Origin of the sequence: Geminicoccus roseus DSM 18922 (assembly GCF_000427665.1) — a bacterium.
GTDB lineage: Bacteria > Pseudomonadota > Alphaproteobacteria > Geminicoccales > Geminicoccaceae > Geminicoccus > Geminicoccus roseus.
The window spans coordinates 2,429,488-2,542,085 of sequence record NZ_KE386572.1; the positions used below are offsets into that span (position 1 = coordinate 2,429,488).

The following is a 112,598-nucleotide window of genomic DNA, read 5'->3' on the forward strand; positions in this document are numbered from 1 at the left end:
CTCGATCTCGCCGGCATCGACGATGGCCGCCAGCGCGCCGAAACGATGCTGTCCAACGGCCAGGCCGCCGAGCGCTTCGCCCGGATGGTGACGCTGCTGGGGGGACCGCCCGATCTCCTGGAGCGACCCGACCTGCGCCTGCCTTCGGCCCCGGTCCAGCGGCCCGCCTTTTCCGCCTGCGAGGGCTTTGTCGCCGGGATCGATGCCCGGGGGCTGGGCATCGCCATCATCGAGCTTGGTGGCGGCCGCCGCCGCCCGCAGGACCGGGTCGACCATGCGGTGGGCCTGACCGGCGTGCTGGAGGTCGGCAGCCCCGTCGGCCGAAACACGCCCCTGGCGATGATCCATGCCCGCGACGACGAAGGTGCCACCGCCGCCGAAGCGGCCCTGCGCCAGGCCTTCCGGATCGAGCGTGGGCGTCCGTCGCCGCGTCCGCTCATCGCCGAGCGCCTGGGGGCGAGGACAAAATTCTCTTAATGTTCGTCTCGAATGCCTGGCGCATCTCGGGCTGATGACCGGAAACCAGCCTCCCAGATTACACAAACGAACCCGAGCGTTCCCCTGTCCCACCTTGAGGCGAGCCCGCATTTACCGGCTCCTCGTATGTTCAGGGCGCCGTTTACACAAACGAACCCGAGGGGGCGGGTTGCACCTCGCGGGGTTCGTCATGTTCCGGGGGTAGGAAGCGCCTCCAGCCGGTCAGGCTGGCGGGTCGAGCTCGATCAGGCCCAGGGCCTCGGCGCGGCGGCGCATGCCGGGGATGACCGCATAGGCGGAGACGTCCAGCACCGCGATGCCGTGGATCAGCAGCCGGCGCCGCGCGGCTGCCAGCCTCGGGTCGCTCGCCGCGGTGCGCAGGCCACGCAGCAGAGCCCGATGCTCCGCGTCCGGGAGGTCCTTGCGGGTGACATAGGGCAGGCCCGGCGCCTTGGGCGACCAGGCCAGTACCCGAAGTCCTCTGGTCGCCCCGGGCCGCACCGAACGCAGCAATCCCAGCGTTACGCAGTCGACGGCGGCCAGATCGGCGCTGCCGTCCTGAACGGCAGCCACGCTTGAGACATGCGACCCGGTCCGGCGGATCTCGCCGAAGAACGGACGGACGTCGCTCGCCTCGGCGGCCATCACCCGGAGCACGTTGCAGCCGGACTGGCTGTCATGGCCATTGATGGCAAGGCAGGCGCCCTGTGCTTCGGCGAAGTCCTGGATCCCGCTCTCCGCGCGGACCAGGACGGCGGAGCGGTAGAAGGGGCCGGCGCAGCCTTCCGCGGCATAACAGGGGGTGGCCAGATAGCGGACCTGGCCTTCCAGGGCATGGGTGAGCGGATAGCCGCAGGTCTGCGTGAACAGCAGGTCCGGCGAGCGCCAGTGCTCCAGGAGGTCGTCCGGCTGCACCAACGGTGCCGCCATGCCGGCATGGCGCGCGATCCCGTCCCACCAGGCAGCCGTGGCGTCGGCCAGCTCCGGCAGGTCGTACATCGGGAGGGAGGCCTGCATCACAGGCTGGGCAGCAGCCGGCGCAGGATCCTGGCCGAACTGGCGGCGACCTCGTCGACGAAGCGGGCGAAGTCGAACCGCGAATCGGTGCCGGCGAGATCGGACAAGGCGCGGATGTCGAGATAGGGCACGCCGAAGGCCTGGCAGACCTGCCCCAGCGCGCCGCCTTCCATCTCGATCGCCCGCCCGCCCAGTGCCTGGAACAGCCGCTCCCGGGTCGCCTCGCAATGGAGGTACTGGTCTCCGGACAGGATGGTGCCGTAGGTGATCCTGGCGGGCCGGCTGCTGCCCGACGCCGTGACCACCCCGAGCTCGACGTCCGCAAGCGCCGCCTTCACCCGGGCCAGCAGGTCGGGATCGACCGGATAGCCCAGCTGGTCGGTGGGGTTGAAGAACGGCACGTGGCCGGCCTGGTAGGTCTGCACCTTGCCGTCCTCGATCACCCCGGCGTCATGCTGGACGGTATGGTCGGCAATCACCACATCCCCGATATGCAATTCGGGATCGAGGCCGCCTGCCACGCCGGTGAACACGATCAGGCGGCAGGCGAACCGGTCGCAGAGGAGGGTAGCCGTGAGCGCGGCATTGACCTTGCCGATCCCTGCACCCACCAGGATGACGTCGTGGCCGTCCAGCTGGCCGTGGTCGAAGCGCAGGCCGGCTACCTCGACGACGTCGCGGGCTTCCAGCACATCACGCAGATGGGCCAGTTCCTGGGGGATCGCGCAGATCAGTCCGATCGTCACGGGGGGCAACTCCTGCTAGTCCAGCGTCGCGAAGCTCTAGAGCAGTGTCCACAGGAGGCAAGAGTGCGTGCAGGGCATCTGGACGGGATCGACCACCTGATCGTGGGTGCGCGCGACCTGGAGGCAGCCCGCGCAGCCTACGCGCGGCTCGGCTTCAACCTGACGCCGCGCGGCCGCCATGTCGGCTGGGGCACCGCCAACTACTGCATCATGTTCGAGAACGACTATCTCGAACTGCTGGGAATCGTGGATCCGGCCGCGTTCACGAACGGGCTGGACCGGATGCTCGAGGAGCGCGAGGGCCTGCTCGGCATCGTGTTCCGTTCCACGGATCCCGCGGGCACCGCCCGGGCCTGGAAGGATGCCGGACTGCGCCCCGAAGGGCCGAAGGAACTGGGGCGCCTCCTGGAACACGGTGGCCCGGGTGGGCAAATGCTGCGCTTCTCCAATGTCTATCCGGCCCGGGACGAAGCCGCGGGCCTGTCCTTCTTCGCCTGCCACCACCTCACGCCGGAACTCCTGCGGAAGGAGGCCTGGCTGGCGCACCCGAATGGCGCCCGCGCCATCCGATCGGTGACCTTCCTGGTCCCCGAGGCCGGCTCGGTGGTCCAGGTCCTGGCGAAGCTGTTCGGGACGGCGTCGGTCACCTGGACCGACGAGGTCGCGGCGGTCCATGTCGGCGGAGCGACGCTTTTGGTCGCACGCGCTCAGGATGTCGGCATGCTCCACCCGGAACTGGCGCTGCTGGACGAGCCCGAGGCTCCGGTCGCCGTGGCGATGACCCTGACGGTGGCTGATCCGGCCCGCACCAGGGCCTTCCTGGATCTGCACAAGGTGCCCTACAAGACGGATCCGGTCGGCGGCATCGCAGTCTCGGCAGGGCATGCCTGTGGGGTCCACCTGGAGTTCGTTCCAGGGTGAACCTCGTCTTTTGCCGCCCTACATGCTATTGCGCCCCCGTCCTTCGCCATAGAGCTTGCCATGACCTCGTCGAAACAGAAGCTCACGATCGTCCTCGCCAGCCCGCGCGGCTTTTGCGCAGGCGTTGATCGCGCGATCCAGATCGTGAAGCAGGCGATCGCCGAGAACGGGCCGCCCGTCTATGTCCGCCACGAAATCGTCCACAACCGCTACGTGGTCGAGGAACTGGAATCGATGGGGGCGGTGTTTGTGGAGGAACTGGACCAGGTGCCCGATGACGGCATCGTGGTGTTCTCCGCGCACGGGGTGCCGAAGTCGGTTCCTGGCGAGGCAAAGCGCCGCCGCCTCCTGTTCGCGGATGCCACCTGTCCCCTGGTGAGCAAGGTCCATCGCGAGGTCGAGCGCCATCACAAGGCCGGCCTGACCGTGATCCTGATCGGGCATGCCGGGCATCCGGAAGTGATCGGCACCATGGGGCAGGTCCCCGAAGGGTCCGTCCTGCTGGTCGAGACGGTGGAGGACGTGGCGAACCTGGTGGTTCCGGATCAGGCGCGGCTGGCCTTCTCGACCCAGACGACGCTCTCGGTCCTCGATACGGCCGGAGTCGTCGCCGCGCTGAAGGAGCGCTTCCCGGCGATCGAGGGGCCGCGCAACGAGGACATCTGCTATGCCACGACCAACCGCCAGCAGGCGGTGGCGGCGATCGCTCCTGGCTCCGACGTGACCCTGATCGTCGGCGCGACCAACAGCTCGAACTCGATGCGCCTGGTGGAGGTCGCCAAGCGGGAGGGCTGCCCGCGGGCGGAACTGATCCGGACGGTGGCCGATGTCGACTGGCCGGGGCTGGGCGAGGTTCGGCGCCTGGCGCTGAGCGCCGGGGCATCGGCGCCGGAAATCCTGGTCGAGCAGGTGATCAGCGCGGCACGCGAGCGGTTCGACGTGACCGTCGAAGAGGTGAAGCTGGTCGACGAGAACGTCACTTTCCGTGTACCGCCATTGCCGAAGCGACGTCCTCCCCAGGCCGCCTGATCCACCTTCGGAGCCCTCATGGCGGTCTATACGCCGGTCGATCGAGCTACCCTCGAGACCTTTCTTGCGGACTATCCGCTCGGCCGCCTGATCGACCATCGCGGCATCCAGGCCGGGGTCGAGAACAGCAATTTCTTCGTCGACACCGAGCAGGGCCGCTTCGTCCTCACCATCTACGAGCGCCGGGTCGATCCGGCGGACCTGCCCTTCTTTCTGGGCCTGATGGAGCATCTGGCCGAGCGGGGGATCCATTGCCCGCTCCCGATCCACGGGGTGGACGGCAAGGTCCGCCGCGATCTCCTGGGCAAGCCCGCGGCGATCGTCACCTTCCTGGACGGCACCTGCACCGAGGAGATCACGCCGGCCCATTGTCATGCCCTGGGTGCGGCCCTGGGCCAGCTTCATCGCGAAGGCCGGGATTTCCCGATCCACCGGGCAAACGCGCTGTCGGTCGAGGGCTGGCGTCGTCTGCTCGACCTTTGCGAGCCGGATGCCGACCGGGTGCATTCCGGCCTGGCCCTGGAACTCGAGCGGGACTTCCAGGACATCGTGGGAGCCTGGCCTGCCGACCTGCCGAGCGGCGTGATCCACGCCGACCTGTTCCCGGACAACATCTTCTTCCGGGACACCGAGGTGACCGGGATCATCGACTTCTATTTCGGCTGCAACGACCTGCTGGCCTACGATCTGGCGGTCTGCCTGGTCGCCTGGTGCTTTGACAGGGACCATGTCTTCGTGGCGGAGCGGGCCGAAGCCCTGGTCGCCGGCTATGTCGGCGAGCGCCGTCTGGAGCCGGGCGAGATCCAGGCCCTGCCACGCCTTTGCCGCGGCGCCTCCCTGCGCTTCCTGCTCACCCGCCTCTACGACTGGCTGAACCAGGTGGATGGCGCGCTGGTCCAGCCCAAGGATCCGATGGAATACCTGACCAAGCTCCGCTTCTTCCGTGACATTACCGACCCGGCGGCCTGCGGTGTCCGCTGAATCGCCCGCCACGGGAGTGGTCGTCATCCACACCGATGGTGGCTGCAGCGGCAATCCCGGGCCAGGCGGCTGGGGTGCGGTGCTGAACTGGAACGGCACCGAGCGTGAGCTTTCCGGTGGGGAGGACCTCACCACCAACAACCGCATGGAACTGATGGCGGCGATCGAAGCGCTCGAGGCGCTCAAGCGCCCCATGAAGGTCGCCCTCTACACCGACAGCGTCTATGTGCGCGACGGCATTACCCGCTGGATCCATGGCTGGAAGCGCAACGGCTGGAAGACCGCCGCTAAGGGAGCCGTGAAAAACGAGGACCTCTGGCGCCGCCTGGACGCCGCCTGTCAGCGGCACGACGTTTCCTGGCACTGGCTGAAGGGCCATGCGGGGCATCCGGAGAACGAGCGCTGCGATCAGTTGGCTGGCGCGGAGATCAAGAAGCGCAAGCAGGCGCTGGCGGGGGCCGGAAAGGGCTGATGATGGACGGGGTCTGCCGCGACTGGCTGGACGATGCGATCCGCAGGATCGAGGCCGACGCCACCCGCTCCGCCGATACCCACCTGATCCGCATGCCGCTGCCGGCGACGCCAGGCATCGCCCTTTATTTCAAGGACGAGTCGACCCATCCCACCGGCAGCCTGAAGCACCGTCTGGCCCGCTCCCTGTTCCTCTATGCGCTGTGCAATGGCTGGATCGGTCCTGGCACCACGGTCGTCGAGGCGTCTTCGGGCTCCACCGCGGTGTCCGAGGCCTACTTTGCGCGCCTGTTGGGCCTGCCGTTCGTCGCGGTGATGCCGGCCAGCACCTCGCCGGCCAAGGTCGCTCTCATTGAGCGGGAGGGCGGTCGCTGCGAGATGGTCGACGATCCGGGCCAGGTCTATGCGCGCAGCCGCGAACTGGCGGCTGCCTGCAAGGGCCACTTCATGGATTAGTTCACCTTCGCCGAGCGCGCCACCGACTGGCGCGGCAACAACAACATCGCTGAATCAATTTTTACCCAGCTGGCCCTGGAAGACCATCCGCAGCCCCGCTGGATCGTGTGCGGCGCCGGCACCGGCGGGACCTCCGCCACGCTTGGACGTTATGTGCGCTATCGGCGCCACCCGACCCGGATCTGCCTGGCCGATCCGGAGCGTTCGGTGTTCCATCGCCGGCTCGCGGGAGAGGCGGCACCGGTTGCGGCCGGACCGGGCTCCCTGATCGAGGGGATCGGTCGCCCGCGGGTCGAGCCGTCGTTCGTGCCGGAACTGATCGACCGCTGGCAGGCTGTGCCGGACCCCGCCAGCATTGCCGCGGCCAGGATTGCCAGCCGCGTGCTGGGGCGGCCCTGCGGCGGGTCCACCGGCACCAATCTCTGGGTCGCGGCGGAGCTGGCCGCCGAAATGGCCTCGGCTGGGAAAAGCGGATCCATCGTCACGCTGCTGTGCGACAGCGGCCAGCGCTATGCCGGCACCTATTTCGACGATGGCTGGGTTGCCGGCCAGGGTTGCGACCTTCGACCCTATGTAGAGCGGCTGGAATCCTTCCTGGCGACCGGACGATTCTAGCTTGTTGGCCATGAGCAAAAGACCGGCAAGTCGTGCCGCTAGACCAAGCGTGCTGCATGAATTCTGCACTCGCAGAAATGTCCCGTAGAGATTCTCTTTTGCTTTCATCAGTTTAGCGGCCATCGCGAAACGTCCTGTTACGCGAAATTGGGACTTGCCGCCTCCTGCGTCCTGGCGGATCCTCTTGTGAAGGGCCGATTGCGCATGTCGGTCCCATTCGTGTGCGCATACGGCTTCCGGCCGCTGCCAGCGGACGGGCTGGACGAGACCCCTTGGAGAGAATGATGGCGTTGCGCGTCGAAGAGGCGATTCTGGCCAATCCCGTGGTTCGCCCGGAGCATCCGCTGGATCCATTGAGCGCCGACGAGATCCGCAGGGCCGCGTCGGTCATCCGTGACCATTTCGGGTTCGGCGAGAACCTGCGGGTGGAGACGATCGATATCCAGGAGCCGCCCAAGCAGGTCGTGCGCGACTATGTCCAGGGCGAGCCGTTCGAGCGGATCGCCCGCTTCAACGCCTATGAGCGGGGTGTCATGGGCGTTTGGGTCGGCCGGGTCGACCTGAACAAGGGCGAGGTGATCTCCAAGGAGTTCCGCGAGAACGCCCGCGCCATGGTCGCTGTCGAGGAAATCCTCGACATCGAGCGCAAGGTGAAGGATTACCCGGACTTCCGCGCGGCGCTGAAAAAGCGCGGCCTGCTCGACGAGGTCGAGTACATGGCGGTCGATCCTTGGACGGTCGGCAGCTTCGGCATCGACAAGGAAGCCGGCCGCCGGGTGATGAACTGCTTCATCTGGATGCGCACCTTCCCGCTCGACAACTACTACGCGCATCCGGTGGAAGGCCTGCATGTGCTGGTCGATCTCGCCACCGCCGAGATCATCGAGGTCACCGACCATTTCGCCGAGAGTGGTGACTACATCCCGGTGCCGCGCACGCCGCTGAACTACGACTCCGACATCATCAAGGAGTACCGCAAGCCGTCTTCCCGCCTGGACGTGGTCCAGCCGGACGGGCCGGGCTTCCTGGTCGAGGGCAACAAGGTCACCTGGGAGAACTGGGACTTCCGCGTCGGCTTCAACGGTCGCGAGGGCCTGACCCTGCACACGGTCGCCTACAGCCATGCCGGCAAGCGGCGCCCGATCATGTACCGTGGGTCGATCGCCGAGATGGTGGTGCCCTACGGCACGCCCGAGCGTTCGCACTACCGCAAGAACGTGTTCGACAACGGCGAACTCGGCTTTGGCCGCATGGCCAACTCGCTGGAACTCGGCTGCGACTGCCTGGGCTACATCCACTACTTCGACGCCGTGGTGCCCACCCTGTTCGGCGAGCCGCGCACGATCAAGAACGCGATCTGCCTGCATGAGGAAGACGCCGGGCTGTCCTGGAAGCACTACGACCTGCGCACCGAGCGCACCGAAGTGCGGCGGGCCCGCAAGCTGGTGATCTCGTCGATCTCCACGATCGGCAACTACGAGTACGCGTCCTACTGGTATCTGCACCAGGACGGCCGCATCGAGTACGAGATGAAGGCCACCGGCATCATCAACACCGCGGCCTGCCACCCGGGTCAGCCCGGCAAGTGGGGTACCGAGGTGGCGCCGGGCGTGGTCGGGCACATCCACCAGCATGTGTTCTGCGCGCGTCTGGACATGGAGGTCGATGGCCCGAACAACACCGTGGTCGAATGCGACACGCTGGTCGACCCGGTCGGCAGCGCAGACAACCCGTACGGCAACGCCTTCTACGTCCAGCAGACCCCGTTGACGTCGGAACTGGAGGGGCGCCGCCAGGTCGATTTTTCCCGGATGCGCTACTGGAAGGTGGTGAACCCGGAGGCGAAGAACTGGCTCGGCCAGTCGACCGCCTTCAAGCTGGAGCCGATGTCGGCGGTGCAGCCATTCACCCATCCCGACAGCCCCTCCGGCAGGCGGGGCCGCTTCATCCAGAATCACCTCTGGGTGACGGCGTTCCATCCCGAGGAACGCTATCCGGCCGGCGAGTTCGTCAATCAGTCCACCGGCGACGACAGCGTCGAGGTCTGGACCGAGCAGAACCGGCCCATCGAGAACGCCGACATCGTCCTGTGGCACAGCTTCGGCCTGCACCACCTGCCGCGCCCTGAGGACCATCCCGTCCAGCCCTGCGTGGTCTGCGGCTTCAAGCTGATGCCGTCCGGGTTCTTCGATCAGAACCCGGTGATCGACCTGCCGCCGGAGAAGAACGCAGCCAGCAAGCTGCACGGCAGCAGATGCTGCCACTCGTGAACTCCTCTAGACCGGTCTGACCGAGGCCGGTCCTTCAGAAAGACCCACAGCATGGAGACATGCTGTGGGTCTTTTGCTTCTTCAGTGGTCGTTCTTTGCCTAATCCATAGGCGTCATTGCTCAATATTCAGACTTGAAATTATTCGGTTATCGCTGATCCTCCTTGGACTGCCTTTGGCGATCACCAGGAGGTCTGACGGATGGCTTTGCGACTCGAGGAAACCTTGGCGACCGCCGCGATGGCGTTGCCGGACCATCCGCTGGATCCGCTTTCGGCGGCGGAAATTTCGGCGGCAAGCGCATTGGTCCGCGCCCATTTCGAGCAGGACCCCAGCCTGCTGTTCGAGACGATTGATCTGGAGGAGCCGGCGAAGGAGGTCGTGCGCAGCCATGTCGCCGGGGCGCCGCTGCCGCGGGTCGCCCGCTTCAACGCTTATCGCAAGGGCGAGACCGGCGTCTTCAAGGGACTGGTCGACTTGGTCGCGGGTGTCGTCAGCAAGGTCGAGTTCCTGCCCGGCGTCCGGCCGATGATCTCGCCGGAAGAGTTCATGATGATCGAGGAGGCCGCCAAGGCGGATCCACGCTTCATCGCCGCCCTGGAGCGGCGGGGCCTCGGCGACAAGCTCGACCTGATCTGCGTCGATCCGTGGAGTGCCGGGAACTTCGGGGTGCCGGGCGAAGAAGGAAAGCGGCTCGCGCATACCTTCGTGTGGATGCGCATGTTCCCCCTCGACAACTACTACGCCCATCCCGTCGAGGGCATCAACGTCGTGGTCGACGTCGACAAGATGGTCGTCCTGCGCGTCGACGACTACTTCGCGGATGCCGAGCCCATCCCGGTGCCGGAGACGCCGGTCAACTACGACAGCGCCATCGTCACGAGCTACCAGCCGGCTGGCAAGCCGCTGGATGTCGTCCAGCCGGATGGCCCGAGCTTCGTCGTCGAGGGCAACAAGGTCAGCTGGCTTGGCTGGGACCTGCGCGTCGGCTTCAACGGCCGCGAGGGTTTGGTCCTGCACCAGATCGGCCACAGCAGGGACGGCCGGCGGCGCCCCATTGTCTACCGCGCATCGATTGCGGAAATGGTGGTGCCTTATGGGTCCAATGAGCGGGCCCACCATCGCAAGAACGTGTTCGACAGCGGTGAGTACGGGTTCGGCCGCCTGGCCAATTCCCTGGAACTCGGCTGTGACTGCCTGGGCCATATCCACTATTTTGATGTCCAGCTCTCGGACCTTCAGGGCAACCCGCGCACCATCAAGAACGGGATCTGCCTGCACGAGGAGGACGCGGGCCTTGCCTGGAAGCATTTCGACTTCCGTACCGAACGGACCGAGACCCGCCGGATGCGACGACTGGTGATTTCGTCGATCACGACGGTCGGCAACTACGAATACGGGTCCTACTGGTATCTCTACCAGGACGGGAACATCGAGTTCGAGATGAAGGCCACCGGGGTGATCAACACCGCTGCCTGCATTCCGGGCAATCCGGGCAAATATGCCACCGAAGTGGCACCTGGCGTCGTCGGCCAGATCCATCAGCACCTGTTCTCGGCGCGCCTGGACATGGAGGTCGACGGCCCCGCCAACACGGTGGTCGAGTGCAACACCGTGGCGCCGCCCATGGGGCCGGAGAACCCCTATGGCAACGTCTTCTACGTGGAGGAAACGCCGCTCACCACGGAACTCGCGGCGCGCCGCAACGCCGACTTCGACCAGCAGCGCTACTGGAAGATCACCAATCCGGACGTCCGCAACTGGGTCGGCAAGCCCACCGCCTACAAGCTGCTGCCGACCTCGGTGGTAAAGGCCTACACCCATCCGGAAGGGCCTTCGGGCAAGCGTGCCGGCTTCATCTACAACCATCTCTGGGTGACGCCGTTCTCGGCCGACGAACGCTATCCGGCGGGGGAGTTCATGAACCATTCCCCGGGCGGGGAGGGGCTGCCGGACTGGACGGCGCGCAACCGTCCGATCGAGAACACGGACATCGTTCTCTGGCACAGTTTTGGCTTGCACCATCTGCCGAGGGTCGAGGACCACCCGGTTCAGCCATGCGTGCGCTGTGGCTTCATGCTGATGCCGACCGGGTTCTTCGACCGCAATCCCGTCATCGACCTGCCGCCTGGCAAGAACGAGGCGAGCCGGTCGAATGGCAAGGCCAGCTGCTGTTCCGCATGAAGCCAACCGACAGAGGATGCCCCGCATGAAGCCGAAGAATTTCCTGCAGTCCTTCAGCGCTTCCCGGCGGGACTTCCTCAGGCAGTCATCCATGTTGGCCGGCGGCATCGCCGCCGCTTCCGCGCTTCCCCGGGCGGCGTTTGCCGCCCGGGAAAACGAAATGAACATCTACTGCTGGGAAGGCTACAACTCGGACAAGGTGCTGGACCCGTTCCGGACCGAGTTCAACTGCACGGTCAAGGCGCAGGGCCTGATCTCGGATCCCGACGCGGTCAACCAGCTCCGCGCAGGCGACACCAAGATCTGGGACGTCATCAACCTGAACAACAGCTGGGGACGCCGGCAGCTCTATCCCGAAAACCTGATCGTGCCCCTGGACCAGGAGCGGTTCCGCCCGCATTGGGAGATGATGCTGCCCGAGTTCAAGTACCCCTATAAGTGGGCGATGTCGGAGGACGGCAAGGAACTGCTCGGCATGATCCAGCGGTTCGGCCCCTCCGGCATGCTGATCAACACCGACGACGTGTCCCAGGCGACCCTGGAGGACGAGGGCTACGACCTGATGCTGTCGGACGACTTCAAGGGCAAGTATGCTGTCCTGATGTACGACGACTGGGTGATCATGCATGCGGTGATCGCCGCGGGCTTCAGCCCGTTCCGCCCGCTGACCGACGACGAGATCGCCATCTACGAGACGACGATCCGCAAGATCATCAACAATGCCTCGTTCCTGTCCGACGACATGAACGCGATCGCGCTGGGCATCATCAACGGCTCGATCTCCGGCAGCTTCCCCGGCAGCGTCTATACCGTCTCCACGGCCCGCTACGACGGCAACCCGAACCTGCGCTGCGTGGTGCCGACCAAGGGGCCGGAGGAACTGGAAGGCAAGGCGGGGGTCTGCTGGATGGAACTGACCTCGCTGGTCAACAACCCGCAGCTCTCGCCGCGCGGCGCGGACTTCCTGGAGTACTGCTACCGCCCGGAAACCTGCAAGGCGGTGTCCTTCGCCGAGGGCACCTTCAACCCGGTCGGGCAGATGGGCGACCCGCGGGTCATGGAGCTGTTCGACGGGGAGGAGCTGGATGCCTTCCAGTGGGACGAGATGTCGGCGCTGATGTCCCGCTGCGCCGACTTCGACACCATCCCCTCCTACCCGAAGCTGCACGAGATCTTCTCGGCCGCCGTGCGCGAACGCCAGGCGTGATCTACCCGGCATCGGCCCGTTCCGGCCGGTGCCTTTTCTCCGTTCGGGCCCGATAATCCGGAGATCCAGCCGCGATGGCGATGACGTCACCTGCCGCAAGCCCGGCCAAGCCGATTCTCGAACTCCGTGGCATCGACCGGATCTTCGGCGACTTCGCCGCCGTGGACCGCATCAATCTCGATATTCGGGAAGGCGAGTTCTTCACCATCGTCGGGCCGTCCGGCAGCGGTAAGACCACGATGGTGCGCATGCTGGTCGGGATGGACAAGCCGACCCACGGCGACATCCTGCTCAAGGGCCGGCGCATCAACGACATGCCCGCCAACAAGCGCCCGACCTGCATGGTGTTCCAGTCGCTCGCCTTGTTTCCGCACCGCACGGTTGGCCAGAACATCGAATTCCCGCTCAAGATCAGGGGCGTCGATCCGGCTGCCAGGAAGAAGCGGGCGTTGGAACTGATGGCGCAGCTTCGCCTGCCCGAAAACTACTACGGCAAAGCGGTCACCCAGTGCTCGGGCGGCGAGCGGCAGCGCGTGGCGCTCGCCCGTGCTCTGGCGTTCGATCCGGAGATCCTGTTCTTCGACGAGCCGCTGTCCGCGCTGGACTACAAGCTGCGCAAGATCCTGGAAAAGGAACTCAAGGACATCCACCGCGAGACCGGCAAGACCTTCGTCTACATCACCCACTCGCTGGAGGAGGCGATGGTGATGTCCGACCGGATCGGGGTGATGAACCGCGGCCGGTTCGTGCAGGTCGGCACGCCGCACGAGATCTACGCCACGCCTTCCGACCGGTTCGTGTCCGAGTTCATGGGCGAGGTGAACATCATCGACGTGTGCCGGGGCGACGAGGGAAAGGTCGTGGACACCGCGTCCGGCCGGGCGCTCGCGGTGCCGTTCCTGCCGCAGGGGTTCGAGACCGGCACGGTCGTGGTGCGCCCGGAATCGATCCGGTTCTGCGAGAACGGCGCCACAGCGGACAACCTGCTGCAGGGAACCGTCTTCAACGAGTACCTGCTGGGCTCGCGGGTCCAGTACCAGGTCCGGGTCGAAGGGGGCGGCACCTTCCTGGTCGAGAAGCTGCGCGAGCAGCGCCTGGAAGGCGGGCTGGACCGCCCGATCACCATCGGCTTCGACACCTCCGACATGATGATCTTCGCGACCAACCGCCTGCAGCAGTGATGCCGGGCAGCCCCGGATCCGTCGGCATCTGAAACAAGGACCGAATTCATGGCGAGTGCCGGGAGTGCGATCGGGATCGAGGCGGTGGCAGCGCCAGCGGCCCGTCCCATAGCACGCAGACCTCATGTACTTGACTGGCTCAGGCAGCCAGGAGTCCTGACCGCGGTGCCGATGACGGTGCTGCTGCTCGCGGGCTTTGTCGGGCCGCTGCTGCTGGTGACGATCTTCGCCTTCATGCCGGCGCAGAGCTTTTCGGTCCTCCAAACGCCGACGCTCGCCAACTTCGAGGAGATCCTCGCGACCTCCTACTATATCTCCTTCCTTTCCTCGGTCTGGCTGGCGGCCCTCACGGTCCTGATCCTGTTCGTGATCTGCTATCCGGTCGCCTACGCGATGGTCCGGGTGTTCGGCCATCGCGGCAGCATTCTGGCGGTGCTGATCACTGCCCCCTTGTTCGTGGCGGAGAACCTGCGCCTGCTGGGCTGGGTCCTGTTCCTGGTCAAAGGGGGGGTGGTTTCGGGCAGCCTCGAGACCTTCTTGGGCATCCAGGTTGACTCGATGCTCTATACCTCGGCCGCAACCCTGTTCGGCCTGGTCTATGTCTATCTGCCGTTCATGCTGTTCCCGATGACGCTCGGCATCTCCATGGTGCCGATGCAGATGCGCGAGGCTGCCTTCGACCTCGGCGCCAGCCGCTGGCAGGTCCTGAAGGAGGTCGACATCCCGCTGGCGATGCCCGGCATCCTGATCGGCGCCCTCATGACCTTCATCCTGGCCGCGGGCGCCATCTCGGAAGCGAAGATCCTGGGAGGCACCGCCGTGGTCATGATCGCCCAGGACATCCAGAAGGAATTCACCTTCGCGCAGAACTGGCCCAAGGGCTCGGCGCTGTCGGTCCTGATGATCCTCCTGGCCGGAGGGCTGGCGCTGACGCTGCTCAAGCGGATCGACCTCGACGGCATTTTCGGGCGGAGATGAGTGATGCAGGAGATCAGCCGCAGGGCGAAGTTCCTCTATGGGTCGGCAATCGCCCTCCTGATACTGTTCATGTACCTGCCGATGGCGACGCTGGTGCTCGCCTCCTTCTCGCGCTCCAAGTTCTTCCGCTTTCCGATCCCGGCCTACAGCGTGAAGCACTATGGCGACGTGCTGGAATCCCTGTCGATCCGCGGGTTCTTCTGGACATCGCTGTTCCTGGCGCTGGCGGTGGCGGTCATCTCGACGGTGCTGGCCTTCTTCGGCGCGCTGGCCTTCGCCCGCTACGACTGGAAGGGGCGCAAGCTGTTCCAGAAGATCATGCTGCTGCCGATCCTGTTCCCGCAGGCGGTGCTGGGGTTGGCCCTGCTGCTCTGGTTCACCGCGATCGGCGTGACGCCCTCCTGGACCACCGCCATCTTCGCCCATCTGGTCTGGATTGCGCCGATCGCGACCATGGTGATCGCCATCCAGGTCTATGCCTTCGACCCGGCGGTCGAGGAGGCGGCCATGGATCTGGGCGCCAGCCGCTGGCAGGTGCTCAAGGAGGTGACCCTGCCGATCCTGGCGCCCGGGATCTTCTCGGGCTTCCTGTTCTCTTTCCTGCTTTCCTGGGCAAACTTCCCGCTTTCGATGTTCGCGACCGGGGCCGACCAGACGATACCAGAGTGGATCAGCGCCAAGATCCAGTCAGGCTACACGCCGCAGGTGCCCGCGGTCGGCACGCTGACCATGCTGGCCGCAGCCCTGGTGATGGCGCTGGGCTACCTGGCCGCCTGGCTGCTCAGCCGGCGATCGTCGGCGGCCGGTTGAGCACAGGCCCGGGAGAGTCTCCCGGGCATCCTGGTACGTGGTTGGCGATCTAGGCGTCGCCCGTTTCCATATCGTTCACGATTGAGGCGCCATCCTGCGCTCCGGGGAAACGCGTCGGGCTCACGTAGAGACCGCGCAAGCCGGAGCGCATGATGATGCCGAGCATCATCCTCGTGAGCCTCGCTGCTGCGGGGCTCCTGTTGACATGTAGTCTTTCGACGGCATCTGCCGCCTTGCCCACGATCTTCAACTCGGTGGAGGTGCGGGCCGATCGCCAGCTGTCGCTGCCGCAATGGAGCCGGATGTCCGTCCAGGTGGAGGCGGAACGCCAGCTCTACCGGGCCTGTGCCGCAGCCGCGCCCGGCTGCACCTCCAAGGCCGGCATCGCCTGGCAGACTCTCCTGGAGAGCATGAGGGGGCAGGCTCGTCTCGAGCAGGTGCGGACCCTCAACCGCTTCGCCAACCGCATTCCCTACCGCTCGGACATGGAGGTCTGGGGAAAAAGCGACTATTGGGCGTCACCGCTGGAGTTCCTCCGCAGGACGGGTGACTGCGAGGACTACGCCATCCTCAAATACTACTCGCTGCGCCAGCTCGGCGTTCCGGCCAGCGACATGCGCATGGTCGTGGTCCAGGATACGGTGCGCAACCTGGCCCATGCGGTGCTGGTGGTCCTGGTCGATGGCCGCCTGCTGGTGCTGGACAACCTGACCAACGCGATCCTGCCGCAGGAGCGTACGCCCCAATATGTGCCCTACTATTCGATCAACGAGGAGGCGCGCTGGGCGCACCTCGACCGTACCGGCACGCAGCTTGCCGCGGCCGGCGTCACCCGTTCCAGGTCACGATGACGGCGCCTCGTCGGAGCGGGCGCGGACATAACTGCCGGGCGCATCCTCGATCGCGGGCAGCCCGCCCGCGCCGGGGACCCGTGCCGGAACCATGGCGCCGGACTTGGCAGCATTCCAGGCCGACCAGTCCTCCCACCAGCTGCCCTGATGATGCTGGGCTGCGGCGAGCCAAGCCTCCGGATCCGGCGGCAGTTCATCGTTGACCCAGTAGCCGTACTTGCCCGACCCCGGCGGGTTGACGATCCCGGCGATATGGCCGGATCCAGCCAGGACAAAACGCTTGGGCCCCTTGTAGATCTGGGTGGCGACGTAGGTGCTCTTCCAGGGCGCGATATGGTCCTCGCGGGTGCTGATCCAGTAGACCGGCAGCCTCAGGCGACCGAGATCGATGGGGACCCCGCACAAGGACATCCCGTTCGGCTCGACCAGCTTGTTCTCATGATAGAACTTGCGCAGATAGAAACTGTGCATCGCGGCAGGCATCCGCGTGCTGTCGCTGTTCCAGTACAGGAGATCGAACGGGAACGGCTCCTTGCCCAGCAGGTAGTTGTTCACCACGAACGACCAGATCAGGTCGTTGGCGCGCAGCATGTTGAACGTGTGCGCCATTTCCGCCCCCTCCAGATAGCCGGTCCTGGCCATCTGCATCTCGAGGCTCTTGAGCTGTTCCTCGTCGATGAACACGGCGAGTTCGCCGGGCTCGGAGAAGTCGACCAGGGTGGTGAAGAAGGTCACCGCCTTGATCCTGTTGTCCTTCTTGGTCGCCATGTAGGAAAGGGTCGAGGCCATCAGCGTCCCGCCTAGGCAGTAGCCGATCGCGTTGATCGCCTTCTCGCCGATCGCCCTCTCGATGGCGTCCAGGGCAGCGAGAATTCCTTCCTGCATGTAGTCTTCAAAGCTCTTGTGCGCGAGCTTTGCGTCTGGGTTGACCCAGGAAACCACGAACGTGGTGAACCCTTGGTCGGTACAATACTTGATGAAACTGTTCTTTGCCTGAAGATCCAGGATGTAGAATTTGTTGATCCAGGGCGGGACGATCAGGAGCGGCCGCCGGTATTGCTTCTCCGTTGTCGGATCATACTGGATCAGCTGCATGAGATCGTTCTGGTAGACGACCTTGCCCTTCGAGGTAGCGATGTTGCGGCCGATCTCGAACGCGTCCAGGTCCGTCATCCGGATCGTCAGCTTGCCTTTGCCGCGCTCCAGATCCTCCAGCATGTTGGCGAGGCCCTTGATCAGGTTCTCGCCCTTGGTCTCCAGCGTCTCGCGCAGGACCTGTGGGTTGGTTGCAACGAAGTTGGAGGGCGCCAGCGCGTCGACGAACTGTCGTGTGTAGAAGGCAAGCTTGGCCTGGGTCTTCTCGTCCAGTCCCTCGGTCTCGCCCACGGTCTTCAGCAGGAAGCGGGAGGTCAGGAGGTAGGACTGCTTGATGAAGTCGAAGACCGGGTTCTCTTCCCAGGCGGTATCCTTGAACCGCCGGTCACCCCGGTCGGGTACAACCACCGCCTCGGGCTCGCCGCCCAGCATCCTGGACGTGGTCGAGTTCCACAGGCGCAGATAGTCCTGCCAGAGAGAGAACTGGGCATTCATGACCTCCGCAGGATTGGCCCATAGCCGCGTGCCCAGTTCCATCATGGCGCTGCCAAGGCGGATCGGATCCACGCCGGCCTGTCGCTGCTCGAGCATGTTCTGCCGCTTGATGAAATCCTGCACGAGCTTCTGGCTGCGTCCGGCGATCCTGTTCAGGATCACCGTGATGTCATCATTTTCGGGTTGAGCCGCCTTCGGTTCCTCGGTCATGCGCGATCGGACCTCTGTGCCTTTGCCTCCGCCACCAGCGCTCGTGTAGACGAAGGGCACCGCACCTGCCAACGATGCCGGGCGCATCTAGAACCGTAATCCCGACGGGCATCGCATGCCGACCTGCTATAGTGGTTCCATGTCGCAGACCAGATTTGTCCGAACGAGGCGTCCGCTCGTCCTGGTGGCGTGCGCGATCCCGGTGCTCCTGTCCTGTGCACCTGAGCCGGCGCCGCAGGCCGATGATCTGGTTGATCGCATCATCGCCGAGGACGCCGCCAAGGCTGCCGCCGCCCAGCCGAATGAGAATACCTATCCGGACCTGCGGGACGTGCCGCCGCGACCGCAGCTTGGCTACTCCGTCGAGCAGCGCCGGGCGATCGAGAGCGGACTGGTGGCTGACCGCGACTATGCTCGACGTAGCTCCGAACTCCTGCGTTCGACCGACGGCGCCGACCTTCCGCCCCCTCCAGAGTCGCCCTCGGTGCTGCCCGTGACCGAAGCTCCCGCGGCCGTTCCCGCCGTGCGCAAGGCGCCGCCCAAGGTGGTCCTGATCGAGCGACGCGATACCAGCGGCGACCTGTCCTCCTTCCTCGACGACGTGGTGGGTGTCGACCCCCAGGTGGACACGACCGTCGAGCCATCCCTGGTCCCGTCGCCACGCACGACGCCCAGCAACCAGCTGCCGCTCGCAGGAGACGTACCGGGCGGAGAGGATGTTCCGGAACCCGCCAGCGAGACGCCGTCCGGCGGTGATGTCTCCGCAAGCGCGCTTACGCCGCAGGAGGTCGACCCTCCGTCGCCGGACATGGTGCAGGCGGCCGTCGCGGATCAGGCCGCGACGGCAGGTGAGGCCCTTGAAGTCGGGCGGGTCTGGCTCTTCCCCCTGGAGGCCGGCGCTGATTCGCCCACGGTAAAGGCGATGGCCCCAATGCTCGCCGCCGTGTCCGCCGAGGGTGCCATGGATGAGCGGCGCCTTTCGGTAGTGGGCCGTTCCGCCGATCCCGAGCAGGCATCGCGGCGGGCCAGATCCTTGGAAGCGGATCTGGTGGCCGCTGGCGTTTCGAGCGGACAGATCGAGGTCGGCACGGATAGCTCCACGCCCGGCGAAGTGGTGACGATCAGGGTCTTGTCGGGCCGGGATTGACGGGCGCATGTCCTAGCGATGCCGATCGTGCTAGACGGCCGCGGTCACGCCGATCCGTCCGCAATCTCGCGGGACTGCCGGGAAACTTTCGATGCAGCAAGCCTTCCACCGCATCCGCCGCCTGCCGCCTTACGTGTTCGCCGAGGTGAACCGGCTCAAGGCGGACGCGCGAGCGGCGGGCAGGGACGTGATCGATCTCGGCATGGGCAACCCTGACACGCCGACGCCCAAGCACATCGTGGAGAAGCTGGTGGAGACGGTGCGCGATGGCCGCACCCATCGCTACTCCACCTCGCGAGGCATCCCGGGGCTGCGCCGTTCGCTGGCCAACTATTACGGGCGACGCTTCGGGGTGAAACTGGACCCGGAGAGCGAGGTCTGCGTTACTCTGGGCTCCAAGGAGGGGCTGGCCAATCTCGCCCAGGCGATCACGGCCCCCGGCGACACGATCCTGGTGCCCAATCCCTCCTACCCGATCCATCCCTACGGGTTCATCATCGCCGGAGCTGGCATTCGCCACGTGCCGATGCAGGATGGCCCTGACCTTCTGCGCGAACTGGCCCATGCCGCCGAGCACTCCGTGCCGTCGCCGACCATGATGGTCCTGAACTTCCCGTCCAATCCCACCGCCAGGGTAGTTGACCGGAAATTTTACGAAGAGGCGGTGAAGTTCGCGAAGTCCAAGGACATGTTCATTCTCTCGGACATCGCCTATTCGGAGATCTGGTTTGAAAGCCCCCCGCCCTCGATCCTGGAGGTGGAAGGGGGCTTCGACGTCGCCGTCGAATTCTCGTCACTCTCCAAGACCTACTCGATGCCCGGGTGGCGGATCGGCTTCGCGGCCGGGAACCAGCGGCTGATCGCGGCGCTCACCCGGATCAAGTCCTACCTGGACTATGGCGCGTTTACCCCGATCCAGGTCGCTGCCACGGCGGCCCTGGACGGGCCGCAGGATTGCGTCGAGAAGATCCGCGTCATGTACAAGGAACGACGCGACGTGCTGATCGACGGCCTGGCCAAGGCAGGATGGAACGTGCCTGCGCCGCCGGCCACGATGTTCGCCTGGGCGCCCATTCCCGAGCCGTTCCGCGAGCTTGGATCGCTCGGCTTTGCCAAGCTGCTGATCGAGGAGGCGGACGTCGCCGTGGCCCCCGGCATCGGCTTTGGAGAGTATGGCGATGGCCATGTGCGGCTGGCGCTCGTTGAGAACAAGCAGCGCCTCCGGCAGGCAGCCCGCAACATCAAGGCCTTCTTTCACCGCCGAGGCCTGACCGGGCAAGCGGGTTCCTCGTTGGTGGAGGCGGCATGAGCCCGCTCAGGATTGGTATCGCGGGACTGGGCACGGTCGGCGCTGCGACCGTTTCGGTGATCGAGGAGAATGGCTCGGTCCTGGCCCGGCGCACCGGGCGGAAGATCGAGATCGTGGCGGTCTCGGCACGGGACCGCGGCAAGGATCGTGGTTTCCCCGCTGACCGCTATCGCTGGTACGAGGATGCCCGTGATCTTGCGGCCGATCCCGACATCGATCTTGTCTGCGAACTGATCGGCGGTTCGGACGGCATTGCGCTGGAGTTGGTCCGGACAGCGCTGTCCAGCGGCAAGCATGTGGTCACGGCCAACAAGGCGCTGCTTGCCCATCACGGTGCGTCGCTGGCCCGGCTGGCGGAAACGAAGGGGGTGGTTCTGGCGTTCGAGCCGGCCGTTGCCGGCGGCATCCCGATCGTCAAGGCGCTGCGCGAGGGGCTGGCAGCCAATCAAATCCACAAGATCACTGGCATTCTGAACGGCACCTCCAACTACATCCTGACCACGATGCGCGAGACCGGCCGCGATTTCGCGAGCGTGCTCGAGGAGGCGCAGGCCAAGGGCTACGCGGAAGCGGACCCGTCCTTCGACGTGGACGGGATCGATGCTGCTCACAAGCTCGCCCTGCTGGCGAGCCTGGCCTATGGCTGTCCGCCGCGCTTCGACGCGATGCGGCCCGAGGGGATCCGGGCAATCGCACCGGTCGATATCGCGTTCGCGGAGCAGTTGGGCTTCCGGATCAAGCTGCTCGGTACGACCCGGCTGGCGGAAGGCGGGCTGGTGCTGCGCATGTACCCGGCCATGGTGCCGCAGGATGCCCCCATCGCCGCGGTCGAAGGGGTCTTCAACGGCATTGCCGTCGAGGGTGACAGGGTCGGCACGGCGATGTTCGAGGGGCGGGGCGCTGGCGCCGGTCCTACCGCCTCCGCCGTGGTGGCCGACATTGTCGACATCGCCCGGGGCCTGCGCCTGCCGACGTTCGGCGTGGCAGCCAGCGAACTGACCGACCGGCCAATGGCCCCGACCGAGGATCTGGTCGGCAGCTATTATCTGCGCCTGGAGGTCGTGGACCGTCCGGGCGTGCTCGCCGATGTGGCGGCCGTGCTCCGCGACCATCGGGTCTCCATCGAGAGTCTGATCCAGCGTGGACGGGATCCCGAACAGCCCGTTACCCTGGTCCTTACCACCCACGAAGCGACCGAAGGTGCGATGAGCCAGGCGCTTGCCACCATCGCGGGTCTTTCGGTGGTGCTGGAAGCGCCCACGATGATCCGTATCGAGCGTGCTTGATCAATCGTAGAAGAGCATGGGCGGCAGCCCGAAGAGGCCGATGATGAGCGACTATCAGAGTGAAGACCGCAATCTTGCCATGGACGCGGTCCGGGTGACCGAGGCGGCAGCATTGGCGGCCTCCCGCCTGATGGGGCTGGGCGACGAGAAGGCGGCCGATCAGGCTGCGGTGGATGCGATGCGCTCGGCGCTGAACGTGCTGGACATCGACGGTACCGTCGTGATCGGCGAGGGCGAGCGCGACGAGGCGCCGATGCTCTATATCGGCGAGAGCGTCGGTACCGGCCGCGGGCCAGAGGTCGATATCGCCCTGGATCCTCTCGAAGGGACCACGATCTGCGCGAAGGGCGGATCCAATGCCCTGGCCTGCCTGGCGATGGCAAGCAAGGGCGGCTTCCTGAACGCGCCCGACGTCTACATGGAGAAGATCGCGGTCGGCGGCGGCCTGCCGGAAGGCGTCATCAAGCTCGGGGACGCTCCCAAGGACAACCTCGCGAGGCTGGCGGAGGCCAAGGGTGTTCAGGTCAACGACCTGGTGGTGATGATCCTGGACCGGCCGCGTCATGCCGAACTGATCGCGGACGTGCGCAAGGCGGGCGCCCGGATCCGGCTGATCGGCGATGGCGACGTGGCGGGCGTGATCGCGACCTCGCGGACCGACACCGGCGTCGACATCTACATGGGCAGCGGTGGCGCGCCCGAGGGCGTGCTGGCTTCGGCGGCGCTGCGCTGCATCGGCGGTCAGTTCCAGGGCAAGCTCCTGTTCCGCAACGACGACGAGAAGGGGCGCGCCCGCAAGTTCGGGGTCGAGGACTTCGACCGCATCTACCATCTGGAAGACCTGGCCAAGGGCGACGTGACCTTCTGCGCCACCGGCGTCACCGATGGGACCATGCTTCAGGGCATCCGCCGGATCGGCACCCGGATCTCGACGCACTCGATCGTGATGCGCTCCAAGACCGGCACCGTGCGTACCGTGCTGGCGGAGCACAACATGGGCCAGAAGCGCGGGGTCGTCCCGCATTTCGGACGCTGATCGGATCTTGCTGGAGCAGCTCAGTCCGGTGTCTGGACGGCAGTGGCGGGAACGCCCTGCCGATCCGGACCTCGTCGGCGCCCTGGTCCAGCGCAAGGGGCTGGCCGACGTCGTCGCACGGGTTCTAGCCGGGCGGGGCATAGGCCTGGACCAGATCGACGGATTCCTGGAGCCGCGCCTGCGCGATTTCCTGGTGGACCCCTCACATCTGGTCGACATGGACAAGGCCGCCGCCAGGCTGGCTGAAGCGGTCGTCGAGGGTGAACCCGTCGGGATCATCGGCGACTATGACGTCGACGGTGCCACGTCCGCTGCGCTGTTGAGCCGCTGGCTGCGCGCCAGCGGCATCGAGGCGACGGTCGAGATCCCGGACCGGCTTCTGGACGGCTACGGGCCGAACTCGGGTGCCTTCGACCGGTTGGCGGAGCACGGGTGCCGGCTGGTGCTCTCCCTGGACAGCGGCACCACCGCCTTCGAGCCCCTGGCCTACGCTGCGCTGCAGGGCCAGGAGGTGATCGTCGTCGACCATCACGTGGCCGAGGCTGACCTTCCGAAGGCCTACGCCGTGGTGAATCCCAATCGGCAGGACCAGGAGAGCCCGTACGGGCATCTGGCGGCGGTCGGGGTCACCTTCCTGCTCCTGGTGGCCGCGAACCGGGAATTGCGTCGCCGTGGCCGCTCCGAGCCGGACCTCATGAGCCTGCTCGACCTGGTCGCGCTTGGCACCGTCTGCGATGTCGTCCCTCTCATGGGGCTGAACCGCGCCTTTGTTCGCCAGGGGCTGCGGGTGATGTCGAAGCGGGCAAATACCGGGATCGCCAAGCTGGCGCTGGAAGCAAAGGCGCCGGAATCCTTGGAGGCTTGGCATCTGGGATTTCTGCTCGGACCTCGCATCAATGCAGGGGGGCGGATCGACCAGGCCGACCTGGGCGTCCGGTTGCTCACTGAAATGGACGCGGGAGAGGCTGGCGCCCTTGCCGCGCGGCTCGACCAGCTGAACGCACGGCGGCGCCAGATCGAGCGCGAGATCCTGGATCTGGCCGATCGTTCGGTGCGTGACCAGGTCGATGCGGACGCTTCGGTGCTTTTGGCCTATGGCCAGGGCTGGCATCCCGGCGTGATCGGCATTGTGGCGAGCCGGCTTGTCGAGCGATATGATCGGCCGGTCTTCGTCATCGGGTTCGACGAAGCTGGAATCGGCAAGGGGTCCGCGCGCTCGGTGCCGGGCGTCGATCTGGGACGGGCAGTGATCGCCGCGCGCCAGGAGGGCATCCTCGAGAAGGGCGGCGGCCATCCGATGGCGGCGGGTATCACCATCGCCGCCAACCGTCTGGACGACTTCGCCGAGCATCTGCGGAAACGGCTTCCCGCCATCACTGGTGGACAGCGAGCGCGACGTGCTCTGGATCTCGACGCCTCGGTCACCGTAGCGGCATGCCGGCGCGACCTCGCGACCGCCTTCGAGCAGTTGCAGCCCTTTGGTGCGGGGAACGACGAGCCGCGTCTTCATCTGGTCGACGTGCGGGTGGCCAATGCACGTCCGGTCGGCACCGGCCACCTTGCGCTTCGTCTGGAAGGCAAGGACGGCTCCAGGGTCGATGGCATTGCGTTCCGGGCGCTGGAGCGCCCGCTGGGCGACCTGCTACGCACCGCGGACCGGCCAATCCAACTCGCCGGGACACTGAAGCTCGACCGTTACCAGGGCAACGAGCGCATCTGCTTCCATATCGACGACGCAGCAGGCTGAGGCGGAGCAGGAACCCGATGCGATCCATGCAGCGGCACCGCCCACCTCGATGATCGACGTCCGGCCGGTCTTCTATGCGCTGGGGGCGCTCCTGTGCGTCCTGTCAGTCTTCATGCTGGTGCCCATGCTGGCGGATCTGGCGTTTGGTCATGCCGATGCATCCTCGTTCCTGATCTCCGCCTGCGTTACCGCCTTCTTCGGCGTCGCCCTGATCCTGGCCTTCCATGTCGACGACCTGAAGGTCGACCGCCGGCAGGGCTTCCTGCTGACGGCCCTGGCATGGCTCGTCCTGTCCGGTTTCGCCGCGCTGCCGTTCCGGTTCAGCGCCATGGAGATGGATTACGCCGCCGCCTACTTCGAATCGATGTCGGGTCTCACCACCACCGGCAGTTCCGCGATCGCGGATCTGTCGATCGCGCCGCCTGGGATCCTGCTCTGGCGCGGCCTGCTCAATGCCCTCGGAGGTGCCGGCATCATCGTCCTGGCGCTGGTGATGCTGCCCTTCCTGTCGGTGGGCGGCATGCAGCTCTTCCGCACCGAGTCTTCCGACCGCAGCGAGAAGCTGTTCCCCCGGATCGATCAGATCGCCGGGGCGACGATCGGGGTCTATTCCGGCCTGATCCTGCTGTGCGCGTTCATCTACGCCGCGTTGGGAATGGAGCCTTTTGACGCCGTGGTGCATGCCATGGCCACGATCGCGACCGGCGGTTTCGGCAACCATGCCGACAGTTTCGGTTCTTATCCGGCCCCGATCCTCTGGGCCGCCACGTTCTTCATGGCGTGCGGCGGCATGCCGCTGGCTCTGTTCGCCCTGACCCTCAACCGAGGGCCCCGAGCCCTCCTGTCCGACACCCAGGTCCGCGCATTCGTGATGTTCCTGGTCGTCGCCACGATCATGGTAGCGGGCTGGCTGATCCTCGTCGGCAAGGCCCCTATCTTCTGGTCCCTGACCCACGCCGCGTTCAACGTCGTCTCGATCGTGACCACCACCGGCTTCGCTTCCGACGACTACATGCAGTGGGGCACGTTCGTCGTCATGATGTTCCTGTTCCTGACCGCGGTCGGCGGCTGTACCGGATCGACCACTGGCGGCCCGAAGATCTTCCGCTACCAGGTGCTGGCAATGCTGCTGCGCCGGCATCGCAACGAGACGGTGATGCCGCACGCGGTGAACGTGCGTCGCTATGGAGGCCGGCCGGTCGGGGACGATGTTGTGCGGGCCGTCCTTGTGCTGTTCGCCCTCTATGGGGTGACGGTCATTTCCCTGGCTTTGGGGCTCGCTGCCACCGGCCTGGACGTCGAGACTTCCTTCTCCGGTGCGCTCACCGCCGTGAGCAATGTGGGCCCAGGGATCGGCGACCAGATCGGGCCGGTCGGCAGCTTCGCCGGCCTCTCGGATACCGCCCTCTGGATGCTGGCATTCGGCATGATGGTAGGACGGCTGGAGTTCACCACCGTCTTCATCCTGTTCAGCAGGCGGTTCTGGCGGACCTGATCAGCGCACGCCGGCCAGGTCGTTCACCGCAACCACTGCCGCCAGGATCGAGAGCACCACGCCGGCCACGGCCACGCCGAGCCCGACCACGATCACCGGCTCCAGGATCGACAGGACCCGCTGAATTCGTTCCTCTAGCCGGGTTTCGAACCAGTTGGCCGCCTGCTGCAGGGTGGCGCCGAGCCTGCCGGTCTCCTCGCCAATCCGGCAAAGCCGGATTGCCTGGGGGGCCAGCAGTCCGGCATCGCTCAGGCACAGCCATAAGGGCCGGCCCTGGCGCACGCCGGAAAGCGCCCGGTCGAGGCTGGCGGCGACCGCCCGATTGCCGACCACGTCACGGGTGAGCTGCAGGGCCTGCGGCAACTCGACGCCGCCTGATAGGAGCGAACCCAGAACCCGGGTGGTCTGACCCGTGGCCCGCGCCCGGGCCATGCCGCCGATCAGGGGAACGCGCAGCATCATCCGGTGCAGGCTGCGTGCGCCGCTCTCCCTCCTTGTAGCTCCAACCAGCAGGAGCACCACAAGCCCGATCCCGGCCAGAGTGATGATCCCGTAGTCTTCCACGAAGCTGGCGACCGCCAGGGTCGCCTGGGTCGAGCCTGGAAGGGTGGCGCCCGCATCGGCGAACAGCGGCTCGAACTGGGGCACCACGACGGTCAGCAGAACCAGCAGCGAGCCGACCGCCACGATCGCCAGAAGGATCGGGTAGGTCATCGCCCCGATCAGCTTGGAGCGCATCCGTTCCTCCCGTTCGCGCAGCGCCGAGAGTTCCATCAGGGCAGAATCGAGGGCACCGGTTGCTTCGCCGGCCCGCACCATGCCGACATAGGAGCGGGGGAACAGCCTGGGATGCTGGGCCAGCGCATCGGTGAAGCTCTTGCCGCCCTTCACCTCGCCCAGCAGTTGCTGGATCACGCCTCCCATCCGCCCAAGCGTCTCGTCCTCGGCAAGGGTCTCAAGCGACCAGGCAAGCGTCTGGCCTGCAGAAACCAGGGTCGCGAGCTCTCGGGTGAACTGGGTCACGACCGACCCGCTGATCCCGAACAGCCCCTTGCCACCCGCCGGTCGCGCCGCGGTCCGCCGTTCGGCGGGACGGGCCACTCCCGCACGCCCCTCGGCCAGTTCGACAGGCACCAGTCCCATCGCTTCCAGGGCCCGCACTGCGGCGGCCCGATTGGCACCCTCGACATCGCCGCTGGTCATCTGGCCGGCGGCGGTCAATGCGCGGTAGCGGAACGAAGCCATCCGCTCAGAACTCCTCGGTGGCGCGCAGCACTTCGTCCAGGGTGGTGATGCCAGCCCTGGCCTTGGCGACGCCATCCTGGAACATGGTGGTCATCCCTCGGGTCATCGCATGCGCCTGCAGCGCCTGGCTTGGGGCCCGCTCGCGGATCAGGCGGCGGATCTCCTCGTCCACCTCGAGCATCTCGAAGATCCCGACCCGGCCGACAATCCCGGTCCCGTTGCATTGCTCGCAGCCGTCGGCGGCGAACAGGGTGACCGGCAGGTCCTCGCCGCCGAAGCGACGGAGCACGGCGGCTTCCTCCTCGGTGGGAGGATGAGGCCGCCGGCAGTTGGGGCAGAGCTCCGCCACCAGCCGTTGGCCGAGCACGCCGCGCAGCACCGAAGCCAGGAGGAACGGCTCCACTCCCATGTCGAGAAGCCGGCCGATTGCGCCCGCCGCACTGTTGGTGTGCAGGGTGGACAGGAGCAGGTGGCCGGTCAGGGCGGCGTTGACGGCGATATCCGCCGTCTCGCCGTCGCGGGTCTCGCCTACCATGATCACATCCGGATCGTGGCGCACGACGCTGCGCAGGATCCGGGCGAAGCCTAGGTCGATCTCCGGCCGGACCTGGATCTGAGTGACGCCTTCCACCTGGTATTCGACCGGGTCCTCGATGGAGATGATCTTGTCGCTGACCGCGTCGAGCTGGCGCAGCGAGGTGTAGAGGGTCGTGGTCTTGCCGCTGCCGGTCGGGCCGGTCACCAGGAACATCCCATGAGGTGCTGCGAGCTGGCGGCGGATAGCCGCCTCGATCGCCGTCGGCATCCCCAGCTCGACGAAGCTCGGCGCGTCCTTGTCGGTCTCCAGCAGGCGGATCACCACGCTCTCGCCGTGCACCGAGGGGGCGGTCGCGACGCGCAGGTCGAAGCGCCGCTGGTCGACCACCACCCGTGCCCGCCCGTCCTGCGGCAGCCGGCGCTCGGCGATGTCCAGACGCGCCATGATCTTGATTCGAGAGATCACCGCCGCGGCCAGACGCGCCGGCGGGGCACCGATCTCGCGCAGGCGGCCATGAACCCGAAAGCGCACGCGCAGCCGGTCACGGGCAGGCTCCACATGGATGTCGGAGGCGCTGGTCCGGGCAGCGTCGGACAGCATCTGATTGACGAAGCGGATGACCGGCGCCGCCTCGGCCTGATGTTCCAGGCTTTCCTTGTCGTCCGGCATCTGGTCGAGGGGATCGCCCCCGGCCGCCGCTCGCCCGATCTCGTCGAGGGAGGGGGCGTCGGCACGAACCGCCTTCACGATCGCGCGCTCAAGCTCGTCGTGTGGCACCACCACCGGGATGACCCGCCGCCGCGTGGCGATCGCCACGGCACGCATGGTGGCGCTGTCGGTGGGATCGGCCATGCCGAGCCAGACCGTGCGCTCGTCCTGGCGGATCGGCAGCGCGCGGTTTGCCTCAAGGAAGCGGGCGGCGAGCTGGCCTGGGAAGAGCAACTCCTTGGGGAGGGCGTCGCCGCTGGCGATCTCCACGTTGTAAAGGTCAGCCATGGCGCGGGCGAAGCCAGCTGGCGTCATCAGGCCGCTCTTGGCGAGGAGGGCGGGCAGAGGCTCGGAGCTTTCCGCCGCCTGCTCGCGCAGTTGTGCCACGTCAGCAGACGCGAGCCGGCCGGCCTCTACCAAGCGCGTCAGAATCAGGTCCATGTTTGTCTCATCCGGGCCACATGATGCGGGAGCCGATACCCGGCGGTCGGCCGTCTTGTCCTCGATAAGATTGTCTGCCTGATCACAGGTGCGCGTGTCAAAGTCGTCACGTTGCCCCGGCTCCCTTGACGCGGAGGGGCCCGGTCGGCACTACCCATGACTGGCGGTACGGGTGAAACCGGGGGGTGGAACCGGCCGTCCTGATGCACCCATGACACTGTTGGCGATCCAGACAGACAATGATGCCTAACTGGGCCAAGAATACCGCACGCAAACAGCTTGCGGGAAACCTGCTTCGTGTGAGTCTGGCAGCTCTGCTTGCCGGTTGCGCCCAAGGTGGTAGTGGCGTGCAGCCATCCATTACCGATGATGTGAGTCGTCTTGATTTCGAACCCCCTGCCGAGCCCCGGGAACTGGTGGAGCAGGGGCTCGCGACTGAGCCCGGCCGTCCAGCGGCGCCGGAAGCTCGGATCTACACTTCGGATGCCACCCGACGGCAGGAGCAGCGCCCCGGGGCGGTGGTCACTCCTGACGGCGCCGGTGTCCAGCTCAACTTCGAGAACGCCGATTTGCGCGAGGTGGTGCGAACGATCCTGGGCGACGTGCTGCAGGTGAATTACACCGTCGACCCTGCGATCCAGGGCTCGGTGACCCTCTCCACCTCCGCGGCGATGAGCCGGGACGACCTGCTGGCAACCCTGGAGACGGTGCTCCGCCAGAACAATGCCGCGCTGGTGCAGGAAGCCGGCGGCTATGCCGTCGTGCAGATGCAGAATGCCGTAGGCCGTGCCGGCGTGGCGCAGCTCGGCGATTCGCCGCAGCAGATCGACCCAGGCTACGGCGTGACGGTGGTGCCGTTGCGGCATGTGCCGGCCATCACCGCCCAGGAATTCGCCCGGCCGCTGATCGCCAATCCGGATGACCTGCGGATCGACATGTCGCGCAACCTGCTGCTGGTGAGCGGCACTGCCCAGGAAAGGCAGACGGTCGTCGACACGATCGCGGAAGTGGACGTGGATTGGCTGGCGGGGCGTTCCGTCGGCATCTTCCCGCTGCAGAACACGACGCCGGAAGCTGTCATTCCCGAACTGGAGGCGATCTTCGGGGTCCGCGGCGGCGCTGCGGCTCAGGACTTCACTGCCTATGAGGGTATGCGTTTCGTGCCGATCCAGCGGCTGAACGCGGTGCTGGCCGTCTCGAGCGATCTGGAAGGCGTCCAGCGCGCCCGCGAGTGGGTCGAGCGGCTGGACGCGGGCAGCTCCGTCGGAACGGAACTCAACATCTACCAGCTTCGCTACACCCCGGCCGCGGCGATGGCGGCGACCCTGACGGCGGTGATCGCCGATGGGGGCGGAGCTCTTGGAGCGACAACGCCCGCCACCACCGCACCGCCCTCGGCATTGGACAGCACCGGCCTTGCCGATGCGACGGAGCCGCCGCCGGATCTTGGCTTGGCCGACGCAGCCCAGCTCGACTTCGGCGGTGGCGGTGGCATCAACATCGGCAGCCCGGACTCGCTGCGGCAGATCAAGATCGTCCCGAACGAGACGAACAACACGCTGGTGATCCGCGCCTCTCCGGAACTCTACCGGATGATCGAGGCGACGGCCCGGCGGCTCGATACCCCGCCCGGACAGGTGGTGATCGACGCGACCATCGCCGAGGTGCAGCTCAACGACCGGCTGCGCTATGGCGTGCAGTATTTCTTCGAAAGCGGCGACTTCCGGTTCGGCTTCTCGACCGGCGACCTGCTCCGGCCGAGGAACGTGACGCCTGGCTTCAGCTTCCTGTTCAACAGCGGCAACGACAAGATCATCGCGCTGGATGCGCTATCGTCGGTCACCGATGTGCGGATCATGAGCTCGCCGACGCTGGTGGTCCAGGACAACAAGGAAGCGTCGCTGAACGTCGGTAACGAGGTGCCGATCACGATCCGGTCGGCGACGGGCGATCAGGAGGATGACCGGACGGTCAATACGATCCAGTATCGCGAGACCGGCGTGATCCTGACGGTCAAGCCTCGAATCAGCGGCAACAGCAGCGTGGCGCTCGAGATCGCGCAGGAAGTCTCGAACGTGGTGGAGCTGGACAGTGGTGCCAGCGAAGAGGACCGCCTCACTCCCACCATCAACCAGCGCAAGGTGCAGAGCGTGGTATCGGTCCGCTCCGGGCAGACCGTTGTCCTGGGTGGCCTGATCCAGGAACAGGAACAGCGCTCGCGCCAGGGCATCCCGCTGCTGTCCGACATCCCCGGGATTGGTGACCTGTTCGCCAACAACAACCGCTCGGGCAACCGGACGGAACTGGTCGTGTTCATCACGCCGAGGATCGTCCGCAATGCCGAAGATGCCGGCGCCATCAGCCGGGAGATCCGCGACCGGATGCGCGGGATGAACGGCAACATCGACGATCGGACGCTGGTTCCAGGGCCGGTTCAGCGGGGCACCATCCGCGGCCTGCGGCCGGAAGCCTCGTTGGTGCCGGTCGAAAACCGGCCGGCAGCGGGCTGAGCGGGCTAATCATCCTGGCGATCGTGGCGGGTCTCGCCGGTGCCTGCATCGGGAGCTTTCTTGCCACGGTCGCCCGCCGATGGGAGCAGGGGGCGGGCGCGGCTCTTCGAGGCCGGTCCGCCTGCGACCAGTGCGGCTCGACCTTGGGACCCATTGAACTGCTGCCCGTGGTGGGGCGCATGCTCCTGCGCGGGCGCTGCCGCCATTGCGGGACCCGGATCCCGCTCACCGAGACGACCGTCGAGGCGGCGTCGGCGGGCGTCGCTATCCTCGCGGTGCTGATGGCGCCCACGGCCTGGTTCTGGCTGGTGATCCTCGGCTGGCTCCTGGTGCTGCTGGCCACGATCGACCATCTGCACGGCATCCTGCCCGACCCGCTGAACACAGCGCTCCTCATGACCGGGCTTCTGGCGGTGCTGTTCGATGCGACCGCACCTGCTCCTATTGACGCGCTTCTCGGTGGGGCCGTGGGCGCGGGAGCGTTCGCACTCGTGGCCTTCGGCTATGAGGCCCTGCGTGGACGGGCCGGCCTGGGCGGCGGCGACGTCAAGCTCCTGGGAGCCCTTGGGGTCTGGGTGGGGCTGGCCGGGCTGCCCTGGATCGTTCTGCTGGCCGCGGCCTCGGCACTGGTCGCGGCTGTTGCGACCAGCGGTGGCCGCTTCGAGGGGAGCCGCGCGATCCGCTTCGGACCCTGGCTTGCCGGAGCCGGGTTCGTCGTCGCACTCGTTCTGCGCTAGTACATCTCGGGATCGTACGGCTCGTCCCCGCTGAACTCGCTGATGCCACCGTCCATGCGTGGCGGACTGGGATCGCCATAGTCCGGCGGGATGTCTTCGATCGGGCCATCTTCCGGAAAGGCGCCGTCCGGATCCGGCGCAACCTCCCGGGCGACCGGGGGTGGTGCGCCTCCAGAAGGACCGAAGACGACGACCCTGGCAATCCGGTCCGAGCCGCCTTCCTTCGCCATGAAGATCGCGTGATCGTGGCCGGTCAGCACCCAATCCAGCAACTGTCTGGCGTCGCCGCTTCGGCTGCCGTTCAGGCGCTGCTCGCTGGGACGCAGGACCTTGAGCTCGAAGTCGAACCGCTCGCTCAGAGCCTCGACCGCCTGCTCGACCGGAACATCATCGAGATTAAGCCGGATCCCATCCGGCTCGGCCTCGATCGACAGGCTCTCGGCCGACGCAGGAGCCGCAGCCAGGAGAACGGCTAGGGCCCAAGGGAGGACGTGAAGGCGCACCAGGTCGGATCTCGTCGGTGAGGGAATGGGCAGCCCTCTATAGCGACTGACCGGCTTCCTTGGAACCGGCTTCCATGACCGTGGCCGGGGCTGCTTGACAAGGCTTGGCCCCGTGGTCGACAGGGGCATCGCCACCATCCGTGCCGGGAGGCCGTCCGAGCCATGATGCGCCTCTATATCACCACCGGCAGCTCGATCGAGGTCATGCAGGGCACTTGCGACGAGGCTCTGCATGACCGGATCATCTGGATCGACCTGCACGAGCCGTCGCCGCGCGAGGTGCGGTTCGTCGAGGACATGCTGCAGATCGACGTCCCGACCCGGGCAGAGATCGTCGAGATCGAAGCTTCGTCGCGCCTCTACGAAGAGACCGACGCATTCTTCATGACCGCAACCATGCTGTGCCGGGCCGACAGCGAGAGCCCGGAGCTCACGCCGGTCACCTTCATCCTGGTGGGCCACCGGCTGGTCACCCTGCGCTATGCCGATCCACTGCCGTTCCGCACGGCAGCCTCCCAGATCCACCGCAACCCGCTCGCCTGGAACTCGGGCGAGGTGGTGTTCGTCGGCTTGCTCGAGGTGATCGTCGATCGCCTGGCGGACATCCTGGAGGCCATCGGCGCCGACCTGGACGCGGTCAGCCGCGAGGTGTTCACCACCGACGCCAAGGAGGCTGCCCGGCGGGCCAAGGACTATCGGCAGCTGCTGGCGCGGGTGGGGCGTGCAGGTGACATGATCGGCAAGTCGCGGGAAAGCCTGGTCAGCCTGGGAAGGCTGGTGGCCTTCGTGACCGTCGCGTTCAAGTCCAAGGACCGCAAGAGCCTGCAGACCCGGATGAAGACCGTCAGCCGCGACGTGATCTCCCTGTCGGACCACGCCTCCTTCCTCACCAACAAGGTGACCTTCTCCCTCGATGCCATCCTGGGCCTCGTCTCGATCGAGCAGAACGGGATCATCAAGATCTTCTCGGTCGCAGCGGTCGTCTTCCTGCCGCCGACCCTGGTGGCGAGCATCTACGGGATGAACTTCGAGGTGATGCCGGAGCTGACCCTCACCTATGGCTACCCGATGGCGCTGGGCATGATGGTCCTGTCCGCCATCATGCCCTACCTCTACTTCAAGCGGAAAGGCTGGCTCTGAGCCTCACGACTCGACCGTGAGCGTCACCCGTTCGCCTGCCCAGACCGTATAGTTGTAGGCGAGCGGCGCACCGGACGCGGACGTGTCCAGCGCCTCGGTGATCAGCACCGGCCGTTCCCTCGACTGCTCGAGCTGCTGCGCTTCGTCAGGGGACGGCAGCCTCGTGCCGATCCTGGTCCAGGCACGGCGATAATCCGCATGCCCCGCGGCCGTGAACAGCGCCGTGACCGACGGGTTGGCGGCCAAGCTTGCGGCAGCCTCCGGGAACCTGGCCTTTGGCAGGTAGATGGTCCCCAGGGTAACAGGGGTACCGTCTGCACGGGCGAGGGTCCGGTGACGCAAGCCGGTGGAACCTTCCGGCAGCCCCAGCGCCCGGGCGGTCGGCCCCATCAGCTCGACCTCGTCGATGCCAAGGGTCACCCGGGAAGGCAGGCGTTCCCGACTGGCAAGATTGGAGGAAAACCGGGTGCGCGCCCCGATGGAGTAGTCGAGCGGCTGCATGTCGACGAAGGTGCCGCGCCCCTGCTCGATCCGCAGGATGCCCCGGCTTGCCAGAGCACGTACGGCCTGGCGGACAGTGTGCCGGTTGACCCCGAAGCGTCGAGCCAGTTCCGGCTCGGCAGGCAGGCGGCCGGAGGGCGCGAAGCTGCCCTGCAGGATGGACTGCTCCAGCACGCCTTCGATCTGCCGCCAAAGCGCAACCCCCTGGCCCCGGGCAAGTCGGTCCACCTCCCCTGAATCGGGAAGTTCGGCGGCAACAGGAAAGGAGGACAAGGGAGCAGCCCACGGTCGTTTCTCGTCGCGCCGGGGACGCTAGGCGCAGCAGCCCATCCCGTCTACCGCCCGTCTCGCCTGATCATCCATCATGATCCTGTCACCGCGCTGGCGTTTACATCAATCCGGCAGCGACTACAGTGCTGTCGAAATTCATCTAGACGTCTGGACCGATGGCTTCCGACCCCAGTACCCGCGCCCGCTGGCTCCAGGCGCTTGCCCTGGCGAATGACCAGGAAATGGAGGCGGCCACCGCCGCCTTCGCCGTCCGGCCCGAGGCGTTCGAGACGCTGCGCGCCCCGGAAGTCGGGCTGGTCATGACCCGAGCACGGGCAGGCGGAAGCGGCGCTCCCTTCAATCTCGGAGAAGCCACGGTCACCCGGAGCGCGGTGCGCTCCCCGGACGGGATGGTAGGCATCGGCTGGGTGCAAGGGCGGCGGCCCCGGCGCTCCGTTCAGATCGCCAGGCTGGACGCGGTGTTCCAGTCGGCTGGGAGCGAGCAGGTGATGGCCGTGGTTCGCGACATGGAAGCCGGGCTGGCCGAACGGCGGGCCCAGGTCGCGCGCAAGGCGGCGGCGACCCGGGTGGACTTCATCACCCTCGTGCGCGGGGAGGACTGAGATGACCAGCCTGGCAGGCGGACTGGCCGATCCAGTCCACGATGCGCAACGGCAGTTTCGTGATCTTCTTCACGCCATGAGCCATCCCGGAACGGTGGTGCCGCTCCGGGGCATGCTGCCGCCGGCTCCGGCCCCGCTCGCAACGGCGACCTATGCCCTGCTGCTGGGACTGGCGGACCACGAGACCAGGCTTTGGATCGACGGCGAGCATCGCGATGCACGCGCCTCGCTGCGTTTCCATACCGGCGCCGGCTGGGTGCAGGATCCGGCCGATGCGAGCTTCGCGGTGGTGGCGGAAGGAGGTGACCTGCCGCCCCTCGACCAGTTTGGTCAGGGCGATCCGGACTACCCGGACCGGAGCAGCACGGTGTTCTTGCAGGTGGCACGGTTCGGCCACGGCCAGACCCTGCATCTCGCCGGGCCGGGGATCGATGGCCGGGCGTGCCTGCAGGTCGACGGGGTTCCAGCGGATTTCGGCGCGATGCTGCGCGCCAACCGAAGCCGGTTCCCGCAGGGGGTCGACCTGGTGCTGGTGGCCGGAGCCACGATCGCCTGCCTGCCGCGCAGCATCCAGGTGGAGGGCTGAGGGATGTACGTGGCGGTCAAGGGTGGCGAGCGTGCCATCCGCCATGCCCATCGCTGGCTGGACGAGGAGCGGCGGGGTGATCCGGAGGTGCCGGAGATCGACCCCGTCCAGTTGCGCGAGCAGCTGTCGCTCGGGTGCGGCCGGGTCATGAACGAGGGGTCGCTCTACGATCCTGACCTGGCGGCGCTGGCGCTCAAGCAGGCGCGGGGCGACATGGTGGAGGCAGCCTTCCTGCTCCGCGCGTTCCGCACCACCCTGCCGCGCCTGGCCAACTCGGTGCCGGTCGAGACGGCGGCGATGCGGGTGGTGCGCCGGGTCTCCGCGACCTTCAAGGACATTCCCGGCGGGCAGATCCTGGGGCCGACCTTCGACTACACCCACCGCCTGCTCGACGAGGACCTGGCCGGAACCGGCAGTCGGCCGGAGGCTGCGGCGGAAGCCGGGGAGCCGGTCGAGCCGCACATGCCGCGCGTGCTCGACCTGCTGGATGCCGATGGCATGATCGAACGGGAGGATCCGGGGACAGGCGACGAGCCGGCCGATCTGACCCGCGAGCCGCTTCTGTTCCCGGTCGGGCGCGATGCCTGGCTGCAGAACCTGGCGCGCGGCGACGAGGGCTTCGTGTTCGCCCTGGGCTATTCCACCCAGCGCGGCTTCGGGCGCACCCATCCGTTCGTGGGCGAGCTCCGGGTCGGTACGGTCGACCTGGTGGTGGAGCCGGAGGAGCTGGGCTTTCCCATCGTGATCGGCGAGCTGGAACTGACCGAGTGCGAGATGGTCAACCAGTTCCTGGGATCGAAGACGGAGGCGCCGAAGTTCACCCGCGGCTACGGGCTGTCGTTCGGCCACCAGGAGCGCAAGGCGATGGGCATGGCGCTGGTCGACCGGGCGCTGCGCAATGCCGAGGGCGGCGACGAGGTGGCGGCGCCGGCCATGGACCAGGAGTTCGTGCTCTACCATTCCGACAACGTGCAGGCGTCCGGCTTCGTCGAGCACCTGAAGCTGCCGCACTATGTCGATTTCCAGGGCGAGATGGAGACCATCCGCAAGATGCGCCGGGCAGCGGCCTCGGGCGACGCGGCGGAGGCAGCGGAATGAGCGTCGGCTACAACTTCGCCTACCTGGACGAGCAGACCAAGCGGATGCTGCGGCGGGCCATCCTCAAGGCGGTGGCGATCCCGGGCTACCAGGTGCCGTTCGCCAGCCGGGACATGCCGCTGCCCTATGGCTGGGGCACCGGCGGCATCCAGGTGACTGCCGCGGTGCTGGGCCAGGACGACGTGCTCAAGGTGATCGACCAGGGGGCGGACGACACCACCAACGCGGTGAGCATCCGGGCCTTCTTCGCCCGCACCGCCAGGGTCGCCACCACCGAGCGCACCGCCGAGGCCACGATCATCCAGACCCGACACCGGATCCCCGAGGAGCCGCTGAAGCCCGGGCAGGTCCTGGTCTACCAGGTGCCGATCCCCGAGCCGCTGCGGTTCTTGGAGCCGCGCGAGCGCGAGACTCGGCGGATGCATGGCCTTGCCGACTATGGCGGCATGCACGTGAAGCTCTACGAGGACGTGGCGCGCATGGGCCGGATCACGACCTCCTACGCCTACCCGGTCATGGTGGCGGGCCGCTACGTGATGGATCCGTCGCCGATCCCCAAGTTCGACAATCCCAAGATGAACCGGAACGCCGCCCTGCAGCTGTTCGGCGCCGGGCGGGAAAAACGGATCTACGCGATCCCGCCGCACACCGAGGTCGTCAGCCTCGACTTCGAGGACCATCCGTTCGAGGTGCAGAGCTGGGACAGGCCGTGCGGCCTGTGCGGCGCCACCGGGTCCTATCTCGACGAGGTGGTGACCGACGACCAGGGCGGCCGGCTGTTCTGCTGTTCCGACACCGATTTCTGCCGGTCGCGCCGGGACGAAGCCGGGGCAGGGGGAGCACAGCCATGACCGACGCGGCGCTGCTGGAGGTCAGCGGACTCGCCAAGTCCTATGGGCGGCTGCAGGCGCTTTCGCCCACGGACCTCGCCTTGTGGCCGGGCGAGGTGCTGGCGATCGTGGGCGAGAGCGGTTCCGGCAAGACGACGCTGCTGAACTGCCTGGCTGGCCATGTCCCGGCCGACGAGGGCAGCGTGCAGTTCCGGATCGCGGACGGCTCCGTGGCGGACCTGCGCCGAATGGACGAGGCGCAGCGCCGCCTCCTGGCCCGCACCGAATGGGGCTTCGTCCACCAGAACCCGCGCGACGGCCTGCGCCTTGCCGTCTCCGCCGGCGGCAATATCGGCGAGCGGCTCATGGCAGTCGGCTGGCGGCACTATGGCAGGATCCGCGCCGAGGCGCTGGCCTGGCTGGAGCGGGTCGAGATTGATCCCGGCCGGATCGACGACCTGCCGCGGACGTTCTCGGGCGGCATGCAGCAGCGCCTGCAGATCGCCCGCAACCTGGTGACGCGGCCGCGGCTGGTGCTGATGGACGAGCCGACCGGCGGGCTGGACGTCTCCGTGCAGGCCCGCTTGCTCGACCTGATCCGCCGCCTGGTCGCCGAACTGGGCCTGGCGGTGGTGATCGTCACCCACGACCTGGCGGTGGCGCGGCTCCTGTCCCACCGCATGCTGGTGATGCGCCGGGGCCGCGTGGTCGAGCATGGCCTCACCGACCGGGTGCTGGACGACCCACAAGATCCCTACAGCCAGCTCCTGGTGAGCTCGATCCTGGCGGCCTAACCGATGCAGCCCCTTCTGATCGCCGAGGATCTCGGCAAGACCTTCACCCTGCATCTCCAGGGCGGGGTGCGGATGCCGGTGCTGGCCGGGCTGGGCTTCTCGGTCCTGCCCGGCGAGTGCGTCGTGCTGAGCGGCCCGAGCGGCACCGGTAAGTCCACGGTGCTGCGGGCGATCTACGGCTCCTATGGCCTGGACCGGGGCTCGATCCTGGTCCGGCACGAGGGTGCGGTGATCGACCTCGCCCGCTCGCTGCCGCGCGAGGTGCTGGCGGTGCGGCGGCGCACGCTGGGCTATGTCAGCCAGTTCCTGCGGGTGGTACCGCGGGTGGCGACCCTGGACGTGGTGGCGGAGCCGCTCTTGGCGCTGGGCACGGACCGGGAGGCGGCGCGGGAGCGGGCCCGGGCGATGCTGGCGCGGCTGCGCCTGCCCGAGCGCCTTTGGCAGGTCCCGCCTGCGACGTTTTCAGGCGGCGAGCAGCAGCGGGTCAACCTTGCCCGGGCCTTCGTTCACCCTTACCCGATCCTTCTGCTCGACGAGCCGACCGCCTCCCTGGACGCCGCCAATCGCGAAATCGTGGTGGACCTCGTGCGCGAGCGGCTGGCCGAGGGGGCGGCGATGCTCGCGATCCTGCACGACCAGGAGGCGCGCGAGGCCATCGCCACCCGCATCATTGATCTCGAGACCATGGACCGCGCCCAATGACCGACCTCGTCTTCAAGAACGCGAGGATCGTCCTCGAGCACGAGGCGATCCAGGGCAGCCTGCACGTCAAGGACGGCCGGATCGCCGCGATCGCCGAGGGGCCGTGCAGCCTGCCGGGGGCGATCGACCTCGAGGACGACTGGCTGATCCCGGGCCTGGTCGAGCTGCACACCGACAACCTGGAGCGCTGCTTCGAGCCGCGGCCCAAGGTGCGCTGGCCGGCCGAGGCCGCGATCCTGGCCCATGACGCCCAGATGGCGCTGTCCGGGGTGACCACCGTCTGCGATGCGGTCTGCGTCGGCTTCTACGACGACAAGCAGGCGCGGCTGGCGCTCCTGTCCCAGTCGCTGCGGGCGATCGAGCAGGCGCGGGCTAAGGATGCGCTGGCCTGCGACCATTACCTCCATCTGCGCCTGGAGATCACCGACCCGAACGTCGTGGCGCTGACCGAGCCGCTGGTCGACGAGCCGAGCCTGGTGGTGGTCTCGTTCATGGACCACACCCCGGGCCAGCGGCAGTGGCAGGATCTGGCCAAGTACCGGCAGTTCCAGATGGGCCGCAACGGCAAGACCTCCGACGAGTTCGAGACGATGCTGGCGCAGCGGGTCGAGGAACAGGTCCTTTACGCCGAACGCCACAAGCGGGAGCTGCTGGCGCTGTTTGCCGGGCGGTCGCTGGTCATGGCCAGCCACGACGACACCACGGTCGAGCATGTCGACGAGGCGGTGCGGGACGGGATCACCATCTCCGAGTTTCCGACCACCATGGCGGCGGCGCGCGCGGCCAGGGACAAGGGGCTGGTGACGGTGATGGGGGGGCCCAACCTGGTGCTGGGGGGATCGCACTCCGGCAATGTCAGCGCGGGCGAGCTGGTCGACGAAGGGCTTCTCGACTGCTTCTCTTCCGACTACGTACCGACCAGCCTGCTGAACGCCGCCTTCATCATGCACCGCCGCCATGAGCGCCCGGTCCCGGAAGCCGTCGCGACCGTGACCAGCACCCCTGCCAGGGTGCTCGGCCTTTCCGATCGCGGCCGGATCGCGGTGGGCCTGCGGGCCGATCTCGTGCGGGTGCGCGAGGTCGGGCAGGCGGTGCGGGGGATGGGGGTCTGGAAGATGGGACGGAGAATAGCTTGAGCCCTCGCTACGCGCTCTATTGGTGCCCCAATCCGGCATCCAATCTGTGGCGCTGGGCCTGCCGCTGGCTGGGCAGGGACCCCATGTCCGGGGTCGAGTACCGCTGCGACCCGGCGATCCGTCCGCTGGTCGAGGCGCCGCGCCGCTACGGCTTCCATGCCACGCTGAAGCCGCCGTTCTGGATGCGGGACGACAAGGACCCGCAACAGTTCATGGCGGCGGCGGAGGAGTTCGCGGCCGCGCGGGCGCCGTTCGTGATGCCGCCCTTGCAGCTGTCCGACCTGCAGGGCTTCCTGGCGCTGACCCTGTCCGGCCCCAGCCCGCGGATGGACCGGCTGGCCGCCGACTGCGTGCGCAGCTTCGACGTGTACCGGGCGCTGCCCACCGAGACCGAGCTGGCCAAGCGCCGCGCCCACGGCCTGGACCCGATCGAGGAGGCCAACCTGCGGGCCTGGGGCTATCCCTACGTGCTGGACCGGTTCCGCTTCCACCTGACCCTCACCGGGCGGCTGGAGGACCGGCAGGCGATCCGGGCGCGGCTGCAGGCGGACACCGCCGCGTTCTGCGTGGAGCCGGTGCGGGTGGACGCGCTGTCGGTGTTCGTGCAGCCGGGGCCGCAGGAGCCCTTCCGCGTGGAAGCCCGCTTCCCGTTCCTGGGCTGACCGATCCAGAAGGTCCCGGGCGGCGCTCAGCGCCGGCCGGGGGCCACGCCGCCGCGCAGGTAAAACCAGCCTCCCGGCAGGGTGCCGACCAGGGACAGGACCAGCACCATGATCGACAGGGTGAAGGACTGCTCGGCCGGGATGCCCACCAGGCCCAGCAGCGAGATGAACGCCGCCTCGCCCACGCCCAGGCCGCCGAACGAGATCGGCACCATCATCACCAGCGACACGATCGGCACCACCACCATGTAGGTGTGGAACGAGGCGTCGATGCCGATGGCGGCGCCGGCGACCACGTAGGTGGCGACCCGGAACAGCTGGAAGGCCAGGGCCATGGCGACGGCGCCGGCCAGCATCAACGGCTGGGCGCGGTACTCGTCCAGGCGCTGGTAGAGCTCCAGGAGCTTGGCACGGACCGGGGCCAGCAGCTGGCCGGGCAGCAGGAGCAGCGACAGCCGGCGGGTCGGGCCCAGCATCAGCGCCAGGCTGCCCAGCAGGATGGCGGCCAGGCCCACCCAGGCCAGCCGGGAGATCCAGACCGGGAAGCCGGCGTCGGAGACCAAGAGGCCCAGCACCACCAGCAGGACCAGGGCACCCAGCGCCAGGACCCGTTCCACGATCACCGAGGACAGCGCCAGGGCCAGGTCGGCGGTGCGCCGGGACAGGCCATAGACCCGCACCGCCTCGATCCCGACCCCGGCCGGCAGGAAGCTGCCGATGAAGTTGCTGACGAAGGTCAGCCGGGCGACCGGCCAGAAGGCGACGTCGACATGCTTGCCGCGCAGCAGCATGTACCAGCGGAAGGCGGCCAGCATCCGGTCGACCACCGCCATGCCGGCCACCAGCAGCACCAGCCAGGGATCGGCATTGGCCAGGACGGCAAGGGCCTGGGCCGGCTCGACCAGGTAGAGCAGGTAGGCCAGCACCGCGAGGCTGAGCGGGATGCGCAGCCAGCGCAGGACGTGGCCGGCCAGCGCCTTGAGCCCGCCTTTGGCCGGGGCCTGGGACCCGGCTGGACCGGGCAGGGGTGCGTCGGAAACTTGCGACTTCGCCATCGGCCCGGTCACTGGGACATGGCGGCCTGCAGCGCCGCCTGCGGGCTCTCGCCGCTCTGGCGCAGGCGGCGGACCTTGGCCGGGACCCCGGTGACCACCGCATGGTCCGGCACATCGCGCGCCACCAGGGCGCCGGCGCCGATCACGGCACCCCGGCCAATCGTCACCCCGGAGATGACGATGGCGCCGGCACCCAGCCAGCAGTCCGGCCCGATCACCACCTTGCCCGCCAGGCCCGGCTGGGTGCGCATCGGCTGGTCCAGCCGGGCGTCGACCTGGTAGGTGCCGCCGCCGATATAGCAGTGGGCGGCCAGCATGGTGTCGTCGCCGATCTCCACGCCGCTGCCGGCCATGATCGTGCAGCCATTGCCGATGCTGACATGGTTGCCCAGGCGCAGCGGGCCTTCCGCGGCGACGATGGTGCAGCCCCGGCTGATCAGCACGTCGTCGCCCAGCACGAAGCCGCCGACCGGCGCCACCTTCGCGTCGAGCAGGGTGTCGTCGTCGACCAGCAGGCGGGCGCCGATCTTCATCTTGAGCGGCTGGCGCAGCACCACGCCCCGGCCGAACACCGCGCTGCCGCCGCACTCGGCGAACAGGCCCTTCCAGAACACCTTGCGGAAGGCCAGGCCCAGGGCGCCGGGGATGGCGCCGCCCAGGCCCACCAGCAGCTCGTGCTGGAGCAGCTTCAGCCAGGAGCGGCTGCCGACCATCATGTCCTGGTAGGTGGCGATGGCGCTGCCCCCTTCCAGCCGGGTCGACAGCGTGCTGCTCAGCATCGCGCTGTCCGGGCGCTGCTCGGATGCCTCGGGCACCCGGGTGCCGTAGCCCTTGGGTTCGTTCGTGGAATCCGGCGCGTTCCCGGGTTCGTTTCGCAGCCGGGTGCCGTAGCGCTCGGGTTCGTTCGTGGAATTCGCTCCCGTCCCGGGTTCGTTTGGTAACGGGGTGCCGTAGCCCTCGGGTTCGTCCGTGTAATCCGGCGCGTTCCCGGGTTCGTTCGGCAGCCGGGTGCCGTAGCCCTTGGGTTCGTTCGTGTAATTCGCTTCGGTCCCGGGTTCGTTTCGCAGCCGGGTGCCGTAGCCCTTGGGTTCGTTCGTGTAATTCGCTTCGGTCCCGGGTTCGTTTCGCAGCCGGGTGCCGTAACCCTTGGGTTCGTTCGTGGAAGCCAGGGGACCGGGTTCGTTCGGAGGGCGGGTTTCGAGGCCGTCGCGTTCGCTCATGCCACGGGCCGCCCGGCGCTCGGGTTCGTTCGTGCAAAACCGGCGCGGGCGGTCATGCCGCTTCCCTTCGCGCCGGGGCCTGCTCCAGGCCGTCGTGATGGACCCGCAGCCAGGCCTCCAGCACCGCCATCGCCCAGAGGCGGTGGGAGTGGTTGTGGCGCTTGGCGCGGTGCTCCTCGATCAGGCGCTGCACGGCGGCCGGCTGGAACAGGCCGCGGCGGCGCACCGCTTCCGGCGAGAGCTGCGACGACACCCACTGCCACAAGGGGCCGCTCTCGCGCAGCCAGTTCTTCATCGGCACCGAATGGCCGAGCTTGTCCTTGCGGTGATTGATGATGTCGGGAAGCACACCCTCCATCGCCTGGCGGAACAGGCGCTTGGTCCGCTCGATGCCTTCCAGCTTCAGATGGGCGGGGATGCGGGCGCCGTACTCCACCAGCTCCTTGTCGTAGAAGGGCAGGCGGTGCTCGATGCCGAAGCGGCGCAGCAGCATCAGCCGGCTGAAATAGAAGGTCGAGGTGGTGGTGTAGTCGGAATAGAGATGCGGCGAGAGGCCGTCGTCGGGGCCGTCATAGCCGTCATAGGAGGCGACCACGCTGGCGAACGGGTCCTGGCCGCGCACGAGGGCCTGGCCGTCCTGGGTCAGCAGGCCCGGGAAGTCGCCGGGGGCGTAATAGGCGCGCCAGCGGAACGGGCCGATCGCCTTGGGCAGGCCGGGGGCCGGCAGGATCCGCTTCAGCTTGACCTTGAGGTCGCGCTTCTGGTCGCTGTCGGAAAACAGGTTGAAGGCGCCGGTCAGGGCCTTGTGCACGAATTGCGGCACCGGCAGGGCGTCATAGGGGGCCAGCAGCTTCTGCGCGGCATAGACCGGGTGGCTGGCCCAGAGCTCGTCGCCGCCATCGCCGGTGAACACGAACGGGACCTTGCCGCCGGCGGCGCGCGCCACGATCCAGGTGCCCTCGTTGATCCCCACATCGGTGAACGGCACCTCCATCTCGGCCGACACGTCGCCGACGCTCAAGGCCTCGTTCTCACCGTAGCGCACGGTCTCGTGCTCGGTGCCGAGCTGCTTGGCCAGTTCCGCCGCATAGTGGGATTCGTCGAACCCGGCGCCGGCGCAGGAAAAGGCGAAGCTCCGGATCGGCCCGGACTCGTGGCGGCGCAGGAAGGTCGCGGTGGAGCTGGAATCCATGCCGCCGGACAGCATGATGCCGATCGGGGTGGTGGTCATCCGCCGCACGATCGCGGCTTCCAGCAGCTCGCGGAAGTTGCGGGCGAGCTCGGCCTCGTCGGGGGCATGCGGCGCCGCGAAGGACAGGCGGTACCAGTGGTGCAGGCTGGCGGCGCCGGTCGCGAGGTCGACGGTCACATGGCCGCCCGGCGGCACCCGGCGCACGCCCTTGTCCAGGGTGGCGGTGCCCGGCACGTAGCAATAGGTCAGGAACTCGGCGAGCCCCAGCCCGTCGATGCCGCCTTCCAGCAGGCCGGTCGGGCGCAGGTCGCGGATCCTGGAGGCGAACAGCACGCCCTCGGGGCGCTCGGCATAGAACAGGGGCTCGGCGCCGAACCGGTCGCGCACCAGCAGCAGGCGGCGCTTCGGCGCGTCGTACCAGGCAAGCGCGAACACGCCGTCCAGCCCGTCCAGGCCGGCCGGCCCGTGCTGGATCAGGCGGGCCAGGACCGCCTGGGCCAGGTCGCCCTTCTGCTCGTCCTCGCGGGCCGAGGCCAGGATCGGCCGGCCGGACAGCGCCAGCCAGGAGCCGCTGGCGGCATCCTTCGCCACGCGGTCCAGGGCGTCCAGGGAACCGACCCGCCAGGGCAGCACCACGGCGGCGACGTCTTCGGCATGCAGCAGGACGTCGTTCTCGGCGCCGCCGGACCAGGGCTGGTCCTGGCGCCGCGACAGGGCACCGGTCGCACCGAGCAGCATGTCAGTGGCTCCCGCGGACCGCGGCGCTGCCGACCGGCTGCGGCTGGGCGAGCTGACGGTACATGCGGGCGAGACCGGCGGCGTTGGCGCGCACGCTGTGCCGCTCGGCGACCTCCTTGGCCGCGGCCGACCGGCGGGCGCGGTCGTCCGGGTTGTCGACCATCTCGATCATCGCGGCGGCGAGCGCGTCCTGGTCGTCCGGCTTCACCAGCACCCCGGCGGCGGAATGGCTGAGCAGCTCCTTCTGCTCGCCCAGATCGGTGGCGATCGCCGGCAGGCCGTGGGCGAAGCCCTCCAGCAGGTGCACCGAGCTGAACCGCTCGTTCAGGAACGGCGCCACCACCGCGTCGGCGGCGGCCATGTAGGTGGTCGCCTGGTCGAGCTGCTCGATCAGGTCGACGCGATGGCCGATGCCCAGCTCCGCGATCAGCTTCTTCAGCTCGTTCAGCATGTGGTCCGTGTCGCGGATCCAGCTGATGCCCTCATATTCCTTGGGCGTGCGGTGGTAGTAGGTGGGCTTGTAGACGAAGGCCAGCCGGGTGTCCGGCCGGGCCGCCACCACCTTGGCGAAGGCGCGCATCAGGTACTCGTTGCCGCGCTCCGGCCCGAGCTTGGTCAGGCAGACGAACACCTTCTCGTCGGGGCTCCAGCCGAGCTCGGCACGGGCGGCCTCGCGGGTGGTGGTGCGCGCCGCCTCGAAGCGGGATTCCGGGATGGCGTGCGGCATGATCGACAAGCGGTCGGCCGGCAGCCGGCGGACGTCGCGCATGTAATCGCGGCACATCGGCGAGGCGGCCAGGGCATGGCCGGTCGACGAGGCAAGCATCCGGTCGGCGACCTTCAAGTAGCCGGGATAGGGGAAGTAGATCTGGGTGTCGAAGTCGTGCACCACCGTGGGCACGCCATTCATCTTCCCGGCAAGGCGGCCGAAGGTCGACGCCGCGTAGCAGAACAGGTGCATCACGTCGATCTCGTGCTTCTTGCATAAGGACGTGATCGTGGTGAGCGTGGAAAGGTCGTACTTGCCCTTGTTGAGATTGACGACCTTCATCGGCGCGGTCTTGAAGAGCTCGACCACTTCGTCGCTGGCGCGCAAGAAATACGGGAAGACGCGGACCTCGTTCGGGTCGAACATCGGCGCCAAATTCATGAACAACCGGCCACCGCCATGCAGACTGCCGTCATAGCATACATGGTCGATGAGCCAGAGAACGTTGATCGGAGCCATCAGTTCATCCCGGCTTTCGTCGATTCAAAAGACGAAGCAAATGTGCGGACCATCAGTGCCATCGACTTTCCGCCTGCGACCGACGGCACTCGCACCGTTATTAGGCGGGCCTCGCTCTTATATCAATCGCAGCGGGCTGCCGCACGTACCTCGCTGCATCCGCCCCGGGCGCCGCTGCCGGCCGGCAATCCCGCCGCGCTATGCCCTTGACGCGCCGGCCGCCATCCGCCGAGTGGACGGGGAGAAGCGCACAGGACGAGGAGCGACGCATGGCGACCGGCTGGACATGTCACGAGCTGTATTTCTGGCACGATACCGGCCACTACGCCTCGGTGTTCCCGGCGGGCCTGACGGTCGAGCCGGGCGTCCATGCCGAGAACCCGCAGACCAAGCGGCGGCTGCGCAACCTGATCGAGGTCAGCGGCCTGCTCGACCGGCTCACCCCGATCCGGCCGCGCCCGGCCACCGAGGACGAGCTGGCGCGCTTCCATACCCGCGAGCACATCGCCCGGATCAAGGCGAACTCGGCCGACTACAAGGGCGGCGACGAGAACCAGACCCCGTATGGCCACGGCTCCTACGAGATCGCCTGCCTGGCGGCCGGCGGCACCATCGCCACGGTCGAGGCGGTGCTGAAGGGCGAGGTCGCCAATGCCTACGCCCTGGTGCGCCCGCCAGGCCATCACGCCATCGCCGACAAGGGCATGGGCTTCTGCCTGTTCGGCAATGTCGCGGTGGCGGTGATGCATGCCCGCGCGGTGCACGGGGTCGGCCGGGTCGCCACGGTGGACTGGGACGTCCACCACGGCAACGGCACCCAGGCCGCCTTCTACGGCGAGCGCGACGTGCTCACCATCTCCCTGCACCAGGACCTGCTGTTCCCGCCGGACAGCGGCCACCGGTCCGAGCGGGGCGAAGGGGCGGGCCTCGGCGCCAACCTGAACGTGCCGCTGCCGGCGGGCTCCGGCGTCGGCGCCTATGTCGCGGCGTTCGAGCGGGTGGTGCTGCCGGCCCTGCGCAAGTTCCGGCCGGAGCTGATCGTGGTGCCCTCGGGCTTCGACGCCAGCGGCGCCGACCCGCTCGGCCGGATGATGATGACCTCGGACGGCTACCGCCAGCTCACCCGGATGCTGATGGACGCGGCCGACGAGCTGTGCGGCGGCCGGCTCGTGCTCAGCCACGAGGGCGGCTACTCCGAGACCCACGTGCCCTATTGCGGGCTGGCGGTCATGGAGACGCTGACCGGCCACCGCACCGGCATCGCCGATCCCTGGCAGGACCCGATGATGGCCTGGGCCGGCCACGAGCTGCTGCCGCACCAGGAAGCGGCGATCCAGGCGGCCGCGGAACTGCTGGCCGAGATCCCCTGACCGGCGGGCCGGCCCGTCCGAAAGGTCGGGCCGGTCACCACTGCCAGAACACCGGCTCCCAGCCATAGGCCGTGCCGCCGCGCCGCACGACGTGACCCAGGCCCGGGAACGGGAAGTGCGGCGCCTGCACCAGGAGGCGGTCGACCACCGCCCGCTCCAGGGCCTGTCGGCGGGCCGCCACCGCCAGGACCGGGTCGTCGTCGAAGCCGACATGCCATTCCGGGTGCTGCAATCCCAGCACCGGGTGGTGCACCAGGTCCGCGGTGTAGAACAGGCTCTCGCCGCGCGATTCCAGCAGGAAGGCGAGCTGGCCGGCGCTGTGGCCGAACGCGGCCAGCGCGGTGACGCCGGGCACCACTTCCTGGCCCTGCCGGACCATCCGCACCCGCCCCTCGATCGCGGCCAGCCAGGTGCGGGTCGCCTGGATCCGGCCGGCCGCGTCCGGCAGGCGGTCGCCCAGCCGGATGTCGGCGCGGTGCCAGAACTCCCATTCCTTCTGGCCGATCACGTAGCCGGCATTGGGGAACACCGGCGCGCCCGCGGCGTCGAACGCCCCGGCCAGATGGTCGATATGGGCATGGGAGATCACCACCAGGTCGATCGCCTCCGGGGCGATGCCGGCCCGGCCGAGATTGCGGACGAGCTGGCCCAGCCCGTCGCCCATGACGCTGCCGGCCCCGGCATCGATCAGGATCTTCTGCCGGCCGGTGTCGACGAACAGGGCGCTCACCTGGATCCCGGCCCGGTCGGCCGGCAGGAAGCTGCGGTGCAGGGTCTCGGCGAAGGCCGATGGCGGGGCGTCCGGAGCCAGCAGCGGCTGCACGGGCCTGGCCAGGAATGTCCCGTCGCTGACGGTGGCCAGCTGCAGGTCGCCCAGGGAGAAGCGGTAGAAGCCGGCACCCTGCCAGGTCGAGCCGGGAAGGGCCGGATCGGGCAGGGCAGGCTCGGCCAGCGCGGCTGCCGCCAGGCCAGGGCGGAAGCCGGCGAGGCTGCCCATGGCCGCCAGGCCTCCGGCGGCGGCCAGCAGCCGCCGGCGCGAGGTCGCGGCTCCAGTTGCGGCTATCATGAAGGAACTCCAGGCGATCCATCGTTTAGTGCTGGTCGTTACAAAACCTGGGTTGCGTCTGTCAATCGGTTTTGTTAGGACTGTTACAGATCCTGAAGGAGCGAGCCCGCTTGGCCGACGACGCGACCCCGCGCAACAAGGGTGGACGGCCCCGCAAGTTCGAGCGGTCGCAGGCGCTGGAGCGCGCGCTGGAGCTGTTCTGGGAGCGCGGCTACGAGGGCGCCTCGATGGCCGACCTGTCGGCGGCGATGGGCATGCACAGCCCGAGCATCTACGCGGCGTTCGGGTCCAAGGAGGAACTGTTCCGCGAGGTCACCGAGCAGTACGAGCGGCGCTTCTCCGCCCAGCTGGCCGACCTGCTGGAAAGCGCGCCCACGGCAAGCGCCGCCATCGCGGCGTTCTTCCGGCAGGCGATCCAGACCTACACCGACAGCGCCCGCGGCTGCTTCTTCGTGCTGGCCGCCGCCACCTGCTCGGCCGGCAACGACCAGGTCCGCGCCCATCTGGCGCGCAAGCGCGGCTGGGTCCTGCGGGTGATCCGGGAGCGGCTGGAGCGCGGCTGCCGGGAAGGCGACCTGCCGGCCGACACCGATGTCGAGGCGCTGGCGGCCTATCTGGTGGCGGTGGTCCAGGGCATCTCGCTGCAGGCCCGCGACGGCACGCCGAAGGAGATGCTGGAAGCGGTGGCGGCGACGGCGCTGGCCAGCCTCGGGCGACCGCCCGGCCAGGAGAAGAGCGGCCGGGCGCCCTAGCCCAGCGCCCGGCGGATGGCGCCGCTGCGGCGCATCAGGAGGGCCAGCAGGCCGACCGTGACCAGGCTGAACCCGATCAGGAGCGTGGCGATCGCGGTGATGGTCGGGTTCACCTGCAGGGTCAGCTCGTTGAACATCCGCTTGGGGATGGTGTCGATGCCGCCGGCCAGGAAGATGGTGACCACCACCTCGTCGAAGCTGATCACGAAGGCGAAGATCCAGGCGGCGGCGGCGCTGGGCGCCAGGTTGGGCAGGAGGATCCGGCGGAACATGGTCGGCCAGGAGGCGCCGAGCGTCAGCGCCACCTGCTCGATCCGCACGTCGAAGCTGCGGATCGCCACGGTCATCACCAGCACCACGTAGGGGATCGCCAGCACGGTATGGCCGATGATCAGGCCGGTCAGGCTGCCGAGCAGGCCGATCTTGGCGAAATAGATGTAGAGGCCCACCGCGGTGACGATCTGCGGGACGATCAGCGGCGCCATGATGTTGCCGTCGGCGAGCGCGCGGCCGGCGAAGCTGCCGCGCACCAGGCCATAGGCGGCGACGCTGCCGACCAGCAGCGCCAGGCTGCTGGCGACCACGGCCACCAGCAGCGAGTTGCCGGCGGCGACCAGCCAGCGCTGGTCGCCGAAGAACGCCTCGTACCAGCGCATCGAGAAGCCGGGCGGCGGGAACTCCAGCGAGGAGGCGCTGGAGAACGACATCGGCACCACGATCGCGATCGGCAGGCACAGGAACAGCAGCACGGCCAGGCCGCCGATCGTGAGCAGCACGCGCGACGGGTCGGGGCGGGCGGTCATCGTCAGTTTCCGGCCTTGCGGGAGAGGCGGCTGTAGAGCGCGTGCAGGAGCAGCGTCAGGACCAGGAGGATGATCGAGATCGCCGAGGCCACCTCCCAGCGCGGCAGGCGGTTGATCAGCATGTCGAGCATGCTGGCGATCATCGGCACCCGGCCGCCGCCGAGGATCGCGGGCGTCACGTAGAAGCCCAGCGTCAGGATGAACACCAGCACCATCCCGGCCGCCAGGGCCGGCAGGGTGAGCGGGAAGAACACCCGGCGGAACACCGTCCAGCGCGAGGCGCCCAGCGTTTCCGCGGCCTGCAGGATCCGCTCGTCGATCCGGATCATCGCGGCATAGAGCGGCAGGACCAGGAAGGGCAGCAGCAGGTTGCTGGTGCCGATGATCACGCCCAGGTCGTTGTAGAGGAACGAGACCGGCTCCTGGGTGAGCCCGGTCGCCAGGATGCCGCGATTGACGATGCCGTTGTTGCCCAGCACCACGATCCAGGCATAGCTGCGCACCAGGATGCTGACCCAGAACGGCAGGATCACCAGGGTGAGCGCCACCACCCGGGCGGTGCCGCGCAGGGAGCGCAGCCAGTAGGCCAGCACGTAGCCGGTCACCGCGCAGGTCAGCGTGGCGATGGCGGCGATGCGCAGGGTGTTGAGCAGGACCTTCAGGTAGGCCGGGCGGGTGAACACCTCGATGAAGGCGGCGAACGTCCCCTTGCTGCTGCTCAGCGCCCAGCCGAACATCATCGCCACCGGCACGTCGAAGGTGACCAGCAGGAACAGGGTGACCGGCAGGATGAAGCCCAGCCCGGTGGCGCCGAGGCGGACCGCGGACGCGGCCCGCCTCGTGCCGGACGAAGGCGCGGCGGCGGTGCTCACAGGGTCAGCTTGAATTCCTGCCAGCGCTGCTCGACCTCATCGGCGTTCTCGAACCACCACTGGGCGTCGTTGAACATCTGCACGCTCTTGTTGGCCGACGTGGTCGGGAACTCGCCGAGCCGGTCCTGGGGCAGGAGCTCCTCCAGCTGCGGGCTGGGGCCGGTATAGGAGATCACCTCGGCGGCGACCGCCTGGTTCTTGGCGACGCTCATCTCGTGCAGGAGGCCCATCGCCGCCTTCTTCAGCTCCGGGTCGGCCCCCTTGGGCACCACGAAATAGGCCAGGTCGAGCAGGCCCTGGTCGAAGCTGTAGCCGATCCCGGGCGCGCCTGCGACGCGGCCGGACCAAGCGACCGCGTACTGGACCTCCTTGTCCTTGAGCAGCTGCGGCGGCTGCGCGCCGGCCTGCCACCAGACCGCCACGCTGTCCTTGACCCGCTCCAGGGTCTCGAACGCCTGGTCCAGGTCGAGCGGGTAGAGGTCGTCGGGCGTGCCGCCGGCGGCCAGCGCCGCCATCGGCAGGATGTAGGCCGGGTAGTCGGGCAGGGCGCGCTTGCCGGGGAACGCCTCGGTGTCGAAGAACTCCTTCCAGGTCTTGGGCGCCTTCTGGTCCTCGCCCCAGGCCATCACCGTCGAGTAGTACTGGTAGCCGAAGCCGAACTCGTGCTGGGCCTCGGGGAAGATCGGGTCGGGCGCCACCGCCTCCCAGTCGATCGGCTCGACCAGGTCCAGGGCCACCGCCTGGTAGAGTTCCGGGCTGCTGAGCTCCAGGAGCGGCACCGAGCTGTCGCCGGCCTCGACCATGGCGCGCAGCTTGCCGAGCCCGCTCGGGCTCTCGCGCATGACCTTGGTGCCGGTCTTCTCGGTGAAGGGCACGATGTAGCCCTTCTCGATCGATTCGCCCGACGCGCCGCCGGCCTCGATCATCCGGAACTCGGAGACGGCGCCCTGGGCGTGGCCGGCCTTCACGCCGATCGCCGAGAGGGCCACCAGTCCTGCCGAGCTTTTGAGCACCTGCCGCTTGGAGAGATACATCCTGCCCGATCCTTCCATGGTACTTCGCGAGGAGTTAATGGAGATCAAACATCGTGCCAGTCGAACCGACGGCCCGGACTTGAAGCAGCGGGGTAGTGTTCATGCAGATCGAGGCCGGACGCCGCAATGCCACCGTGGAAAGCGCGCTCGAGGATGCGGAGAGGCGCTATACCGCCGCCAATCCGAACAGCCTGGCCCGCATGGAAGCGGCGCAGTCGGTGATGCCGGGCGGCAGCACCCGCACGATCCTGCATTTTTCCCCTTTCCCGCTGACCTTCGTCAAAGGTGAAGGGGCCAAGCTTCACGACGCGGACGGCCATGTCTACCTCGACTATCTGGGCGAGTACACGGCGGGCCTGTACGGGCACTCCAACCCGGCCATCCTGGACGCGGTCCGGGGCGTGCTGGACAGCGGCATCACGCTCGGCGGCCCCAATCTCTACGAGGCCGAACTCGCCACCCTGATGTGCCAGCGCTATCCCTCGCTGGACCTGGTGCGCTTCTGCAATTCCGGCACCGAGGCCAATCTCAACGCGTTCTGCGCCGCCCGGGCGGTGACCGGTTGCGCCAAGATCCTCCTGTTCCACGGCGCCTATCATGGCGGCTGCTTCACCTTCGCCGCCGGGCCGGGGGCCATGAACGCGCCGTTCGACGTGGTCCTGGCCGACTACAACGACATCGAGGGCACCCAAGCGCTGATCGACCAGCATGCCGGCGAGCTGGCGGCGGTCGGGCTGGAGCCGATGATGGGGGCCGGCGGCGGCATCCCGGCCAGCCCGGACTTCCTCGCCATGCTGCGCGAGCGCACCGAGAAGCACGGCATCGTTTTGGTGTTCGACGAGGTGATGACCTCGCGCCTGGCGCCGGGCGGCCTGCAGGCCAAGCGCGGCGTGATCCCGGACATGACCACCTTCGGCAAGTATCTGGGCGGCGGGCTGACCTTCGGCGCGTTCGGCGGCCGGCGCTGGATCATGGACCGGTTCGACGCGCGCAAGCCGGGGGCACTCGGCCATTCCGGCACCTACAACAACAACGTGCTGACCATGGCGGCGGGGGTGGCTGGACTGCGCCACGTGTTCACGCCCGAGGCCTCGATCGCGCTGAACGAATCCGGCGACCGCCTGCGCGCGCGGCTGAACGAGGTCTTCCAGAAGCAGGCGATCCCGTTCCAGGTGACCGGAGAGGGCTCGATCAACTGCATCCATTTCCACGACCGGCCGGTGCGCCGGCCGGCGGACGCGCCCGCGCGGCCGGAGCTGCAGGCCTTGTTCCAGCTGGAGATGATCCTGCGCGGGATCTACCTGGCCAGGCGCGGCTTCATCACCCTGTGCCTGCCGCTCACCGAGGATGACCACGACCGGTTCGTCGCGGCGGTGGAAGATTTCTGCGAGGTCCACGCCCCGATCCTGCGGCACTAGCGAGCGTCCAGGAGCCACCGGAGCCGCTCAGCCGGGGATCAGCCAGCCGTCGGATGCTTCCCAGTCGACGCCCACCACGTCGCCATGGCGGAACCGGGCGATGCGGTCGGCGCTCTGGGCGACGATGCGCTGGCCGGCGGGATCGTCCAGGACGTAGCGGACCGACTGGCCCAGATAGATCGCGTCGACCACGCTGGCCTGCAGGCCCGCTTCCTGCGGGGCGCCCAGCCGGATCCGCTCGGGCCGGACCAGCAGGTCGACCGGCCGGCCGGCGGATCCGTCAACCGGGGCCGGGCAGGGCACCAGGCGGCCGTCGGCCAGCCGCAGCCGGACGGCGTCGCCCAGCCGTTCCGGCGTCCCGGTGAAGATGTTGGCCACGCCCAGAAAGTCGGCGACGAAGCGGTTGGCCGGGTGCAGGTAGGCGTCGGTGGGGGTGGCGACCTGCTGGACCTTGCCCTTGTCCAGGACCACCAGCCGGTCGGACAGGGACAGGGCCTCCTCCTGGTCGTGGGTCACCAGCACGCTGGTCAGGCCCAGCGCCTTCTGCATCTGGCGAAGCTCGATCTGGACCTCCTCGCGCAGCTTGCGGTCAAGCGCGCCCAGGGGCTCGTCCAGGAGCAGGATCGAGGGGCCGAACACGGTGGCCCTGGCCAGCGCCACCCGCTGCTGCTGGCCGCCGGAAAGCTGCGCCGGCTTGCGCGTCGCGAACTCGGTCAGCCGCACCATCCGGAACGCCTCGCCGACCCGGCGCTCGATCTCGGCTGCCGGCAGGCCCCGGATCGAGAGCGGGAAGGCGACGTTGTCGTACACGGTCATGTGCGGGAACAAAGCGTAGCTCTGGAAGACCAGCCCGATGTTGCGCGCAGCCGGCGGCACATGGGTGACTTCCCGCCCGGCCATCGAGATGCGCCCGTCCGACAGCTCGGTCAGGCCGGCGATCAGGGTGAGCAGGGTGGTCTTGCCCGAGCCGCTGGGCCCCAGGATCGTCAGGAACTCGCCATCCTGCACGTGCAGGTCGATGCCGTCCACGACAGTGGTGGCACCGTAGCGCTTGGTGACGCCGCGCAGTTCGATGTCGCTCATGCCGGCTCCCGGGCTTGCAGAGAGTGCACCGGCCTTGCGGCCGGGGCTGGGGTCGAGGGCGGCCGGACGGCGCCGCCCCGCGCGCATGATGATTCAATTCTCGCGCCAGAACAGCCCATTCGGCGGAAGCACCCCCGGGCGAGGGCGATTTTCGGGCCATGGTTTGTGCCCCGACCGGAAGGCCGCTACCATCGGTGGTGCCGTCGCCACCGACGTCGCGACACGACACGGCACCGAAAAAATTCTCCTGTCTCAGGAAGGTCATTTCTCGATGAGCAAACCCTCGATCGGCTTCGTGGGGCTCGGCCTGATGGGCTCGGCCATGGTCACGCGCCTGCAGAGCCTGGGCTACCCGATGACGGTGGTCGCCAACCGGAGCCGGGCCAATGTCGATGCCGCGGTGGGCCGGGGCGCCGTCGAGGTGGCGACCGCGCGCGAGCTCGCCGCCCGCAGCGACATCGTGATGCTGTGCATGGACACCTCCGCCTCGGTCGAGGCGCGGATGCTGGGCGAGGACGGGGTGATCGCCGGGGTGCGCGCCGGCACGCTGGTGATCGACTTCGGCACCTCCCTGCCGGATTCGACCAAGCGGCTGGGTACCACGGTCGCCGAGAAGGGCGCCACCTACATGGACGCCCCGCTGGGCCGCACCCCCTCGCACGGGCTGGAAGGCAAGCTCAACATCATGGCCGCCGGCAGCGAGGCCGCGTTCCAGCGCGCCGAGCCGGTGTTCCGGGACCTGGGCGAGAACATCTTCCATGTCGGGCCGCTGGGCGCCGGGCACACGCTGAAGCTGATCAACAATTTCTTCGCGATGACCACCGCCTGCGCCATGTCCGAGGCGTTCGCCATGGCCGACAAGGCCGGGATCGCCCGCGACACGCTCTACAGCGTGATGTCGGCCGGCCCGTTGCGCTCGGGCATGATGGACTTCGTCAAGGCCAACGCGGTGGACGGCAATCCCAACCAGCTGGCGTTCTCGGTGGCGAACGCCCGCAAGGATGTCGGCTATTACGGCCGGATGGCGGACGATCTGGGCGTGCCCACGGTGATGTCGACCTCGGCCAAGCAGGCCTTGTCCCTGGCCGCGGCGGAGGGCTGGGGCGACAAGCTGGTCCCGCAGATGGTGGACTATTTCGCCGAGCTGTTCCGCGCCAAGGCCTGATCCGGCACCCCTGGAAAAAAGAGGAGCGCCCAAGGGCGCTCCAGTCGGGGAGGTCGTCCGTCAAGACGACTTCGGAACGGGGAGGTTCACGGGAGGGCGCCGGATCAGCGCGCGCCTCCTAGGACCAAAAGCGCCCCCGCAAGAAAAGTGTCGCCCAGGCCGATCGTCGCGGCCGGATATTTCAGCCAGGGCGTCGGACAGGTGACCACGGCCCGCCCCGCCTGCCGGTGGATTGGCGGGAACGGGGCCGGCTCGAACACCGCCGCCTCGGGCGGGCCGTCCGGCACCGCCACCCGGCCCTGCGCGGCGCGGGTCGAGGCCAGCAGCGAGCCGGCCATCAGGGCCTGCAGCTCCAGCGCCGGGTCGCCCGCGGTCACGGCGAGCGCGAAGCTGTCGAAATGCACGACGACCCGGTCCACCTCCAGCCGCTCCGCCAGCGCGATCGTCCGCCCGGCGACGTCGCCGCCGGCGCCGGGCAGGAGCTTGTCCAGTTCGGAGAGGCTGAGGCCGACCGAGCCCAGCGCGCCGCGCAGACCGTCCAGCACCGGCCAAGCGTCGTTCATGTCGGGAAAGTCCCCGAGCTCCAGATGGACCAGGGCCAGCCCGGCCTCCCGCCAGGTCCGCGCCAGGCCGGCGGTGTGGCGGATGCTCTCCGGCAGCAGGGTGGCCGGGACCTCGTTGTAGCCGGACAGGATCGCGGCGCCGGCCTGGCCGGCCAGGCGCAGGCTCAGCGCCTCGAACAGCGGGTCGTCCTCCAGGGGATCGTCGGCGAAGCGGCAGATGATCCGCGAGGAGCGCGGCAGGACCTCCCCGCCGATGCGGGCGCCGGCCTGGAACTCGACGATGTAATGGGCGGGCTTGCCGGTCCCGGGCTTGCCGGTCCCGGGCAGACCGGTCACCGCTCCCATGCAGGTGAGCCCGTCCGGGCCGGCCAGGCCGACCTCGGGGTGGAAGAGTTCGATCTGCCGGCGGGTCCGGTCGCCGATCGCCACCAGGCTGGGGGCGCCGAGCGCGGCCAGCATCTGGGCAGCCTGCGGGCCGGTGCCGCCCAGGCCGAGCGTGGTCGGCAGGTGGGCGTCGATCCAGGCCGGTCCGCCCGGCCAGTCCAGGTGGATCTCGCCGCCGACGCCGCGCCGGGCGCGATCCAGGACCAGAGCTGCGAAGCGGCCCTCCGGGCTGGCCGGATCGGCCTCCAGCAGGACGGCGGCCTGTTCCAGGCGGACATAGGCGTCCACGCACAGGCTCATGCCGCACAGGGTCAGCCGGGCCCGGCGCACCAGATCGGGCAGGGACTGGGCCAGCGCTGCATAGGCGTTTCGCCAGTCCGCGGCCGTGGGCGCGGCGCCCAGGTCCGGGGAACCGGTCGCCGCCGGGTTCCCTTCCTCCGCGCGCGGGGTGCCGGGGGCACCCATGCCCGGCTGCCCGGGCCCGGCCGGCCGTGGCCGGGCGGACATGTGGTTCCCCATCGAGAGGCCAGCCATCCCTACCCCCGAACGGGTGGCGCCGACCGCCGCCTGCGGCGCGAGGTCCCGGCATCCACCCTGACAGCGCCGCTTCCTGCGGCTTTCTGCATTTTTCGGCAGCAACCTATCGGTGAGCCAGTGGCGGCGTCAAGCAATCGCCGCTATCGTCCTTGTTCATGAACAACCGACCCACGGAGCGGCGGCGTTGAGCGAGCAGGAACTCCGCGACACCGATCTCCGCGACACGCTGCCGGCCAGGCGCCGCGCGGAACTGGTGCGCCTGGTGCGGGCGCGCGGCCAGGTGACCGTGACCGAGCTGGCCAGCCTGTTCGACATCTCGGTCGACACGGTGCGCCGCGACCTCGACCACCTGGCCGAGCGCGGCCTGCTCGCCCGCACCCATGGCGGCGCCGTCGCCTCGGGCGACCTGGTCACCCAGGACACCCCGTTCGCCGACCGGCTGGTCCGGCAGAAGAGTGCCAAGACCCGCATCGCCCGCGCGGTGGCCAGCCTGATCGGCGACGGCGAGACGCTGCTGGTCAATGGCGGCTCCACCACAAGGGCGGTCGCCGCCGAGCTGGCCGGCCGGCGCAACCTCACCATCGTCACCAACAACCTGGCCCTGCCGCAGGTGCTGCCGCCCGAGGCCTGCCGGGACGTCTACGTCATGGGCGGGCAGTACCGCCACGAGGCGCAGGTGACCGTGGGCGAGGTGCGCTTCGCGTTCGCCGCCGGCATCAACGTCGACACCGCCCTGATCGGGGTGGGCGGCATCAGCGCCGAGCGGGGCCTTTCCACCACCTCGATCGCCGAATCGGTGATGATCCGCGAGATGATCAAGATCGCCAAGCGCACCATCGTGCTGGTGGATTCCAGCAAGTTCGGCCACGATTCCTTTGCCGAGATCTGCCCGCTGGCGCTCGCGCACATGCTGGTCACCGACGAGGTGCCGCCCGACCGGTTCGTCCAGGCCCTGGCCGAGGCCAAGGTCGACCTGGTGGTGGCGCCGGCCTGACCGGCCCTGGCCGTGGCGCCACAGGATGCTGCCCTGCAGCATCCTGTCGGTTGACCGGACGCCGCCCGGTCGTCTAGCGGCGAAGGCACATCTTGGGTGGAAGCGACTGCACATGGCCGAACCTGTCATCGTCCCCGTCGTTCTGGCGGGTGGGTCCGGAACGCGCCTATGGCCGATCAGCCGCAGCTCCTACCCCAAGCATCTGGTCGAGATCCTGAGCGACGAATCGCTCCTGCAGGCCACCATCCGCCGGGCTCTGGCGGTGGCGTCGCCGGAGCACGTGCTCACCGTCGGCGCCGCCGCCCAGGCCTTCCTGATCGGCCGCCAGCTGGGCGAGATCGACCCGGTCCTCAAGAGCGGCCTGGTCCTGGAGCCGTCCGGGCGCAACACCGCGGCGGCGATCGCCCTGGCGGCGCTGATCGCGGTGGAGCGCGGCCAGGGCGAGGCGGTCTTGTGGGTGTGCCCGTCCGACCATCTGATCAGCGACGGCCGGGTGCTGACCGGCGCGGTGCGCGCCGGCGCCCTGGCGGCGGCCCGCGGCGAGCTGGTGACCTTCGGCATCCGCCCGTCCCGCCCGGAGACCGGCTACGGCTATATCCGCCTGGGCAGCGCCGACCCGGAGCTGCCCTCGGTGCTCAAGGTCGAGCGGTTCGTGGAGAAGCCGCCGCGCGAGGAGGCCGAGGCCATGCTGCGCCAGGGCGGCCATGTCTGGAATTCCGGCATGTTCCTGTTCCGGGCCGACCGGCTGCTGGCCGAGCTCGGCCGGTTCGAGCCGGAGCTGGTGGCGGCGGCGGAGCAGGCGTTCCGGGCGGGCGAGCGGGAGCCGGCGATCGTGCCGGCGGCGGCAGAATGGGCGACGGTGCGCTCGGTGCCGATCGACAAGGCGGTCATGGAGCGCTCCGACCGGGTGGTCTGCGTGCCCTGCGACCCGCACTGGTCGGACGTGGGCTCCTGGCAGGCGATCTGGGAACTGATGGACCAGGACGCCGAGGGCAACGCCAAGGCCGGCGACGTGCTGGTCTGCGACGCGCACAACAACCTGGTCCGCTCCGAGCGCCGGCTGGTGGCGCTGGCCGGGGTGTCCGACCTGGTGGTGGTCGAAACCGCCGACGCGGTGCTGGTCGCCGACCGGCAGCAGTCCGAGCAGGTCAAGAACCTGGTGGGGCTCCTGGCCGCCGCCGGCCGGCGCGAGGCGTCGCTGCACGCCAGCGAGGTGCGCCCCTGGGGCCGGCTCACCGCGCTGGCCGGCGGGACGGGCTTCCGGGTGCGCGAGCTGACCGTGGATCCCGGCGCGCGCCTGTCCCGGCAGCGCCATCCCGAGCGGGCCGAGCACTGGGTGATCGTGGCCGGCCAGGCGCTGGTCGAGCTTGGCGAGGAGGTCCGCCAGCTGGGACCGGGGGCGGTGGTCACCGTGCCGGCCGGGATGGTGCACCGCCTGTCCAACCCGAACGGCGGCCTGCTGCGCCTGATCGAGGTGGCGCTGGGAAGCGACCTGGACGATGCCCGCACCGAGCGGCTCGACCCGCCCGAAGGCGGCCGCGCCTGAAGCGTTCAGCGTCCGCGGGCCTGCAGCCAGGAGGTCAGCACCGGGTGGAGGTCTGCCCGGCCGAGCAGATGGTCCGGGCTCATCCAGGCCGCGGCGATCACCTCGGCCCCGTCAGGGGTGACCACCGGCCGGCTCGGCAGCGCCAGCTCGAACAAATCGACCTGCAGGCTGCGATGCTCGTGGACGAGGCCGATGCGCCCGGCCGGGCGCAGCTGCTCCGCCGCCACCACCAGCTCGACCTCCTCGGCCAGCTCGCGGGCGGCGGCCAGGCGCGGATCCTCGCCGGGCGCCCGCCCGCCGCCGACCAGGCCCAGACCGGCCCGGAACGACTGGCGCACCACCAGCACCTTGTTCTCGGCCAGCACCGCCACGGCCACCCCCTCCGCGGCCGGTCGCCTGGCCCACCACCAGGCCCGGGCCAGGGGATAGCCCAGGCGGTAGGCGATCCGGCGCGCAAGGTTGGGCAGGTCCATCGTCATGCGCTCAGGCCGAAGGCGCGGCGGGCATGGCCGGTGCCTGCGGCTCCGGGCGGACCGCCAGGCGGCGCGCCAGCCGAACGATGTCGGCCGCGACCTTGCTGGTGGGATGGCGGGACAGAAGCGGGGTCTGGCATTTCAGCGCCTCGGATACCCTCGGATCGCGGTGGACGACGCCCAGGAGCCGCGGCTCCCGGGCCAGGAAATGGACGCAGACGCGGCGCAGCGTGGCATAGGTGGCCTGCCCCTGTTCCTCGTTCTCGGCCAGATTGACGATGATCTCGTGCGCGGTCAGGTCGCGGGTGACCTTGATGAAGGCATAGGCGTCGGCCAGGGCCGAGGGCTCGTCCGCAGTCACCACCAGCGCCCGGCCCGCCAGGGTCGCCAGGCGCCGCACCGAGCCTTCCAGCCCGCCGCCCAGGTCCAGGATGGTGACGTCGAAGCTCCTGGCCAGGTCCTGGAGCCCGCAGGACAGCCGGTCCAGCACGGCGCTGCCGGGCGTGCCGACCAGGCCGCTGCCCGAGCGCCCGGGCACCACGGTGACGCCGCTGCGCGGGTCCTGCACCAGCGTGTCCTGCAGGAGCGCGCGCCCCGCCACCACGTCGCCCAGGTCGGCGCCCTTGGTCAGGCCCAGATGCAGGTCGACATTGGCCGCGGTCAGGTCGGCGTCGACCAGCAGCACCGACTGGCCGGCCTGGGCCAGGGCCTGGGCGATCCCCACCGCGAGGAAGGTGCGGCCGATGCCGCCCTTGCCCGAGGCCAGGGCGAAGATCCGGTCGGCAGCGCTCATCGGACCTCTCCCGCCTCGGTCCGGCTCATCAGGAGCCGGGCCAGGCCGATCGCGGACAGGGGCTTCAGGCCGCTGCCGATCACCGGTCCGATCCCGGCGGCGGCCAGCGCCGGGCCAGCCTCGGCCGCGGCCAGCACCCCGCCCAGCCGCCGGGCGTTGTCCAGGCGCGAGACCACCATCCGCCGGCAGCCGATCGCCGCGAAATTCTGCGCGATGTCGGCGGATTCGCCCGCAGACAGGCCGGCCGGCAGCACCAGCAGGATTTCGGCGCGCAGCGACGAGGCCAGCTCGGCCAGGCGCATCATCTCCTCCGTCTCGAACGGGTTGACGCCCTGGCTGTCGACCAGCACCGGGCCGCCCTCGTCCAGCTCCCCCGGCGCCAAGCCGTCCGAGGCCAGTCCCCGGGGATCGAGGCCGCCCGGCTGGATCTGCAGCGGCCGGAGCAGGTCGGCCAGCTGGGCCAGCCCCCCGGCCCTGCCGGCATCGGCGGACAGCACGCGCGGCCGGCGGTCGGCCAGCACCAGGGCGGTCGCGAGCTTGGCCACCGTCACCGACTTGCCGGCCCCGTTCGGGCCTGCCACCACCAGGGCACCCGCCGGCACGGTCAGCTCGGAAAACGGCAGCACCGCGGGCAGGGCCTGGCCCAAAGCCTGGACGGGGTCCTGCCAGCGCTCCGCCCGCACCGCCGCCAGGATCCGCTGGAGCAGGCCGGGCTCGGTCTCGTGCCAGCGCAGGGCGTCCTGGATGCGGGCCGTGTCGGGCTCGGGCAGGTCGGCGCGCAGGAGCTTCTCCAGGTCGATGCCCCGGTCCGGGGCGCTGGCGGTGACCGTCACCCCGGTGCGGTCCTCCCGGGTCGCCACGATCACCGCCTGCTCGCCCAGTTCGGCGGCGACCCTTGCGATCGCCTCGGCGACGGATGGAGCTTGGAATACGCGCAGTAGCATGGTCACACCTGCCCCATCGTCTTGATCCGGGCCTTAGGATGGATTTCGTTCTGGGAGAGCACGCCCGTGCTCGGCCGGAACCGCTCGATCAGCGAGCGCACGTAGGGGCGCAGCGACGGCGTGGTCACCAGCACCGGCAGCTCACCGCGCAGCGCCAGCGCCTCGAAGGTCTCGCGCACGCCGCGCACGAACTGCTGCAGCCGGTCCGGGGCGATCGCCAGCTGGCGCTCCTCGCCCTGGCCGACCAGGGCCTCGCCCAGAGCCTGCTCCCAGCTGGCGGAAAGGGTGACCACCGGGATGTAGCCGCCCTCGCCGGTGAACATCGTGCTGATCTGGCGGGCGAGGCGGCTGCGGACATGCTCGACGATCACCACGGTGTTCTGGGTGTGGACCAGCGCCTCGCCGATCGCCTCCAGCACGGTCGGCAGGTCGCGGATCGAGATCCGCTCGGCCAGCAGCCCCTGCAGGACCCGGTGGATGCCGCCCATCGAGATCCGTGCCGGCACCAGGTCCTGGACCAGCTTCTGCCATTCCGGCGGCAGGTCGCCCAGGAGCTTCTGGGTCTCCGCATAGGTGAGCAGATCCGCCAGGTTGTCCTTGACCAGCTCGGTCAGGTGGGTGGTGACCACCGTGGCCGGGTCGACCACGGTCATGCCGCGCAGGCTCGCCTCCTCCCGCAATGCCGGGCTGATCCAGGCGGCCTGCAGGCCGAAGGTCGGCTCGGTGGTCAGCTCGCCCGGGAGGTTGATCGGCCGGCCCTGCGGATCCATCACCAGCAGCATCGAGGCGCGGATGTCGCCGCGGCCGGCCTCCATCTCCTTGATCTTCAGGGTGTAGCTGTTGGCGGGCAGCTGGATGTTGTCCTGGATGCGCACCGAGGGCAGGACGAAGCCGAGCTCCAGGGCCAGCTGGCGGCGCAGGGCCCGGATCTGGTCGGTCAGGCGCGGCTGGGCGTTCTCGCCGATCAGGCCGAGCAGGCCGTAGCCCAGCTCCAGCCGGATCGGGTCCATCACCAGCACCGAGGCGATCGGCTCCTCGCCCGGGGCGGGTGGCGGCGCCTCGACCTGGGTGGGGCGGGCGGCGCGCTTCGAGGCCTGCCAGCCGGCATAGCCGCTGGCGGCGCCGATCAGCAGGAACACCATGGTCGGCAGGCCCGGCAGGGCCGCCAGGATCAGGCTGATCGCCGCGGTCACGCCGAGCGCGCGGGGATAGGCGCCCAGCTGGCGGATCAAGGCGGTGTCGGTGCGGCCGTCCACCCCGGCCTTGGAGACCAGCAGGCCGGCCGCCACCGAGATGATCAGGGCCGGCACCTGGGAGACCAGCCCGTCGCCGATGGTGAGCAGGGTGAAGGTCCGCGCCGCGTCGCCGATCCCCATGCCCATCTGGGCGGTGCCGATGATCAGCCCGCCGACCAGGTTGATCGCGGTGATCAGCAGCCCGGCCACGGCGTCGCCGCGCACGAACTTGGCGGCACCGTCCATGGCGCCGAAGAACGAACTCTCCTCCTCCAGCTCCTTGCGGCGGCGCCGCGCGGTCTGCTCGTCGATCAGCCCGGCCGACAGGTCGGCGTCGATCGCCATCTGCTTGCCGGGCATCGCGTCCAGCGAGAAGCGGGCGCCGACCTCGGCGATCCGGCCGGAGCCCTTGGTGATCACCACGAAGTTCACGATCACCAGGATCGCGAACACGATCATGCCGATCACGAAATTGCCCTGCATCAGGAACTGGCCGAAGGCCTGGATGATGTGGCCGGCGGCACCGGCGCCCTCGTGGCCGTTGCCCAGGATCAGCCTGGTGCTGGCCAGGTTCAGGGCCAGGCGCAGCATGGTCGCGATCAGCAGCACGGTCGGAAACGCGTTGAAGTCGAGCGGCTTCTCGATGAACAGCGCGGTCACCAGGATCAGAACCGACAGGCTCACCGAGAAGGCCAGCATCAGGTCGAGCAGGACCGGCGGCAGCGGCACCACCAGCACCGCCAGGATCGCCAGGATGCCCAGCGCCATCAGCACTTCGCTGCTGGCGCCCGAGCGGCGCACCCCGCCCAGAAGGTCGGTGCCGATCTGGCCGAGGGCCAGGGTCCTCACGAAACGGCTCCGTCGAGGCCCGGGATCCGGGCGCCCTCGATCGCGTACTGGCGAAGCTTGTTGCGCAGGGTGCGGATCGAGATGCCGAGCGTCACCGCGGCGCGGGTGCGGTTGCCGCTGGAACGCTGCAGGGTCTCGATGATCAGGCCGCGCTCGACCTCGGCGACGGTGCGGCCGACCAGGGCCGGCACGGCCGGGGTTTCGCCTGCCGCGCCCGCCGCCAGGCCCGGCAGGGGCGGCGGTCCGGCCGCCTGCCCGGCGCTGCCGTCGGCCTGGAGCAGGATCGCCTCGACCCCGATCTCCGGGCCGCTGGCCAGGAGGACGGCGCGGTGCAGGCAGTTGTCGAGCTCGCGGACATTGCCCGGCCAGCGGCCGCGGCGCAGGGCGTCCAGGGCGGCGGCGCTGAGCGGCCGGTCGGGCAGCTGGTTGGCCCGGGCATGCTTGCGCTGCAGCCACTCGGCCAGCGGCGCGATGTCGCCCGGCCGCTCGCGCAGGCTCGGCAGCTGCAGGCGCAGCACGTTCAGGCGGAAGTAAAGGTCCTCGCGGAACTGTCCGGCGCGGACGCTCTCCTCCATGTCGCGGTTGCTGGTGCCGATCAGGCGGATGTCGACCTTGACCGGGCGGGATCCGCCCAGCCGGTCGATCTCGCGCTCCTGGATGGCGCGCAGCAGCTTGGCCTGCAGGCGCGGGTCCATCTCGCTGATCTCGTCGAGCAGCAGCGTGCCGCCGTTCGCCTCCTCGAACTTGCCGATCCGCCTGGCCGCAGCCCCGGTGAAGGCGCCCTTCTCGTGGCCGAACAGCTCCGATTCCAGGAGGTTTTCCGGAATGGCCGCGCAGTTGACCGAGATGAACGGCCCCTCGGCCCGACGGCTGTTCTGGTGGATGAAGCGCGCCATCACCTCCTTGCCGGTGCCGCTCTCGCCGGTGATCAGCACGCTGGCGTCGGTGGGCGCGAACCGGCGCGCCAGCTCCAGGACCGAGAGCATGGCCGGGTCGGCGGCGATGAACGCGCTCTGGGGGGCGGCGGCGTCCTCCAGGATCGCCGCGATCAGCTCCTGGTCTGGGGGCAGGGGCAGGAACTCCCGGGCACCGGCCCGGATCGCCTGGACCGCGGCGCGCGGGGTGGTGCGGATCCCATAGGCGACCACCGGCAGGTGGATGCGCTCCGCCGAGAGGCGTCGGATCGCCGAAGCGATGTCGCTCTCGACATCCAGCAGCAGAAGATCGGCGCCCTGGCCCTGGCGCAGGCCGTCCAGGGCGGCGCCCAGGTCCAGGGCGCGCCGCACCGAAGCCCCCCGCGCCGCCGCCAGGTCCGCCGCCAGCACCACCTCCGGGCTGCCCCTGCCGACGATCAGAAGACGCATGTTCCAGCCTCCCATCTGCGCCGTGCCGGCGACCCGCTCACTGCTCGCCCTTGACGATCTCGGTCATCGTCACCCCAAGCCGGTCCTCCACCACGATCACCTCGCCGCGGGCGACCAGCCGGTTGTTGACGAAGATGTCGATCGGCTCGCCGACCTTGCGGTCGAGCTCGACCACCGCACCGCGGCCCAGGCGCAGGAGCTGGTTGATCGGCATCGAAGCCTTGCCCAGCACCGCAGCGAGCTGGACGGGGATGTCGTAGACGGCCCCGAGCGAGCCGGCCGGGCCCGGTGCTGCCTTGCGCTCGGCGGGCGGCTCGTCGGCGCCGGGCTCGAACTGGTCGAGGTTCAGGTTCTGGGTCATCACGGTCATTCCTGGGGCAGGTGGTCGGGGGCCTGGGGCAGGTCGTCGGAGGCGGGCGGCGTGGGCTCGCCGGCCACCGGGCCGGCAAGAGCGGGTTCAGGGGCCGGGGCGGCAGCCCCGGACGGTTCGGGCAGGCCGGGCGGATCGGGCGCGTGGGCGGCCAGGCTCTCGGCAAGCGCCCGGCGCAGCCGGTCCAGCGACCATTCGGCCCAGCCGTCCGGCCAGGACAGGCAGATGTCGCCCGGAACCAGATCCGGGCGCGCCTGCACGACGATGCGGCCAAGGCGCGACGTGGCGGCAAGTTCGGACCCGGGCGCATCGCCGGCCAGGAGCCGGGCGAGGGGCTCCACCAAGTCCGGCGCCACCGCGAGGGTCACCTCGGTGCCGGCGTCGAGGCCGGCCAGCGCCGGCTGCACCGCCCGCAGCATCGCCTGGGCGGCGGCGGGGCCGGCAAGTTGCTCCAGGCAGGCCTGGGCGAACTCCATGACCAGAGCCAGGGCCAGGGCCTGGGCCGCCCGGCCAGCATCCCGGCGTGCGTCGGCCAGGGCCTCCGCCTCCTCGGTCAGGCGGGCGGCGGCCCGGCGCAGCGCCTCGTCCAGCGCCGCCGCCTGCTCCGCCTTGGCGGCGATCCTGGCCATGGCGGCGCCCGCGGCCATGGCCCGGGCGAGCGCCGCCTCGTCAAAGCTCAGCTCCGGCGGGCAGGCAGCCGGCGCCTGGATCTGGGTGGCCTGGATCTGGGCCGCCGCGGCTCCGGCCGGCCCCAGGTCGGGGAAGACGAACCGGGTTCGGGCCGGACGGGCCAGGAACGAGGCGGGACGCGGCCCGGCGGCGGGGAAGGAATTAAGGCCGGGCATCTCAGTAGACCATCTGGTCGTGCCGGTTGTCGGCGACGACGATCTCGCCCGAGGCCGCCAGTTCCTTGGCGGTGGTGACCAGGAACTGCTGGGCCTCCTCGACGTCGCGCAGGCGGACCGGCCCCATGGTGGCCATGTCCTCCTTCAGCGCCTTGCCGGCGCGTTCCGACATGTTGCCGAGGATCAGCTCCTTGAGCCGGTCGCTGGCCCCCTTCAGCGCCAGGGCGATGCGCTGGTTGCCGACGCTGCGGATCAGGGTCTGGATGCCGGCGGCATCCAGGCGGACCAGGTCCTCGAAGGTGAACATCAGCGTCTTGATCCGCTCGGCGGCCTCCTTGTCGCTCTCCTCCAGGGAGGCGAGCAGGCGGCTCTCGGTGGAGCGGTCCAGATAGTTGAAGATCTCGGCCATCACCTCGTGGTTGTCGCGGCGGTTGGTGTGGGCCAGGTTGCTCATGAACTCGGTCCGCAGCGTGCGCTCGACATCGCCGACGATGTCGTTCTGGACCACTTCCATGCGCAGCATGCGGGTGACCACCTCCACCCCGAACTCGGCGGGCAGGTTGGCCAGCACCCGGGCGGAATGGGCCGGGTCGATCCGGGACAGGACCACCGCCACGGTCTGCGGGTATTCGTTCTTCAGGTAGGAGGCCAGCACCGCCTCGTTGACGTTGGCGAGCTTCTCCCAGACGGTCCGCCCGGCCGGGCCGCGGATCTCCTCCATGATCGCCTCGACCCGGTCGCCGGCCAGGAAGGAGGCGAGCAGGCGCTCGGTGGCGTCGAGGCTGCCGACCACCGTGTCCATCATGTCGGCCCGGGCGCAGAACTCGGCGAGCACCTGCTCGACCACGGCGCTATCGGTGCGGCCGAGGCCGGACATCGCCTGGGACAGGGTGCGGATGTCGTCGAACTCCAGGTTCTCCATCAGCCTGCGCGACAGGGCGGGCTCCAGCGCCAGCATCAGGACCGCGGCCTTGTCGAGGCCGGCCGCCGGCAGCTGGGGGGCGGCGAGGGGGACGAGCTGCTGGGTCATGTCATTCTCCAAGCCATGCCCGGATGACCTTGACGGCATCCTGGGGACGTTCCTCGACGATCCGCACAACCTGCTGGATCAGCGCGCTCTGGCTTCCGCCGCTGCCGTGGCCGAGCATCGCCACCGGCTCGCCCTGCTGGTCCGACCCGCCGCCCTGCGCGGCGGCGGCGCCGGCCGGACCCTCCAGCAGGGCTTGGCCGCCGCCCGACCCCGGGCCGGCCAGGAGCGGGCGGAGATCGGCGCCGGCACCGGGCAGCCCGACGGCGGCCTCCGGCGGCGGCAGCAGGCGGCCGAGCAGCGGGCGGACCCCGAAGAACAGGACGGCCAGGGTCAGCAGCGCCAGCATGCCCGTCTCGACCAGGCGGTGGCCGCTGACCCCGAGCTGCTCCAGCAGGCCAAGCTCGGGCTCCGGCGCCGGCGCGATCTCGACAAAGCGCCGGCTGGCGATGCGGAACACGTCGCCGCGCGCCTCGTCGAAGCCGGCGGCGCTCTTGGCCAGCGCCTCCAGCTCGGCCAGCTCCTCGGCCGGGCGCTCGGCATAGCTGGCGGCGCCGTCCTCGCCCTGCCCATGGATGCCGTCGACCTGCACGGCGATGGAAAGGCGGCGGATCCCGCCCGGACGCTGCACCTCGTTGCGCACCGTCCGGGAGATCTCGAAGTTCACCGTCTCCTCGCTGCGGTTGCTGCGCTCCTGGCTGCCGGCGGCAGCGCCGGCCGGCGCCTGCGCGGTCGGCAGGTTGTTCGCCACCGACACCGCCCGGTCCGCCTCGGACTCGTCCCGGCTGGTCTCCTCCTCGACGGTCTGGGTGCTGCGCGCGATCTGGCTCTGCGGGTCGAAGGTCTCGGCGGTGGTGGTGACCTGGTCGAAATTCATCTCGACCGTCACCTCGGCATCGACCCGGCCGATACCCACGGAACGCTCCAGGAGCTGGACGACCTTCTGCTTGATCCGGGCCTCGTAGCTGCTGCGCAGCTCCTCGACCTCGCCCGGGACCATCCCGGCCTCGCCGGCCTCGCCGGAGCGCGCCAGCAGGTTGCCGCGGTCGTCGACGATGGTGATGCCGGTGGGATCCAGGCCAGGCACCGCGGCCGCCACCAGGTTGCGGATCGCCTGGACCTGCCGCGCGTCCAGGCCGGCCCCGCCGCGCAGCCCCAGCACCACCGACGCGGTCGGCCGGGCCTCGTCGCGGCGGAACAGGGAGCGCTCGGGCTGCACGACATGGACCCGGGCGGTGCGCACCGGCTTCAGCGTGGCGATCGACCGGGCCAGCTCGCCTTCCATGGCGCGGCGCAGGTTGACGTTCGACAGGAAGTCGGTCTGGCCGAAGCTGCCGGTCTGGTCGAAGATCTCGTAGCCGACCACGCTGCCCTGCGGCATGCCCTCGGCGGCGAGATCCATGCGCAGCCGCCCGATCTGGTCCTGCGGCACCAGGATCGCGTCGCCGCCCCCGTTCAGCCGGAACGGGACGCCCTGGGCCTGCAGCCGGTCGACGATCTGCCGGGCGTCCTCGGGCTTGAGCTCCGCATAGAGCAGCGCATAGCCGGGCTCGAGCGCCCGGCTCGCCACGAAGGCGAAGAACATCATGAAGCCCAAAAGGATCGTGCCGATCGCCAGGAGGCGGCCGGGACCCAGCTCCCGCAGCGCCTGCCAGGCGGCGGAGAACCTGCCGAGCGGCAGGCCGAGCCCCCCGTCGGACGCGGACAGCGGGTCCTTGGGCAGCGGCGATGGCGTGGGTATGTCCATGGGTCCCGGATCGCTCGACGGCAGCACCATGCCGCCACGAACCGGAACCTAGCCAATCTCGGTTAAGGCAAGGTTAACGGCGCCGGCCACCGCCTCCTGGCCTGCGCCGTCCCCGCGCGGACACCCGGCTCCTCATCCGGAGGTCCGGCGGCGCGCCTCCTCCGGCATGCCTCCGGCCAGGGCCGGTGCGCCGGCCTCCCGGTCCTGGTCGCGGCGCCGGATCGCCTGGATCCGCGTCACCCGCAGGCCGCCCAGCCCATGCCGGCGGATCGCGGTCTGCCAGATCTCGAACTCCTCGGCCGAGATGTTGTAGCGCGCGCAGGCCGCCTCTAGCGACAGAAGGCCCGCCTGGACCGCAGTCACCACCTCCGCCTTGCGGCGCGCCACCCAGCGCTGGAGGTCGCTGGGCGGCAGGTCCTCCAGGCGCAGCAGGCTGCCATCGGGTCCCACCGCCACCTGGATCGTCGTCCCCGTCATGCTGGGCATCCTCGTCCTCCGACTTGCTTGTCCAGGCGGTCACGCCGCCTTCACCGGAGTAGAAACCCATCGGAATAACGAGGATTTAAGCGGCATGGTGAATATTCCGTTCATCATGGCAACATGCATATCCGGCTACTTTCAAGCCTGCTCACCAGGGCGTTCAGCGTTTGACGCGCATCAGCTCGTCCAGCATGTCGTCGGTCGTGGTGACCACCCGGGCATTGGCGGAATAGGCTCGCTGGGTGACGATCATCTTGGTGAACTCGTCGGCGAGCTCGACATTGGCGGATTCCAGGGCGGCGGGAGAAAGCTGCCCGGCACCACCGACCCCGGCTGCCTGCAGATTGGCGCTACCGGACGCCCAGGTAGTCGAGAACACGTTGCCCGACCGGGGATCCAGCGCGTTGGGGTTGCCGAAGGTCGCGATCGGGATCTGGTAGATCCGCCGCACCTCGCCGTTGGAGAAGGACGCCTCGACGAAGCCTTCCGCGTCGATCCGGACGCCGTTGAGCTCGCCATAGCCGGCGCCGTCCTTGGTCACGAACGACACCGCGCTCTCCCCGGCGAACTGGGTCAGGCCGTCGGTGCCGCCGATGGCGCCCAGGTCCAGCACGAGCGAGGAATCAGTGGCACCGGAAGAATCGATCCAGTCGATCCCGACCGGGTCGCCGGCGGCCGCCCCGGCCGGGAAGGCCGGGGTGATCGCAGCACTCGCCAGACCGCCATTGCCGTTGAAGCTCACCGTGCCGGAGGCCAGCAGACCGCCGGGGTGGGACGCCGCTTCCAGGTTGGCCGGATCGGCGTAGAGCTCGACGCTCCAGCTGGCGGCGCCGGGCGTGCGCAGAAAGGCGGCGATCACCGTGCGCGGATTGCCCAGGCTGTCGTAGATCTGGATCTGGCGCTGGAAATCCGGGGCGACGCCGCCGGCGCCGTCGGTGGTATGGTAGGTCGCCATGTCGCCGGCCGCATAGGCGCCGACATGCTCGGCCTGGCCGGAATCGAGATTGGCACCCAGCTTCAGGCGAGAGGTCGCGACCGTCACCGCGTTCAGGTTGCGCACGTTCACCGGCTGGGTGGTGTTGACGTCGATCGGCTGCCCGTCGGTGTCGAGCTGCCAGCCCAGCAGGTAGAACCCGTTGGCGTTGCGCAGATAGCCGTCCACATCCGGATCGAAGGAGCCGGCCCGGGTGTAGAGCGGTCTCTGGGTGTCGCCGGCGTTCTCCGCCACCACGAAGAAGCCGTTGCCCACGATCGCCGCGTCGGTCGCCGATCCGGTCGCCTGGGTCTGCCCCTGGCGGGTGATGGCGAACTGGGTCGACTGCTGCACGCCGCCCGGGCTGAACGCGCGCTGCTGGCTCGGCGACACCACCAGCGAGGCGAAGTTGGACACGCCGCCCTTGTAGCCGACGGTGCTGACATTCGCGACATTGTCGGAGATCACCGCCATGGAGCGGCTCTGCGCCGCCATTCCCGACACCCCGGTGAACAAGGATCCGAACAGGCTCATGCGCGCATTTCCTCTGGATGATCGAGGGGGAAGGGGAAAGAGAGGGAAGACCGGGTTGCCCCGCCGGCTCAGTGCGGCCGGGCGATCGCGGTGACCGCGGGCAGGGCGACGTCGATGCCGCCGACCGAGAGGACCGGCGGGTCCGACGAGGGATCGATGGCGTCCACCGTGCCGCGGACCGTCTGGGTGACGTCCAGGCTGCCGCCCGAGGCCGAGACGGCGGCGACGGCGACCCGGTAGGTCCCGGCCGGTAGCCGCCCGCCATCGGCCGCGGACCCGTCCCAGGCGATCCAGTGCGCGCCGGCGGCGGTCGGGCCCCGGGTCTCGGCGACAAGCTTCCCGGCCTGGTCGTAGATCTTCACCGACAGGCTGGCGGCCTCGGCCGGCAACTCGTAGCCGATCGCCGCCGGTCCGTCCTTGCCGAGCGCGACCTGGTCGCTCACCGCCTGGACGGTGGTGCCGAGATAGCCCAGGGCGCTGGTCCGGCTGGTGCCGCGCACCAAGCCGATCAGCTGCTCGAGATTGCTGTTGGCCTTGATCGACTGCTCAACCGAGGTGAACTGGACGAGCTGCTGGGTGAAGGTCTCCGTGTCCATGGGCGACAGCGGGTCCTGGTTCTGCAGCTGGGTGGTCAGCAGCGACAGGAAGCTGTCGAAATGGTCAGTCAGCTTGGAGGCGGCCGCCTTGGCGGCGCCGCCCGTGCCGGCCTGGATCGTGGCGGGCGTGGTCTCGACAGCGGACATCATGGTGCTCCGGTCAGAGGACGAGGTCGAGCAGGCCGGTTCGCGCCGCCGGCCGGGCGGGCCTGACCGCCGCGGCGTCGGCCGGCGGATCGCCCTGGGACCAGCCAGGCTGCGGGCGGCGCTGTTCCCCGCCGCCATGGCCGGGCCCGTCGCGGCGCTCGCCCAGATCGAAGGTGAGGCCGTCCGAGCCAAGGGTCAGGCCGCTGCCGGTGAGCGCCCGCTCGATCCCGGGAGCATGGCGCTGGAGCAGTTCCAGCGTCTCCGGCTGCCGGACAAGAACCACGGCGCGGACCTGGCGGTCGGGATCGACCTCGATGCGGATCTCCACCGAGCCCAGCTCCAGCGGATGGAGCTGCACCGACACGACCTGCCGGCCGGCGGACACCGCCTGGACGACGCGCGGGGCGATCTGCTCCACCATCGCCGCGCGCGGCATCTGCCGACTGTAGGACTCGGCGCCGCGCAGATGGGCGGGATCGAAGGGATCGGACGCGGTCGGGCCAGAAACCGCTTCCGCCGCGGGCGCGGCCGACTGGTTCTGCCCCGCCAGGGCGCCGGGGCCCGGGGGAGCCGATGCCGCGGTGCGGACAGGCGGCCCCTCCTCTCCACCCGGCTGGGCGGGCGTGAGCGGGTTGCCGTCGGTCGGGGCGGGCGACGCCTCGGCTGGACCGGGCAGCGGGGCTGGCTGGCCCGCCAAGGAGCGCGCGGCCGGCGGCGGGGCATCAACCGATACGGGCTGGCCTGCGGGAAAGCTGGCCTTCGGGATCGGCGCCAGCGCGGCGCCTGATGGATTGTTGGAGGCCAGGGGAGGCGCAGGCCCGGCGCCCGGCGCCTCGGCTGCGGGAGACGCCGCCGGCTCGGCCGGCGCGGGCATCGGGGCAAGGGGCGCAGCGCTCGGCGGAAGCCCGGCACCTGCGGCGGGCGGTGCGCCGCTGGCCCCTGCCGGGGCGACGCCCGGGACTTGCTCTGCAGCCGGCTGCAGGAGGAGGGGGATGGCCAGAACCGAGGCCACGTCGCCGTCGCCGGCCGTGGCATCCGGCGCCGGCGGGGCGGCTTCCGCCTCGCTGTCGGCTCCGGCGCTTTCCTGTTCCTTGGCGCGGACCAGCGTCGCGAACGCGCGGTCCTCGCCGGTGCCGTCCGGCAGGGATGACCCGGAGAGCGGGGATGCCGGCACAGCCGGGGCGATCGGGGAAGCAGGCAGGATGGACATCTGGTCGCCCGAGCTGGATCTCGGCGAACAGAAGAGCAACCTCCGTGCCAACAGGCTGCTTCACCGGCGGTATGAAGCCCAGCGCAACCTTGCCTGCCCTGCCCTGGCGGGGGCTGCTTCCCGCCGGCGCTCATGCAGGGCAGGTCGCTGCCGGCCGCCTCCCGGGCAAGCCGCGTCACGTCCTTTGGGGGGCAGCGCGGCAATTCCTGCCCGGCAGGATGTGCCGCCCTGTGGCTATTCCTCCCGGTAGGTCCGCTCGCGGCGCTCGTGGCGTTCCTGCGCCTCGATCGCCAGGGTCGCGATCGGCCGCGCTTCCAGGCGCCGGATGCCGATCGGTTCCTGGGTTTCCTCGCAGTAGCCGTAGGAGCCCTCGTCGATCCGGCGCAGGGCCGCGTCGATCTTGCTGAGCAGCTTGCGCTCGCGATCGCGCGTGCGCAGCTCGAAGGAGCGCTGGATCTCGGCGCTCGCCCAGTCGGTGGCGTCGGGCAGACGGGTATCCTGTTCCTTCAACTGCTTCAGGGTCTGGTCCGAACCGCGCAGGATCTCGTCCCGCCAGTGTTCCAGCTTTCTGCGAAAATAGGCTTCCTGCTTGGGATTCATGTAGGGTTCGTCGTCAGACGGACGATAATCGTCGTCGATCTCGATCAAGTCGTCTGCGATCGCGCCAGTGTTGTTCATCGCCCCTGCCTGGTAAATAGGAAGTCAAGGACACGAGAACGCGCGTGCCATCCATGGCGCTACGTCCGCTCACCGGTCCCGGCTCGCCACACCGAGACGGCGCTGGGTTAGTGAAATCAGTCCCTTCATGCAAGATGGTCGACGACACAATGGAGGCACATGCTTACGACGAAGCGTATGCGGGTGTGCCGGAAACCGTGCCAGTGTTGGCCTCGGCAGCGGCGCTGCGCGGGATTTCGATCCGGTGCAGCATTCCCGCCAGTCCATCGTAGCAGGTGAGGGGGGCCGGGATCGCGGGATCCTCCAGTTCCAGGAGGAGCTTGACGATCTCGGTGGCGGCAAGGCCGGCCATGGTGGCCGCGACCGGCCCCAGCACCCCGGACAGCGTGCAGCTGGGCAGGGAGCCGGGCTGCGGATCGTCCGGATAGATGCAGCGATAGCTCGGGTGCGGCGACCCCAGATAGGGCCGGAGCGCGATGAACTGGCCATCGAAGCCCTGGACCGACGCCGACACCAGCGGGATTCCGGCCCGGGCGCACTCGTCGGCCACCAGGACCCGGGTCTCGAACTGGTCGGTCCCGTCCAGCACCATGTCCACGCCGGCCAGCGCCTCCCCGACATTGCCGGCATCGACCCGGTGCGGGAACGGCTCGACCCGCAGCCCGGGCGAGGCCGCCTGCAGGGCATCGATCGCCGCCTCCACCTTGCCGCGCCCGACATCGTCCTGGCCGAACAGCACCTGGCGATGCAGGTTCGACAGCTCGACGCGGTCATGGTCGATCAGCCGGAGCGTCCCGATGCCGGCCGCCGCCAGGAACATGGCGGCAGGCGCGCCGATGCCGCCGACTCCGACCAGCGCCACCCTGGCGGACAGCAGGCGGTCCTGCCCGCTCCCGCCGATCTCGCGCAGCACGATCTGCCGCGAGAACCGCGCCAGCTCATCCTCGGTCCAGTCCCGCAACGCCGCTGCTCCCCGCATGGCTTTTCAGAAAATCGAGAATCGCACTCCCAAGATGGGGATCGGCGGCCGGGCTGCGACCCCCTTCCCGGTCCGCCGGACATGGCGAAACGAAATCTTAACCCTTTTCCGTCAAGGTGAGCCCCGGGCTCGATCCGAGGAGCCCTGGACGGATCTTGGGAGGGGCATGGCATGGACGCTGCGGACTTGGCCAGGACGGAGGAGATCCCGCCGGATCCGGGCGTTCTCGCGATCGAGGAGATCACCGCCCGGATCGCCGTGCTGCGCGGGCTGGTCGAGGCCGACCCGGTTCGACTGAACGATCTGCTGGGCGCCGAGGGAACCGAGTTCAACCCGGAAGCCGGTTTCCCGCCGCCCTTGCCGGCAACCCTCGCCCTCATGGACGAACTGGAGACGCTGACCGCCCTTCTGGCCATGCGGCGCGACCTGCTCGCCTCGGAACTGCGCCACGACCGCCAGCGACGCCACGCCCTGCATGCCTACCAGCCCCGCCGGGCGGAAGCATGATCGAGGCCGGGCTGGAGCCAGGACGGATCCTGCTGGCGATCCTGGCCGTGGCGGTCCTGCTGGGTCTGGTGCCCCTGGTGGTGCGCCGTTTCCGGCCCCGGGCCGTGCTGGGCCCGCAGGCGCCGCTGGAGGTGGTGGCGCAACGCGCGCTCGACCTGCGCCACCGCGTGCTGGTGATCCGCTATCGTGGCCGCGACCATCTGCTGGTGCTGGGCGGCACGCTGCCGGTCGTCCTGGACGGCGGCGACCCGGCCAGTGCCCTGGCGCCGGGGCCCGACCGCAGAACCAGGGACGAACTGCTCCCCAGGCAAGGACAGCTCCCATGAGGCCGGCGCGCATGACGCTGCTCGTCCTGGCGGTGGCCGGGATGCTGGCGCTTCCCCAGCCGGTCCAGGCCGAGGGCGGCATCTCCCTCGACCTTGGCGGTGGCTCCTACACCAGCCAGCTCGTCCAGATCGTGGCGCTGGTGACGGTGCTCAGCCTGGCGCCGGGCATCCTGGTGATGGTGACGTCGTTCACCCGGATCGTGATCGTGCTCTCGTTCCTGCGCAGCGCCTTGGGCCTGCAGCAGACGCCGCCGAACCCGGTCCTGATCGGCCTGGCCCTGTTCCTGACCGCGTTCGTGATGGGCCCGACCCTGCAGCGCGCCTACGAGGCGGGGATCGCGCCCTACATGGCCGAGCAGATGGACGAGGCGACCGCGTTCGAGCGGGCCAGCGGCCCGGTGCGCGAGTTCATGCTGGCCCATACCCGCGCCAAGGACCTCGACCTGTTCCTGGACCTGGCCGGGCTGCAGCCGGAAGCCGCCATGGACACGCCGCTGCGCACCCTGGTGCCTGCCTTCATGATCAGCGAGCTGCGGCGGGCGTTCGAGATCGGGTTCCTGATCTTCATCCCGTTCCTGGTGATCGACCTGCTGATCGCGTCGATCCTGATGTCGATGGGCATGATGATGCTGCCCCCGGTGATGATCTCCTTGCCGATCAAGCTGATCTTCTTCGTGCTGGTCGATGGCTGGTACCTGGTCGCCGGCAGCCTGGTGCAGAGCTTCCAGCCATGAGCCTGCGACCTTCGCCGCCCGGAGGGTCAGCCGGTCTTCGGCCGGGCCAGCAGGACCCAGGCGACCAGGATCCAGCCGACGATCAGGCCGGTGCCGCCCACGGGCGTGATAGCGCCAAGCCAGCCCGGCCCGCCCAACGCCAGCAGCACCAGGGTGCCGGAGAACAGGACGCTGGCGGCGAGCAGCAGGAGCAGCGGCCGGTGCAGGCCGTCATGCTGCCGCCGCAGCGCCAGGACCGCCAGAGCGTGCCACATCAGGTACTGGCCGGCGGTCTCCATCAGGCCGGCGCCGCGCAGGTCGCCGGCGTCGCGGAACGCATGGGCGCCCATGGCCCCGATCATCACGGCGAGGGCGGCGCCGATCGCGGCGCCCGCCTGCAGGAGCGGCCCGGCCCGGCCGGTCGTGCCGGGGCCGGACGGCCTGGCCGGGCGAGGGGGCTTCTGGGACCTGCGCATCGGTTCGCTCCTCCGGGAGGCTGCTCCTCCGGGGCCGGCCGCCGCCAGGGCGGGCCCAGGCCCGGCCTCGCCGATACCCTCCGCAGGCGGCAGCGGCCATGGCGGACAGCCGGGGGCGCGACGTTTTGGCGGCAGGGCAGGCCGGCGCCAGGGGAGGGTCTGCCGGATCCCGGCTCAGCGCAGGCCGCGCAGCACCTGGTCGACCAGCCCGCCATCGCCGAGCAGCGCCATCACCAGGGCCAGGACCAGCACGCCGGCCAGCACGGCGGCCGACACCTTGACCCACGACCAGGGCCGCTCGCCCTGGACCTGGCCGGTGCGGGCATTGACCATGAACCGGTAGGGTCTGGCCCGGTAGCGGTAGGCGGCCAGCCAGACCGGCAGCAGGACATGCTTGAAGGTGACGTCGTCGTGGCGGGTCTGGACCAGGTCGATCCGCTGGAGGTCGCCGCCGATCGCGCGGGCGACATCCTGGCGGATCACCATGTCCATCTTCACCCTGGCCCGATCGAAGCCGGCGGCCAGGTCCAGCCCGTAGGCCTCGGCCCGGAACCCGGCCAGGTATTCGGGACGATAGAACCGCAGGTCCTGGAGGTCCCAGGGCTCCAGCCGGTCGACCATCGGGCCCGGCAGGCTCTCGGCGGCCGGCACCAGCACGTCGTCGAAGGCCCTTGCCACCTGACCCGCAGCCGGACTCCAGCGGATCCGGGTCACCGGCTGCTGCACCCGGCTGGTGCGGCCCTTCTGGTCGGTGACGGTGACCCATTCCATGGTGGTGTAGCGGTCGCCGCGCTGGCCGCGATAGCTCGAGCGGGTGGCGCTGTCATAGGTCCAGTAGGGCAGGTAGATGCCGGTCAGGCGCTGGCGCTTCTCGGTCCGGCGCTTCAGGTCGGAGGGCGCGAACCACAGGCCCCGCAGCCAGCGGTCGAACGCCGCCTCGGCGTCGCGCCGGTCGATGCCGAACGGCAGCAGGCCCGAGGGCCGGATGTGCCGGTTGGTGCCGGTGTCGGTGACGGTGGCGGAGCCGCAGAACGGGCAGGATCCGCTAAAAACGCTGCCCTCGAAGCTGAACTCGGCGGCGCAGGCGTCGCACTTGACCGTGCGCGTCTCCTCGACGTCGCGCTGGTCCGCCAGCCGGCCGAGCCATTCATGGTAGTCCAGCTCGCGGAGCGTCCCCGGCGTCTCGACCTGCTCGATCCGGTTCTCGTGCCCGCAGAACCCGCAGACCAGCACCTGGGTGCCCGGCCGGAACGTCAGGAAGGCGCCGCACTGGGTGCAGGGAAACCGGCGGTCGCCGGTGTCAGCGCCCGGCCGGTCCGGCGGCGCCGCTGCCGGGGATGGCACCGGTTCCCGCCATGGCGACGGCGCCGCGCCCGGCGCGCGCGGCCCGTCGGCGTCCGCGTCCGGACGCTCGCCCCAAGGTCCGGCCATGCCTCAGTGGCCGGGCAGCGGCGGCGGCCGGTCGGCGAACAGTGGCGCCAGGTCCGGCTGGTCCCCGGCCCTGCCCCAGTCGGCCATGCCCGATTTCCAGACCATGCTGGCCCGGGTCAGCCGTCCGTCCCCCGCCAGGCCGTGCAGCCCGTCCAGATCGAACGGGCCCTGGGCCGTTCCGTCCATCGCCACATGGTAGCGCAGCGCCGCGGGCAAGGGCGGGGGCGTCCCGGCTGGGCCCGGGGCCGCCCCGGCGCCTGCGTCCCCGGCGTCCACGTTTCTGGCGCCCTGGCCGGGTCCGCCGGCCGAGCCGAAGGCGGAGGCCACCTGCTGGGCCATGGCCATGCCGGCGCCAAGGCCGATCCCGGCGCCCACCGCCCCGTCGCCGCCGCTTTGGCCAAGCGCCTCGGCAGCCTGGAAGCGGGTATAGCGGTCAAGATCGCCAATCACGCCCATGGAGGTGCGCCGGTCGAGGGCCTGCTCGACCGCGGGAGGCAGCGAGACGTTCTCCACCAGGAGTTGGAGGAGGTCGATGCCGTAGGCCTCGCGCACCATCGGCGCCGCCCGTTCGGTGACGAAGGTGCTAAGCTTGCGGTAGTTGGCGGCCAGGTCCAGGACCGGCACGCCACTGGTCGCCAGCGCCTCGCTCATCTTGGCGACGATCAGGTTGCGCAGCTGGTTGCTGATCTCGTCGGTGGTGAAGTGGCCGTCGGTGCCGACCACCTCGCGCAGGAACAAGGGCGCATCGGCGACCTTGATCGTGTAGGTGCCGAACGCGCGCAGCCGCACCGGGCCGAACTCCGGGTCCCGCAGCATGATCGGGTTCTTGGTGCCCCATTTCAGGTCGGTGAACCGGCGGGTCGAGACGAAGTAGATTTCGGCCTTGAACGGCGAGTTGAAGGCATGGTCCCAGTGCCGGATCGTGGTCAGCACCGGCAGGTTGCGGGTTTCCAGCTGGTAGAGGCCGGGCGGGAACACGTCGGCGATCTGGCCCTCGCTGACGAACACCGCCACCTGGCCCTCGCGCACCGTCAGCTTGGCACCCTGCTTGATCGCGTCCTGCCAGCGCTCGAACCGCCAGACCAGGGTGTCGGAGCTGTCGTCCTTCCACTCGACGACATCGACGAACTCGCCGGTGAGCCGTTCCCAGAGCGACATCGGTCAGACCCTGCCGCCGGGCCGCCCCGGCGCCGGGGCGCCGCGCGCCGCCGAGGCCGCACGCAGCACCTGCTTCAGCTCGGTCTCGCAGGTGACCAGGCGCTTCTCGGCGTCGGCCCGCTTGACCTTGCCCTCGTCGGCGATGCGCAGGCTGTCCTGGATCGTGTCGATCAGCGCCCGGTTGGCCCGCTCCACCACCGAGATGTCGAACACGCCCCGCTCGATCTGCTCGCGCACCATCGCGTTGGCGTCCTTCAGGTTCTTGGCGTTCGCCTCCAGGAGCTGGTTGGTCAGGTCGGTCGCCTCCTTGAGGGTCTTGGCCGCCTCGCTGGAGCGGTAGATCGTGATCGCCTGGGCGAGCTGGGTCTTCCAGAGCGGGATGGTGTTGGCCAGCGTGCTGGTGATCTTGTTGATCAGCCCCTTGTCGTTCTCCTGCACCAGGCGGATCGAGGGCAGGGCCTGCATGGTGACCTGCCGGGTGAGCTTCAGGTCGTGGACGCGCCGCTCCAGATCGTCCCGGGCGGCGCGCAGGTCGCGCAGGCGCTGGGCGGTCAGCACCTCGCCGGTCTCCTCCGCGGCCCTGGCCAGGGCCGGGATCTGCTCGTGGTCGAGCTTGCGCAGCATCTCCTCGCCGGCGGCGATGTAGAGCGCCAGCTGGTGGAAATAGGAGAGGGTCGCCTCGTAGAGCCGGTCCAGCTTCTCCACGTCGATCATCAACGTGTTCTTGTGCTTGTTCAGGCTGTCGCCGATCGTCTCGATCTGGCCGCGGACCTCCTGGTACTTCTGCACGAATTTGTGGATCGGCTCGGTGGCGCCGAACAGCCGGCTGAGCCAGGACGGCTTCCTGCCTTCCTTCAGGTCGCCGGTGTCAAAGCCCTTCAAAGTCAGCAGCATGCGCGACAGGGCGTCGCCGGCCGGGCCGGCATCCTTGTTGCGCACCCCTTCCAGCATCTGCTCGCTGATGTTGGTGAGTTCGCCCTGGGCCCGCGCGCCGAACAGCACCACCGAGTTGCTGTCGCCCAGGTCGATCTCGGCCAGAAGCTGCTCGACCTCAGCCAGTTGCTCCGGCGCCAGTTCCGAGGACTGGGCGATCTCGGCGCTGGTGGCGGTCAGGCCGGCCGATGTGCTGGCCGTCTGCCGGACCGGCGGCGGCGCCGCCCCGATCGGCTGCGGCACCGCCTCGAGCGGCTGCGGCTTTGCGTCGACCGGCTGCGCCTCGCGGGCGGGCGTTGGCGCGGCCGGCTGGTTCCAGGGCTGCAGCGAAGGCGAGGAGGTCCTGGTCTGCTCGTTCATCGGGCGCTTGTTCCTCGGCGAAAATCTCGGATGGTCTGGGCGTCGGCGACGGCCGGCCGACGGGGGCAGGGACGGGCCGGTCCTGCCGTTCCGGGGAGCGCGGCGCCGGCGGCCTGCCGGCTCGTCCTGCCCGCTCCGGGCCGCCCTGGTCCGGATTGCCCGGGGCCGGGTCTGGCCTCGATGATCAATGCAGGCCCTCGCTCTTCAGCCGGCGGGTCAGCACCTCCAGCTGGACGTCCAGGTCCAGCGCATCGGCGGCAAGCAGCTTTTGCTGCTGTTCCGCCATGACGGTCTCCATGGCGTCCAGCGCTTCGGTGAACTTGCGCTCGATGGCCGGATCGGCGCCGCCATCCAGGCCGGATCCGGCGAACTTGCGGGCGATCGTCAGCGTCTCGTCGAGATACAGGTTCAGCATCTTGCGCGCGCGGTTGAAGGTGTCGGGCTGCCGCTCGATGGTCTCGACCAGTCCCTGCGCGCGGCCGACCACCAGGCCCAGGCGCTGGGCCAGCGCCCGCGAGGCGATCCGCCGCCGGATCTGGTCCAGTTCGGCGATCCGCGCCGCCGCGGCGTCGAGCGCGGTGCGGAACATGTCGGTGTCGATGCCGGTATGGTCGGCCGCCCGCTTCTCGCCGCGCGGATCCAGCCCGTACATGAGCAGGCCGCCGACCGTGGCGCCGATGCCGAACGCCAGGCCCGACATGAAGCTGTGGCCGGCCCCGGCGAAGGCCAGCAGGAAGGCGGCGGCACCCAGGCAGGCTGCCCCGATCGCCTTACGCGGCAGGCCGGGCGCCCGGGCGACGCTGCGCGCGCGGAACGCCCGCTCGGCGCGCCGGCCGGCTCGGATCGAGGCGGAGGCGCCGATCACCAGGGCGGCGGCGACCACGTCCAGCAGGACCGCCTCGGTGCGGCCGCGCCCAAGGGCGATGAAGGCAGCGAGGATCGGCACCAGCGCGAACAGGTTGAGGATCAGGCCCTCGAACCGCCCCTCCAGGCGCGAGCGCATCTCCGGCACCCAGCGCTGCGGCGGCGGCCGCCCGCCCAGGATCGCCTGGTCCGGACGAGTCCCGGCCGTACGGTCAGAATGCATGGACGAACAATGCCTGACAGCTGGCCACCCCCAACGTGGCGACCAGCAGCATGAAGCCGCCGACCTTGCGCAAGACCATGTTCATGGGCGGACGAGTCCCTCCGTCGATCCAGATGGCATCGACCAGAATGTAGAGATCGCGGACCGGATTTACGAGTGGGCGATCACCGACTGGCTGCATCGCCGGCCGGGCCATGCCGAACGCCGGCGGGACCGCTCCCGCGGCAGATGGAGCGCAGGGGCGTCTCGCGCTCAGCCCGTTCCAGGCGATCCGGAAAGGGAACGGGCGCAGCCAGCCGGATCGCCATGCGGCGACGATTCCTGGCTGGCAGCAGGGCGTGCTTTTCCAAGGGGGCAGCGCCGGCAGGCCAGCCGCGGAGGGTGTCCTCCGGACAGGCGTGAACGGAGTTCATCCAGCTTGGCGGTGGTCCGGGGCGTCTCTTCGGGAGCCGAGCCGGGTCACGGCCTTTCTATGGAGGTTCGAGCAGCGGCCATGCCCGGCGCATGCGTGCTCGCCATCCAGGAGAGGCGGATGCCTGAGAACTATGATCGCATATCCAAGCTGCTGCACTGGACGGTCGCGGCGCTGGTGCTGACCCAGCTGGTCAGCGGTCCGCTGTGGAACCAGTTCGGCGGGGAGAGCACGGCGCGCTATGTCCTGTTCCGGATCCACATGTTCTCAGGGATCGCGATCCTGATCCTGATGATCGTCCGGCTCGCCTGGCGACGGACCAATCCGTGGCGGCCGCTGCCGAACGACGTTCCCTCGCCCATCCGGATGGCGGCGCGCGCCAACCATGCGCTGTTCTATGGGCTGCTGATCCTCCAACCGCTTCTGGGCCTGCTGATCGTTTCGCCGGTGGGCGGCGGGACGACCGGCAGCTGGGCGAACGGCGTGCATGTCATCCTGGGCTGGACCATCGTCGTCCTGGTGGTGCTGCATGTCGCCGGCGCGCTCTGGCACGGCTTCGTCCGCAAGGACCAGGTACTGCAGCGCATGCTGCCATCCGCTGCCGTCCGCCGCTGACGGGGGAGCCGGGTCGCCGGATCTTCGTTTCGGCGCAATGGCCAAGGCCTTGCGCCGGAGGTGGCGGGCGATGTCCCCGGATCCGCGGCAGCCGGCCGCACTGCCGGCAGGCGCGGGTGTCTCGTGCCCGAGCCTGCCGGGCAGCTTTCCCGCTGCGCCATGCAGGCATGGACAAGCGCCACCGAGGCATGGCCGGCCGGCGGAACGGATCTGGTCCTGGGGGGGGGATCGTGCCGGAGCAGGCAGGGACGAAGCGGCCCTGCCGACGGCGAAACAGGAAATCGGGATGGTGGGCGCTGCAGGGTTCGAACCTGCGACCCCTACCGTGTGAAGGTAGTGCTCTACCGCTGAGCTAAGCGCCCGACGACGCGGGTGGTGCACCGTCGCTCGAAGGCTGTCAAGGGTGGGTTGCGCATCGGGCCCTGCGGGAGCGGCCGCCGTGGCGTCGCGGCGACCCCCGGACGCCGCCCGCCTTTCGCCATCCGGGGCTCAGCCCGCCGCCCAAACCCGCTCGATCGCGGCCGGCAGGTCGGCGAAATGGTCGATGACCAGGTCGGCGCCCAGCTCGCGGGGCGGAATGTTGGTGTAGCCGAAGCTCACCACGATCACCTTCATGCCGGCGGCCCGCGCCGTGACCACGTCGTTGGTGCTGTCGCCGACGAAGATCGCCTGCTCGGCCGGCACGTCCAGCAGGCGGAGCGTGGCGAGGGCGTGCTCGGGGTCGGGCTTGCGGACCGGCAGGCTGTCGCCGCCCACCACCGCCTGGAAGAAGCGCGACAGCGCCAGGGCCTCCAGCAGGCCCAGGGTCGGCGCATGCGGCTTGTTGGTGCACACGCCCAGGGCCAGGTCCCGCGCCGACAGGGCCTCCAGGACCGGCACCACCCCGTCATAGGCATAGCTGTGCCGACAGGGATGGGCGGTGTAGCGGTCCAGGAACGTGGCGAACAGGCGCTCCAGCAGTTCCGGGTCGTTCGGATGCCCGGCGGCGTCCAGGGCGCGGCGGATCAGCACGCGGGCGCCGTCGCCGATCATCGTGCGCAGCTCGGCCAGGCTCGGGGCGGTGACGCCCAGCTCGGCCATCACCTCGACCAGGGTGGCGTGCAGGTCGGGCGCCGATTCGACCAGGGTCCCGTCCAGGTCGAACAGGACGGCGCGCAGGCGTGGGGACGAAGGCAACGGGGGTGGCTCCAGGATCGGTGGGCCCGGCCCGCGGGCGGCGGCGAGCGAGGGATCGCCGCAGGAAGGGGAGCATGCATTGTCCGGTCAAGCGGACTCGCTAAACTGCGGCCAGCCGCGTCTACGGGCGCATCCGAATTCTGCAACGATTTGTTAACGGGTTTGGCCCCATGCTGGGCGGCAGCGGTGCTCCAGCCGGCCGCACCGCCTCAACGGCCGATCGATGACGAGAAACGGAGACCGATGACGACACCGCTGCACGTTCTGGTCCTGGCCGCCGGCAAGGGGACCCGGATGAAGAACGGGCGACCGAAGGTGCTCCATCCGCTGGCCGGGCGCAGCCTGCTCGACCATGTCCTGGCCGTCGCCGCCGAGCTCGAGCCGTCGCGGGTGGTCCTGGTGCTGGCGCCGGGCATGGAGGAGGTCGCGGCGTCGGCGCGGGCGAGCGGGCTGCCGCTGTCGGTGGCGGTGCAGGATCCGCCGCTCGGCACCGGGCATGCGGTGCAGGTGGCGACCGCCGGCCTGCCCGCCGAGGGCGAGGTGCTGGTCCTCTACGGCGACACGCCGCTGATCGGCGCCGCCACGCTGCGCGGCCTGCTGCAGGCGCGCCGCCGGGCCGATGCCGCGGTCGCGGTGCTGGGGATGAGCCCGCCGGACCGGACCGGCTATGGCCGGTTCCTGCAGGAAGGCGGCCGGCTGGCCGCGATCGTCGAGGAGCGGCACGCCGATCCGGAGCTGAAGCGGACCGGGCTGTGCAATGCCGGGGTCATGGCCATGGACGCCGCGCGCCTGCCGGAACTGCTGGCGGGCATCCCGCACCGGCCCGACAAGAACGAGTACTACCTGACCGACATCGTCGAGCTGGCGCGGCAGCGGGACTGGGCCTGCGTCGCGATGGAAGGCCCCTGGCAGGACGGCATCGGCGTCAACAGCCAGGTGCAGCTGGCCGAGGCCTACCGTCTGTTCCAGGAGCGGCTGCGCCAGGTGGCCCTGGAGGCGGGCGTGATCATGACCGCGCCGGAGACCGTGCATCTTTCGGCGGACACGGAGATCGAGCCGGGCGCCATTCTCGAGCCCTATGTGGTGATCGGCCCCAAGGTCCGGATCGGGGCGCGCGCCCATGTCCAGGCCTTCAGCCACCTGGCCGACTGCTCCATCGACCACGGCGCCGAGATCGGGCCGTTTGCCCGGGTGCGGCCGGGCAGCCGGATCGGCAGCGGCGCCAAGATCGGCAATTTCGTCGAGACCAAGAACGCTCTCGTCGAGCCGGGCGCCAAGGTCAACCATTTGAGCTATGTCGGCGACGCGAGCGTCGGGGCCAGAGCCAATCTCGGCGCCGGCACGATCACCTGCAACTATGACGGGTTCAGCAAGCACCGCACCGAGATCGGTGCTGGCGCGTTCATCGGGTCGAACTCGGCCCTGGTCGCGCCGGTGCGGATCGGGACCGGCGCGCTGGTGGGCGCTGGCAGCGTGATCACCATGGATGTGCCGGACGACGCGCTGGCGGTGACCCGGCCGCAGCAGATCGTCCGCGCCGGGCATGCCGCGACGCTGCGGGCGCGGCTCGCGGCACGCAAGGCCGGCAAGCCGTGACCGGCGGCGAGACGACGGGGCCAGAGCGGCCGATGGATCGACGAGGAGGGGAGGGCCGCATGCGGTACTGGTTCGCGGCGGTGGCCGTGGCGGGGATGATCGCTGTCCAAGGGGGCGCTGCCAGTGCCCAGCAAATGCCGGACGACCTGCGCGGCGGCTACGAGGCCTACAAGGCCGGGCGGTTCCAGGAGGCGGCGGAGGCGTTCGGGCGGGCCATCGAGTTCGGCGGGCTCGACCGGGACGCGCTGGCGGTGACGCTCAACAACCGCGGCGTCGCCTACTCGCAGCTCGGCGACTATGACGCGGCGATCGCGGACTACCTGGCGGCGGAGAAGCTGAAGGCCGACGATCCGACCACGATCCGCAACCTGCGGTTCGCCTATCTGACCCGCGGCCTGGCGAGCGCCAACCAGGGCGAGCGCATGGCGGCCCTGGCGGACTATGACCGGGCGCTGGCGATCGACCCGAACTATCTGGAAGCCCTGCAGTACCGGGGCGCCCTGCGGGTCGAGATGGGCCTCAATGCCGAGGCGACCGCGGATTTCCGCCGGGTGCTGGCCCTGGAGCCCGAGAACGCCGCGGCGACCGCGGCTCTGGCCGCGCTGGAAGGCCGGCCGGCCACCAGCGCGCCGGCCCCGCTGGCAAGCGGCCCGGCCGAGACGGCGGTGCCGCGGGCGGCCGAGGGGGCCGCGCCGGATTCGGTGCAGGCGGCGGTGGCGCGCAGCCAGGCTGCCCAGGAGCGTGCCCAGGCGAGCCTGGACGAGGCGCTCCAGGCCGCGCGGCAGAGCGAGCCGGCCGCAGCGCCCGAGGGCGAGGAGGCCGCCGCCGCGCCGGACGAGGTTCTCCCGGAGGCCCCGGCGCCCAAGCCCGCCGCCGAGCCCTCCTCCGCCGAAATGGGGGGCGCGGCATCCGCTACGCCCCCGGACGGGGCGGACGCCCCCCTTGCAACAGACGGCGCGCCCGGCGCCGAGGCGGCAGACGCGCAGCCTTCGGTGGCCGAGGTGCTGGAACCGGCAGCCGCTGAGCCGGAGACGGCCGAACCGGCAACGCCCATGGCAGAGACGTCCGAACCGACGACGGCCGAGCCTGCAACGTCCGAGCCGGAAGCGTCTGCGCCTGTGACGCCCGAGCCCACGACGCCTGAGCCGGAAATCTCCGAGCCGGAACCGGCAGCCCAGGCCACGGAGACGGCAAGCGCCGAGGCGGCCCAGGGCGACCGGGAAACGTTCCGGGTCAATACCCATGTCAACATGCGGGCCGGGCCGGCCAACTCCTTCCCGGTGGTCGGCGTGCTGGCGCCGGACCAGATCGTCGCCTCCGACGACGAGGAACTGGGCTGGTACCGGATCTCCCGGGAGGATGGCCCAACTGGCTGGGTGTATCGTCGGTTCCTCGATCCGGTGCAATAAAGTGTGCCGGACGAGATAGAGGCATTGATTTCTACTCCTGGTCGCGGTTAGTCCTGCTTCAGGTAGCGTGTGATGTGCGCGTCCCAAGCGGCGGGGACGGCAGGGTTAGGTTCTTCGGGCCATGGCTTCTGCCGAACCGGGCGGGCGCGTTCGCGGTGGACGGCGGCATGGCTTTCTCAACCGATTGGAAGCGTCTCCTGGCGGCGCTGGCGATCCTGTCGCTCGGGCAGGTCCTGCTCGGCGAGGCCTGGGCGGGCAGCAACCTGGTGCCGCGCTACGCGGCGGTGGTGGTGGATCACGCCAGCGGCGAGGTGCTGGTCGCCGACGATGCCGACGGCCTGCGCCACCCGGCCTCGCTGACCAAGATGATGACCGTCTACCTGACGTTCGAGGCGGTACGCGCCGGCAAGGTCGCGCTCGGGACCAAGCTGCCGGTGTCGGCGCGGGCGGCGCGTCGCCCGCCTTCGAAACTGGGCTTGCGCTCGGGCTCCTCCATCTCGGTGGAGAACGCGGTCATGGCGCTGCTGACCAAGTCGGCCAACGACGTGGCCAGCGTGGTCGCCGAGGGCCTGGCCGGCAGCGAGGAGGCGTTCGCCCGGCAGATGACCAAGAAGGCGCGGGCGCTCGGCATGCCGAAGACCGAGTTCCGCAACGCTTCCGGCCTGCCCGATCCGCAGCAGGTGACCACCGCCCAGGAAATGGCGACGCTGGCCCGCCGGCTCATCGACGATTTTCCCGAGTACTATCCCTATTTCTCCCAGGCCGAGTTCACCTATGGCGGCCGCCGGATCCGCAACCACAACTGGCTGCTGGACCGCTATCCCGGCACGGACGGGCTGAAGACCGGCTACATCAACGCCTCCGGCTACAACCTGGTGGCCTCCTCGGTCCGCGGCGGCCGCCGGCTGGTCGCGGTGGTGCTGGGGGGCAAGACCGCCCGCGCCCGCGACCGGCAGACCATGCGCCTGCTCGACGACGGCTTCGCCACGGTGCAGATCGCCCGGGCGATGCCCTCGCTCGGCACCGCGGCGGACAATGTCGCCCTGGCCAGCGCCGGCCCGCTGCGGGTGGCGACCGTGCCGCCCCCGGCGGCCCTGGCGGCGCCGGTGGTGGAGCCCGCCGGCATCGAGCAGGGCGACACGGAGGTCGTGCTGGTCGCCGCGCCCACGCCCAAGCCGGTGATCGTCGCGCAGGTCGCGGTCGCGAAGCCGGTGGCCAAGCCGAAGGCGATGGGACGCTACTCGGTCCAGGTGGGGGCGTTCTCCTCGGAGAGCGCGGCGCGCCGGCAGGTGCAGAAGGTCGCCGGCGACGTCGCCACGAAGCAGCGCGGCAACCCGACCGTGATCGCCTCCTCCCGCAAGGGAAAGAAGATATTCCTGGCGCGGCTGGTGGGCTACGATCAGGCCAAGGCCAAGAACGCGTGCAAGGCCATCAAGCGCCAGGGCCATGACTGCCTGGTAGTGCGCTCCTAGGGCATTCTTCGGTCAGCCTGCATCGGGATCGCAGCCTGCCGTGGCGAAGTAGTCGGCTCATTCCGGCGGGCCGAAGGCGCCGGTGGCATGGCCGATGGCCTCCCGCAGTTCGTCAACGCGGCGCCCGACGACCTCGCGCAGGATGCGTCGGGAGCCTGGCGACGGGGTTGTCGATGGGATCGATGACTGTCCAGCGGCAAGCAGGCAGCCCGGTCGTGGCAGCCTTGAGGGCGGCCAGCCGCTGGTGGCGTCCCGGACGAACCAAGATGACGTGGGCGCCAGGCCCTCTGGTCGGCCCAGGCATGGGACGGTGGCCGGTGGAGCGGACCGCCCAGGACCATTGGAGCCATCCTGCCGAAGGGGACGCCAGCCGACAACGACAGGCGGTGGTCCTTCCGTGGCCGGGGGAATGGCGGCACGCCATCGCTGGCCAGGCAGTGCCCGGCCATGGCTGCGAGTCGTCCGGCCGGAGACCGCGTCAGTCAGAGGTGGTCCCCGAATTTTGGGCAGGTGAACAAGCTTGGTTCGATCTGCATGAGGGACGGACCAGAAGACGGGGAAGCGGGCACGATACTTGGCCGAGTTCAAGGCGAAGGTAGCCTTGGAGGCGCTGCGTGGGGAGCTGACGACAGCACAGCTGGCGGCCAAGCACGGCATCCACCAGACCATGATGAGTGAATGGAAGCGGCAGGCCGTGGAGGGGCTGGCGTCGGTGTTCGCCGGCAAGGCGGCGGCCCAGGAGAGCGCGAAGACCACTGAGGCCGAGGTGGAGAAGCTGCACGCGAAGATCGGGCAGCTGCTGGTGGAGCGGGATTTTTTGGCGAAAGTGTCCGGTCGATGAGCCTGGACCGTAGACGCCAGATGATCGAGCCGGACCATCCGCAGCTGTCGATCGTGCGTCAGTGTGCGTTGGTATCGATCAGCCGGTCCGGGTTCTACCGCCGGCCAGCCAGCGAGAGCCTGCTGAACCTGGAATTGATGCGCCTGATCAATGTGCAGTTCCTGGAGACGCCTTGGTATGGATCGCGGCAGATGGCACGACACTTCCGGGGTCAAGGCTATACCGTCGACCGCAAGCGCATCCGGCGGCTGATGGCGAAGATGGGCCTGGTGCCGATCTACCAGCGGCCGAGAACGTCGGTGCCGCACCCGGAGCACCGGGTCTGGCCGTACCTGCTGCGGGACCTGACGATCGACCGGCCGAACCAGGCTTGGTGTGCCGATCTCACCTACATCCCGATGCGCGGGGGCTTTCTCTACTTAGTTGCCATCATGGACTGGGCCAGCCGCAAGGTGCTGGCTTGGCGGGTGTCGAACACAATGGACGAGGAGTTCTGCCTGGAAGCCCTGGAGAAGGCCCTGGCTCGCCCTGGTCGACCGGAGATCTTCAATACCGGCCAGGGCAGCCAGTTCACCTCGCCCAGGTTCACCAGCGTGCTGAAGGAAGCCGGCATCCGGGTGTCGATGGACGGCCGAGAACACTGGCTCGACAACGTGTTCATCGAACGGCTCTGGCGCAGCCTGAAATACGAGTGCGTCTACCTGCACGCGTTCGAGACCGGCTCGGAACTGCGGGAGGGCCTCAGCCGCTGGATTGGCTACTACAATGCCCAGCGCCCTCACTCATCTCTGGCCGGGCCAACCCCCGATGAGGCATACGGGGCAAGTGGCATCGAGAGATTGGCGGCCTGAGGACAACCGGAACCAAGCTTATCCCAGCCGCTAAACTGTCCGATGGGACGGGACCACCTCTGTCCCCGCTGGTGCTCGACCACCGATGTCGACCCAGCGTTCCGGCTCGAGGTGGCGCTGGACCTCGAACCATGCCCGGCGCCGCTTCAGGACATCGGGCCGGTCCCGAGCCCGCCAAGCTCGATGCCGAGCGTGCGGCTCTTCAACTGCAGGATCAGCTTGGCATGCCTCCCGATCTGCAAGGAGCGTCGGTCGCTGCCTGCCGCTTCGGGCAGGATCGAGCCTGTCGCGCGCAGCTGCGCCCATCAGCGCATGGCATTCGATGCGCTTTCCCAGGAGCGGGCGGCGGACAGTCAACACGACGTTCCTGCCAAAACCGCCTGAACCACCCACGCGCGAGCATCGACCGATGGCGCTCTGGCCATCCCTGTGCCCGTCCACGCTGCCGTCCCAGCAGGTTGGGTCGCATCCAAGGGCTCTGGGCCTCCCAGGCGGTTCAGGCAGTTTGTGGACCGCTCCAGCGGAGCGGGCTGGAAGCTTGCTGGCGGAAGCGGGCGATGCTGCCGAGGGCTTTTGGCGGCACTCCTGTCCGGGCGATCAGTTTTGGGACGGGTTTTCGCTGGCAACAGGAGAGGGCCGGATTGCCTTCTCCAACCACTGTGCGCCGGCGAATACGCCACGCTTGAGCCAGCGCCGCGTCAGCACGCTGGAGCCATCCTCGCAGCGCGGTGGACACTCCTCGCCAGCAGGTTCCGGGCCTCGGAGCGGCAGCCAGAGGGCAGCCGAGGGAGGTGCCGGTCGGGTTGAAGGGCAGGTGGAAGCGATCGCTCTGCCGGTCCGCCCTGATGACCCGCTTGGACGGGTGGCGGCACTGTCCGCATGGCATGGACGCCGACATCTACCGGCAGGCATGCCTCGGCCGTGCCGGGAAAGAAGCGGGACCCGATGCGCCGCTGCCGGGCCTGGCGGCCGAGCGTCTATCGCGGAATGAGGTCGGCAGCCGCCCGCTCGCCGGCACGGTCGCTCGCCGCGAGACCCGCCGCGACGCCGGCCCGATCCTCGGTGCTGCGGTTCTGGCTCATCTTGCGCTTGCCCTCGATCCGGGTGATCGGCAGCCGGAGACCGACAATGCCGCGCAGCTGGGCCTGGATGAAGGATGCAGGCGCATCGCCGACCGACCAGGGCTCGGCACGCGGCTGTTCATGCAGGTCGGTGAGCCTGGTCACGACATCGAGCAGCCGATCCGCATCCTCGAAGAACTCGGCCGGGCCATGGGCGTGCACCGCGACATAGTTCCAGGTGGGCACGACCTTCTGGTGCTGCTTGCTCGCGTACCAGCTGGGGGTGACATACGCGTCCGGCCCCATGAAGACGGCCATGGCATCGCCGCGCGGCGGCAGCGTCCACTGGGAGTTCGCCCGTGCCAGGTGGCCGAAGAGGGTGCCATAGGGGCCTTCCTCGGGCACCAGGAAGAGCGGCAGCGGCGTGGCGATCAGGCCTTCCTCCGTGGCGGTGACGAAGCTGGCGAGGCGAGCCTCCCGCATCGTCTGGTGCAGAGCAGCCAGGTCATTCATGCGGAAGGCGGGCGGAACATACATCGGGCGGCCTCCTGGGTCGGCACGGAGCCTTGCCGCAGAAATGGTTTCAAGGAAATGTCCGGTTCCCGCCGAAGAATCTGGACCAATGGCACGGCGCCGCCGGCATCGGCGTCCAGGCCGACCGCCCGGATGATCCAGAAGATCCATCAGCGGCCGGGCCAGGACGAGCCTGCCGGATGCTGGCGCGCACCTGCCCTTTCGCCCGTTCCCTGGTGGCGGCGCGGGTCGTCTTGCGCGGGACGATCACGGTAGCTCGCGAGCAGCCGGCCGCCCGAGGGAGGCAGCTGGATGGACAGCCGGCGAAGGGCGCGAGCCCTGCCGGCTGTGCTCGATGACGGCAAGCTTCAGCCATGGCGACCTGGCGGCCGGCATACCGGTGTGCGGCTTGGCGCAAGGTCGTCGGCGCCGCTCGGCCGTGCTGCCGGGTACGCCTTCGGTGGAGCGATCCCCCTGGCCTGCGTTGGGACACGGAGCAGATCTTCGTGGGCGGGGGCTCGCAGCAGGACCACGATCTTTGCGCGCGGCTGCTGCCGGACCCGGGCGACCGGGCGGTGAGGGCGGAACCGTGCGGTCAGCGTGCGCGTCGGGCTGGACCGGGACGGCCTGCAGGCTTCGAAGGATAGCAGGAGGGTCGGGGACCTGCGACGTGCGCCCGGGACCGGGAGTCCCTGGCCGGGCCGATGGTGAGAGGCGCTTGGGAGCGGCTTGCCCGACAAGCGCTTTGGGCGATGCTGTGGTACGGCCGGTGCCGGTGCGGGACTGCGTGTCGTCATCCGGCTGAACCGCGTGCTCACTGACGGTCGGCAAAGTCGCCGAGGTGAGCAGTTCGTAGGTTGATCAGGCATGTCGTGGCTGGAGAGTGCCATGCCTGATCGACCCTATCCTTCTGATCTGAGTGACGCAGAATGGACGGCGCTGGAGCCGCTTCTTCCGCCACCTTGTCGGCTCGGACGCCCGCCGAAGTGGCCGCGCCGGGTCATGGCCGAGGCCATCTTTCATCTGGTCCGCTCCGGCTGTGCGTGGCGCATGCGGCCGCGTCACTTTCCGCCGTAACCGACCGTCCGCTCGCAGCTTGCCCGCTGGCGTAAGGACGGTACGCTGCGGCGAATGCACGACCGGTTGCGTGAGCATGCTCGCGAGAAGGATGGCTGAGATCGGGAGCCTTCCGCTGCCGTGATCAACTCGCAGACGACACGGACAACGGGTACAGGCGGCCCTGATCGAGGTTGCGATGCAGCCAAGAAGACGTTTGGGCGCGAGCGCCATATCCTGGTGGACGTGTCGGGCCTGATCCTCCTGGCGCACATCCATGCCGCCAGCCTGCACGGCACGGTGGGCGCACGGCCGATGGTCGAGCTGGCGCCCATGGCGGCCTTGCCCCGGTTGGAGTTGGCCTGGGCGGAGGGCGCCTATACCGGCCCGTTCGCAACCTGGCTGGAGGGGGAACGCAGCGCATGGAGGTCCCGTTCCACCGCCAGCGTCAGGCGTGGCGCTACGGACTGGAGGAACGGCCGGCAGGCTTCCACGTCCTGCCGCGCCGCCTCCACGTCCTGCCGCGCCGCCTCCGCGGCCTGCTGGCCGCGGTCCCTTCGGGAAGCGGATCATCCGCCTGCTGGCGGATGATGGATCGTGGAGCGGACTTTCGCTTGGCTTTCCCGCTCACGTCGCCCTGCCCGGGACGATGAGCGGCTGCCCGAAACCGGCGTGGCGATGATCCATGCTGCCATGAGCCGGATCATGCTGCGGCGCATTGCGTGACCGGCCAGCGACTTTGCCGACAGTCAGTGAGCCTGACGTCTCGGACGGACCCTTGCTGGATGTCGGCAAAATCGTTGAGGTGGCCAGTTCGCAGGCTGATCAGGCATGCCCTCGTTGGGGAGCGCCATGCCTGATCGATCATGCCCCTCCGATCCGGGTGACGCAGAATGGACGGCGCTGGAGCCGCTTCTCCTACCACCTGGTCGCCTGGGGCGCCCACCGAAGGCCGCGCCGGGTCATGGCTGAAGCCATCTTCTATCTGGTCCGCTCCGGCTGTGCGTGGCGCATGCTGCCGCGTCACGTCCCACCGTGGCCAACGGTGCACTCGCAACTGACTGGCTGGCGCAAAGGACGGCACGCTACGGCGCGGCCGGACCTGGCCGGGCCTTCGATGCAGCCATGAAGACGTTCGGGCGCAAGCGGCACATCCTGGTGGATGCGTCGGGTCTGATCCTCCTGGCATGCATCCGCACTGCCAGCCTGCACGACACGGTGGGCGCACGGCAGATGATCGAGGCTGTGCCCATGGCGGTCTTGCCGCGGTTGGAACTGGTCTGGGCGGAGGGCGCCTGTACCGGGCCATTTGCAATCTGGCTGGAGAAGGAACGCAGCTGGCGTACGGAAGTCTCGTTCCACCGCCAGCGTCAGGCGTGGCGCTATGGACTGGAGAAGCGGCCGGCAGGCTTCCACGTCCTGCCGCGCCGCCTCCGCGGCCTGCTGGCGGATGATGAATCGTCGACCGGACTCTCGCTTGGCTCTCCCGCTCACGTCGCCTTGCCCGGGACTATGAGCGGCTGCCAGAAGCCGGCGTGGCGATGATCCACACCGCCACGAGCCGGATCATGCTGCGGCGCATTGCGTGACCAGTCAGCGACTTTGCCGACAGTCAGTCAGGGCGCAGGAGGATAGGCTGATCGCGCGAGCAGGGGCGGCGGGTCGCAGTCCTGATCCGGTCACTGCCCGGAAAGCTTGAGCGCGGGGCGCAGCAGGGCCGGTGGGGCCAGGGCCGGCGAGGGCACAGGCCAGCCTGGGGGAGCGGGTTATCGTGCAAAGCGTGCCAGGGCTGGCGGACAAGGGCTGGCGGCGGCCCTGGAAGCCTTCGGGCTGGCTGGAGATCGCTATAGACGCGGATGGCGGAAGCCACCGACGGATGCCGGATCATCGCAGGGTGGGTTCCCGTGGCGCGTAAAGCGGTGCAGCGGGCCCGGCTGAGCCGCCCGATGACGGACCCGTCCGGCAATCGGGCGGCTCAGGAACTGGGGCAGCCAGGACGCGACGGATGCGGTCCGGGATCATCGCGGCAGAGATGCCGGTGCAATCCATCCGGCACGGGCCGGGGCAGAGCGCCTGGCGGCCGCATCCTGCATGGCAGGGGGTGGCCATGGCCGGGCGGGTGCGGGGCGCATCCCCGGCCCGGGGGAGACCGGTCGCGACCGGATGCCGGCGTCCGGCCGGCGGCCGCCCGAGCGAAGGGCGGCGCCGGCGGGTGGCCGCCGGGGTCAGGCGGCGCGCGGCTCGGCTGCGGGCAGCGGGCGCTGCAGGGAATGGCCCAGGATCCGCAGGATCGCTTCGGCCTGGTCCCAGGGCAGCGCCTGCTCCACCTGCAGCCAGACCCGGTTGCCGTCGTCGGCCAGGTGGCGCAGCGTGAAGCCGTGGCTCCTGCGCCCGGGCGGCAGGTCGGTGAGCGGCATCGGGATCAGTTCCTCCGGCCCGACCGACAGGGCCGCCGCCAGGCGGTTCAGGATCGCGGGGCCCGGCAGGTTCTTGCCGCGGATGTAGCCGCTGACATTGTCGCGCCCGATCCGGGCGCGCCGCGCCAGTTCCGACTGGGTCCAGCCGCGCTCGCGCATCACGCCCTGCAGCCGCTGCGCGAATGCCGCCTTCATCGCCTCGTCGGCGCGGCCACTGTCGCGCCGGTCCTCTTCATTGCCCATTTCGCCACCGTTCCATAGTCGGACACCGGCAACGTAATTCCACCTGAGGTTTAATTCAACCTTTCTCATTCACGCTGGATGGTCATCCGGCGAACAAGATTGTCGAAATACGTCGCGACGGCGTGGTTGGTGCCGTGGTCGACCTGGACAGGGGGGGTGGACGACCCCAAGCTCTTGCGCGTCGCCTCATCGGATGAACAGGTGGCAACTGCCATGTACAATGCCCTGACCCGCTCGATCGCCGTTTCCGTCGAACCCTTCTTCGTCGAGGACCAGTCCCGGCCGGACGAACAGCGCTGGGTGTTCGGCTACCGGGTGAGGATCGCCAACCATGGCTCGGAGCCGGTGCAGCTGCTGGGCCGGCACTGGCGGATCACCGATGCCCGCGGCCGGATGATCGAGGTGCGCGGCGAGGGCGTGGTCGGCGAGCAGCCGCGGCTGGAGCCGGGCGAGACGTTCGAGTACACCTCCGGCACGCCGCTCGCGACCTCCACCGGCATGATGCTGGGCAGCTACCAGATGGTGACCGACCAGGGCGAGGCGTTCGAGGTGTCGATCCCGGCCTTTTCGCTGGATGCGCCGGGCGCGCTGGCGACCCTGCACTGATCCCATCCCGCTCGATGGGCGCGCCGGCCGGCGATGCCTGAGCACTGCCGGCCCCCTCGTCCTGGAGCGGCCTCAGCGGGCTAGGGTGACCTCGACCAGGGTCCCGCCGCCTTCCCGGTCGCGTAAGGACACCTCGCCGCCATGCGCCCGGACGATCCCGCGGGCGAGCGCCAGCCCCAGCCCGGTGCCGCCGGTGCTGCGGGAGCGGGAGGTCTCCAGCCGGAAGAACGGCTCGAACACCCGCTCGCGCATCTCCAGGGGAATGCCGGGGCCCCGGTCGGCGATGGTCATGCGGACCTGGCGCGGGTCGGCTGCCAGCGTCACCTCGGCGCAGGTCCCGTAGGTCACCGCGTTGGCCAGGAGATTGTCGACCGCGCGGCGCAGGGCGGTCGGGCGGCCGCGCAGCACCAGCCGGTCCGGGCCCTCGTACTGGGCCTCGCGGCCGGCATCGGACAAGTCGTCCACCGCGGTGCGCACCAGCGCCGCGAAGTCCAGGTCGGTCGCCTGCTCCACCCCGGCCACGTCCTTGGCATAGGCCAGGGTCTCGCGCAGCATCGTCTCCATCGCCTGCACGTCGTTCTTGGCGCGGCTGCGCGCCTGGTCGTCGGGGAGATCCTCCAGGCGCAGGTGCAGCCGGGTGAGCGGCGTGCGCAGATCGTGGGCGATCGCCGCCAGCATCGAGTTGCGCTCGGCGAGCAGCTCGCCGATCCGCTGGCGCATCCGGTTGAACGCGGCGGTGGCCCGCCGGATCTCCGGCGGCCCGCTTTCCCGCAGGGGCTCGGCGGGCAGGCCGGCGGCGAAGCGGTCCGAGGCCACCGCCAGCGCGGTGACCGGGCGGGTGATCCGCCGGAACAGCAGCCAGGCGATCAGCGCGGCGCCGCCCACCACCGCCAGCACGATCAGGATCGCCCGGCCCAGCCAGAAGCGCGACAGCGTGTCGGCCGGCACGGTGAAGATCAGCCAGGTGCCGTCGTTCTGGCGGATGCCGACCTCGTAGCGGGCGAAGGACGGCAGCAGGTCCGGCGGGCCCTCGCCGCCGTCCCGCGGACCTTCGCGATCGACCTGGCGCAGCACCATCTCGCGGCCGAGGAACACGCCGGAGGGGTGGCGCGCCATCAGCCTGGCCAGATGGCGGTCCAGCCGGGGATCGTCGGTCGGCCGGCCGCGCGGCTCGTCGAGAAGGCGCACGAGCAGGAGCGGCCCGGAGATCGCGCGCAGCGCGATGCCCAGTTCCGACGGCGGCAGCCGGTCGACCAGGAGCTGGGTGGCGGCCATCCGATCGATGGTCGCCAGGCGGACGAAACGGCGCGCGGTGTCGGCGCGCTCCCAGAAGGTCCAAGCCGCCGCCAGCGCGATCACCAGGGCAACCACGCTCACCGCCAGCAGGACCAGCCGCGTGGTCAGGTTGGCCGGGGCCAGCCAGTGCTTCAGGCTTTCCGGCAGCATTGCCGGCCTCCCTGGCCGGGTCCCCGTCCCGCCAGGCTCATGCCTGGGTGACCGGGACCGACAGGACATAGCCGCCGCCCCGCACCGTCTTGATCAGCTGCGGCTCCTTGGGATCGTCGCCGAGCTTCTTGCGCAGCCGCGAGAGCAGGACGTCGATGGAGCGGTCGAACGGATGGGCCTGGCGCCCCTTGGTCCGGTCGAGCAACTGGTCACGGGTCAGCACCCGGCCGGCCGCCCCCGCCAGCACCAGCAGAAGGTCGAACTCGCCGCCGGTCAGCGGCACCAGCACCCCGGTGGGATCGCGCAGCTCGCGCCTTGCCGGATAGATCAGCCAGCCGGAGAAGCGCAGGGTCGGCTCGGTGACCGCCCCGTCCTCCGCCCCGCCGGCATCGTCCTGCCGGGTCCGGCGCAGCACCGCCCGGATCCGGGCCAGCAGCTCGCGCGGCTCGAACGGCTTGGCGAGATAGTCGTCGGCGCCGATCTCCAGCCCGACGATGCGGTCCATCGGGTCGGCCAGGGCGGTCAGCAGGATGATCGGCAGGGAGGGCTGCTCGGCGCGCAGCCGGCGGCAGGCGGCCAGCCCGTCCTCGCCCGGCATCATCACGTCCAGCACCACGAGGTCGACCGGCTCGGCCGCCAGCAACTCGTCCATGGCGCGCGCGTCCTCGGCGGTGCGGACCGCGAGGCCGTGGCGCGACAGGAAGGCGGCGACCAGGTCGCGGATTTCCTGGTCGTCGTCGACCACCAGCACGATGGGATTGGTGTCCATGGCGCGGATCCTAGCGGGCCCGGAACGGTTGCGGCAGGGGGCGTTGCACTTCGTCACAATCCTGCGATCGGCCGCAACGAAGGGCGGCGGATCAGCCTGCAGCGTTACATGCGGCGACATTGGCGGTTCACGGCAGGCTGCCAGTCTTGGCGCACACCAACCGAGGAGATGACCATGCGCAACTGGACCGCTGCCGGCCTTGGCGCCATCGCCACCGTCGCCCTGATCGGCGGCGCCAGCGTCGTCGCGGCGCCGCCGGACGGCAACCGGGGCGACCGGCCGATGCACGAGGTGCGGATGAAGCACGGGCGCGGCGGGATGCTGGGCGCCTTCTGCGGCCCTGCCGCCGGCGAGCGGCTGAGCGAGCGCCTGACCGCCTTCGAGAGCTTCGCCAAGTTCGAGGGCGAGCAGCAGACCAGCTGGGTGGCGCTCCGCGACACGCTCACCGGAGCGCAGCCGCGGGTGCAGGCGATCTGCGCCGAGCTTCGCGACCTGCGCAGCGGCAATTCGGTGGAGAAGCTGACCACGGTCGAGGAGGTGCTGGGCGAGGCCGCGGCGATCGCGGCGGACGTGCGGCCGGCCTATGCCACGTTCTACGAGACCCTGGACGAGGCGCAGCGCGACACCCTGGACAAGATGTTCGAGCGCCCCGGCCGCTTCATGCACCGCCGCTGACCGGCTCCCTTCCGGCCGGCCGCGCTTCCCCGAAGTGCCGGCCGGCCGGCTTTGGCGCACGATGCTGTTACTTCAGAACGAACTCCGGCAGGCCCGGCCGGATTCGACTCCCTGCCAAGCCGGATTCCCGCCTATACTGACGGGATTGCTGAGCTGCGAGCCGGTGCGGTCGTCTTTGGCCGGCACCGGCGGGATGCCCGCCGGTTGTGTCCCGGCCGCCGCGTCCGCAGCGCGGTCATCCAACCGGCTGCGGACCTTAACGTTCTTGTAACAGATCGCTGGTAAGACCATATTCATGAGCATGAATCGTAAACCATCCGTTTTGCATGACCTCCTCCGCGAGTGGCCCTATGCCGCCGACAAGACTTCGCTGGTCCGGGCCCAACTCGACCGGCGCGATCCGATCGACCGGATCGAGGAGGAGGAAGTCGGTCGACTTCTCTTTGAGCTGACCAACCAGGGGCCCGAGCTGCGCCCGGCGATCGCCGCGGCCCTGACCGGACATCGCTGGCGCCACGCCGCCGATTCGATCGCCAGGTCGGGCTGACGGTTCGCCAGGTGCTCTGGCGAACCGGCCAGGCCTTGCCGGTGCCGGCCCGATGCCGGAAGCGGGCTCTGGCTGCGGGGTCACCCGGCCACGCCGCAGTCTGCAGGGAGCGTGGCTGAAGGGGCGGGACAAGGTTCCGGCCGGTCCGCCCAGGCCCCGCCGCCATGCCCGCAGCCCTGACGGAGGATGGCGGCCAAGCGGTGGGCAGCCCGTGAGCCGGTCGTGGGAGCGGACTTCGCGCCGGCCGACCCTGGAACCCGATGGCCGAGCATCGTCGCGCTCCAGGTGCGATCTCGGACGGGGTCGGTGCCAGGAGCGGCGGCGGCCTGCCTTGGCCGGCCTCCTTTGGGCTCGTTCTCGCCGTGCAAGCCGGTTCCCGACAGGGCCGGTGCCAGGAAGGGCATTGGCCGACCGTGTCGGGGTTTATCGGCCACCCGGCTCCGGAATGATGAGGTCGGCATCGTCCGGCCTTTGGAGCCAGGAGCACGTATCCACCCAGGCTCAGAACTGTTTCTGGCGAGATCCTGGCGTCCGGAACCATGCCGGCCGGCGCTGGCAGGCCGCTGAACGCGAGATCCTCGCTGGTGACGGTGACGCCTGCGTCTGTCTTCTCATAAACCGGAGAGGCGGGCAGGGCTTTGCGCGAGTTTCCGGTTCCGGATGGCACTGGCGCCAGAAATGACGCCAGCCGGCGCTGCCACTTTGGCTCGACCTGCTGGCCGGGTCAGGAATGGCGACACCTACATCTGCCGGTTCCTGGCCCAGCCTGCGCTCCGGCCGGAGCACATGTCCGTTTTGTGGCCCTGACTTCTGCCAGAAAATGACGCCAGCCGGCGCTGCCGCTTCTGCTCGGGCTGCCAGCCGGCTCAGGAAGGGCGACCGCCGGCACCTGCCGGTTCTTGGCACAGGGGAGGTGCACCGGCCGCAGCACATGCCCCGTCCCGGATCCGGCCGGCGCCAGAGATGACGCCAGCTGGCGCTGCCGGGTCCGCTTGGCCTGCCGTCCGCTTCAGGAAGGGGGAGACCGGCATCCGCTCGCCGCTGGTCGAGGGAGGCGCCCCGACCACTGGGCATGCCCTTGGACAGAACCGGCCTCAGAAACGACGCCAGCCGGCGCTGCCGCGCTTGCTCGGCCCGCTGTCCGGCTCATGGCCGGCGACCTTGGCATTTGGCGGTTTCTGGCCCAGGGGAGGCGCATCGGCGGAAGCGTCGGATTGAGCGCGGGCAGGAACCGGCGCCAGGAATGGTGCCAAGCTGGGGTTCCAGATCCGATCGGCCTGCCGGTCGGCGTGGCAATGATGATGCCCCTACCTGCGGAGTTCGGGCCCGGCGGCGGGTAGCGCGCGCAGAGCTGGCCCGGGTCCGGCTGGCGTCAGTGAGGGGCCTTGCCAGGAAGCTCCACCACCTTCCGCAGCCTCATGGCTTCTGGTCGACCATTCACGGATGCGGATGGGGAAGGGGCTGGCGGACAGCACATCGGTGCCGGCTGCGTCGGACATGGCCCGGGCAAAGATCGGACCGCATCCGCCCCGTGACTGGCCGGGTCGGCCCTGAGCCCGACGACCGGCGGGTGAGCCGCGGGATCCGGCACGTGCTGAAAACCGGCTGCCGTCGTCAGGCGCTCCTGGCCTCGGTCCCTTGGGATTCGACCATCCGCTTTCTGCGGATCATGGCAGGATGGGCCGTCAGCCCGCGGCCCGTGACTGCCACCGACAGCGGCTGCCATCGCCTCCGCGGCCGCCTGGCCGCGGCTTCCTCTGGAGATCGGATCATCCGTCGTCTGAAGGACGATCAGCATGGGCTAGGACAGCATGTGTTCCAGCAGGTCGCCGGCCTGGTGCCAGAGCGGCGCCCAATCACAGCAGCCAGTTGGAGGCCCGACGCCCCGCTTCTGATGGAAAGGCAGCGGATGGTGCCAGACGACCGGCCGCCTGTGGGGCGGCCGGATCTCGATGGTTCATGGCTCGACCGGCCGACGGCACGCCACCGCCCGGCTGCGCGCTGACGCCGGCAGCCCGGCCATCCCGCTGCGCCCGGCAGTCCCGCCGCCTCGGCGGGTCACCGCGGGCAGGGCCGGCGATGCTGGCCGTCCGCGTGCATGGATCCGGGCCCAGCACTTCCAGGCCATGATCCGTTCCACGGCCAGTCGCACCTGATCCGCTCGACCGTAAGCATGCGCCCGGGGCCAGCTGATCGAGCGGCCGTTCGGCCGATCCAGGAACTGGCCGTGCATCGCCACCCGTTGCGGGCCGCTTCGCTGCCCGGGCCAGGGACGCCTCGCCCTGCCGGCCCCCAAAGGGGCATCGATTCCGGTGCCGGCCCGCATTGGGAAGGAGCCAGAATCAGAAATGACGCCAGCCGGCGCTGCCGGGCTCGATCGGGGTTCCGTCCGGGCCGGTGACGGTGATGCCGGCGTCGCGGGTGATCTCGCCGATGACGGTCACCGGGAACGGCAGGGTCGCCAGCACCGGGCGGCGCTCTGGCGGCAGGGTGAACAGGAGTTCGTAGTCGTCGCCGCCGGTGAGTGCCGCGGCGACGGCGCCGGGCATGGCGGCGGCCGCGTCGGAGAGCGGCAGGCGGGTGGCGTCGATGCTGGCGCCCAGCGGCTCGCCCAGGGCCGCCCCGGAGGTGTCCAGGATGTGCTGCAGGTCGGCAAGGGTGCCGTCGGACACGTCCAGGCAGGCGCTGGCCTGGCCGCGCAGCGCGGTGCCGAGCGACAGCCTGGGTGAGGGCACGCGGTAGCGGGCGGCGAGCCAGGCGGCGGCTTCCCGCGGTGCCGCCTCTCCCTGCAGGACGCGCAGGCCCAGCGCGCCGTCGCCGAGCGTGCCGGACACGCAGACTAGGTCGCCCGGCCGCGCACCGGCGCGGGTGAGGGCCTGGCCGCGGGGCACCGTGCCCAGGATGGTCAGCGAGAAGAACAAAGGCCCGGTGGTCGAGACCGTGTCGCCGCCGATCAGGTGCAGGCCGAACTCGGCCTGGTCCTGGGCCAGGCCTGCCGCGAACTCCGCCAGCCATGCCTCGGGCAGGTCCTTGCGGCGGCCGAACACGGTGAGATAGGCCAGCGGGTCCGCGCCCATGGCGGCGAGGTCGGACAGGTTCTGGCGCAGCAGCTTGCGCGCGACGCTCGCGGGCGGATCGCCGGTCAGGAAATGGACGTTCTCGACGATCGCGTCCTTGGCGATCACCAGCTGCCGGCCGGCCGGCAGGTCGAGCAGCGCCGCGTCGTCGGTCAGGCCGAGCGCGCCCTCGAAGCCTTCGGCCAATGGCTTGAGCAGGCGGTCGATCATCTGGAACTCGCCCAGGGCCATCGGCTTGGTCTCCCGGGTCAGACGGTGGGCGCGTCCTTGCGCAGGTCCCGGGAAAGTCGGTCCAGGATCGCGTTCACGAAGCCCGGCTCGCCGCCCTCGAAGAAGCCGAAGGCCAGCTCGACATACTCGTCGACCACCACGCTGGCCGGCACGTCGAAGCGGTGCGCCAGCTCGTAGGCGGCGCAGCGCAGAAGCGCCCGCATCGGCGCGGACAGCCGCTCCATGGTCCAGCCCGAGCTCAGCAGCGGCGCGATCTGCGCGTCGAGCTGCTTGGTGTGCTCGGCGGCCCCCAGCACCACCAGCTTGAACCATTCCCGGTCGACGTCCGGCGGCGGCTCGTCGGGCAGGAACGGCTCGAACAGCTCGGACAGGCGATGGTCGTCGAACTCCACCACGACCGGACCCGGCCGGGCGCCCATCACCTCGATCTGATAGAGGGCCTGGATGGCCGCGAACCGGGCCGCCCGGCGCTTGGTGATCGGCTTGCTGCTCTTCTTGCGGGTCATCCGCGAAACCTGTCCCTCAATGCGATCAGGTGGAGCGCCGCCAGCGCCGCCCCACCGCCCTTGTCCATCTGCGCCGGATCGGCGCGCACGATCGCCTGCTGCTCGTTCTCCACCGTCAGGATGCCGTTGCCGACCAGGCGGTGGTCGCGCACGGCAAGCTCGGTGATCCCGCGCGAGCTCTCGTAGGCGACCGTGTCATAATGGGTCGTCTCCCCGCGGATGATCACCCCCAGCGCCACGAAGCCGTCATAGCTCTTGGGCGCGATGGCGATCGCCGGCGGGATCTCCAGCGCTCCCGGCACGACCACATGGTCGATCCGGTTGACCCGGGCGCGCTCCAGCATCCGCCGGGTGCCGGCCAGCAGCATGTCGTTGATCGAGGCATGGTAGCGCGCCTCGACGATCAGGATGCGTGCACGCGCCAGCACGGGTATGGCTAGAGGATCGCCGCTGCCGGCCATGGGTGAAATTCCTCAATCGATGGCGCGGGTCTCGACCACCCGCAGGCCCCAGCCGTCGAGCGCGATGATCGACCGGCCGGTGTTCGACAGCAGGATCATGTCCTGCACCCCCAGGTCCACCAGGATCTGGGCGCCCACGCCATAGACCCGCAGATCGCCGGGCGGGGGCTCTTTCTGGCCGATGCTGACCAGCACCCGCTCCGAAATCGCATTGGGGGTCGGCTCGCGCAGCAGCACGACCACGCCGCGGCCGCCCCGGCCGATCTGCTCCATGGCCCGATGCAGCTGGTCGCCGCGCCCGGTCTCGCCAGCACCCAGCAGGTCCTCCAGCATGTGCACCGAATGCATCCGCACCAGCACCGGCTCCGGCGTGGCGAGGTCGCCCTTCACCAGGGCCACGTGCTCGACCTTGTCCACCGCCGACTTGTAGACCTGCAGCCGCCATTGGCCGCCATAGCGGCTCTCGAAGCTGGTCGCCACGTCGCGCTCGACCAGGCGGTCGTGGCGCAGCCGGTGGCTGACCAGGTCGGCGATCTTGCCGATCTTGAGCCCGTGCAGCTGGGCGAAGCCGACCAGGTCCGGCAGCCGCGCCATGGTCCCGTCGTCGTTCATGATCTCGCAGATCACCCCGGCCGGGTAGAGCCCGGCCAGCCGCGCGATGTCGATGGCCGCCTCGGTATGGCCGGTGCGGACCAGCACGCCGCCCTCGCGCGCCATCAGCGGGAAGATGTGCCCGGGCGCCACCAGGTCGCGGCGGCCGGCGGCGGGGTCGATGCAGACCGCGATGGTCCGCGCCCGGTCGGCGGCGGAGATCCCGGTGGTCACCCCCTCGCGGGCCTCGACGCTCACCGTGAACGCGGTGCTGATCCGCGCCTCGTTGCCCTGCGCCATCAAGGGCAGGCCCAGTTCCTCGCAGCGCTGGCGCTGCAGCGCCAGGCAGATCAGGCCGCGGCCGTGCCGGGCCATGAAGTTCACAGCCTCGGCGTCGCAGTGCTGCGCCGGGATGACCAGGTCACCCTCGTTCTCGCGGTCCTCGTCGTCGACCAGGATGAACATCCGGCCGTTGCGCGCGTCCTCCAGGATGTCGTCGATCGACGACAGATAGTCGGCGTAGCTGGAGATGCCCTCGGTGCCCATCAGCGCTGCCCCAGCTGGCGCGCCACGTAGCGCGCCAGCATGTCCACTTCGAGATGAACCGAATCGCCCGGCCTGCGGTCGCGAAGGGTGGTGTTGTCCCAGGTGTGCGGGATGATGGTGACCTGGAAGCTGTCCGGGCCGACGGCGTTCACGGTGAGCGAGATGCCGTCCACGGTGATCGAGCCCTTGACCGCCAGCATGGGCGAAAGCTCGCCCGGAAGGTCGAAGGTGAGCCGGTAGCCCTCGCCCTCGCGCTCGATCGAGCGGACCCGGCCAAGGCCATCCACATGGCCGAACACCAGGTGGCCGCCCAGCTCGTCGCCCAGGCGCAGGGAGCGCTCCAGGTTGATCCGGGCGCCGACCTGCCAGTCGCCCAGCGTGGTGAGGCGCAGCGTCTCCGGCGAGGCATGGACCTTCCAGCCGTCGGCGGTGCGCTCGGTCACGGTCAGGCAGACGCCGGAATGGGCGATCGAGGCGCCGAGGGCGATGCCGTCCGGGTCAAAGGAACTGCGGACGGTGAGGTTCAGCCCATCGCCCGGGACCCGCTCCACGATCGTGCCGATGTCGGTGACAATGCCGGTGAACATCGACAGGTCCTCAGTGGTGGCCCAGAGCATCAAGTTCGACCAGGCGGTCGTTGTCGAGCACCCGCTCGGCCACGAACCGCCAGCGGCGGGCATCGTCCAGGCGGCGCACCCCGAAGGGCGCCAGCCCCGCGACGCCGTCGCCGCCGATCAGCAAGGGCGCGCGCAGCAGATGCAGGCGATCCACCAGATGCTCACGCATCAGGCTGGCTGCAAGCACCGCGCCGCCTTCGACCAGGAGGCGGGTGATACCCCGCTCCGCCAGCCGCGCCAAGACAGGGACCAGCGCCACGCCGCCGGTGGCTGCCGCCGGGACCTGCTCGATCCGCACGCCCTGGTCGATCAGCACCCGCGCGGCCGTCCGGTCGTAGCCTGGGGCGGTGAACAGCCAGGTCGGCGTGCGCCAGGCGGTGGTGGCGAGGGTCGAGTCCGGGCGCAGGCGCAGGCGGGCATCCAGCACCACCCGGACCGGCGAGCGGCCTTCCAGGCCGGGCAGCCGGCAGGTCAGCGCCGGGTCGTCGGCAAGCCCGGTGCCGCTGCCGACCATGATCGCGTCATGGGTGGCCCGCAGATGGTGGCCATAGGCGCGGGCCTGCGGGCCGGTGATCCACTGGCTCTCGCCGGTGGCGGTGGCGATGCGGCCGTCCAGCGAGGTGGCGAGCTTCAGCCCGACCATCGGCCGGCCCCGGCGCACCCGGGCGAAGAACCCGGCATGGTCGCGCTCGGCTTCCTGGCGCAGCACGCCTTCGGTGACCTCGATGCCGGCCAGGCGCAGCCGGCGCACGCCGCGGCCGGACACGCGCGGGTCCGGGTCGCCGCAGGCGATCACCACCCGCGCCACGCCGGCCTTCACCAGCGCGTCGGCGCACGGAGGGGTCCGCCCGACATGGGCGCAGGGTTCCAGGCTGACATAGGCGGTGCAGCCCGCCGCCGCCGTTCCGGCCAGGCGCAGCGCCTCGGTCTCCGCATGGGGCCGGCCGCCCCTGCCGGTCACGCCCCGGGCGATCACCCGTCCGTCCCGGACCAGGATGCAGCCGACCGACGGGTTCGGCCAGGTGGCGCCCAGCCCGTGGGCGGCAAGGTCGATCGCCGTGCGCATCCAGCGCTGGTCGGTTTCCAGGGATGAGGGCGGCAAGGGATCAGTCCGAAGAGCGGCTCAGCTGGCCGATGAAGGTCTGGAAATCCTCCGGCCCGGAGAAGTCGCGGTAGACGGAGGCGAAGCGGACATAAGCCACCGGATCGAGATCGGCGAGGCTCTCCATGGTCAGCTCACCGATCCGGGTCGAGGGAATCTCCGCCTCGCCCGAGGCTTCCAGCCGGCGGATGATCCCGGCCACGATCCGGTCGATCTGCTCCTGCTCGATGCCGCGCTTGCGGGTGGCGATGCGGATCGAGCGCGCGAGCTTCTCCCGGTCGAAGCCGACCCGGCGACCATCCTTCTTCACCACCACCAGCTCGCGGATCTGCACCCGCTCGATGGTCGAGAACCGGCCGCCGCAGCCCGGGCAGGAGCGCCGGCGCCGGATGGCGGCGCCGTCCTCGATCGGCCGGCTGTCTTTGACGGAGGTGTCCTCGAAGCCGCAGAATGGGCAGCGCATGATCGATCAACGTCCCCGGATCAGGCGCTCGCATTCCAGAAGAGGGGAACCGCCCGATGCCCAATGATGCCGCGGCCCGCGCGGGCCCAATCGGGCGGCAAGCTGCCATGATGATGCGTGAAGCGGAAGGGGCAGCGCCCATCCGCGCCGCCCCTGGCCTCGCTCAGCGCTGATAGATCGGGAACCGGGCGCACAGTTCCTGGACCTTGCGGCGGGTCGCCTGCTCGACCTGCGCGTCGCCCTCGGGATTGCGGGCCAGGCCGTCCAGCACGTCGGAGATCATGTGGCCGATCGCCTGGAACTCGGCGACGCCGAAGCCGCGGGTGGTCCCGGCCGGGGTGCCCAGGCGGATGCCCGAGGTGACCGCCGGCTTTTCGGGATCGAACGGGATGCCGTTCTTGTTGCAGGTGATCCCGGCCCGCTCCAGGGCCTTCTCGGCGGTGTTGCCCTTCACGCCCTTGGGCCGCATGTCGACCAGCATCAGGTGGGTGTCGGTGCCGCCGGAGACCACCGCGCAGCCCCGCTCGATCATCACCTCAGCCAGCGCCTTCGCGTTGTCGACGATCTGCCTTGTGTAGGCCTTGAAGTCCGGAGAGAGCGCCTCGCCGAAGGCCACCGCCTTGGCGGCGACCACATGCATCAGCGGGCCGCCCTGGGAGCCGGGGAACACCGCGCTGTTGAACTTCTTGGCCAGCGCCTCGTCGTTGGTGAGGATCACGCCGCCGCGCGGCCCGCGCAGGGTCTTGTGGGTGGTCGAGGTGACCACATGGGCGTGCGGGAACGGCGAGGGATGGACGCCGCCGGCGACCAGGCCCGCGAAATGGGCCATGTCGACCATCAGATGCGCGCCGACGCTGTCGGCGATCTGGCGGAACCGGGCGAAGTCGATCACCCGCGGATAGGCCGAGCCGCCGGCGATGATCAGCTTGGGCCGGCTTTCCTGCGCCAGCGCCTGCACGGCGTCGTAGTCGATCAGGTGGTCGTCCTCGCGCACCCCGTAGGACACCGCCTTGAACCACTTGCCGGACACCGCCGCCGTGGCGCCGTGGGTCAGGTGCCCGCCGGCCGACAGGGACAGTCCCATGATGGTGTCGCCCGGCTGGAGCAGGGCCAGCATCACCGCGAAGTTCGCCTGGGCGCCGCTATGCGGCTGGACGTTGGCGAAGCCGCAGCCGAACAGCTGCCTGACCCGGTCGATCGCGAGCTGCTCGGCCACGTCGGCGAACTCGCAGCCGCCATAGTAGCGCTTGCCCGGGTAGCCCTCGGCGTACTTGTTGGTGAACACCGAGCCCTGCGCGTCCAGCACCGCCTGGCTGACGATGTTCTCGGACGCGATCAGCTCGATCTGGTCCTGCTGGCGGTGCAACTCGTCCTTGATCGCGGCGAACAGGTCGGGATCGGCGTCTTGCAGGCCGGTGGTGAAGAAGCCGTCGTGGCGAGCCTTGGACAGGTCGAGAGCAGCAGCCATGGGTGGTGTCTCCGAGGCAGTCGACAAAGTTGGGTGCAGGAGAGGTTGGTCGGTCAAGAGAGCTTGGCCAGGCGTCCGGCGTGCCGGCCGCCCTCGAAGCCGGTGTCGAGCCAGGCGTGCAGGCAGTCCAGGGCGACCTGCGGCCCGACGATGCGGGCGCCCAGCGCCAGCACGTTGGCGTCGTTGTGCTGGCGGGTGAGCCTGGCGGTGGTGACGTCGTGGACCAGGGCGCAGCGGATGTGGCGGAAGCGGTTGGCGGCGATCGAGATGCCGATCCCGGTGCCGCAGACCAGGACGCCCCGGCTGGCCCGCCCCTCGGCGATCGCCTGGCACACCGCCTGGGCGAAGTCGGGATAATCCACCGAATCCGGGCCGTTCGTGCCGAAATCGATCGTGGCATGGCCGTGCGCCGCGGCGGCCTCGATCAGCAGGTCCTTCAGCCCGAAACCGCCATGGTCCGCGCCGAACGCGATCGTCTCAGACGCCACTGTCCCTTGCCCCTCGTGCTGCATTGCGGCCGCGCAGATAGCATGCCCGGCCCGAGCGCGCATCATCGCTGCCGGGGCGGGGGGCCGCAGCGGCGCTCGGTTGGCAGCGGCGTCCGCGAGCCACATATGACGATACCTTATGCCGGGAGTGCCCGATCGGTGCCTGCCTTCTCTGTCCTGGACCTCGCCCACATCGTCGAAGGGGCGACCGCCGCCGACGCATTCCGCAACACGCTGGACCTCGCGCGCCTCGCGGAAGAGCTCGGCTACCAACGCTACTGGCTGGCCGAGCATCACAACATGATCGGCATCGCCAGTGCCGCGACCTCGCTGGTGATCGGCCATGTGGCCGCCGGCACCAGCCGGATCCGGGTGGGCGCCGGCGGGGTCATGCTGCCGAACCACTCGCCGCTGGTGATCGCCGAGCAGTTCGGCACGCTCGCTACCCTCTACCCCGGCCGGATCGACCTGGGCCTGGGCCGGGCACCCGGCTCGGACATGCGCACCGCGCAGGCCCTGCGGCGCGGGCCGGAGAGCGCCGAGCGCTTCCCGCAGGACGTGCTGGAACTCCAGGCCCTGCTGGGACCGGAGCGGCCGGGCCAGGCCGTCCGGGCGGTGCCGGGCATGGGCACCGAGGTGCCGTTGTGGATCCTGGGCTCCAGCCTGTTCGGCGCGCAACTCGCTGCCGCCCTGGGCCTGCCCTTCGCGTTCGCCTCCCATTTCGCGCCCGACGCGCTGATGCAGGCCCTGGAGATCTACCGGTCGCGCTTCGAGCCCTCGGCCCAGCTGGACCGGCCTCATGCCATGGTCGGCGCCAACGTGATCGTGGCGGCGACCGACCGGGAGGCGCAGCGCCTGTTCACCACCATCCAGCAGCAGTTCGCCCATCTTCAGCGCGGCGATCCCGGCCGGCTGCGCCCGCCGGTCGACGACATCGACAGCTACTGGACCCCGCACGAGCGGATCCGGGCGCAGCACATGCTCGCCTGCTCCTTCGTGGGCGCCGAGGACACGGTCCAGGAAGGGCTCGCCCGCTTCCTCCAGCGCACCGGCGCCGACGAGGTCATGGTGGCCGCTCCCCTGCATGACCACGAGGCCCGCCGGAACTCCTTCCGCCTGCTCGCCGGGATCGCCGGCCGGCTCAACGGAGCAGCATGATGAGCGATCCGCAGGACGACGCCCCGGCGCCGAAGGTCCGCGGCCGGCTGGCCGAGATCAAGCAGGGCTGGGCCGAGAGCGGCCGGTTCCTGACCGGGCAGGCAGCATCGGGCGAGCAGCGCCTGCCGCCCGGGCAGCACCTGGTCACCAACTGGCCGATCCTGGACCTGGGCACGCGGCCGAGGATCCCGCCCGAGCGCTGGCAGCTGCGGGTGTTCGGCGCGGTCGAGGAAGCGGTGACCTGGGACTGGGACGCGCTCCTGGCGCAGCCGCAGGTCCGGCCGGTCTCGGACATCCACTGCGTCACCACCTGGTCGCGCTACGACAATCACTGGGAAGGCGTGGCGACCGCTCAGGTGCTGGCGGCGGTCCGGCCCAAGCCGGAGGCGCGCTTCGTCGTCCTGCACAGCTATGACGACTACACCACCAACCTGCCCCTGGACGATTTCGCCGCTCCCGGCGCCCTGCTCGCCCATCGCTGGGAAGGGGAGGCCCTGCCGGTCGAGCATGGCGGCCCGGTCCGGCTGGTGGTGCCGCATCTCTATTTCTGGAAGAGCGCCAAGTGGCTGCGCCGGATCGAGTTCGTGACCGAGGACCGCCGGGGCTTCTGGGAGGAGCGCGGCTACCACGACCGGGGCGATCCCTGGTCGGAGCAGCGTTATTCCGAGGAAATGGGTATCGAGGAGGCCCGCAGCGCGATCTGAGGCGGGTGCGGTGCGGCAGGGACGCCAGGGATCCTTGCCGGGTCTGAACCGTTTCCTAGCTACCTTCCCTCCCTGATCGCAGCCCCATGTCCCTCGTCGTTTCCAGCAGCACCGGCAGGCCATCCTGGTTCCAGGCGCGATCGGGGTTGCCCTGCACGCGCCAACGCGTTTCCCTGCCGGCAGGCCGTGGAATGGGCGGGCCGGTGATCTCTGTCGTCGTCCTGTCCTCGAGCCACGGTCTTGTCCGACCATGTGCGAACGTTCCGGGACGATGGCCTTGACCCCTACCCTTGAGGATCTGTCCAGGATCCCCCTCGACCAGACCGCCCTGTTCCTCGATGTCGACGGGACCCTGATCGACATTGCGCCGACGCCTGGCGAGGTCGTCGTGAGCGACGAGCTCAAGGCCCTGCTGCCGCGCCTGCACCAGCGGACCGGCGGGGCACTGGCCCTGGTGAGCGGCCGCGCGATCGCCGACCTCGACGCCCTGTTCGCCCCGGTGAAGCTGCCGATGGCCGGGCAGCACGGCGCCGAGTGGCGGCTCGCCGCGGACGGCACCCACGAGAGCGTGGCCGGGCTGCCGGAGCCGCTGCGCACCAGCGCCGTGGCGCTGGCCCTGCGTCATCCGGGCATGCTGGTCGAGGACAAGGGCGGGGCCATCGCGCTGCATGTCCGCGCGCGTCCGGAACTGACCGACGAGATCGCCGCGGCGCTCGCCCAGATGGTGCAGGCCCATCCGGATTACGAGGTGCTGCACGGCAAGGCGGTGTTCGAGATCCGCCGCCGCGGCGTCCACAAGGGGGCGGCGGTGGCGATGCTGCTCGAGAAGGCGCCGTTCGCCGGGCGGACCCCGGTGTTCGTGGGCGACGACACCACCGACCTGGACGCGATCGCCCTGGTGCGCGAGCGGGGCGGGCTCGGCCTGTTCGTCGGCCCGGACGGTCCTTTGCGCCAGCCGCACGACGTGCGCGCCTGGCTGGCCCGGCTGGCCGAGCAGGACGGCGGCTGATGGGCGGCGTCGGCAACGATCTCGACGTGGCGGTGATCGGCAACGGCACGATCGCCTCGCTGATCGACCGTGATGGCCGCCATGTCTGGACCTGCTGGCCGCGGCTGGACGGCGACCCGATCTTCCATGCCCTGGTGGGCGGGGAGGGCGGCTACTGGTCGATCGAGCCGCACCACAAAG

The 112,598-nt window shown here is 69.5% G+C and carries 106 protein-coding genes, 1 tRNA gene and 1 pseudogene (2 of these 108 only partly in view); 56 read left to right on the forward strand and 52 right to left on the reverse strand.

Features of this window, described 5'->3' with window-relative positions:
• Positions 1-477, forward strand: partial view of a thymidine phosphorylase gene (gene deoA / locus GEMRO_RS0112355; protein ID WP_027134237.1) — the 3' portion only. The gene continues 840 nt to the left of window position 1, outside the view; only the last 477 of its 1,317 coding nucleotides appear in the window; its start codon lies off the left edge, out of view; the stop codon is at positions 475-477.
• Positions 478-699: 222 nt separating this feature from the next.
• On the opposite strand, the gene GEMRO_RS29305 is transcribed toward deoA, so the two are convergent.
• Complete coding sequence (locus tag GEMRO_RS29305) at positions 700-1,494, reverse strand: phosphate/phosphite/phosphonate ABC transporter substrate-binding protein (protein WP_051328996.1); 795 nt, start codon at positions 1,492-1,494, stop codon at positions 700-702.
• Positions 1,494-2,240 (reverse strand): 5'-methylthioadenosine/adenosylhomocysteine nucleosidase, encoded by a 747-nt coding sequence (locus tag GEMRO_RS0112365; RefSeq protein WP_027134238.1) that lies wholly within the window; start codon positions 2,238-2,240, stop codon positions 1,494-1,496. The genes GEMRO_RS29305 and GEMRO_RS0112365 overlap by 1 nt, the downstream gene beginning before the upstream one ends.
• A 63-nt stretch (positions 2,241-2,303) precedes the next feature.
• Between GEMRO_RS0112365 and GEMRO_RS32640 the strand changes: the two genes are divergently transcribed.
• The 12 genes and pseudogenes from GEMRO_RS32640 (at position 2,304) to GEMRO_RS29325 (ending at position 16,193) form a co-directional block, all read left to right on the forward strand.
• A complete protein-coding gene (locus GEMRO_RS32640) occupies positions 2,304-3,161 on the forward strand; it encodes a VOC family protein (protein WP_051328997.1) in 858 nt (285 codons plus the stop codon).
• 60 nt (positions 3,162-3,221) lie between these two features.
• On the forward strand, positions 3,222-4,190 hold the full coding sequence (gene ispH, locus GEMRO_RS0112375) for a 4-hydroxy-3-methylbut-2-enyl diphosphate reductase (RefSeq protein WP_027134239.1): 969 nt from the start codon (positions 3,222-3,224) through the stop codon (positions 4,188-4,190).
• Between the two features lie 18 nt (positions 4,191-4,208).
• A complete protein-coding gene (locus tag GEMRO_RS0112380) occupies positions 4,209-5,171 on the forward strand; it encodes a homoserine kinase (RefSeq protein ID WP_027134240.1) in 963 nt (320 codons plus the stop codon).
• Complete coding sequence (gene rnhA, locus GEMRO_RS0112385; protein ID WP_035485227.1) at positions 5,161-5,643, forward strand: ribonuclease HI; 483 nt, start codon at positions 5,161-5,163, stop codon at positions 5,641-5,643. Before GEMRO_RS0112380 ends, rnhA begins: the two co-directional genes overlap by 11 nt.
• Positions 5,643-6,713: pseudogene (locus GEMRO_RS29315) on the forward strand (PLP-dependent cysteine synthase family protein). The gene rnhA and the pseudogene GEMRO_RS29315 overlap by 1 nt, the downstream one beginning before the upstream one ends.
• Positions 6,714-6,997: 284 nt before the next feature.
• Entirely contained in the window at positions 6,998-8,983 is a 1,986-nt protein-coding gene (locus tag GEMRO_RS0112395) for a primary-amine oxidase (protein WP_051329604.1), read from the forward strand.
• 200 nt (positions 8,984-9,183) lie between these two features.
• The gene (locus GEMRO_RS0112400; RefSeq protein ID WP_035485230.1) at positions 9,184-11,166 is read left to right on the forward strand and encodes a primary-amine oxidase; all 1,983 of its coding nucleotides are present in this window, start codon (positions 9,184-9,186) and stop codon (positions 11,164-11,166) included.
• 25 nt (positions 11,167-11,191) lie between these two features.
• On the forward strand, positions 11,192-12,373 hold the full coding sequence (locus GEMRO_RS0112405) for an ABC transporter substrate-binding protein (RefSeq protein WP_205624960.1): 1,182 nt from the start codon (positions 11,192-11,194) through the stop codon (positions 12,371-12,373).
• A gap of 74 nt (positions 12,374-12,447) precedes the next feature.
• Complete coding sequence (locus tag GEMRO_RS29320; RefSeq protein ID WP_051328998.1) at positions 12,448-13,554, forward strand: ABC transporter ATP-binding protein; 1,107 nt, start codon at positions 12,448-12,450, stop codon at positions 13,552-13,554.
• A gap of 171 nt (positions 13,555-13,725) precedes the next feature.
• Entirely contained in the window at positions 13,726-14,532 is an 807-nt protein-coding gene (locus tag GEMRO_RS0112415; RefSeq protein ID WP_051328999.1) for an ABC transporter permease, read from the forward strand.
• 3 nt (positions 14,533-14,535) lie between these two features.
• Complete coding sequence (locus tag GEMRO_RS0112420) at positions 14,536-15,342, forward strand: ABC transporter permease (protein WP_027134246.1); 807 nt, start codon at positions 14,536-14,538, stop codon at positions 15,340-15,342.
• Positions 15,343-15,575: 233 nt separating this feature from the next.
• Positions 15,576-16,193, forward strand: coding sequence for a transglutaminase-like cysteine peptidase (locus GEMRO_RS29325; protein ID WP_051329000.1), 618 nt, complete (start codon positions 15,576-15,578; stop codon positions 16,191-16,193).
• Here GEMRO_RS29325 and GEMRO_RS0112435 read toward each other — a convergent pair.
• A complete protein-coding gene (locus GEMRO_RS0112435) occupies positions 16,185-17,993 on the reverse strand; it encodes a PHA/PHB synthase family protein (protein ID WP_035485232.1) in 1,809 nt (602 codons plus the stop codon). The two genes, GEMRO_RS29325 and GEMRO_RS0112435, sit on opposite strands and share 9 nt — an antisense overlap.
• Positions 17,994-18,132: 139 nt before the next feature.
• Between GEMRO_RS0112435 and GEMRO_RS0112440 the strand changes: the two genes are divergently transcribed.
• The 6 genes from GEMRO_RS0112440 to GEMRO_RS0112465 all read left to right on the forward strand — a co-directional run bounded on the left by GEMRO_RS0112440 (position 18,133) and on the right by GEMRO_RS0112465 (position 26,013).
• The gene (locus GEMRO_RS0112440; protein WP_035485234.1) at positions 18,133-19,140 is read left to right on the forward strand and encodes a hypothetical protein; all 1,008 of its coding nucleotides are present in this window, start codon (positions 18,133-18,135) and stop codon (positions 19,138-19,140) included.
• A gap of 91 nt (positions 19,141-19,231) precedes the next feature.
• The gene (locus tag GEMRO_RS0112445; RefSeq protein WP_027134249.1) at positions 19,232-20,449 is read left to right on the forward strand and encodes an LL-diaminopimelate aminotransferase; all 1,218 of its coding nucleotides are present in this window, start codon (positions 19,232-19,234) and stop codon (positions 20,447-20,449) included.
• On the forward strand, positions 20,446-21,735 hold the full coding sequence (locus GEMRO_RS0112450) for a homoserine dehydrogenase (RefSeq protein ID WP_027134250.1): 1,290 nt from the start codon (positions 20,446-20,448) through the stop codon (positions 21,733-21,735). Before GEMRO_RS0112445 ends, GEMRO_RS0112450 begins: the two co-directional genes overlap by 4 nt.
• Before the next feature lie 43 nt (positions 21,736-21,778).
• Entirely contained in the window at positions 21,779-22,771 is a 993-nt protein-coding gene (glpX, locus tag GEMRO_RS0112455; RefSeq protein WP_027134251.1) for a class II fructose-bisphosphatase, read from the forward strand.
• Positions 22,772-22,778: 7 nt separating this feature from the next.
• On the forward strand, positions 22,779-24,518 hold the full coding sequence (gene recJ, locus GEMRO_RS0112460; protein WP_240476677.1) for a single-stranded-DNA-specific exonuclease RecJ: 1,740 nt from the start codon (positions 22,779-22,781) through the stop codon (positions 24,516-24,518).
• A gap of 49 nt (positions 24,519-24,567) precedes the next feature.
• Positions 24,568-26,013 (forward strand): TrkH family potassium uptake protein, encoded by a 1,446-nt coding sequence (locus GEMRO_RS0112465; protein ID WP_027134253.1) that lies wholly within the window; start codon positions 24,568-24,570, stop codon positions 26,011-26,013.
• On the opposite strand, the gene GEMRO_RS0112470 is transcribed toward GEMRO_RS0112465, so the two are convergent.
• The gene (locus GEMRO_RS0112470) at positions 26,014-27,258 is read right to left on the reverse strand and encodes a type II secretion system F family protein (RefSeq protein WP_027134254.1); all 1,245 of its coding nucleotides are present in this window, start codon (positions 27,256-27,258) and stop codon (positions 26,014-26,016) included.
• Between the two features lie 4 nt (positions 27,259-27,262).
• Positions 27,263-28,945 carry a GspE/PulE family protein gene (locus GEMRO_RS29330; RefSeq protein WP_035485237.1) on the reverse strand — a complete coding sequence of 561 codons (1,683 nt, stop codon included), beginning with the start codon at positions 28,943-28,945 and terminating at the stop codon, positions 27,263-27,265.
• Between the two features lie 242 nt (positions 28,946-29,187).
• On the opposite strand from GEMRO_RS29330, the gene gspD reads away from it, so the two are divergent.
• Both gspD and GEMRO_RS0112485 read left to right on the forward strand, forming a co-directional pair.
• Entirely contained in the window at positions 29,188-31,455 is a 2,268-nt protein-coding gene (gene gspD / locus GEMRO_RS29335; RefSeq protein WP_205624961.1) for a type II secretion system secretin GspD, read from the forward strand.
• Between the two features lie 23 nt (positions 31,456-31,478).
• Positions 31,479-32,192 carry a prepilin peptidase gene (locus GEMRO_RS0112485; protein WP_084506873.1) on the forward strand — a complete coding sequence of 238 codons (714 nt, stop codon included), beginning with the start codon at positions 31,479-31,481 and terminating at the stop codon, positions 32,190-32,192.
• Here GEMRO_RS0112485 and GEMRO_RS0112490 read toward each other — a convergent pair.
• Positions 32,189-32,824: a hypothetical protein gene (locus GEMRO_RS0112490; RefSeq protein ID WP_157505568.1), complete on the reverse strand. Its 636-nt coding sequence runs from the start codon at positions 32,822-32,824 to the stop codon at positions 32,189-32,191. The genes GEMRO_RS0112485 and GEMRO_RS0112490 overlap by 4 nt on opposite strands.
• 33 nt (positions 32,825-32,857) lie before the next feature.
• On the opposite strand from GEMRO_RS0112490, the gene corA reads away from it, so the two are divergent.
• A complete protein-coding gene (gene corA, locus GEMRO_RS0112495; RefSeq protein WP_027134257.1) occupies positions 32,858-33,835 on the forward strand; it encodes a magnesium/cobalt transporter CorA in 978 nt (325 codons plus the stop codon).
• A 3-nt stretch (positions 33,836-33,838) separates the two neighbouring features.
• On the opposite strand, the gene phnF is transcribed toward corA, so the two are convergent.
• On the reverse strand, positions 33,839-34,564 hold the full coding sequence (phnF, locus tag GEMRO_RS0112500; RefSeq protein ID WP_027134258.1) for a phosphonate metabolism transcriptional regulator PhnF: 726 nt from the start codon (positions 34,562-34,564) through the stop codon (positions 33,839-33,841).
• Positions 34,565-34,782: 218 nt separating this feature from the next.
• Between phnF and phnG the strand changes: the two genes are divergently transcribed.
• Genes phnG through GEMRO_RS0112540 form a run of 8 tightly spaced genes read left to right on the forward strand, consistent with a single transcriptional unit; the run spans position 34,783 to position 41,037 of the window.
• Entirely contained in the window at positions 34,783-35,229 is a 447-nt protein-coding gene (phnG, locus tag GEMRO_RS0112505; protein WP_027134259.1) for a phosphonate C-P lyase system protein PhnG, read from the forward strand.
• 1 nt (position 35,230) lies between these two features.
• On the forward strand, positions 35,231-35,815 hold the full coding sequence (gene phnH / locus GEMRO_RS0112510) for a phosphonate C-P lyase system protein PhnH (RefSeq protein WP_027134260.1): 585 nt from the start codon (positions 35,231-35,233) through the stop codon (positions 35,813-35,815).
• A 3-nt stretch (positions 35,816-35,818) separates the two neighbouring features.
• The gene (locus GEMRO_RS0112515; RefSeq protein WP_027134261.1) at positions 35,819-36,913 is read left to right on the forward strand and encodes a carbon-phosphorus lyase complex subunit PhnI; all 1,095 of its coding nucleotides are present in this window, start codon (positions 35,819-35,821) and stop codon (positions 36,911-36,913) included.
• Entirely contained in the window at positions 36,910-37,764 is an 855-nt protein-coding gene (locus GEMRO_RS0112520) for an alpha-D-ribose 1-methylphosphonate 5-phosphate C-P-lyase PhnJ (RefSeq protein ID WP_027134262.1), read from the forward strand. Before GEMRO_RS0112515 ends, GEMRO_RS0112520 begins: the two co-directional genes overlap by 4 nt.
• Positions 37,761-38,537 (forward strand): phosphonate C-P lyase system protein PhnK, encoded by a 777-nt coding sequence (gene phnK, locus GEMRO_RS0112525; RefSeq protein WP_027134263.1) that lies wholly within the window; start codon positions 37,761-37,763, stop codon positions 38,535-38,537. Before GEMRO_RS0112520 ends, phnK begins: the two co-directional genes overlap by 4 nt.
• 3 nt (positions 38,538-38,540) lie before the next feature.
• Positions 38,541-39,239 (forward strand): phosphonate C-P lyase system protein PhnL, encoded by a 699-nt coding sequence (phnL, locus tag GEMRO_RS0112530; protein ID WP_027134264.1) that lies wholly within the window; start codon positions 38,541-38,543, stop codon positions 39,237-39,239.
• On the forward strand, positions 39,236-40,375 hold the full coding sequence (locus GEMRO_RS0112535) for an alpha-D-ribose 1-methylphosphonate 5-triphosphate diphosphatase (RefSeq protein ID WP_027134265.1): 1,140 nt from the start codon (positions 39,236-39,238) through the stop codon (positions 40,373-40,375). Before phnL ends, GEMRO_RS0112535 begins: the two co-directional genes overlap by 4 nt.
• Positions 40,372-41,037 (forward strand): DUF1045 domain-containing protein, encoded by a 666-nt coding sequence (locus GEMRO_RS0112540; RefSeq protein WP_027134266.1) that lies wholly within the window; start codon positions 40,372-40,374, stop codon positions 41,035-41,037. Before GEMRO_RS0112535 ends, GEMRO_RS0112540 begins: the two co-directional genes overlap by 4 nt.
• A 26-nt stretch (positions 41,038-41,063) precedes the next feature.
• On the opposite strand, the gene GEMRO_RS0112545 is transcribed toward GEMRO_RS0112540, so the two are convergent.
• From GEMRO_RS0112545 to GEMRO_RS0112560, 4 genes are read right to left on the reverse strand one after another with little or no spacing between them, the layout of a single operon-like run.
• Complete coding sequence (locus GEMRO_RS0112545; RefSeq protein WP_157505569.1) at positions 41,064-42,092, reverse strand: lysylphosphatidylglycerol synthase transmembrane domain-containing protein; 1,029 nt, start codon at positions 42,090-42,092, stop codon at positions 41,064-41,066.
• 8 nt (positions 42,093-42,100) lie between these two features.
• Positions 42,101-43,312: an acyltransferase gene (locus GEMRO_RS35275; RefSeq protein WP_051329006.1), complete on the reverse strand. Its 1,212-nt coding sequence runs from the start codon at positions 43,310-43,312 to the stop codon at positions 42,101-42,103.
• Between the two features lie 52 nt (positions 43,313-43,364).
• Positions 43,365-45,242 (reverse strand): asparagine synthetase B family protein, encoded by a 1,878-nt coding sequence (locus GEMRO_RS0112555; RefSeq protein ID WP_027134268.1) that lies wholly within the window; start codon positions 45,240-45,242, stop codon positions 43,365-43,367.
• Between the two features lies 1 nt (position 45,243).
• Complete coding sequence (locus GEMRO_RS0112560; protein ID WP_027134269.1) at positions 45,244-46,470, reverse strand: glycosyltransferase family 4 protein; 1,227 nt, start codon at positions 46,468-46,470, stop codon at positions 45,244-45,246.
• A 269-nt stretch (positions 46,471-46,739) separates the two neighbouring features.
• On the opposite strand from GEMRO_RS0112560, the gene GEMRO_RS0112565 reads away from it, so the two are divergent.
• Positions 46,740-47,840 carry a class II histone deacetylase gene (locus tag GEMRO_RS0112565; RefSeq protein WP_027134270.1) on the forward strand — a complete coding sequence of 367 codons (1,101 nt, stop codon included), beginning with the start codon at positions 46,740-46,742 and terminating at the stop codon, positions 47,838-47,840.
• Positions 47,841-47,874: 34 nt separating this feature from the next.
• Here the strand turns inward: GEMRO_RS0112565 and GEMRO_RS29345 are convergent, their stop codons facing one another.
• Positions 47,875-48,906 (reverse strand): MBL fold metallo-hydrolase, encoded by a 1,032-nt coding sequence (locus tag GEMRO_RS29345; RefSeq protein WP_051329007.1) that lies wholly within the window; start codon positions 48,904-48,906, stop codon positions 47,875-47,877.
• A gap of 110 nt (positions 48,907-49,016) precedes the next feature.
• Between GEMRO_RS29345 and GEMRO_RS0112575 the strand changes: the two genes are divergently transcribed.
• Entirely contained in the window at positions 49,017-49,658 is a 642-nt protein-coding gene (locus GEMRO_RS0112575; protein ID WP_027134271.1) for a TetR/AcrR family transcriptional regulator, read from the forward strand.
• Here GEMRO_RS0112575 and GEMRO_RS29350 read toward each other — a convergent pair.
• Genes GEMRO_RS29350 through GEMRO_RS0112590 form a run of 3 tightly spaced genes read right to left on the reverse strand, consistent with a single transcriptional unit; the run spans position 49,655 to position 52,367 of the window.
• On the reverse strand, positions 49,655-50,461 hold the full coding sequence (locus tag GEMRO_RS29350; protein ID WP_035485240.1) for an ABC transporter permease: 807 nt from the start codon (positions 50,459-50,461) through the stop codon (positions 49,655-49,657). The two genes, GEMRO_RS0112575 and GEMRO_RS29350, sit on opposite strands and share 4 nt — an antisense overlap.
• Positions 50,462-50,463: 2 nt before the next feature.
• Entirely contained in the window at positions 50,464-51,333 is an 870-nt protein-coding gene (locus GEMRO_RS29355) for an ABC transporter permease (protein ID WP_035485242.1), read from the reverse strand.
• Positions 51,330-52,367 carry an extracellular solute-binding protein gene (locus GEMRO_RS0112590; protein WP_027134272.1) on the reverse strand — a complete coding sequence of 346 codons (1,038 nt, stop codon included), beginning with the start codon at positions 52,365-52,367 and terminating at the stop codon, positions 51,330-51,332. The genes GEMRO_RS29355 and GEMRO_RS0112590 overlap by 4 nt, the downstream gene beginning before the upstream one ends.
• 101 nt (positions 52,368-52,468) lie before the next feature.
• Here GEMRO_RS0112590 and GEMRO_RS0112595 point away from each other — a divergent pair, with 101 nt between their 5' ends.
• Positions 52,469-53,785: an aspartate aminotransferase family protein gene (locus GEMRO_RS0112595; protein ID WP_035487148.1), complete on the forward strand. Its 1,317-nt coding sequence runs from the start codon at positions 52,469-52,471 to the stop codon at positions 53,783-53,785.
• Between the two features lie 27 nt (positions 53,786-53,812).
• Here the strand turns inward: GEMRO_RS0112595 and GEMRO_RS29360 are convergent, their stop codons facing one another.
• On the reverse strand, positions 53,813-54,868 hold the full coding sequence (locus GEMRO_RS29360) for an ABC transporter ATP-binding protein (protein WP_035485244.1): 1,056 nt from the start codon (positions 54,866-54,868) through the stop codon (positions 53,813-53,815).
• 271 nt (positions 54,869-55,139) lie between these two features.
• Here GEMRO_RS29360 and GEMRO_RS0112605 point away from each other — a divergent pair, with 271 nt between their 5' ends.
• Positions 55,140-56,033: an NAD(P)-dependent oxidoreductase gene (locus GEMRO_RS0112605; RefSeq protein WP_035485246.1), complete on the forward strand. Its 894-nt coding sequence runs from the start codon at positions 55,140-55,142 to the stop codon at positions 56,031-56,033.
• 104 nt (positions 56,034-56,137) lie between these two features.
• On the opposite strand, the gene GEMRO_RS0112610 is transcribed toward GEMRO_RS0112605, so the two are convergent.
• Positions 56,138-57,487 (reverse strand): ADP-dependent glucokinase/phosphofructokinase, encoded by a 1,350-nt coding sequence (locus tag GEMRO_RS0112610; RefSeq protein WP_169728379.1) that lies wholly within the window; start codon positions 57,485-57,487, stop codon positions 56,138-56,140.
• Between the two features lie 214 nt (positions 57,488-57,701).
• Here GEMRO_RS0112610 and GEMRO_RS0112615 point away from each other — a divergent pair, with 214 nt between their 5' ends.
• Both GEMRO_RS0112615 and GEMRO_RS29365 read left to right on the forward strand, forming a co-directional pair.
• Positions 57,702-58,511 (forward strand): DeoR/GlpR family DNA-binding transcription regulator, encoded by an 810-nt coding sequence (locus GEMRO_RS0112615; protein ID WP_157505570.1) that lies wholly within the window; start codon positions 57,702-57,704, stop codon positions 58,509-58,511.
• A gap of 112 nt (positions 58,512-58,623) precedes the next feature.
• Positions 58,624-60,057: a mannose-1-phosphate guanylyltransferase/mannose-6-phosphate isomerase gene (locus tag GEMRO_RS29365; protein WP_035485249.1), complete on the forward strand. Its 1,434-nt coding sequence runs from the start codon at positions 58,624-58,626 to the stop codon at positions 60,055-60,057.
• 5 nt (positions 60,058-60,062) lie between these two features.
• Here the strand turns inward: GEMRO_RS29365 and GEMRO_RS0112625 are convergent, their stop codons facing one another.
• From GEMRO_RS0112625 to GEMRO_RS29380, 15 genes are all read right to left on the reverse strand, one after another.
• Entirely contained in the window at positions 60,063-60,536 is a 474-nt protein-coding gene (locus tag GEMRO_RS0112625) for an NUDIX domain-containing protein (RefSeq protein ID WP_027134277.1), read from the reverse strand.
• Between the two features lie 4 nt (positions 60,537-60,540).
• The gene (locus GEMRO_RS29370; protein ID WP_051329009.1) at positions 60,541-61,323 is read right to left on the reverse strand and encodes a nucleotide-binding protein; all 783 of its coding nucleotides are present in this window, start codon (positions 61,321-61,323) and stop codon (positions 60,541-60,543) included.
• Entirely contained in the window at positions 61,320-62,267 is a 948-nt protein-coding gene (locus GEMRO_RS0112635; RefSeq protein ID WP_035485252.1) for a hypothetical protein, read from the reverse strand. The genes GEMRO_RS29370 and GEMRO_RS0112635 overlap by 4 nt, the downstream gene beginning before the upstream one ends.
• Positions 62,268-62,269: 2 nt before the next feature.
• Entirely contained in the window at positions 62,270-64,342 is a 2,073-nt protein-coding gene (gene flhA / locus GEMRO_RS0112640; protein ID WP_407645428.1) for a flagellar biosynthesis protein FlhA, read from the reverse strand.
• A 5-nt stretch (positions 64,343-64,347) separates the two neighbouring features.
• Positions 64,348-65,715 (reverse strand): sigma-54-dependent transcriptional regulator, encoded by a 1,368-nt coding sequence (locus tag GEMRO_RS0112645; protein WP_027134280.1) that lies wholly within the window; start codon positions 65,713-65,715, stop codon positions 64,348-64,350.
• Positions 65,716-65,752: 37 nt separating this feature from the next.
• Positions 65,753-66,076 (reverse strand): flagellar motor switch protein FliN, encoded by a 324-nt coding sequence (fliN, locus tag GEMRO_RS0112650; RefSeq protein WP_084507782.1) that lies wholly within the window; start codon positions 66,074-66,076, stop codon positions 65,753-65,755.
• A 5-nt stretch (positions 66,077-66,081) separates the two neighbouring features.
• The gene (locus GEMRO_RS0112655) at positions 66,082-66,930 is read right to left on the reverse strand and encodes a FliH/SctL family protein (RefSeq protein ID WP_027134282.1); all 849 of its coding nucleotides are present in this window, start codon (positions 66,928-66,930) and stop codon (positions 66,082-66,084) included.
• 1 nt (position 66,931) lies between these two features.
• On the reverse strand, positions 66,932-67,960 hold the full coding sequence (gene fliG, locus GEMRO_RS0112660; protein WP_051329011.1) for a flagellar motor switch protein FliG: 1,029 nt from the start codon (positions 67,958-67,960) through the stop codon (positions 66,932-66,934).
• A gap of 1 nt (position 67,961) precedes the next feature.
• On the reverse strand, positions 67,962-69,704 hold the full coding sequence (fliF, locus tag GEMRO_RS0112665; protein WP_051329012.1) for a flagellar basal-body MS-ring/collar protein FliF: 1,743 nt from the start codon (positions 69,702-69,704) through the stop codon (positions 67,962-67,964).
• Between the two features lie 132 nt (positions 69,705-69,836).
• On the reverse strand, positions 69,837-70,181 hold the full coding sequence (gene sciP / locus GEMRO_RS29375) for a CtrA inhibitor SciP (RefSeq protein ID WP_407645377.1): 345 nt from the start codon (positions 70,179-70,181) through the stop codon (positions 69,837-69,839).
• 163 nt (positions 70,182-70,344) lie between these two features.
• Positions 70,345-71,691 (reverse strand): flagellar hook protein FlgE, encoded by a 1,347-nt coding sequence (gene flgE / locus GEMRO_RS0112675; RefSeq protein WP_027134285.1) that lies wholly within the window; start codon positions 71,689-71,691, stop codon positions 70,345-70,347.
• Between the two features lie 68 nt (positions 71,692-71,759).
• Positions 71,760-72,434 carry a flagellar hook assembly protein FlgD gene (locus tag GEMRO_RS0112680; protein ID WP_205624962.1) on the reverse strand — a complete coding sequence of 225 codons (675 nt, stop codon included), beginning with the start codon at positions 72,432-72,434 and terminating at the stop codon, positions 71,760-71,762.
• A 13-nt stretch (positions 72,435-72,447) separates the two neighbouring features.
• Entirely contained in the window at positions 72,448-73,644 is a 1,197-nt protein-coding gene (locus tag GEMRO_RS0112685) for a flagellar hook-length control protein FliK (RefSeq protein ID WP_027134287.1), read from the reverse strand.
• Between the two features lie 234 nt (positions 73,645-73,878).
• Positions 73,879-74,322, reverse strand: coding sequence for an RNA polymerase-binding protein DksA (dksA, locus tag GEMRO_RS0112690; RefSeq protein WP_035485259.1), 444 nt, complete (start codon positions 74,320-74,322; stop codon positions 73,879-73,881).
• Positions 74,323-74,485: 163 nt separating this feature from the next.
• Positions 74,486-75,283 (reverse strand): HesA/MoeB/ThiF family protein, encoded by a 798-nt coding sequence (locus tag GEMRO_RS29380; RefSeq protein WP_051329013.1) that lies wholly within the window; start codon positions 75,281-75,283, stop codon positions 74,486-74,488.
• Positions 75,284-75,472: 189 nt separating this feature from the next.
• Between GEMRO_RS29380 and GEMRO_RS0112700 the strand changes: the two genes are divergently transcribed.
• Genes GEMRO_RS0112700 through fliP form a run of 3 tightly spaced genes read left to right on the forward strand, consistent with a single transcriptional unit; the run spans position 75,473 to position 76,868 of the window.
• On the forward strand, positions 75,473-75,808 hold the full coding sequence (locus tag GEMRO_RS0112700; protein ID WP_027134289.1) for a hypothetical protein: 336 nt from the start codon (positions 75,473-75,475) through the stop codon (positions 75,806-75,808).
• Positions 75,805-76,134: a flagellar biosynthetic protein FliO gene (locus GEMRO_RS29385; protein ID WP_035485261.1), complete on the forward strand. Its 330-nt coding sequence runs from the start codon at positions 75,805-75,807 to the stop codon at positions 76,132-76,134. The genes GEMRO_RS0112700 and GEMRO_RS29385 overlap by 4 nt, the downstream gene beginning before the upstream one ends.
• Before the next feature lie 11 nt (positions 76,135-76,145).
• Complete coding sequence (fliP, locus tag GEMRO_RS0112710) at positions 76,146-76,868, forward strand: flagellar type III secretion system pore protein FliP (RefSeq protein ID WP_157505789.1); 723 nt, start codon at positions 76,146-76,148, stop codon at positions 76,866-76,868.
• Between the two features lie 26 nt (positions 76,869-76,894).
• Here fliP and GEMRO_RS0112715 read toward each other — a convergent pair whose 3' ends face one another.
• The 5 genes from GEMRO_RS0112715 to GEMRO_RS32650 form a co-directional block, all read right to left on the reverse strand.
• Positions 76,895-77,323 (reverse strand): DUF423 domain-containing protein, encoded by a 429-nt coding sequence (locus GEMRO_RS0112715; protein ID WP_051329014.1) that lies wholly within the window; start codon positions 77,321-77,323, stop codon positions 76,895-76,897.
• Positions 77,324-77,497: 174 nt separating this feature from the next.
• Positions 77,498-78,754: a hypothetical protein gene (locus GEMRO_RS29390; RefSeq protein WP_205624963.1), complete on the reverse strand. Its 1,257-nt coding sequence runs from the start codon at positions 78,752-78,754 to the stop codon at positions 77,498-77,500.
• 3 nt (positions 78,755-78,757) lie between these two features.
• The gene (locus GEMRO_RS0112725) at positions 78,758-79,912 is read right to left on the reverse strand and encodes an SPFH domain-containing protein (protein WP_027134292.1); all 1,155 of its coding nucleotides are present in this window, start codon (positions 79,910-79,912) and stop codon (positions 78,758-78,760) included.
• A gap of 3 nt (positions 79,913-79,915) precedes the next feature.
• Positions 79,916-81,205, reverse strand: coding sequence for a toxic anion resistance protein (locus GEMRO_RS29395; protein WP_084506892.1), 1,290 nt, complete (start codon positions 81,203-81,205; stop codon positions 79,916-79,918).
• 184 nt (positions 81,206-81,389) lie between these two features.
• A complete protein-coding gene (locus tag GEMRO_RS32650; RefSeq protein ID WP_084506894.1) occupies positions 81,390-82,292 on the reverse strand; it encodes a 5-bromo-4-chloroindolyl phosphate hydrolysis family protein in 903 nt (300 codons plus the stop codon).
• Between the two features lie 532 nt (positions 82,293-82,824).
• Here GEMRO_RS32650 and GEMRO_RS34670 point away from each other — a divergent pair.
• The gene (locus GEMRO_RS34670) at positions 82,825-83,319 is read left to right on the forward strand and encodes a cytochrome b (RefSeq protein WP_027134293.1); all 495 of its coding nucleotides are present in this window, start codon (positions 82,825-82,827) and stop codon (positions 83,317-83,319) included.
• 287 nt (positions 83,320-83,606) lie between these two features.
• On the opposite strand, the gene GEMRO_RS0112750 is transcribed toward GEMRO_RS34670, so the two are convergent.
• Together GEMRO_RS0112750 and gph are read right to left on the reverse strand one after the other, a co-directional pair.
• Positions 83,607-83,681: transfer RNA gene (locus GEMRO_RS0112750), tRNA-Val, on the reverse strand.
• 127 nt (positions 83,682-83,808) lie between these two features.
• The gene (gene gph, locus GEMRO_RS0112755) at positions 83,809-84,495 is read right to left on the reverse strand and encodes a phosphoglycolate phosphatase (RefSeq protein WP_027134294.1); all 687 of its coding nucleotides are present in this window, start codon (positions 84,493-84,495) and stop codon (positions 83,809-83,811) included.
• Positions 84,496-84,738: 243 nt separating this feature from the next.
• On the opposite strand from gph, the gene glmU reads away from it, so the two are divergent.
• The 4 genes from glmU to GEMRO_RS0112780 all read left to right on the forward strand — a co-directional run bounded on the left by glmU (position 84,739) and on the right by GEMRO_RS0112780 (position 90,664).
• On the forward strand, positions 84,739-86,091 hold the full coding sequence (gene glmU / locus GEMRO_RS0112760; protein WP_027134295.1) for a bifunctional UDP-N-acetylglucosamine diphosphorylase/glucosamine-1-phosphate N-acetyltransferase GlmU: 1,353 nt from the start codon (positions 84,739-84,741) through the stop codon (positions 86,089-86,091).
• Between the two features lie 59 nt (positions 86,092-86,150).
• Positions 86,151-87,500, forward strand: a complete 1,350-nt coding sequence (locus tag GEMRO_RS32655) for an SH3 domain-containing protein (protein ID WP_027134296.1) — start codon at positions 86,151-86,153, stop codon at positions 87,498-87,500.
• 167 nt (positions 87,501-87,667) lie between these two features.
• The gene (locus GEMRO_RS0112770; protein WP_035487158.1) at positions 87,668-88,972 is read left to right on the forward strand and encodes a D-alanyl-D-alanine carboxypeptidase; all 1,305 of its coding nucleotides are present in this window, start codon (positions 87,668-87,670) and stop codon (positions 88,970-88,972) included.
• A gap of 574 nt (positions 88,973-89,546) precedes the next feature.
• Positions 89,547-90,664, forward strand: a protein-coding gene (locus GEMRO_RS0112780) for an IS3 family transposase (RefSeq protein WP_240476678.1) whose coding sequence is annotated in 2 segments (ribosomal slippage) — positions 89,547-89,799 and positions 89,799-90,664 — 1,119 coding nt in all. Because the reading frame shifts where the segments join, the coding sequence is not laid out codon by codon here.
• Positions 90,665-91,641: 977 nt separating this feature from the next.
• On the opposite strand, the gene GEMRO_RS0112790 is transcribed toward GEMRO_RS0112780, so the two are convergent.
• Positions 91,642-92,262, reverse strand: a complete 621-nt coding sequence (locus tag GEMRO_RS0112790) for an FMN-binding negative transcriptional regulator (RefSeq protein ID WP_027134300.1) — start codon at positions 92,260-92,262, stop codon at positions 91,642-91,644.
• 864 nt (positions 92,263-93,126) lie between these two features.
• Between GEMRO_RS0112790 and GEMRO_RS35955 the strand changes: the two genes are divergently transcribed.
• The 5 genes from GEMRO_RS35955 (at position 93,127) to GEMRO_RS35280 (ending at position 94,839) form a co-directional block, all read left to right on the forward strand.
• Entirely contained in the window at positions 93,127-93,315 is a 189-nt protein-coding gene (locus tag GEMRO_RS35955) for a transposase (protein ID WP_169728380.1), read from the forward strand.
• Between the two features lie 120 nt (positions 93,316-93,435).
• Positions 93,436-93,885 (forward strand): transposase, encoded by a 450-nt coding sequence (locus tag GEMRO_RS35960; protein WP_157505572.1) that lies wholly within the window; start codon positions 93,436-93,438, stop codon positions 93,883-93,885.
• A gap of 6 nt (positions 93,886-93,891) precedes the next feature.
• Positions 93,892-94,020 (forward strand): transposase, encoded by a 129-nt coding sequence (locus GEMRO_RS35825; protein WP_169728381.1) that lies wholly within the window; start codon positions 93,892-93,894, stop codon positions 94,018-94,020.
• 157 nt (positions 94,021-94,177) lie between these two features.
• Entirely contained in the window at positions 94,178-94,423 is a 246-nt protein-coding gene (locus tag GEMRO_RS35965) for a transposase (RefSeq protein WP_407645429.1), read from the forward strand.
• On the forward strand, positions 94,330-94,839 hold the full coding sequence (locus GEMRO_RS35280) for a transposase (protein WP_407645378.1): 510 nt from the start codon (positions 94,330-94,332) through the stop codon (positions 94,837-94,839). The genes GEMRO_RS35965 and GEMRO_RS35280 overlap by 94 nt, the downstream gene beginning before the upstream one ends.
• A gap of 680 nt (positions 94,840-95,519) precedes the next feature.
• On the opposite strand, the gene GEMRO_RS0112805 is transcribed toward GEMRO_RS35280, so the two are convergent.
• Positions 95,520-95,954 carry a helix-turn-helix domain-containing protein gene (locus GEMRO_RS0112805; protein ID WP_027134303.1) on the reverse strand — a complete coding sequence of 145 codons (435 nt, stop codon included), beginning with the start codon at positions 95,952-95,954 and terminating at the stop codon, positions 95,520-95,522.
• Between the two features lie 213 nt (positions 95,955-96,167).
• Here GEMRO_RS0112805 and apaG point away from each other — a divergent pair, with 213 nt between their 5' ends.
• Positions 96,168-96,560 (forward strand): Co2+/Mg2+ efflux protein ApaG, encoded by a 393-nt coding sequence (gene apaG, locus GEMRO_RS0112810; protein ID WP_027134304.1) that lies wholly within the window; start codon positions 96,168-96,170, stop codon positions 96,558-96,560.
• A 72-nt stretch (positions 96,561-96,632) separates the two neighbouring features.
• Here the strand turns inward: apaG and GEMRO_RS29415 are convergent, their stop codons facing one another.
• Both GEMRO_RS29415 and GEMRO_RS0112820 read right to left on the reverse strand, forming a co-directional pair.
• Positions 96,633-98,006, reverse strand: coding sequence for an ATP-binding protein (locus GEMRO_RS29415; protein WP_027134305.1), 1,374 nt, complete (start codon positions 98,004-98,006; stop codon positions 96,633-96,635).
• Positions 98,007-98,043: 37 nt separating this feature from the next.
• Positions 98,044-98,775 (reverse strand): response regulator, encoded by a 732-nt coding sequence (locus GEMRO_RS0112820; protein ID WP_027134306.1) that lies wholly within the window; start codon positions 98,773-98,775, stop codon positions 98,044-98,046.
• A gap of 174 nt (positions 98,776-98,949) precedes the next feature.
• Here GEMRO_RS0112820 and GEMRO_RS0112825 point away from each other — a divergent pair, with 174 nt between their 5' ends.
• Positions 98,950-99,450, forward strand: coding sequence for a Spy/CpxP family protein refolding chaperone (locus GEMRO_RS0112825; protein ID WP_169728383.1), 501 nt, complete (start codon positions 98,950-98,952; stop codon positions 99,448-99,450).
• Positions 99,451-99,745: 295 nt separating this feature from the next.
• Positions 99,746-99,997 carry a hypothetical protein gene (locus GEMRO_RS0112830; RefSeq protein WP_205624964.1) on the forward strand — a complete coding sequence of 84 codons (252 nt, stop codon included), beginning with the start codon at positions 99,746-99,748 and terminating at the stop codon, positions 99,995-99,997.
• 2,342 nt (positions 99,998-102,339) lie between these two features.
• On the opposite strand, the gene thiL is transcribed toward GEMRO_RS0112830, so the two are convergent.
• From thiL to rpiB, 9 genes are all read right to left on the reverse strand, one after another.
• Entirely contained in the window at positions 102,340-103,305 is a 966-nt protein-coding gene (thiL, locus tag GEMRO_RS0112835) for a thiamine-phosphate kinase (protein ID WP_035485267.1), read from the reverse strand.
• A 17-nt stretch (positions 103,306-103,322) separates the two neighbouring features.
• The gene (gene nusB / locus GEMRO_RS0112840) at positions 103,323-103,811 is read right to left on the reverse strand and encodes a transcription antitermination factor NusB (RefSeq protein WP_035485270.1); all 489 of its coding nucleotides are present in this window, start codon (positions 103,809-103,811) and stop codon (positions 103,323-103,325) included.
• On the reverse strand, positions 103,808-104,272 hold the full coding sequence (ribH, locus tag GEMRO_RS0112845; protein WP_051329020.1) for a 6,7-dimethyl-8-ribityllumazine synthase: 465 nt from the start codon (positions 104,270-104,272) through the stop codon (positions 103,808-103,810). Before ribH ends, nusB begins: the two co-directional genes overlap by 4 nt.
• A 12-nt stretch (positions 104,273-104,284) precedes the next feature.
• The gene (gene ribB / locus GEMRO_RS0112850; protein ID WP_027134312.1) at positions 104,285-105,409 is read right to left on the reverse strand and encodes a 3,4-dihydroxy-2-butanone-4-phosphate synthase; all 1,125 of its coding nucleotides are present in this window, start codon (positions 105,407-105,409) and stop codon (positions 104,285-104,287) included.
• Positions 105,409-105,996: a riboflavin synthase gene (locus GEMRO_RS0112855; protein WP_027134313.1), complete on the reverse strand. Its 588-nt coding sequence runs from the start codon at positions 105,994-105,996 to the stop codon at positions 105,409-105,411. The genes ribB and GEMRO_RS0112855 overlap by 1 nt, the downstream gene beginning before the upstream one ends.
• A 10-nt stretch (positions 105,997-106,006) precedes the next feature.
• Positions 106,007-107,128 (reverse strand): bifunctional diaminohydroxyphosphoribosylaminopyrimidine deaminase/5-amino-6-(5-phosphoribosylamino)uracil reductase RibD, encoded by a 1,122-nt coding sequence (ribD, locus tag GEMRO_RS0112860; protein WP_276202826.1) that lies wholly within the window; start codon positions 107,126-107,128, stop codon positions 106,007-106,009.
• A gap of 4 nt (positions 107,129-107,132) precedes the next feature.
• Positions 107,133-107,591, reverse strand: a complete 459-nt coding sequence (nrdR, locus tag GEMRO_RS0112865) for a transcriptional regulator NrdR (RefSeq protein ID WP_027134315.1) — start codon at positions 107,589-107,591, stop codon at positions 107,133-107,135.
• A gap of 163 nt (positions 107,592-107,754) precedes the next feature.
• A complete protein-coding gene (glyA, locus tag GEMRO_RS0112870) occupies positions 107,755-109,041 on the reverse strand; it encodes a serine hydroxymethyltransferase (RefSeq protein WP_027134316.1) in 1,287 nt (428 codons plus the stop codon).
• 71 nt (positions 109,042-109,112) lie between these two features.
• Positions 109,113-109,547: a ribose 5-phosphate isomerase B gene (gene rpiB, locus GEMRO_RS0112875; RefSeq protein WP_027134317.1), complete on the reverse strand. Its 435-nt coding sequence runs from the start codon at positions 109,545-109,547 to the stop codon at positions 109,113-109,115.
• A gap of 159 nt (positions 109,548-109,706) precedes the next feature.
• Here rpiB and GEMRO_RS0112880 point away from each other — a divergent pair, with 159 nt between their 5' ends.
• The 4 genes from GEMRO_RS0112880 to GEMRO_RS0112895 form a co-directional block, all read left to right on the forward strand.
• Positions 109,707-110,705, forward strand: coding sequence for an LLM class flavin-dependent oxidoreductase (locus GEMRO_RS0112880; RefSeq protein WP_027134318.1), 999 nt, complete (start codon positions 109,707-109,709; stop codon positions 110,703-110,705).
• On the forward strand, positions 110,705-111,409 hold the full coding sequence (locus GEMRO_RS0112885) for a sulfite oxidase-like oxidoreductase (RefSeq protein ID WP_027134319.1): 705 nt from the start codon (positions 110,705-110,707) through the stop codon (positions 111,407-111,409). Before GEMRO_RS0112880 ends, GEMRO_RS0112885 begins: the two co-directional genes overlap by 1 nt.
• A gap of 277 nt (positions 111,410-111,686) precedes the next feature.
• A complete protein-coding gene (gene otsB, locus GEMRO_RS0112890; RefSeq protein ID WP_051329022.1) occupies positions 111,687-112,418 on the forward strand; it encodes a trehalose-phosphatase in 732 nt (243 codons plus the stop codon).
• Positions 112,418-112,598, forward strand: the beginning of a protein-coding gene (locus tag GEMRO_RS0112895; RefSeq protein ID WP_027134321.1) for a glycoside hydrolase family 15 protein. The gene runs 1,616 nt beyond the window's last position; the window shows 181 of its 1,797 coding nt (coding positions 1-181); its start codon is at positions 112,418-112,420; the stop codon falls past the right edge of the window. The genes otsB and GEMRO_RS0112895 overlap by 1 nt, the downstream gene beginning before the upstream one ends.

Bases quoted from the DNA above. Each gene is read 5' to 3' on its own strand.
- glpX (WP_027134251.1), top strand. From the start codon at position 21,779: ATGAGCGACTATCAGAGTGAAGACCGCAATCTTGCCATGGACGCGGTC.
- GEMRO_RS0112655 (WP_027134282.1), bottom strand. From the start codon at position 66,930: ATGCCCGGCCTTAATTCCTTCCCCGCCGCCGGGCCGCGTCCCGCCTCG.
- GEMRO_RS0112770 (WP_035487158.1), top strand. From the start codon at position 87,668: ATGGCTTTCTCAACCGATTGGAAGCGTCTCCTGGCGGCGCTGGCGATC.
- fliN (WP_084507782.1), bottom strand. From the start codon at position 66,076: ATGACCCAGAACCTGAACCTCGACCAGTTCGAGCCCGGCGCCGACGAG.
- GEMRO_RS0112595 (WP_035487148.1), top strand. From the start codon at position 52,469: ATGCAGATCGAGGCCGGACGCCGCAATGCCACCGTGGAAAGCGCGCTC.
- GEMRO_RS0112715 (WP_051329014.1), bottom strand. From the start codon at position 77,323: ATGCGCAGGTCCCAGAAGCCCCCTCGCCCGGCCAGGCCGTCCGGCCCC.
- GEMRO_RS0112395 (WP_051329604.1), top strand. From the start codon at position 6,998: ATGGCGTTGCGCGTCGAAGAGGCGATTCTGGCCAATCCCGTGGTTCGC.
- GEMRO_RS34670 (WP_027134293.1), top strand. From the start codon at position 82,825: ATGCCTGAGAACTATGATCGCATATCCAAGCTGCTGCACTGGACGGTC.
- GEMRO_RS0112555 (WP_027134268.1), bottom strand. From the start codon at position 45,242: ATGCTGCTCGGTGCGACCGGTGCCCTGTCGCGGCGCCAGGACCAGCCC.
- nrdR (WP_027134315.1), bottom strand. From the start codon at position 107,591: ATGCGCTGCCCATTCTGCGGCTTCGAGGACACCTCCGTCAAAGACAGC.
- flgE (WP_027134285.1), bottom strand. From the start codon at position 71,691: ATGAGCCTGTTCGGATCCTTGTTCACCGGGGTGTCGGGAATGGCGGCG.
- GEMRO_RS29350 (WP_035485240.1), bottom strand. From the start codon at position 50,461: ATGACCGCCCGCCCCGACCCGTCGCGCGTGCTGCTCACGATCGGCGGC.
- GEMRO_RS0112685 (WP_027134287.1), bottom strand. From the start codon at position 73,644: ATGTCCATCCTGCCTGCTTCCCCGATCGCCCCGGCTGTGCCGGCATCC.
- GEMRO_RS29305 (WP_051328996.1), bottom strand. From the start codon at position 1,494: ATGCAGGCCTCCCTCCCGATGTACGACCTGCCGGAGCTGGCCGACGCC.
- GEMRO_RS29365 (WP_035485249.1), top strand. From the start codon at position 58,624: ATGGCCGAACCTGTCATCGTCCCCGTCGTTCTGGCGGGTGGGTCCGGA.
- GEMRO_RS0112605 (WP_035485246.1), top strand. From the start codon at position 55,140: ATGAGCAAACCCTCGATCGGCTTCGTGGGGCTCGGCCTGATGGGCTCG.
- ribH (WP_051329020.1), bottom strand. From the start codon at position 104,272: ATGGCCGGCAGCGGCGATCCTCTAGCCATACCCGTGCTGGCGCGTGCA.
- GEMRO_RS0112635 (WP_035485252.1), bottom strand. From the start codon at position 62,267: ATGCTACTGCGCGTATTCCAAGCTCCATCCGTCGCCGAGGCGATCGCA.
- GEMRO_RS0112520 (WP_027134262.1), top strand. From the start codon at position 36,910: ATGAGCGTCGGCTACAACTTCGCCTACCTGGACGAGCAGACCAAGCGG.
- GEMRO_RS0112820 (WP_027134306.1), bottom strand. From the start codon at position 98,775: ATGGACACCAATCCCATCGTGCTGGTGGTCGACGACGACCAGGAAATC.
- GEMRO_RS0112440 (WP_035485234.1), top strand. From the start codon at position 18,133: ATGTCGCAGACCAGATTTGTCCGAACGAGGCGTCCGCTCGTCCTGGTG.
- GEMRO_RS0112415 (WP_051328999.1), top strand. From the start codon at position 13,726: ATGACGGTGCTGCTGCTCGCGGGCTTTGTCGGGCCGCTGCTGCTGGTG.
- phnK (WP_027134263.1), top strand. From the start codon at position 37,761: ATGACCGACGCGGCGCTGCTGGAGGTCAGCGGACTCGCCAAGTCCTAT.
- phnL (WP_027134264.1), top strand. From the start codon at position 38,541: ATGCAGCCCCTTCTGATCGCCGAGGATCTCGGCAAGACCTTCACCCTG.
- GEMRO_RS35955 (WP_169728380.1), top strand. From the start codon at position 93,127: ATGCCTGATCGACCCTATCCTTCTGATCTGAGTGACGCAGAATGGACG.
- GEMRO_RS0112645 (WP_027134280.1), bottom strand. From the start codon at position 65,715: ATGCGTCTTCTGATCGTCGGCAGGGGCAGCCCGGAGGTGGTGCTGGCG.
- GEMRO_RS32655 (WP_027134296.1), top strand. From the start codon at position 86,151: ATGCGGTACTGGTTCGCGGCGGTGGCCGTGGCGGGGATGATCGCTGTC.
- GEMRO_RS29370 (WP_051329009.1), bottom strand. From the start codon at position 61,323: ATGAGCGCTGCCGACCGGATCTTCGCCCTGGCCTCGGGCAAGGGCGGC.
- GEMRO_RS0112405 (WP_205624960.1), top strand. From the start codon at position 11,192: ATGAAGCCGAAGAATTTCCTGCAGTCCTTCAGCGCTTCCCGGCGGGAC.
- GEMRO_RS0112725 (WP_027134292.1), bottom strand. From the start codon at position 79,912: ATGTCGCTCTGGGAACGGCTCACCGGCGAGTTCGTCGATGTCGTCGAG.
- GEMRO_RS0112790 (WP_027134300.1), bottom strand. From the start codon at position 92,262: ATGTATGTTCCGCCCGCCTTCCGCATGAATGACCTGGCTGCTCTGCAC.
- GEMRO_RS0112825 (WP_169728383.1), top strand. From the start codon at position 98,950: ATGCGCAACTGGACCGCTGCCGGCCTTGGCGCCATCGCCACCGTCGCC.
- GEMRO_RS0112515 (WP_027134261.1), top strand. From the start codon at position 35,819: ATGTACGTGGCGGTCAAGGGTGGCGAGCGTGCCATCCGCCATGCCCAT.
- thiL (WP_035485267.1), bottom strand. From the start codon at position 103,305: ATGGCCCTGGGCGAGTTCCAGATGATCGACCGCCTGCTCAAGCCATTG.
- GEMRO_RS29390 (WP_205624963.1), bottom strand. From the start codon at position 78,754: ATGGCCGGACCTTGGGGCGAGCGTCCGGACGCGGACGCCGACGGGCCG.
- corA (WP_027134257.1), top strand. From the start codon at position 32,858: ATGATGCGCCTCTATATCACCACCGGCAGCTCGATCGAGGTCATGCAG.
- GEMRO_RS29395 (WP_084506892.1), bottom strand. From the start codon at position 81,205: ATGAACGAGCAGACCAGGACCTCCTCGCCTTCGCTGCAGCCCTGGAAC.
- phnH (WP_027134260.1), top strand. From the start codon at position 35,231: ATGACCAGCCTGGCAGGCGGACTGGCCGATCCAGTCCACGATGCGCAA.
- GEMRO_RS0112470 (WP_027134254.1), bottom strand. From the start codon at position 27,258: ATGGCTTCGTTCCGCTACCGCGCATTGACCGCCGCCGGCCAGATGACC.
- GEMRO_RS29330 (WP_035485237.1), bottom strand. From the start codon at position 28,945: ATGGACCTGATTCTGACGCGCTTGGTAGAGGCCGGCCGGCTCGCGTCT.
- GEMRO_RS29320 (WP_051328998.1), top strand. From the start codon at position 12,448: ATGGCGATGACGTCACCTGCCGCAAGCCCGGCCAAGCCGATTCTCGAA.
- apaG (WP_027134304.1), top strand. From the start codon at position 96,168: ATGTACAATGCCCTGACCCGCTCGATCGCCGTTTCCGTCGAACCCTTC.
- GEMRO_RS0112830 (WP_205624964.1), top strand. From the start codon at position 99,746: ATGAGCATGAATCGTAAACCATCCGTTTTGCATGACCTCCTCCGCGAG.
- GEMRO_RS0112855 (WP_027134313.1), bottom strand. From the start codon at position 105,996: ATGTTCACCGGCATTGTCACCGACATCGGCACGATCGTGGAGCGGGTC.
- GEMRO_RS29415 (WP_027134305.1), bottom strand. From the start codon at position 98,006: ATGCTGCCGGAAAGCCTGAAGCACTGGCTGGCCCCGGCCAACCTGACC.
- phnG (WP_027134259.1), top strand. From the start codon at position 34,783: ATGGCTTCCGACCCCAGTACCCGCGCCCGCTGGCTCCAGGCGCTTGCC.
- GEMRO_RS0112450 (WP_027134250.1), top strand. From the start codon at position 20,446: ATGAGCCCGCTCAGGATTGGTATCGCGGGACTGGGCACGGTCGGCGCT.
- sciP (WP_407645377.1), bottom strand. From the start codon at position 70,181: ATGACGGGGACGACGATCCAGGTGGCGGTGGGACCCGATGGCAGCCTG.
- GEMRO_RS29360 (WP_035485244.1), bottom strand. From the start codon at position 54,868: ATGAGCGACATCGAACTGCGCGGCGTCACCAAGCGCTACGGTGCCACC.
- GEMRO_RS29385 (WP_035485261.1), top strand. From the start codon at position 75,805: ATGATCGAGGCCGGGCTGGAGCCAGGACGGATCCTGCTGGCGATCCTG.
- GEMRO_RS0112560 (WP_027134269.1), bottom strand. From the start codon at position 46,470: ATGGCTCCGATCAACGTTCTCTGGCTCATCGACCATGTATGCTATGAC.
- GEMRO_RS0112610 (WP_169728379.1), bottom strand. From the start codon at position 57,487: ATGTCCGCCCGGCCACGGCCGGCCGGGCCCGGGCAGCCGGGCATGGGT.
- GEMRO_RS0112805 (WP_027134303.1), bottom strand. From the start codon at position 95,954: ATGGGCAATGAAGAGGACCGGCGCGACAGTGGCCGCGCCGACGAGGCG.
- GEMRO_RS35275 (WP_051329006.1), bottom strand. From the start codon at position 43,312: ATGAGCGAACGCGACGGCCTCGAAACCCGCCCTCCGAACGAACCCGGT.
- GEMRO_RS0112400 (WP_035485230.1), top strand. From the start codon at position 9,184: ATGGCTTTGCGACTCGAGGAAACCTTGGCGACCGCCGCGATGGCGTTG.
- GEMRO_RS29345 (WP_051329007.1), bottom strand. From the start codon at position 48,906: ATGATAGCCGCAACTGGAGCCGCGACCTCGCGCCGGCGGCTGCTGGCC.
- GEMRO_RS0112625 (WP_027134277.1), bottom strand. From the start codon at position 60,536: ATGACGATGGACCTGCCCAACCTTGCGCGCCGGATCGCCTACCGCCTG.
- GEMRO_RS0112700 (WP_027134289.1), top strand. From the start codon at position 75,473: ATGGACGCTGCGGACTTGGCCAGGACGGAGGAGATCCCGCCGGATCCG.
- fliP (WP_157505789.1), top strand. From the start codon at position 76,146: ATGACGCTGCTCGTCCTGGCGGTGGCCGGGATGCTGGCGCTTCCCCAG.
- GEMRO_RS0112435 (WP_035485232.1), bottom strand. From the start codon at position 17,993: ATGACCGAGGAACCGAAGGCGGCTCAACCCGAAAATGATGACATCACG.
- dksA (WP_035485259.1), bottom strand. From the start codon at position 74,322: ATGAACAACACTGGCGCGATCGCAGACGACTTGATCGAGATCGACGAC.
- nusB (WP_035485270.1), bottom strand. From the start codon at position 103,811: ATGACCCGCAAGAAGAGCAGCAAGCCGATCACCAAGCGCCGGGCGGCC.
- fliF (WP_051329012.1), bottom strand. From the start codon at position 69,704: ATGGACATACCCACGCCATCGCCGCTGCCCAAGGACCCGCTGTCCGCG.
- GEMRO_RS0112535 (WP_027134265.1), top strand. From the start codon at position 39,236: ATGACCGACCTCGTCTTCAAGAACGCGAGGATCGTCCTCGAGCACGAG.
- GEMRO_RS0112380 (WP_027134240.1), top strand. From the start codon at position 4,209: ATGGCGGTCTATACGCCGGTCGATCGAGCTACCCTCGAGACCTTTCTT.
- GEMRO_RS0112465 (WP_027134253.1), top strand. From the start codon at position 24,568: ATGATCGACGTCCGGCCGGTCTTCTATGCGCTGGGGGCGCTCCTGTGC.
- glmU (WP_027134295.1), top strand. From the start codon at position 84,739: ATGACGACACCGCTGCACGTTCTGGTCCTGGCCGCCGGCAAGGGGACC.
- gspD (WP_205624961.1), top strand. From the start codon at position 29,188: ATGCCTAACTGGGCCAAGAATACCGCACGCAAACAGCTTGCGGGAAAC.
- fliG (WP_051329011.1), bottom strand. From the start codon at position 67,960: ATGACCCAGCAGCTCGTCCCCCTCGCCGCCCCCCAGCTGCCGGCGGCC.
- GEMRO_RS0112680 (WP_205624962.1), bottom strand. From the start codon at position 72,434: ATGTCCGCTGTCGAGACCACGCCCGCCACGATCCAGGCCGGCACGGGC.
- GEMRO_RS0112490 (WP_157505568.1), bottom strand. From the start codon at position 32,824: ATGCCCCTGTCGACCACGGGGCCAAGCCTTGTCAAGCAGCCCCGGCCA.
- GEMRO_RS0112590 (WP_027134272.1), bottom strand. From the start codon at position 52,367: ATGTATCTCTCCAAGCGGCAGGTGCTCAAAAGCTCGGCAGGACTGGTG.
- GEMRO_RS0112885 (WP_027134319.1), top strand. From the start codon at position 110,705: ATGAGCGATCCGCAGGACGACGCCCCGGCGCCGAAGGTCCGCGGCCGG.
- GEMRO_RS32650 (WP_084506894.1), bottom strand. From the start codon at position 82,292: ATGCATTCTGACCGTACGGCCGGGACTCGTCCGGACCAGGCGATCCTG.
- ispH (WP_027134239.1), top strand. From the start codon at position 3,222: ATGACCTCGTCGAAACAGAAGCTCACGATCGTCCTCGCCAGCCCGCGC.
- GEMRO_RS0112445 (WP_027134249.1), top strand. From the start codon at position 19,232: ATGCAGCAAGCCTTCCACCGCATCCGCCGCCTGCCGCCTTACGTGTTC.
- GEMRO_RS0112545 (WP_157505569.1), bottom strand. From the start codon at position 42,092: ATGGCGAAGTCGCAAGTTTCCGACGCACCCCTGCCCGGTCCAGCCGGG.
- ribB (WP_027134312.1), bottom strand. From the start codon at position 105,409: ATGGGCACCGAGGGCATCTCCAGCTACGCCGACTATCTGTCGTCGATC.
- GEMRO_RS0112565 (WP_027134270.1), top strand. From the start codon at position 46,740: ATGGCGACCGGCTGGACATGTCACGAGCTGTATTTCTGGCACGATACC.
- GEMRO_RS0112420 (WP_027134246.1), top strand. From the start codon at position 14,536: ATGCAGGAGATCAGCCGCAGGGCGAAGTTCCTCTATGGGTCGGCAATC.